107 protein-coding genes, 1 tRNA gene, 1 other RNA gene, 2 pseudogenes and 1 riboswitch (1 of these 112 cut by a window edge) are annotated in these 114,166 nt (G+C 61.5%); of the genes and pseudogenes, 64 read left to right on the forward strand and 47 right to left on the reverse strand.

Going from position 1 to position 114,166, the window contains the following annotated elements:
* Positions 1–444 precede the first annotated feature (444 nt).
* The 17 genes from HJB82_RS25465 to HJB82_RS25545 all read left to right on the forward strand — a co-directional run bounded on the left by HJB82_RS25465 (position 445) and on the right by HJB82_RS25545 (position 20,125).
* Complete coding sequence (locus HJB82_RS25465) at positions 445–783, forward strand: hypothetical protein (protein WP_164007994.1); 339 nt, start codon at positions 445–447, stop codon at positions 781–783.
* 139 nt (positions 784–922) lie between these two features.
* Positions 923–1,129, forward strand: coding sequence for a hypothetical protein (locus tag HJB82_RS25470; protein ID WP_007631295.1), 207 nt, complete (start codon positions 923–925; stop codon positions 1,127–1,129).
* A 152-nt stretch (positions 1,130–1,281) separates the two neighbouring features.
* Positions 1,282–2,088, forward strand: coding sequence for a pseudouridine synthase (locus tag HJB82_RS25475; RefSeq protein ID WP_221141861.1), 807 nt, complete (start codon positions 1,282–1,284; stop codon positions 2,086–2,088).
* A 14-nt stretch (positions 2,089–2,102) separates the two neighbouring features.
* A complete protein-coding gene (locus tag HJB82_RS25480; protein ID WP_221116435.1) occupies positions 2,103–2,789 on the forward strand; it encodes a phosphoribosyltransferase in 687 nt (228 codons plus the stop codon).
* Between the two features lie 102 nt (positions 2,790–2,891).
* Positions 2,892–4,634: an SLC13 family permease gene (locus HJB82_RS25485; RefSeq protein ID WP_221116347.1), complete on the forward strand. Its 1,743-nt coding sequence runs from the start codon at positions 2,892–2,894 to the stop codon at positions 4,632–4,634.
* 82 nt (positions 4,635–4,716) lie between these two features.
* Positions 4,717–5,661, forward strand: coding sequence for a phosphoribosylaminoimidazolesuccinocarboxamide synthase (locus HJB82_RS25490; RefSeq protein ID WP_207584367.1), 945 nt, complete (start codon positions 4,717–4,719; stop codon positions 5,659–5,661).
* 106 nt (positions 5,662–5,767) lie between these two features.
* Positions 5,768–6,370 carry a TetR family transcriptional regulator gene (locus tag HJB82_RS25495; protein ID WP_207581620.1) on the forward strand — a complete coding sequence of 201 codons (603 nt, stop codon included), beginning with the start codon at positions 5,768–5,770 and terminating at the stop codon, positions 6,368–6,370.
* Positions 6,371–6,525: 155 nt separating this feature from the next.
* A complete protein-coding gene (locus HJB82_RS25500; RefSeq protein ID WP_207581621.1) occupies positions 6,526–7,737 on the forward strand; it encodes an efflux RND transporter periplasmic adaptor subunit in 1,212 nt (403 codons plus the stop codon).
* A 47-nt stretch (positions 7,738–7,784) separates the two neighbouring features.
* Positions 7,785–10,895 carry an efflux RND transporter permease subunit gene (locus HJB82_RS25505; RefSeq protein ID WP_207581622.1) on the forward strand — a complete coding sequence of 1,037 codons (3,111 nt, stop codon included), beginning with the start codon at positions 7,785–7,787 and terminating at the stop codon, positions 10,893–10,895.
* 151 nt (positions 10,896–11,046) lie between these two features.
* Positions 11,047–12,486 carry an efflux transporter outer membrane subunit gene (locus HJB82_RS25510; protein ID WP_207581623.1) on the forward strand — a complete coding sequence of 480 codons (1,440 nt, stop codon included), beginning with the start codon at positions 11,047–11,049 and terminating at the stop codon, positions 12,484–12,486.
* 173 nt (positions 12,487–12,659) lie between these two features.
* Positions 12,660–13,703, forward strand: coding sequence for a LacI family DNA-binding transcriptional regulator (locus HJB82_RS25515; RefSeq protein ID WP_207581624.1), 1,044 nt, complete (start codon positions 12,660–12,662; stop codon positions 13,701–13,703).
* Between the two features lies 1 nt (position 13,704).
* A complete protein-coding gene (locus HJB82_RS25520) occupies positions 13,705–14,727 on the forward strand; it encodes an ABC transporter substrate-binding protein (protein ID WP_207581625.1) in 1,023 nt (340 codons plus the stop codon).
* 67 nt (positions 14,728–14,794) lie between these two features.
* A complete protein-coding gene (locus HJB82_RS25525; RefSeq protein WP_207581626.1) occupies positions 14,795–15,622 on the forward strand; it encodes an ABC transporter permease in 828 nt (275 codons plus the stop codon).
* Positions 15,619–16,398 (forward strand): ABC transporter permease, encoded by a 780-nt coding sequence (locus HJB82_RS25530; protein ID WP_207581627.1) that lies wholly within the window; start codon positions 15,619–15,621, stop codon positions 16,396–16,398. Before HJB82_RS25525 ends, HJB82_RS25530 begins: the two co-directional genes overlap by 4 nt.
* Complete coding sequence (locus HJB82_RS25535) at positions 16,391–17,416, forward strand: ABC transporter ATP-binding protein (protein WP_207581628.1); 1,026 nt, start codon at positions 16,391–16,393, stop codon at positions 17,414–17,416. The genes HJB82_RS25530 and HJB82_RS25535 overlap by 8 nt, the downstream gene beginning before the upstream one ends.
* A 4-nt stretch (positions 17,417–17,420) precedes the next feature.
* Positions 17,421–18,341 carry a nucleoside hydrolase gene (locus HJB82_RS25540; RefSeq protein ID WP_207581629.1) on the forward strand — a complete coding sequence of 307 codons (921 nt, stop codon included), beginning with the start codon at positions 17,421–17,423 and terminating at the stop codon, positions 18,339–18,341.
* Positions 18,338–20,125: an adenine deaminase gene (locus tag HJB82_RS25545; RefSeq protein ID WP_221141862.1), complete on the forward strand. Its 1,788-nt coding sequence runs from the start codon at positions 18,338–18,340 to the stop codon at positions 20,123–20,125. Before HJB82_RS25540 ends, HJB82_RS25545 begins: the two co-directional genes overlap by 4 nt.
* 144 nt (positions 20,126–20,269) lie before the next feature.
* On the opposite strand, the gene HJB82_RS25550 is transcribed toward HJB82_RS25545, so the two are convergent.
* The 8 genes from HJB82_RS25550 to HJB82_RS25585 form a co-directional block, all read right to left on the reverse strand.
* A complete protein-coding gene (locus tag HJB82_RS25550) occupies positions 20,270–21,439 on the reverse strand; it encodes a M20 aminoacylase family protein (RefSeq protein ID WP_221116360.1) in 1,170 nt (389 codons plus the stop codon).
* 92 nt (positions 21,440–21,531) lie between these two features.
* Entirely contained in the window at positions 21,532–23,037 is a 1,506-nt protein-coding gene (locus HJB82_RS25555; protein ID WP_221141864.1) for a tripartite tricarboxylate transporter permease, read from the reverse strand.
* 9 nt (positions 23,038–23,046) lie between these two features.
* Positions 23,047–23,508 (reverse strand): tripartite tricarboxylate transporter TctB family protein, encoded by a 462-nt coding sequence (locus HJB82_RS25560; protein ID WP_221131801.1) that lies wholly within the window; start codon positions 23,506–23,508, stop codon positions 23,047–23,049.
* 212 nt (positions 23,509–23,720) lie between these two features.
* Complete coding sequence (locus HJB82_RS25565; RefSeq protein WP_221141866.1) at positions 23,721–24,704, reverse strand: tripartite tricarboxylate transporter substrate-binding protein; 984 nt, start codon at positions 24,702–24,704, stop codon at positions 23,721–23,723.
* A 211-nt stretch (positions 24,705–24,915) separates the two neighbouring features.
* Complete coding sequence (locus HJB82_RS25570; protein ID WP_221141869.1) at positions 24,916–25,365, reverse strand: SRPBCC family protein; 450 nt, start codon at positions 25,363–25,365, stop codon at positions 24,916–24,918.
* A 167-nt stretch (positions 25,366–25,532) separates the two neighbouring features.
* Positions 25,533–25,856, reverse strand: coding sequence for a helix-turn-helix transcriptional regulator (locus HJB82_RS25575; protein WP_207584368.1), 324 nt, complete (start codon positions 25,854–25,856; stop codon positions 25,533–25,535).
* A 156-nt stretch (positions 25,857–26,012) separates the two neighbouring features.
* Positions 26,013–27,371, reverse strand: coding sequence for a sigma-54 dependent transcriptional regulator (locus HJB82_RS25580; RefSeq protein ID WP_207581636.1), 1,359 nt, complete (start codon positions 27,369–27,371; stop codon positions 26,013–26,015).
* Positions 27,368–29,161 carry a sensor histidine kinase gene (locus HJB82_RS25585; RefSeq protein ID WP_259669560.1) on the reverse strand — a complete coding sequence of 598 codons (1,794 nt, stop codon included), beginning with the start codon at positions 29,159–29,161 and terminating at the stop codon, positions 27,368–27,370. Before HJB82_RS25585 ends, HJB82_RS25580 begins: the two co-directional genes overlap by 4 nt.
* A gap of 191 nt (positions 29,162–29,352) precedes the next feature.
* Between HJB82_RS25585 and HJB82_RS25590 the strand changes: the two genes are divergently transcribed.
* Positions 29,353–30,015: a sulfite oxidase-like oxidoreductase gene (locus HJB82_RS25590; protein WP_207581637.1), complete on the forward strand. Its 663-nt coding sequence runs from the start codon at positions 29,353–29,355 to the stop codon at positions 30,013–30,015.
* Here HJB82_RS25590 and HJB82_RS25595 read toward each other — a convergent pair.
* From HJB82_RS25595 to HJB82_RS25605, 3 genes are read right to left on the reverse strand one after another with little or no spacing between them, the layout of a single operon-like run.
* The gene (locus tag HJB82_RS25595) at positions 30,000–30,632 is read right to left on the reverse strand and encodes a hypothetical protein (protein ID WP_207581638.1); all 633 of its coding nucleotides are present in this window, start codon (positions 30,630–30,632) and stop codon (positions 30,000–30,002) included. The genes HJB82_RS25590 and HJB82_RS25595 overlap by 16 nt on opposite strands.
* Positions 30,633–30,683: 51 nt before the next feature.
* Positions 30,684–31,430: a CbtA family protein gene (locus HJB82_RS25600; protein WP_207581639.1), complete on the reverse strand. Its 747-nt coding sequence runs from the start codon at positions 31,428–31,430 to the stop codon at positions 30,684–30,686.
* 13 nt (positions 31,431–31,443) lie between these two features.
* Positions 31,444–31,653: a CbtB domain-containing protein gene (locus HJB82_RS25605; protein ID WP_065692515.1), complete on the reverse strand. Its 210-nt coding sequence runs from the start codon at positions 31,651–31,653 to the stop codon at positions 31,444–31,446.
* Positions 31,654–31,666: 13 nt separating this feature from the next.
* Positions 31,667–31,809: riboswitch (adenosylcobalamin (AdoCbl) riboswitch) on the reverse strand.
* 77 nt (positions 31,810–31,886) lie between these two features.
* Here HJB82_RS25605 and HJB82_RS25610 point away from each other — a divergent pair.
* Together HJB82_RS25610 and HJB82_RS25615 are read left to right on the forward strand one after the other, a co-directional pair.
* Complete coding sequence (locus tag HJB82_RS25610) at positions 31,887–32,441, forward strand: histidine phosphatase family protein (protein ID WP_221141871.1); 555 nt, start codon at positions 31,887–31,889, stop codon at positions 32,439–32,441.
* Between the two features lie 452 nt (positions 32,442–32,893).
* Positions 32,894–34,465 carry a bifunctional diguanylate cyclase/phosphodiesterase gene (locus HJB82_RS25615; RefSeq protein ID WP_207581641.1) on the forward strand — a complete coding sequence of 524 codons (1,572 nt, stop codon included), beginning with the start codon at positions 32,894–32,896 and terminating at the stop codon, positions 34,463–34,465.
* Between the two features lie 67 nt (positions 34,466–34,532).
* Here HJB82_RS25615 and HJB82_RS25620 read toward each other — a convergent pair whose 3' ends face one another.
* Entirely contained in the window at positions 34,533–36,134 is a 1,602-nt protein-coding gene (locus tag HJB82_RS25620; protein WP_221116368.1) for an inorganic phosphate transporter, read from the reverse strand.
* Positions 36,135–36,272: 138 nt separating this feature from the next.
* On the opposite strand from HJB82_RS25620, the pseudogene HJB82_RS31800 reads away from it, so the two are divergent.
* Positions 36,273–36,590, forward strand: a pseudogene (locus HJB82_RS31800) (acetate/propionate family kinase); the annotation flags it as partial.
* 34 nt (positions 36,591–36,624) lie between these two features.
* Here the strand turns inward: HJB82_RS31800 and HJB82_RS25630 are convergent.
* Positions 36,625–37,515 carry a helix-turn-helix domain-containing protein gene (locus HJB82_RS25630; protein WP_221141875.1) on the reverse strand — a complete coding sequence of 297 codons (891 nt, stop codon included), beginning with the start codon at positions 37,513–37,515 and terminating at the stop codon, positions 36,625–36,627.
* Positions 37,516–37,631: 116 nt separating this feature from the next.
* On the opposite strand from HJB82_RS25630, the gene pobA reads away from it, so the two are divergent.
* The 3 genes and pseudogenes from pobA to HJB82_RS25640 all read left to right on the forward strand — a co-directional run bounded on the left by pobA (position 37,632) and on the right by HJB82_RS25640 (position 40,184).
* Complete coding sequence (gene pobA / locus HJB82_RS25635; RefSeq protein ID WP_221116370.1) at positions 37,632–38,804, forward strand: 4-hydroxybenzoate 3-monooxygenase; 1,173 nt, start codon at positions 37,632–37,634, stop codon at positions 38,802–38,804.
* 52 nt (positions 38,805–38,856) lie between these two features.
* Positions 38,857–38,994 (forward strand): annotated as a pseudogene (locus HJB82_RS32085) (ABC transporter ATP-binding protein); the annotation flags it as partial.
* Between the two features lie 356 nt (positions 38,995–39,350).
* Entirely contained in the window at positions 39,351–40,184 is an 834-nt protein-coding gene (locus HJB82_RS25640; RefSeq protein ID WP_221116371.1) for a VCBS domain-containing protein, read from the forward strand.
* A gap of 104 nt (positions 40,185–40,288) precedes the next feature.
* Here HJB82_RS25640 and HJB82_RS25645 read toward each other — a convergent pair.
* From HJB82_RS25645 to HJB82_RS25665, 5 genes are all read right to left on the reverse strand, one after another.
* Positions 40,289–40,365 (reverse strand) — tRNA-Met (locus HJB82_RS25645).
* A gap of 135 nt (positions 40,366–40,500) precedes the next feature.
* Positions 40,501–41,700: a tRNA 2-thiouridine(34) synthase MnmA gene (gene mnmA / locus HJB82_RS25650; protein ID WP_221116372.1), complete on the reverse strand. Its 1,200-nt coding sequence runs from the start codon at positions 41,698–41,700 to the stop codon at positions 40,501–40,503.
* Positions 41,701–42,117: 417 nt separating this feature from the next.
* A complete protein-coding gene (locus tag HJB82_RS25655) occupies positions 42,118–42,609 on the reverse strand; it encodes an SRPBCC family protein (protein ID WP_207581655.1) in 492 nt (163 codons plus the stop codon).
* On the reverse strand, positions 42,609–42,959 hold the full coding sequence (locus HJB82_RS25660) for a helix-turn-helix transcriptional regulator (protein ID WP_207584371.1): 351 nt from the start codon (positions 42,957–42,959) through the stop codon (positions 42,609–42,611). Before HJB82_RS25660 ends, HJB82_RS25655 begins: the two co-directional genes overlap by 1 nt.
* A gap of 132 nt (positions 42,960–43,091) precedes the next feature.
* Positions 43,092–45,176: a bifunctional diguanylate cyclase/phosphodiesterase gene (locus tag HJB82_RS25665; RefSeq protein ID WP_221141876.1), complete on the reverse strand. Its 2,085-nt coding sequence runs from the start codon at positions 45,174–45,176 to the stop codon at positions 43,092–43,094.
* Between the two features lie 231 nt (positions 45,177–45,407).
* Here HJB82_RS25665 and HJB82_RS25670 point away from each other — a divergent pair, with 231 nt between their 5' ends.
* On the forward strand, positions 45,408–45,671 hold the full coding sequence (locus tag HJB82_RS25670; protein ID WP_207581657.1) for a hypothetical protein: 264 nt from the start codon (positions 45,408–45,410) through the stop codon (positions 45,669–45,671).
* 79 nt (positions 45,672–45,750) lie between these two features.
* Here HJB82_RS25670 and serA read toward each other — a convergent pair whose 3' ends face one another.
* From serA to ybgC, 13 genes are all read right to left on the reverse strand, one after another.
* Positions 45,751–47,346 (reverse strand): phosphoglycerate dehydrogenase, encoded by a 1,596-nt coding sequence (gene serA, locus HJB82_RS25675; protein WP_221116375.1) that lies wholly within the window; start codon positions 47,344–47,346, stop codon positions 45,751–45,753.
* Positions 47,347–47,429: 83 nt separating this feature from the next.
* Positions 47,430–48,608 carry a phosphoserine transaminase gene (locus HJB82_RS25680; RefSeq protein ID WP_221131795.1) on the reverse strand — a complete coding sequence of 393 codons (1,179 nt, stop codon included), beginning with the start codon at positions 48,606–48,608 and terminating at the stop codon, positions 47,430–47,432.
* A gap of 183 nt (positions 48,609–48,791) precedes the next feature.
* Entirely contained in the window at positions 48,792–49,628 is an 837-nt protein-coding gene (locus HJB82_RS25685; protein ID WP_207581660.1) for an outer membrane protein, read from the reverse strand.
* 283 nt (positions 49,629–49,911) lie between these two features.
* Positions 49,912–51,264, reverse strand: a complete 1,353-nt coding sequence (gene glmM, locus HJB82_RS25690; RefSeq protein ID WP_003582103.1) for a phosphoglucosamine mutase — start codon at positions 51,262–51,264, stop codon at positions 49,912–49,914.
* A 243-nt stretch (positions 51,265–51,507) separates the two neighbouring features.
* Positions 51,508–53,436, reverse strand: coding sequence for an ATP-dependent zinc metalloprotease FtsH (gene ftsH / locus HJB82_RS25695; protein WP_207581661.1), 1,929 nt, complete (start codon positions 53,434–53,436; stop codon positions 51,508–51,510).
* A 97-nt stretch (positions 53,437–53,533) separates the two neighbouring features.
* Complete coding sequence (gene tilS / locus HJB82_RS25700; RefSeq protein ID WP_207581662.1) at positions 53,534–54,901, reverse strand: tRNA lysidine(34) synthetase TilS; 1,368 nt, start codon at positions 54,899–54,901, stop codon at positions 53,534–53,536.
* Positions 54,902–54,912: 11 nt separating this feature from the next.
* Positions 54,913–55,896, reverse strand: coding sequence for a tol-pal system protein YbgF (gene ybgF, locus HJB82_RS25705; RefSeq protein WP_207581663.1), 984 nt, complete (start codon positions 55,894–55,896; stop codon positions 54,913–54,915).
* A 159-nt stretch (positions 55,897–56,055) separates the two neighbouring features.
* Entirely contained in the window at positions 56,056–56,589 is a 534-nt protein-coding gene (gene pal / locus HJB82_RS25710) for a peptidoglycan-associated lipoprotein Pal (protein WP_207581664.1), read from the reverse strand.
* A gap of 152 nt (positions 56,590–56,741) precedes the next feature.
* Positions 56,742–58,049 carry a Tol-Pal system beta propeller repeat protein TolB gene (gene tolB, locus HJB82_RS25715; protein ID WP_207581665.1) on the reverse strand — a complete coding sequence of 436 codons (1,308 nt, stop codon included), beginning with the start codon at positions 58,047–58,049 and terminating at the stop codon, positions 56,742–56,744.
* Positions 58,050–58,158: 109 nt separating this feature from the next.
* On the reverse strand, positions 58,159–59,304 hold the full coding sequence (locus tag HJB82_RS25720; RefSeq protein ID WP_221141878.1) for a hypothetical protein: 1,146 nt from the start codon (positions 59,302–59,304) through the stop codon (positions 58,159–58,161).
* 8 nt (positions 59,305–59,312) lie between these two features.
* Positions 59,313–59,768 (reverse strand): protein TolR, encoded by a 456-nt coding sequence (gene tolR, locus HJB82_RS25725; RefSeq protein WP_207581667.1) that lies wholly within the window; start codon positions 59,766–59,768, stop codon positions 59,313–59,315.
* Between the two features lie 18 nt (positions 59,769–59,786).
* Positions 59,787–60,506, reverse strand: a complete 720-nt coding sequence (gene tolQ / locus HJB82_RS25730; protein ID WP_221116382.1) for a protein TolQ — start codon at positions 60,504–60,506, stop codon at positions 59,787–59,789.
* A gap of 376 nt (positions 60,507–60,882) precedes the next feature.
* Positions 60,883–61,338 carry a tol-pal system-associated acyl-CoA thioesterase gene (gene ybgC / locus HJB82_RS25735; RefSeq protein WP_012758853.1) on the reverse strand — a complete coding sequence of 152 codons (456 nt, stop codon included), beginning with the start codon at positions 61,336–61,338 and terminating at the stop codon, positions 60,883–60,885.
* 119 nt (positions 61,339–61,457) lie between these two features.
* On the opposite strand from ybgC, the gene HJB82_RS25740 reads away from it, so the two are divergent.
* From HJB82_RS25740 to HJB82_RS25770, 7 genes are all read left to right on the forward strand, one after another.
* Entirely contained in the window at positions 61,458–62,678 is a 1,221-nt protein-coding gene (locus HJB82_RS25740) for an NAD-dependent epimerase/dehydratase family protein (RefSeq protein WP_221116383.1), read from the forward strand.
* Positions 62,679–62,686: 8 nt separating this feature from the next.
* Entirely contained in the window at positions 62,687–63,523 is an 837-nt protein-coding gene (locus HJB82_RS25745; protein ID WP_221116384.1) for a glycosyltransferase, read from the forward strand.
* Positions 63,520–64,437, forward strand: a complete 918-nt coding sequence (locus tag HJB82_RS25750; RefSeq protein ID WP_221141880.1) for an NAD(P)-dependent oxidoreductase — start codon at positions 63,520–63,522, stop codon at positions 64,435–64,437. The genes HJB82_RS25745 and HJB82_RS25750 overlap by 4 nt, the downstream gene beginning before the upstream one ends.
* A gap of 46 nt (positions 64,438–64,483) precedes the next feature.
* Positions 64,484–65,182 (forward strand): hypothetical protein, encoded by a 699-nt coding sequence (locus tag HJB82_RS25755; protein ID WP_207581671.1) that lies wholly within the window; start codon positions 64,484–64,486, stop codon positions 65,180–65,182.
* 116 nt (positions 65,183–65,298) lie between these two features.
* Positions 65,299–65,886: a 5-formyltetrahydrofolate cyclo-ligase gene (locus HJB82_RS25760; protein WP_221116386.1), complete on the forward strand. Its 588-nt coding sequence runs from the start codon at positions 65,299–65,301 to the stop codon at positions 65,884–65,886.
* Positions 65,887–65,889: 3 nt separating this feature from the next.
* A complete protein-coding gene (locus HJB82_RS25765) occupies positions 65,890–66,714 on the forward strand; it encodes a TIGR00282 family metallophosphoesterase (protein ID WP_164008083.1) in 825 nt (274 codons plus the stop codon).
* Positions 66,715–66,943: 229 nt separating this feature from the next.
* Positions 66,944–67,789 (forward strand): MBL fold metallo-hydrolase, encoded by an 846-nt coding sequence (locus HJB82_RS25770; protein WP_221141882.1) that lies wholly within the window; start codon positions 66,944–66,946, stop codon positions 67,787–67,789.
* Between the two features lie 48 nt (positions 67,790–67,837).
* Here the strand turns inward: HJB82_RS25770 and HJB82_RS25775 are convergent, their stop codons facing one another.
* Positions 67,838–68,341: a pyridoxamine 5'-phosphate oxidase family protein gene (locus tag HJB82_RS25775; protein ID WP_207581674.1), complete on the reverse strand. Its 504-nt coding sequence runs from the start codon at positions 68,339–68,341 to the stop codon at positions 67,838–67,840.
* A 139-nt stretch (positions 68,342–68,480) separates the two neighbouring features.
* Here HJB82_RS25775 and HJB82_RS25780 point away from each other — a divergent pair, with 139 nt between their 5' ends.
* Complete coding sequence (locus HJB82_RS25780; protein WP_207581675.1) at positions 68,481–69,227, forward strand: YebC/PmpR family DNA-binding transcriptional regulator; 747 nt, start codon at positions 68,481–68,483, stop codon at positions 69,225–69,227.
* 111 nt (positions 69,228–69,338) lie between these two features.
* Here the strand turns inward: HJB82_RS25780 and HJB82_RS25785 are convergent, their stop codons facing one another.
* Complete coding sequence (locus tag HJB82_RS25785; protein ID WP_221141884.1) at positions 69,339–70,340, reverse strand: LLM class flavin-dependent oxidoreductase; 1,002 nt, start codon at positions 70,338–70,340, stop codon at positions 69,339–69,341.
* A gap of 126 nt (positions 70,341–70,466) precedes the next feature.
* On the reverse strand, positions 70,467–72,782 hold the full coding sequence (locus HJB82_RS25790; protein WP_221141886.1) for a methyl-accepting chemotaxis protein: 2,316 nt from the start codon (positions 72,780–72,782) through the stop codon (positions 70,467–70,469).
* A gap of 244 nt (positions 72,783–73,026) precedes the next feature.
* Here HJB82_RS25790 and ruvC point away from each other — a divergent pair, with 244 nt between their 5' ends.
* From ruvC to HJB82_RS25840, 10 genes are all read left to right on the forward strand, one after another.
* Positions 73,027–73,536: a crossover junction endodeoxyribonuclease RuvC gene (gene ruvC / locus HJB82_RS25795; RefSeq protein ID WP_209881823.1), complete on the forward strand. Its 510-nt coding sequence runs from the start codon at positions 73,027–73,029 to the stop codon at positions 73,534–73,536.
* A gap of 57 nt (positions 73,537–73,593) precedes the next feature.
* Positions 73,594–73,845 carry an AbrB/MazE/SpoVT family DNA-binding domain-containing protein gene (locus HJB82_RS25800; protein ID WP_221131790.1) on the forward strand — a complete coding sequence of 84 codons (252 nt, stop codon included), beginning with the start codon at positions 73,594–73,596 and terminating at the stop codon, positions 73,843–73,845.
* Positions 73,845–74,258, forward strand: a complete 414-nt coding sequence (locus tag HJB82_RS25805; RefSeq protein WP_207581679.1) for a type II toxin-antitoxin system VapC family toxin — start codon at positions 73,845–73,847, stop codon at positions 74,256–74,258. Before HJB82_RS25800 ends, HJB82_RS25805 begins: the two co-directional genes overlap by 1 nt.
* A gap of 13 nt (positions 74,259–74,271) precedes the next feature.
* A complete protein-coding gene (gene ruvA / locus HJB82_RS25810) occupies positions 74,272–74,886 on the forward strand; it encodes a Holliday junction branch migration protein RuvA (protein ID WP_221131789.1) in 615 nt (204 codons plus the stop codon).
* Between the two features lie 74 nt (positions 74,887–74,960).
* Positions 74,961–75,245: an AbrB/MazE/SpoVT family DNA-binding domain-containing protein gene (locus HJB82_RS25815; protein WP_207581681.1), complete on the forward strand. Its 285-nt coding sequence runs from the start codon at positions 74,961–74,963 to the stop codon at positions 75,243–75,245.
* Entirely contained in the window at positions 75,242–75,646 is a 405-nt protein-coding gene (locus tag HJB82_RS25820) for a PIN domain-containing protein (RefSeq protein WP_207581682.1), read from the forward strand. The genes HJB82_RS25815 and HJB82_RS25820 overlap by 4 nt, the downstream gene beginning before the upstream one ends.
* Positions 75,643–76,683 (forward strand): Holliday junction branch migration DNA helicase RuvB, encoded by a 1,041-nt coding sequence (gene ruvB / locus HJB82_RS25825; protein ID WP_221141888.1) that lies wholly within the window; start codon positions 75,643–75,645, stop codon positions 76,681–76,683. Before HJB82_RS25820 ends, ruvB begins: the two co-directional genes overlap by 4 nt.
* Complete coding sequence (locus HJB82_RS25830) at positions 76,684–77,586, forward strand: metallophosphoesterase (protein ID WP_221116393.1); 903 nt, start codon at positions 76,684–76,686, stop codon at positions 77,584–77,586.
* A gap of 6 nt (positions 77,587–77,592) precedes the next feature.
* Entirely contained in the window at positions 77,593–78,099 is a 507-nt protein-coding gene (locus tag HJB82_RS25835; protein ID WP_207581684.1) for an NUDIX hydrolase, read from the forward strand.
* Between the two features lie 155 nt (positions 78,100–78,254).
* A complete protein-coding gene (locus HJB82_RS25840; RefSeq protein WP_207581685.1) occupies positions 78,255–78,818 on the forward strand; it encodes a DinB family protein in 564 nt (187 codons plus the stop codon).
* Here HJB82_RS25840 and HJB82_RS25845 read toward each other — a convergent pair.
* Entirely contained in the window at positions 78,815–80,197 is a 1,383-nt protein-coding gene (locus HJB82_RS25845; protein ID WP_221141889.1) for a virulence factor family protein, read from the reverse strand. The genes HJB82_RS25840 and HJB82_RS25845 overlap by 4 nt on opposite strands.
* The gene (mprF, locus tag HJB82_RS25850; protein ID WP_207581687.1) at positions 80,194–82,797 is read right to left on the reverse strand and encodes a bifunctional lysylphosphatidylglycerol flippase/synthetase MprF; all 2,604 of its coding nucleotides are present in this window, start codon (positions 82,795–82,797) and stop codon (positions 80,194–80,196) included. Before mprF ends, HJB82_RS25845 begins: the two co-directional genes overlap by 4 nt.
* Positions 82,798–83,034: 237 nt before the next feature.
* Here mprF and HJB82_RS25855 point away from each other — a divergent pair, with 237 nt between their 5' ends.
* Positions 83,035–83,412 (forward strand): DoxX family protein, encoded by a 378-nt coding sequence (locus tag HJB82_RS25855; RefSeq protein WP_207581688.1) that lies wholly within the window; start codon positions 83,035–83,037, stop codon positions 83,410–83,412.
* 5 nt (positions 83,413–83,417) lie between these two features.
* Here the strand turns inward: HJB82_RS25855 and HJB82_RS25860 are convergent, their stop codons facing one another.
* The 3 genes from HJB82_RS25860 to HJB82_RS25870 form a co-directional block, all read right to left on the reverse strand.
* Positions 83,418–85,529 carry a mechanosensitive ion channel family protein gene (locus HJB82_RS25860; protein ID WP_221141891.1) on the reverse strand — a complete coding sequence of 704 codons (2,112 nt, stop codon included), beginning with the start codon at positions 85,527–85,529 and terminating at the stop codon, positions 83,418–83,420.
* A 197-nt stretch (positions 85,530–85,726) separates the two neighbouring features.
* Entirely contained in the window at positions 85,727–86,758 is a 1,032-nt protein-coding gene (gene gnd, locus HJB82_RS25865) for a phosphogluconate dehydrogenase (NAD(+)-dependent, decarboxylating) (RefSeq protein ID WP_207581690.1), read from the reverse strand.
* 129 nt (positions 86,759–86,887) lie between these two features.
* Complete coding sequence (locus HJB82_RS25870; protein WP_207581691.1) at positions 86,888–87,370, reverse strand: SRPBCC domain-containing protein; 483 nt, start codon at positions 87,368–87,370, stop codon at positions 86,888–86,890.
* 71 nt (positions 87,371–87,441) lie between these two features.
* On the opposite strand from HJB82_RS25870, the gene HJB82_RS25875 reads away from it, so the two are divergent.
* The 3 genes from HJB82_RS25875 to HJB82_RS25885 all read left to right on the forward strand — a co-directional run bounded on the left by HJB82_RS25875 (position 87,442) and on the right by HJB82_RS25885 (position 90,557).
* A complete protein-coding gene (locus HJB82_RS25875; protein WP_207581692.1) occupies positions 87,442–87,774 on the forward strand; it encodes a helix-turn-helix transcriptional regulator in 333 nt (110 codons plus the stop codon).
* A gap of 145 nt (positions 87,775–87,919) precedes the next feature.
* Positions 87,920–88,903, forward strand: a complete 984-nt coding sequence (locus HJB82_RS25880) for an NAD(P)-dependent oxidoreductase (protein ID WP_221131782.1) — start codon at positions 87,920–87,922, stop codon at positions 88,901–88,903.
* Positions 88,904–89,069: 166 nt separating this feature from the next.
* The gene (locus HJB82_RS25885; RefSeq protein WP_207581694.1) at positions 89,070–90,557 is read left to right on the forward strand and encodes an esterase-like activity of phytase family protein; all 1,488 of its coding nucleotides are present in this window, start codon (positions 89,070–89,072) and stop codon (positions 90,555–90,557) included.
* Between the two features lie 80 nt (positions 90,558–90,637).
* Here HJB82_RS25885 and ssrS read toward each other — a convergent pair.
* From ssrS to HJB82_RS25900, 3 genes are all read right to left on the reverse strand, one after another.
* Positions 90,638–90,796, reverse strand: a non-coding RNA gene (gene ssrS / locus HJB82_RS25890) — 6S RNA.
* A gap of 59 nt (positions 90,797–90,855) precedes the next feature.
* The gene (locus HJB82_RS25895) at positions 90,856–91,242 is read right to left on the reverse strand and encodes a cell division protein ZapA (protein WP_221116399.1); all 387 of its coding nucleotides are present in this window, start codon (positions 91,240–91,242) and stop codon (positions 90,856–90,858) included.
* Between the two features lie 126 nt (positions 91,243–91,368).
* Positions 91,369–91,644, reverse strand: coding sequence for a DUF4164 domain-containing protein (locus HJB82_RS25900; RefSeq protein WP_037078920.1), 276 nt, complete (start codon positions 91,642–91,644; stop codon positions 91,369–91,371).
* Positions 91,645–91,977: 333 nt separating this feature from the next.
* Between HJB82_RS25900 and tkt the strand changes: the two genes are divergently transcribed.
* From tkt to HJB82_RS25940, 8 genes are all read left to right on the forward strand, one after another.
* Complete coding sequence (tkt, locus tag HJB82_RS25905) at positions 91,978–93,951, forward strand: transketolase (protein ID WP_207581696.1); 1,974 nt, start codon at positions 91,978–91,980, stop codon at positions 93,949–93,951.
* Between the two features lie 82 nt (positions 93,952–94,033).
* Positions 94,034–95,044, forward strand: a complete 1,011-nt coding sequence (gene gap / locus HJB82_RS25910) for a type I glyceraldehyde-3-phosphate dehydrogenase (RefSeq protein WP_207581697.1) — start codon at positions 94,034–94,036, stop codon at positions 95,042–95,044.
* A gap of 242 nt (positions 95,045–95,286) precedes the next feature.
* Entirely contained in the window at positions 95,287–95,601 is a 315-nt protein-coding gene (locus tag HJB82_RS25915; RefSeq protein ID WP_207581698.1) for a hypothetical protein, read from the forward strand.
* Positions 95,602–95,777: 176 nt separating this feature from the next.
* Positions 95,778–95,957 (forward strand): hypothetical protein, encoded by a 180-nt coding sequence (locus HJB82_RS25920; protein WP_221116401.1) that lies wholly within the window; start codon positions 95,778–95,780, stop codon positions 95,955–95,957.
* Positions 95,958–96,353: 396 nt separating this feature from the next.
* Entirely contained in the window at positions 96,354–98,228 is a 1,875-nt protein-coding gene (locus tag HJB82_RS25925; protein WP_207581700.1) for a potassium/proton antiporter, read from the forward strand.
* Positions 98,229–98,297: 69 nt separating this feature from the next.
* Positions 98,298–99,500: a phosphoglycerate kinase gene (locus HJB82_RS25930; RefSeq protein ID WP_207581701.1), complete on the forward strand. Its 1,203-nt coding sequence runs from the start codon at positions 98,298–98,300 to the stop codon at positions 99,498–99,500.
* A 224-nt stretch (positions 99,501–99,724) separates the two neighbouring features.
* A complete protein-coding gene (locus HJB82_RS25935) occupies positions 99,725–100,750 on the forward strand; it encodes a class I fructose-bisphosphate aldolase (protein ID WP_207581702.1) in 1,026 nt (341 codons plus the stop codon).
* Positions 100,751–100,895: 145 nt separating this feature from the next.
* Positions 100,896–101,819 carry a PhzF family phenazine biosynthesis protein gene (locus tag HJB82_RS25940; protein ID WP_207581703.1) on the forward strand — a complete coding sequence of 308 codons (924 nt, stop codon included), beginning with the start codon at positions 100,896–100,898 and terminating at the stop codon, positions 101,817–101,819.
* 44 nt (positions 101,820–101,863) lie between these two features.
* Here the strand turns inward: HJB82_RS25940 and HJB82_RS25945 are convergent, their stop codons facing one another.
* Complete coding sequence (locus HJB82_RS25945) at positions 101,864–102,028, reverse strand: hypothetical protein (protein ID WP_207581704.1); 165 nt, start codon at positions 102,026–102,028, stop codon at positions 101,864–101,866.
* 172 nt (positions 102,029–102,200) lie between these two features.
* Here HJB82_RS25945 and HJB82_RS25950 point away from each other — a divergent pair, with 172 nt between their 5' ends.
* The 3 genes from HJB82_RS25950 (at position 102,201) to HJB82_RS25960 (ending at position 104,741) form a co-directional block, all read left to right on the forward strand.
* Positions 102,201–103,499, forward strand: a complete 1,299-nt coding sequence (locus HJB82_RS25950) for an MFS transporter (protein WP_207581705.1) — start codon at positions 102,201–102,203, stop codon at positions 103,497–103,499.
* A gap of 145 nt (positions 103,500–103,644) precedes the next feature.
* Positions 103,645–103,836, forward strand: a complete 192-nt coding sequence (locus HJB82_RS25955; RefSeq protein WP_221116403.1) for a DUF1192 domain-containing protein — start codon at positions 103,645–103,647, stop codon at positions 103,834–103,836.
* Positions 103,837–104,225: 389 nt separating this feature from the next.
* Complete coding sequence (locus HJB82_RS25960; protein WP_003542804.1) at positions 104,226–104,741, forward strand: DUF1465 family protein; 516 nt, start codon at positions 104,226–104,228, stop codon at positions 104,739–104,741.
* 143 nt (positions 104,742–104,884) lie between these two features.
* Here the strand turns inward: HJB82_RS25960 and rpmE are convergent, their stop codons facing one another.
* Positions 104,885–105,106: a 50S ribosomal protein L31 gene (gene rpmE / locus HJB82_RS25965; protein WP_003542805.1), complete on the reverse strand. Its 222-nt coding sequence runs from the start codon at positions 105,104–105,106 to the stop codon at positions 104,885–104,887.
* A 193-nt stretch (positions 105,107–105,299) separates the two neighbouring features.
* Here rpmE and HJB82_RS25970 point away from each other — a divergent pair, with 193 nt between their 5' ends.
* Positions 105,300–107,102 carry an ABC transporter transmembrane domain-containing protein gene (locus HJB82_RS25970; RefSeq protein WP_221141894.1) on the forward strand — a complete coding sequence of 601 codons (1,803 nt, stop codon included), beginning with the start codon at positions 105,300–105,302 and terminating at the stop codon, positions 107,100–107,102.
* Between the two features lie 37 nt (positions 107,103–107,139).
* On the opposite strand, the gene HJB82_RS25975 is transcribed toward HJB82_RS25970, so the two are convergent.
* Entirely contained in the window at positions 107,140–108,042 is a 903-nt protein-coding gene (locus HJB82_RS25975; RefSeq protein WP_221116405.1) for a LysR family transcriptional regulator, read from the reverse strand.
* 228 nt (positions 108,043–108,270) lie between these two features.
* On the opposite strand from HJB82_RS25975, the gene HJB82_RS25980 reads away from it, so the two are divergent.
* From HJB82_RS25980 to HJB82_RS26005, 5 genes are all read left to right on the forward strand, one after another.
* Positions 108,271–109,152: an NmrA family NAD(P)-binding protein gene (locus tag HJB82_RS25980; RefSeq protein ID WP_207581709.1), complete on the forward strand. Its 882-nt coding sequence runs from the start codon at positions 108,271–108,273 to the stop codon at positions 109,150–109,152.
* 304 nt (positions 109,153–109,456) lie between these two features.
* Positions 109,457–110,449 carry a tripartite tricarboxylate transporter substrate binding protein gene (locus tag HJB82_RS25990; RefSeq protein ID WP_207581710.1) on the forward strand — a complete coding sequence of 331 codons (993 nt, stop codon included), beginning with the start codon at positions 109,457–109,459 and terminating at the stop codon, positions 110,447–110,449.
* 155 nt (positions 110,450–110,604) lie between these two features.
* A complete protein-coding gene (locus HJB82_RS25995) occupies positions 110,605–110,793 on the forward strand; it encodes a YegP family protein (protein WP_007631484.1) in 189 nt (62 codons plus the stop codon).
* A 268-nt stretch (positions 110,794–111,061) separates the two neighbouring features.
* Complete coding sequence (locus tag HJB82_RS26000) at positions 111,062–111,400, forward strand: YciI family protein (protein ID WP_207581711.1); 339 nt, start codon at positions 111,062–111,064, stop codon at positions 111,398–111,400.
* A gap of 7 nt (positions 111,401–111,407) precedes the next feature.
* Positions 111,408–112,658 carry an RNA polymerase sigma factor gene (locus tag HJB82_RS26005; protein ID WP_207581712.1) on the forward strand — a complete coding sequence of 417 codons (1,251 nt, stop codon included), beginning with the start codon at positions 111,408–111,410 and terminating at the stop codon, positions 112,656–112,658.
* On the opposite strand, the gene HJB82_RS26010 is transcribed toward HJB82_RS26005, so the two are convergent.
* Together HJB82_RS26010 and HJB82_RS26015 are read right to left on the reverse strand one after the other, a co-directional pair.
* Positions 112,659–113,690, reverse strand: a complete 1,032-nt coding sequence (locus HJB82_RS26010; RefSeq protein WP_207581713.1) for a peptidoglycan -binding protein — start codon at positions 113,688–113,690, stop codon at positions 112,659–112,661.
* Positions 113,691–113,693: 3 nt separating this feature from the next.
* A protein-coding gene (locus tag HJB82_RS26015) for a flagellar motor protein MotA (RefSeq protein WP_207581714.1) crosses the window boundary here: on the reverse strand, positions 113,694–114,166 show its final stretch. Its footprint extends 625 nt past the window's final position; 473 of the gene's 1,098 nt are visible here — the last part of the coding sequence; the start codon falls outside the window, past its right edge; its stop codon occupies positions 113,694–113,696.

The following is a 114,166-nucleotide window of genomic DNA, read 5'->3' on the forward strand; positions in this document are numbered from 1 at the left end:
GAACACAAACCAGCAATCGCCAATCCGCTTGAGTTTCTTTAGAACGAAAGACTTCGTCGCCAGCAGCGCCGCCGCCCTCGTTCAGTGAGTGGGCTTATAGAACTAACCCTCCCAAACAGTCAACAGCCATGCCGAAAGTTTTTTGACAATTTTGTAACAGGCTGATTCGGCTGGCATTTTTGTCGGTGGACATTATCCACAAGGGGCTGTCGCGGGGCGGATTCCTGAAAATTTGTTTATCGTCTGGTCAAAAATCCGTCGGAAAGTCGCTTTCAACTGGGGAAAGATAACGAAAAACAGTGGCTTGCGCGAATTTATGGTTAATGAAGGATCAAGCGCCCTCAATTGGCGAGCTTTAAATTTCCGTCACAAATCAACGGCGGGCATTTCGGAACCTATCTCCGTCTGAGGTGTTTTCTCTCCCATTGAAGGAAGGAGACCGACATGGCTGCCAACACCGATGATATCAGAGCATCTGTCAGCAAGGACATCGCCGCACTCCAACAGGAAGTCTCGCGCCTGCAGAAGATGATTTCCGCTCAAGGCGCCGAAGCCTATTACGAAGTGCGCGGCCGCGCCGGCAAGGCTTATGAAGAAGCCCTGCCCCGGGCAAAGAACGCCGTCGCACAAATCAAGGCTGAAGGCGTCGCTGCCGCCGACGCCGCCCGCGAGCATCCGGCCGCAACGACCACCGCGCTGGCGCTTGCAGGCGCCATCGGATTCCTCGCCGGATATCTGCTGTCCGGCAGTCAACAGCCGCAACCTCGGCAATGGTGGCGCTAAGTCGCCACATCCACGCATCAACCGGTTCTTTACGCACCCGCCGATCTGTCTTTCGGTCGGGTGCGTAAACGCTTATGTCTTACAAAAACCAATTTTTAATGCCAGCTATGGGAACATAAAAAACGAAGGGAGGACTACCATGGAAAACAAGAGGGCCAACTGCATCATCGAAGTCAGCGTCGACGGCGCCAATGGTCGTCACGCCGTCGGCATCATGAATATGCGCCAGGCACTCGACCTGCCGGAAATGCCAAGCCTGTCATACACACATCCGGACCCGGTCAAGGCCGCCGCCGGCATCGTCGTCAGCCGCAAGGAACTGGCCGGCTTCATGGTCTGCCGCTGAGGCGGTCAGATCCCAGCAAGCCCCCCACGGCGCTTTGCCCTTAAGCGCTGAGGCCTTTTGCGGCATTTCATTCCCTCCGTTTTTCTTTGCGTCGCTGGTATCCGTGCGCCGTTCATGCCAAGAGAGGGCACGAGGCAAGACAAGGACGTCAGATGAGGGAGCGGCGCCCACCGCATAAGACGCGTGAGCGGACAAAGCCCGCCGATAGCGCTGCAGGTAAACGGGTCATTCTTCCCCGCGCCCTCTCCAAGCTCGGTTATTGCTCCCGAACGCAGGCCGAACGGCTGATTGCCGAAAACCGCGTCGCCGTCGACGGCCGCACCATCACCGATATCGCCGCATGGGTTGATCTTGCAACTGCGCGGATCAGCGTCGACGGGCTCGTTGTCGCTGCAGAGGCGAAAATCTATCTGATGCTCAACAAGCCCCGCGGTCTCGTCACGACCCGCCATGATCCCGAAGGCAGGCCGACGGTCTATGATTGCCTCCGGGATTTTGACATCCCGCATCTCTCCCCCGTCGGCCGGCTCGACAAGGCAAGCGAGGGGCTGCTGCTGTTCACCAACGACACCGAATTCGCCCAGATCCTGCTCGATCCGATCACCCATGTCACGAAGACCTACCATGTCCAGATCGGCGGCGTCATGGACGATGAGGGTATCGCCGCCATGACATCGGGCATCCGCGACAACGGCGAATTGCTGACGGCGACCGCCGCGCGGCGCTTGCGCCAGGGTGACAGGAATTCATGGATCGAGGTCGAGCTCGACGAGGGCCGCAATCGCCAGATCCGCCGCATGCTGGAGGCACTCGGAACCGAATGCCTGCGCCTGGTGCGCGTCGCAATCGGCGGGCTCGAACTCGGCGAACTGGCGAAAGGCGCCGTGCGTCCGCTGAGCGAGGCGGAACTGCAGGTGCTGCGTCGTAGAACCGGTGTGGAAAGGTCGAGACGCAATTGACCGATGTGATGGCGATGGCGCCGCATGATTTCTGGCAGGAGATTCATCTTCCCGGCACCTTTCCCGACGACCAGGAATTCACCTCCTTTTATGTCGCCGCGCTGGAGGATGGCCGCCAACTTCGCCTGCCGATCCGCATACTGGCAGATGGCGATCACGCCCTCGCCTCGCTGATCGTCAACCAGGCGAGCTTCGCCGTGCTCGATGCGCTCGCCGAAAGCCTCGTCGAAAAGATCAGGCCCATGCGCATCGATGTTGTCGCCGGCCTGCCGACGCTTGGCCTGACGCTTGCCGCCGCCGTGGCCCAGAAGCTCGGTCATAGCAGGTACGTTCCGCTCGGTACCTCACGCAAATTCTGGTACCGCGACGAGCTCTCCGTTGCCTTGTCCTCGATCACCACGCCGACGCAACAGAAACGGCTCTATATCGATCCGCGAATGCTGCCGCTGCTGACCGGACGGCGCGTCGCTCTGATTGATGACGTCATTTCCAGCGGCGCCTCGATCGCCGCCGGTCTTCACCTGCTGACGGCCTGCGGCATCGAACCCGCCGCCATCGGTGCGGCGATGCTGCAATCGGAGCGCTGGCGCGAGAGCCTTGCGGCCGTCGCACCGCAATGGATCGCGCGCACCGTCGGCGTTTTCGCAACGCCCATTCTGGAGCGGAACGCAGCGGGCCGGTGGCAGGCTTCGCCAGCTTGATGCGAGATATGGGAATTGTCCAATCTTTGCCTGAAGGCACCTCTGTACAGCGCATGAGGAACGATTACAGTCCGCCTCGTCGATGAAACACCGGATCCATGCATGACGTTCGAGCAAGCATCCCTGCTGATCCTTCTGCTGGCGATGCTCGTTCTCTTCTCACTCGATCGCTTCCGCATCGAGGTGGTCTCGATCGCCGGTCTGCTTGCCGGCCATGCACTCGGCCTTTATCCCGCCGATCAGATCTTCACGGGCTTCGCCAGCCCCGTCGTCGTCACCGTCGTCGAGATCCTGCTGATCGTCCAGGTGCTGGCGCGCGCCAGGCTCTTCGACGGTCTTGCTGCCCGTTTCGCGGCCGCGGGCCCCTCGGGTTTCCAGGTCATATCAGGCATTTCTTCTCTTACCGGCGTCATCTCCATCTTTATGAACAATATCGGTGCCTTTGCGATCACCCTGCCGGTGGCGCTGCGGCTCGGCACGGCTCTGGCCATCCCCCGCCGCCAGCTCGTCATGCCGGTCTCATTCGCAGCCCTGCTCGGCGGTCTCGTTTCGCTGATCGGCACGCCGGCCAACCTGCTCGTCAGCGATGCGCTCACTAAAGCGACCGGCGTGAGCTTTCGCTTTTTCGATTTCGCCTATGTTGGCCTGCCGGTCGCAATCGCCGGCATTTTTATCATCGCCTTTCGCGTGCAACGGCTGTTTCCATATCTCGACGAGGCGCCGGCGACGACCTTTCCGGCCACGCGCCGTATCGTCGTCGAGCGTCGCATCCCCGATGTTTCGCCGCTGATCGGCGTGCGGCTTTCCGATTGCCCCCCGCGTTTCGGCATCAAGCCGCATGCGCTGATCCGTGGCGACAATTTCGTCTTCGGACCGCTCGACCAATCGGTGATCGAAGCCGGCGACGTGCTGCTTGCCGAAGGCGGCGATACGGTCTTTGTCGGCCTTGCCGCCGCGCAGGCGCTGATGGCTGATGCCCATCCGCACGGCCTGCAGCCGGATTTTACCCGTGTCGAAGCCGTCGTCATGCCGGAAAGCACGCTGGTCGGATCGCGGATCCGTTCGCTCGAAATCTTTCACAGTCGCGGCGTCGCAGTCACCGCTCTTTCCATGCGCGCGCCGCGCATAGAGGGCCGATTCCTCGACCTGCAGCTGTCGATTGGCGATATACTGACGTTAGAGGGGCCGCGCATAGCGATCGCCGAAGCGCTTGAAGAAAGCGAGTGCCTGCCGCTCGCTTCGGCTGCTTCGAGCGAACCCGCTTCGCTCTCCTGGCGGCCCTTCGCGCTCTTTGCCTGCGGCATCGCCGCCTCCGCGGCCGGCTTGCGTCCTGATGTTTCCTTTGCCGGCGTCGTGCTAGTGCTTGCCCTGCTCAATCATCTGAACATCCGCCAGGCGATGGCCGATCTCAATTGGCCGATCATTATCATGCTGGCGGCAATGATCCCGATCGGTCAGGCGGTGGCAACCACCGGAGCGGCCGAAACCATCGCCGGCTGGCTGAGCCTCGTCGTGCCGATCACCCATCCGCTCTTCGGCATTGCTCTGATCCTCTTCCTCGCGATGGCGCTGACGCCCTTCGTCAACAACGCGACGGTCGCAATCGTCCTGGCCCCGATCGCATTGGAATTCGCGAAAGCCGGCAACCATGCGCCGCACGCCTATCTGATCGCTGTCGCAGCCGGCGCCTCGCTCGATTTCCTGACGCCCTTCGGCCATCATAACAATACGTTGGCAATGGGCATTGGCGGCTACCGTTTCAGCGACTTCCTGCGCGCCGGCTGGCCACTTGCCGTTACAAGTTACGGCCTCGCTTTGTTTCTCCTGGCTCTGTTCTGGCTGTGATGCGATACTTGGGCGCCACCTTGACTTCCCGGCAATGAAACGACAGGAAGCCTTCACCCAATCACAAGGACAGTCGAGCGCCGTGCGAATCCTCTCCGAAGCCCATTTCCCGGAACTGCCGAACTATTATCGCGGCAAGGTGCGAGAGAATTATGATCTTCCGGACGGACGCCGGATTATCATCAGCACCGACCGGTTGAGCGCTTTCGACCGCATTCTCACCTGCATTCCCTATAAGGGCCAGGTGCTCACGCAGACGGCGCGCTACTGGTTCGAGGCGACAAGGGATATCTGCCCGAACCACGTTCTCGACTATCCCGATGCGAATGTCGTCATCGGCACGCGGCTCGACATCCTGCCGGTCGAAATCGTCGTGCGCGGTTATCTCGCTGGCACCACCGGCACGTCGATCCTGACACTCTATAAGAAGGGTGAGCGCGAGATGTACGGCATGCGCCTGCCCGACGGCATGCGCGACAACCAGATCCTGCCCGAACCCGTCATCACCCCGACCAGCAAGGAATTCGATGGCGGCCATGATGAGCCGCTGACCCCTGACGAAATCGTCACGCGTAGCCTTCTGACCAAGGAGCAGTGGCAGACCCTATCGCGATACGCGCTTGCGCTCTTCGCCCGCGGCCAGGAGATGGCCGCGAAACGCGGTCTGATTCTGGTCGACACCAAATATGAATTCGGCACCGATGGCGACGGCAATATCATCCTCGCCGACGAGATCCACACGCCCGACAGCAGCCGCTACTGGCTTGCCGAAAGCTATCCGGCAAGCTTCTCCGCCGGAAAACGTCCGGAAAGTTTCGACAAGGATTTCGTCCGCGCCTGGGTGGCCGAGCGCTGCGATCCCTATAAGGATGAGATCCCTGAAATCCCTGCTGAACTGATTGAGCAGACCTCGGCCGTCTATATCAAGGCGTATGAGGCGATCACCGGCCAGCGCTTTGTGCCCGACGATAGTGGCGAGACGCCGCTTGCCCGTGTCCGAAAGAACCTCGCCCCCTACTTCCTCTGAGATGGCGGCGTGCGAAAGCGGCTGGCTAATCACCGGCTTGCTGCATTTCGTGCAATCGCGCTAACATCAGCCGAAAGAAGGATCGGGCTCGCCCGGCGGGGGACGGATGGCAAGAAGGCCGAGACGCAAGGCCGAGGAAACGCGAGAAGACATCCTCTCCATGGCGGAGATGCTGTTTCGCGAGCGCGGCTATGTCGCGGTGTCGATTGCCGACATCGCCGGCGCGCTCCACATGTCGCCGGCCAATGTCTTCAAGCATTTCCGTTCCAAGGTCGCGCTGATCGATGCGATCGCCGGGCGCCATCTCGACAATGCGACCGAGCGTTTCGCAGCCTTCGACCAGGACCTGCCGCCGAAGGAGCAACTGCTTCGCTTCGTCCTTCGCCTGCTGGAAGGCCATCTGCAGGACATCCAGAAGAACCCTTACATCTTCGAAATGGTGCTTTCGACAATCGAAGCCAAACTCGAGGCCGGCAACCGTTATCGCGCCCGTATCGAAGAAAAGCTCGGTGAGATCATCCGCGAAGGAATGGCGGAGGGACGTTATCATTGCCGCGATCCCGAGAGCGCGGCACGCACCGTCGCAGACGTGCTCGCCTGCGTGCTGCACCCTATCCTGATCGCCCGCGACGACAAGGAAACACTCGTACACCGCGCCGAGCACATCGTGGGCTTCGTCGATGCCGCACTGCAAAATAACGCTTGCTAAGTGACGATTGCTGACTTACGTCACTTCGTAAAGCTTTTGTTAAATTCGGATGATGGCATTTGAATGCCGAACCAGTCCTGACGCTTATAAGCCTGCGCTCGGCTGAGCCGAGCCCGTGGATCGAACGGCCATTGCCACCGCACAGGGAATTCAGAATGATACGGCGTGCCCTCCTCATCTCCTCGGCGCTGGCGTTCGGCGCATTGCTCGCAGCCTGCAGCGATAACGCCAGCAAGCCCGCCGGCAATGCAGGTGCCGGCGCGGCCCAGCAGGCCTCGCCCGTCGGTGTGATCACGCTGAAAAAGGGTAGTTTCCCGATTACCACGATCCTTCCCGGCCGCGCCGAGACCTTCCAGACGGCCGATATCCGGCCGCAGGTGAGCGGTCTCATCCGCGAGATCGCCTTTAAAGAAGGCGGCGAGATCAAGAAGGGCGATCTTCTCTACCAGATCGAGGATGCGCCCTATATCGCTGCCGTCGAGCAGGCGAAGGCAGCAATCTCCAAAGCCGAGGCGAGTGTGCCGAGCGCTGAAAGCAATCTCGACCGCTACCAGCGCCTCGTCGGCAGCGGCGCCACCCAGATCGAATTCGAAACAGCCAAGACGACACTTCTCCAGGCCAAGGCCGAAGTCGAGTCGGCAAAGGCAGCGCTGTCCGCCGCACAGATCGATCTCGACCACACCAGAATCATCGCGCCCTTCGACGGCATCAGCGACCAGACGGCCTATAATGTCGGCAACGTCGTTTCAGCCAATCAGACGACGGCGCTGACGACGATCCGCCAACTTGACCCGATCTATATCTCGCTGACGGAATCGAGCACCAACCTGCTGAAGCTGCGCGATGCGGTGGCCGCCGGCGACATCAAGGGCGCCGCCAATGTCGTCTTCCACCTGATCCTCGAAGACGGCAAGGAATACAATCAGCAGGGCAAGCTCGACATGTCGAAGCAGGTGGTCAGTGAGACCACAGGCACCTTCATTATCCGCGTACTCTTTCCAAATCCCGACCGTATCGTGCTGCCCGGTATGTATGTCCGGGCAACCGTCGAACTCGGCGCCGAGGCGGGTTATGCGCTGCCGCAGCTGGCGACGAGCCGTGATGCCAATGGCCGGCTGACGGCACAGTTCGTTTCCGCCGATGGCAAGGTCGAAACCCGCGCTTTCGAGAACAGCTCGCCCTCCAACAATTCCTGGCTCGTGACCGAAGGCATCAAGGACGGCGATCAGCTGATCGTCAGTGGCCTGCAATCGATCACCTCAGGCATGCCGGTGAAGCCGGTTCCGATGAAGATCACCGACAACGGCGTGGTCGTGGCTGCCGAGCAGCCCGCGGCCGGTGACGCACAGAAGCCCGCAGCGAAGTAATCGCTTCGAGCCCCTACGTCACCGTCTCAGCCGCACAGGAACAACCGATGGCCAAGTTTTTCATCCGACGTCCGATTTTCGCCTGGGTCATTGCGATCACCATCATGCTCGCCGGCCTGCTGGCGATCTCCACCCTGTCGATCTCGCAATATCCCGACATCGCGCCGACGACGGTCCGTATCAATGCCACCTATCGGGGCGCGAGTGCTGAGACCGTCGAGAAATCGGTGACGACGATTATCGAGGACGGCATGACCGGCCTCGACGATCTCACCTATATGACCTCAACCTCGTCGACGGGTTCGGCCAGCATCCAGCTGACCTTCGGGACGAGTGCCGACCCTGATATCGCCCAGGTACAGGTGCAGAACAAGCTGCAGCTGGTTCAGTCGCAGCTTCCGAGCGACGTCATCGATGCCGGGATCAGCGTCACCCGCTCGACCTCGAGCATTCTTCTCGTCGGCTCGCTCGTTTCCACCGACGGCAAGCGCAATTCGGTCGACCTCGGCAACATCGTGTCGACCTCGATCGAGGACCAGATCCAGCGCCTGGAAGGCGTCGGCAGCATCAACGTCTTCGGCTCAGGATACGCCATGCGCGTCTGGCTCGACCCCTTCAAGCTGCTGAAATACCAGTTGACGCCGAGCGACGTCACCGCAGCCATCCAGGCGCAGAACACCCAGGTCTCGGTCGGTTCGCTCGGTGCCCAGCCGGCGATCCCCGGCCAGCAGATCAACGTTACCATCACTGCGCAAAGTCAGCTGACCACCGTCGCCGATTTTGAGCACATCATCCTGAAGGTCGAAAAGGATGGCGCGACGGTGCGCTTAGGCGATGTCTCGCGCATCGAGATCGGCCAGGAAAGCTACGGCGGCAATTCGCGCTACAATGGCCAGCCCTCGACCGGTTTTGCCGTCAATCTGGCGATCGGCGCCAACGCCATCGATACCGCCGCCCGCGTGCGCTCTGCCCTCGCTGTCATCGGCCGCGGCCTGCCCGCCGGTGTGGAAATCACCTATCCCTACGACACGACGCCCTTTGTCGAGCTGTCTATCGAAAAGGTGGTGCACACGCTGATCGAGGCGATCGTGCTCGTTTTCGTGGTCCTTCTTATCTTCTTGCAGAACCTGCGGGCTACGCTGATCCCGACGATTGCCGTTCCCGTCGTCCTGCTCGGCACCTTCGGGGTGCTGGCGGTCACCGGCTATTCGATCAATACGTTGACGATGTTCGCGATGGTGCTGGCGATCGGCCTTCTCGTCGACGACGCCATCGTCGTCGTCGAAAACGTCGAACGCATCATGTCCGAAGAGAAGCTTTCGCCGCTCGAGGCGACGGAAAAGTCGATGGGCGAAATCACCGGCGCCATTGTTGGCATCGCCCTCGTCCTCACCGCCGTCTTCATTCCGATGGCTTTCTTTGGTGGTTCGACCGGCATCATCTATCGTCAGTTCTCGATCACCATCGTCTCGGCCATGCTGCTGTCGGCGCTCGTCGCCCTCGTGCTGACGCCCGCACTTTGCGCCACGATGCTGAAGCCGGTCGGCGAACACAGGAAACACCGCGTCGGCGACTGGTTCAACCGCAACTTCACGCGCTCGACCAACGGCTATGTCAGCACCATCGGCTATCTCTTGAAGCGGCCGATACGCGTCATGCTGGTCTTCCTGCTCGTCGGCGCCGGCTGCGCCTATCTCTTCACCCGCCTGCCGAGCTCGTTCTTGCCGCAGGAGGACCAGGGCGTGCTGCTGACCATCGTCACCACGCCGCCGGGCTCGACCACTCAGCAGACCCAGGCGGTTGTCGAAAAGGTCGAGAAGTACTATCGGGAAAATGAGAAGGATGCGGTCGAATCCGTGTTCGGCGCGCTCGGCTTCGGCTTTAACGGCTCCGGCCAGAACAGCGCCATCGTCTTCACCAAGCTCAAGGATTTCTCGCAGCGTACCGATCCGGTGCTGAGCGCCCAGTCAGTCGTCAACCGTGCGCTTGGCAGTTTCTTCAAGATCCGCGAGGCGCAGGTTTTCGCGCTTCTGCCGCCGGCGATCCAGGGCCTCGGCGTGTCGAGCGGCTTCTCCATGTATCTCGTCGATACCGGCGGCCACGGCAATGACGCCCTGACGGCCGCCTCCAAGCGGCTGATCCAGATGGGCAACACCTCGGGCAAGATCGTGGCGCTGCGCAGCAGCAACAAGGAAGTCGAGCCGCAGATGCGAATCGTGCTCGATCAGGAAAAGATCGGTGCGATGGGCGTCGACATCGCTGCGGTCAATTCGATGCTGTCGATCATCTTCACCGGCCGCGACGTCAACGATTTCACCCTGAACGGCGAGATCAAGCCCGTCTACGTTGAGGGCGATGCGCCCTTCCGCATGCAGCCGAGTGATCTCGACCACTGGTACGCACGCAACAATGACGGCGAAATGGTGCCATTCTCCGCCTTTACCCGGACTGAGTGGGTGAAAGGTGCGCCCTCGCTTGCCCGCTTCAACGCCGTCAGCGCCATTCCGCTCGACGGAGCTTCCGCACCCGGGATTTCTTCCGGCGATGCAATGAACGAAATGGAAGCGCTGACCGAACAGCTTGGCGGCGGTTATACCGTCGCCTGGCAGGGCATTTCCTATCAAGAGCGCCTTTCCGGTTCGCAGGCGCCGATGCTCTATGCGATCTCCGTTCTCGTCGTCTTCCTCTGCCTTGCAGCACTCTACGAAAGCTGGTCGATCCCCTTCTCGGTGATCATGGCGGTGCCTGTCGGTATTCTCGGGGCGCTGACGGCAGCAACCTTGTTCGGTCAGGCCAACGACGTCTATTTCAAGGTCGGCCTGCTCACAACCATCGGCCTGGCGGCAAAAAACGCGATCCTGATCGTCGAATTCGCCAAGGACCGCATGGAAAGCGGCATGGGCCTCTACGAAGCGACGCTGGAAGCAGCGAGATTGCGCCTGCGGCCGATCATCATGACCTCGCTTGCCTTCATTCTGGGCGTCGTGCCGCTGGCGATCGCGACAGGCGCGGGTTCGGCGGCACAAAACGCCATCGGTATCGGCGTTCTCGGCGGCATGCTGGCGGCGACGATGCTCGGAATCTTCTTCGTACCGTCCTTCTTTGTCGTCATTCGACGCATCTTTGCCACACGCGGAAAAAATGCGGCGGGAGTGTGATATAAATGCACTGTGATAATGCGGTTCTCGTTGCTACATTGCGGCCGACTGCTTCGGCATGGTGTTTTTTGGTAGGGCGAGGCGCGACGGCCGTTAGTGAAGCATGAAGCTTCGGACAAGAATTGACTTGCTCGAGTACAGGAAGAAATGAATGGTATCTCTTCGTATTGCCACACCGGCATTATTGTTATTGTTGTCGGGCTGCGTTGTTGGCCCGGATCATGTTCCTCCTGAGATGCCACTGCCCGCCAAATTCGGAGAGGGCAACACCAAGAGCGATGGCGATGTCACCACTGTGGCCTGGTGGAATGCGTTCAACGACCGCAAGCTGGACGGCTATGTCCAGAGCGGCCTCGACCAGAACCTGTCAATCCAGCAGGCGATCGAACGTATCAATGCGGCTTCCGCCAACGTCACCGTAGCAGGAGCCGGCGGCTTGCCGAACCTGACAGTCGACGCCTCGCACACGGTCAGCGGCCAGAGCGGTGAGCTGCGCACGCAGTTTGACACACGCAACACCAGCGGCGGCGAAGCACAGCTGAGCTGGCTGCTCGATATCTTCGGCCTCTACAAACGCAGCACGGAAGGCGCTCTCGCTTCGCTCGATTCCGCTTACGCATCCGCGGACGTTGCCAAGCTCACTCTCGTGCAGGACATGGTCTCGAGTTATATCGACGTCCGCTATTTCCAGCAGCGCCTGGCGCTTTCCAAGGCTAACCTGAAGTCTCGCCAGGAGACCTACGAACTCACCAAATTCCAGCTTGAAGCTGGTGCCGCCTCGCGTCTCGACGTCGTTCAGGCGGAAGGCTTGGTACAGTCGACGCTCGCCGAAATTCCCGGCCTCGAAACCAATATCCGCATTTCCGCCCATCACATCGCCACGTTGCTCGGCCTGCCGGCATCAGCTCTCGTCGATGAGCTGCTAAGGGGCGCCGGTCAGCCTGTGTTCCGCGGCAGCATCACCTCCGGCATCCCCGCGGACCTGATCCGTAACCGTCCTGATATTCGCGTAGCGGAACGTGACCTCGCTGCCGCAACGGCCAATATCGGCGTTGCCCAGGCGCAGCTTTATCCAAGCATCTCGCTCAGCGGCTCGATTTCGCCGGCCTATATTAATCAGCGCGGCATCCATGGCGGCCTGTCGCCCTGGTCCTTCGGCCCGACCCTCAACCTGCCGATTCTCGATGGCGGCCGCCTGCGCGCCAACGTCAAATCGGCACAGTCGGATGCTGCTACGGCCTATCTCAACTGGAAATCGACCGTGCTGACCGCGATCGAACAGGTCGAGAACGCGCTTTCGGCCGTCCGGCGTGACGCCCGCACGGTCTCGGCACTCCAGGCACAGGTAAAGACCACGCAAGAGACGCTCGAACTTTCCACAGCATCCTACAAGGACGGCGCTTCCTCGCTGCTCGACGTTCTCGACGCCCAGCGCCAGGTTTCGCTTGCCCAAGCAAGCCTTGCCGCAGCCGTCCAGCAGATGGCCAAGGACTATGTCTCGCTGAACGTCGCGGTCGGCGGCGGCTTTGCCCCCGGCGGCAAGACGACCGTAGCCAACACCACTGTCGTGGTGAAGCCCGCGAAAACCTGATCGGCCGCCTTGTGCCGTCTGACGTACAGAGCCCCGCGATCGTCTCGCGGGGCTTTTTTCATGTCGACCAAATTTTGTATCCGGATAACTCACATAAGATGAATTGGGAATCGACAAGCGAAAAGAGCTGAGGTAGAGCTTGATTAAACGATTAATCAAGAGCGCCGTCGATCATGGCTTCATCGCGTTCGGGACCGAACCTCAGCAGGATAGCAACGTCGCTCGGCGTTTCCGTCGCCACGGTCTCCAATGCGTTGTCCGGCAAGGGTCGGGTATCCGGCCAACTGGTTGAAAGGATCCGCGAGCATGCGGCCGAACTCGGTTATGTCCCGAGCCAGGCCGGGCGGGCCCTGAGGACCGGCCGCAGCGGCGTTCTCGGCCTGGTGCTGCCCGATATCGCCAATCCGCTGTTCCCGAAAATTGCCCAGGCGATCGAATTCGCCGCTTCCGCCGCCGGTTACGGCGTGCTGATCGCCGATTCCCGCGGCGATGTCGCCAAGCAGACCGAGGCGATCAATCGGCTGGTCGAGCGCGGCGTCGACGGCATGGTCATCATTCCCCGCCGCGCCACTCGCATTTCCGCCGCCGCCTGCCCGGTCGCCGTTATCGACACCGCGTCGACGCCAGGCAATACCGTTGCCGCCGACCATTGGCAGGGCGGGTGCGAAATCGCCGGCCATCTCGCCAGCCTCGGCCATCGCCGCATCCTCATCATCGGCAACAATCAGGAATCCAACGTCCAGAATGACCGCGCCGGCGGCATCCGCTCCGGCATGCGCCCGGGCATGCATTCGGAAACACTGTGGATCGAGAGACTGGAGCAGGATGGCGGCAGCGGCTGCCCGCTCGGTCTCGCCGAAAAAGTCAGGCAGGGGTTCACCGCCTTCGCAGCACTCTCCGACCTGCAGGCGCTGCGCGCGCTGACGGAGCTGCAGCAGGCCGGCATCAACATTCCGGCCGACGTCAGCGTCACCGGCTTCGACGACCTCATTTGGTCGCCGGTCGTCACGCCGTCGCTGACGACGGTTCGTATGGATATGGACGCTATTGCCGGGATTGCCGTGTCGGCGCTGGTGGATACCATAAGAAAAAGCAGCATGCGGCAAGGCATGCTGGTTACCGCCGAGATCAATCGCGTCGCGATGCAGCTGATCGTCCGCCAATCATCCGGGCCTGCGCACCCGGCACCAAAAACCTCAGAGATGGAGAACACGTAAGATGAAAAAAGCTCTCATTGCCTCGGCAGCGCTCGCTGCCCTGTCTCCGCTTGGAGCGGCCGCAGCCGATCGCACGCTGACCATTTCCGTCTATGCCTTTGCACAAGACGATTTCAAGACGCTGGTCTACGATCCCTTCGAGGCCAAATGCGGCTGCAAGCTGGTGGTCGAGACCGGCAACAGCGTCGAGCGTCTGGCCAAGCTGGAAGCCAACAAGGCCAATCCCGTCATAGATCTTGCCGCCGTTTCCATGGCCGATGCGCTGGCCGCCTCGCGCGCCGGCCTGATCGACAAGATCGACACCGCCAAGCTCCCCAATTTTGCCAAACTCTACGACGTCGCCAAGGACCCGAATGGCGACGGCATGAGCGTCGGTTATACCTTCTATGCCACCTCGATCGCCTATCGGTCCGACAAGATGAAGATCGATTCCTGGAACGATCTCTTGAAGCCGGAATATGTCGGGCACGTAGCCTTTCCGAACGTGACCACCAATCAGGGCCCGCCGGCGCTCTACATGCTGGGCTTGGCCCTTGGTAAGGATACGCCCGATCTGAAGGGACCCATCGAGGCGCTGGGCGAAAAGAAGGACGAGGTCGTCACCTTCTATGAAAAATCCTCGCAACTGGTGCAGCTGATGCAGCAGGAGGAGATCTGGGCAGCCCCGATCGGCCGTTTCTCCTGGGCCGGCTTCACCAAGCTCGACGTGCCGGTCGCCTGGGCGACACCGAAGGAGGGCCAGACCGGCGGCATGAATGTGTTGGTGCTGACCAAGGGTTCGAAGAACCAGGACCTCGCTTTGCAGTTCATGGATTTCTGGCTCTCGACCGATATCCAGACCAAGCTCGCCGAAAAGCTGATCGACAGCCCCGCCAACCGCGAGGTCAAGCTTTCCGAGGCAGCAGCCAACAACCTTACCTATGGCGAGGAAACCGCCAAGAGCCTCAAGCTGATCCCCTCCGCCGTCGCCCTCGACAACCGCGCCGGCTGGCTGAAGACATGGAACGAAAAGGTCGGCCAATAAGGCCTGTCTGAGAACCGGTCCCGGCTCCTCTGCCGGGACAATCCTCTGTCCGCTCGAAAGGCGCCTCATGTTCCAGAACCGCGCAGAAGCCCTGGCGCTTGCCCTGCCGGCAGCCGTCTTTGCGACCCTGGTCTTCCTGCTGCCCGTCGCGATCCTGCTGTCGGAGGGCTTCCATGCCGGCGGCGGCTGGACGCTGTCGGCCTATGCCGGTTTCTTCTCTGAGGCGCTGAACCGCACCGTTTTCCTGCGCAGCTTCCGGCTCGGCCTCGAAGTCACAGCTGTCTCGGCGGTCATCGGTTATGCCGCAGCCTTCGCCATCGTCCACCTGCCGCCGAATGGCAAGGGCCGTATGATCGGCCTAGTCACCTTGCCGCTGATGATCTCTCCGGTGGCGCGCACCTATGCCTGGATCGTCATTCTCGGCCGCACCGGGATCGTCAACCAGGCGATAGCGCGCCTGGGTCTCAGCGCCGAGCCGCTGCGGCTGCTGTTCACCGAAACCGCCGTCTTCATCGGTCTCTTGCAACTCTTTCTGCCTTTGATGATCCTGTCGCTGATCAGCTCCCTCGAGAACATGCCGAAGGATGCGATCCCCGCCGCCCGCGTGCTTGGCGCCAACTGGTTCCAGGTCTTCTGGAAGGTCATCCTGCCGCTGACCACGGAAGGCCTCGTCGTCGGCGGCACGCTTGTCTTCACCGGATCGCTGACCGCCTACATCACCCCGGCCGTGCTTGGCGGTTCAAAGGTGCTGATGCTGGAAACGCTGCTGTATCAGCAGGTTTCCGTCGCCAATGATTTCGTCTCGGCAAGCGTCATTGCCTTCATTCTGATCATCATGAGCTTTGCGGCCAACATCCTGCTGAAACGTCTTGCGACGGCGAGGAACCGCCGATGAGCCTCCGCCTGTTTTCGCCCATCGTGCTTTTCCTGCTGCTGGTCTTTCTGATCGGTCCGTTCCTGATCATCATTGCCGCTTCGTTATCGGCCGGCGATACGCTGGCCTTTCCGCCACAAGGCCTGTCGCTGCGGTGGGTCATGAAGGTGTTCACCGTCGAGAGTTTCCGCGACAGCTTCGCCATGTCGATGTTCCTCGCCGTGTTCGGAACGCTCGCCGCCCTCGTCCTCGGCATCCCGGCCGCCTACGCGCTCTCCCGCTACCGGCTGCCCGCGGCCGAGACCGTCCGCACCATCGTCTCGCTGCCGATTATCGTGCCGGGCATCATCGTCGGCCTGTCGCTGCTGCGTTATCTCGTCGTGCCCTTCGGCTTCGACATCACGCTGGCACTCTTCTTCGCCCATACGGCCCTCGTACTGCCCTATGCCGTGCGCGTCGTCTCGGCGAGCCTCGACAATCTGCGCTCGGACATCGAGGAGGCCGCCGTCCTGCTCGGCTCCTCCAGACTCGGCGCTTTTTTCCGCGTGGTGATGCCGAATATCCGCGGCGGCATCCTTGCCGCCTTCATCCTCGGCTTCGTCACCAGCTTCAATCAGGTGCCCGTCTCGCTCTTCCTCTCCGGTCCCGGCGTCCACACGCTGCCGATCGACATGCTGGGTTACATGGAAACCACCTACGACCCGTCGATCGCGGCGCTTTCCGCCCTCCTCGCCTTTCTCTCGATGGGCATCGTCTTCCTCGCCGAACGTTTCCTGGGATTCTCGCGCTATGTCTGATGCCTATCTTCAACTCGACAAGCTGACGCTTACCTATGGCGACACGGTCGCGGTCAGCAATCTCGACCTTACGATCGGCAAGGGCGAGCTCGTTGCCCTTCTCGGCCCCTCAGGCTGCGGCAAGACGACGACGATGCGGGCGATCGCCGGTCTGCTGAGGCCTACCTCCGGCCGTATCAGCCTCGATGGAGCCGATATCACCCGCGTCTCGGCCAACAAGCGCGCCGTCGGGCTCGTCTTCCAGTCCTACGCGCTTTTCCCGCATCTGACGGTTTATGAGAACGTCGCCTTCGGTTTGCGCCTCAAGGGTATCTCGGGCGCAGATCTCGACGCCCGTGTCGCCTCCGGCTTGAAATCGGTCGGCCTGTCGGCTTTCGCCCGCCGCAAGCCCGCCGAACTCTCCGGCGGCCAGCAGCAGCGCGTGGCGCTCGCCCGCTCGATGGTGATGGAGCCGAAAGTTCTGCTGCTCGACGAGCCGCTTTCCAATCTCGACGCCCGCCTTCGCCTTGAGATGCGCGCCGAATTGCAGCGGGTACAGAAGGAGACCGGCGTCACCATGATCTTCGTCACCCACGACCAGGTGGAGGCCTTGGCGCTTGCCGACCGCATCGTCGTGATGTTGAACGGGGGCATCGAACAAATCGGCACGCCGGAAGAGATCTACAACAATCCGGCCTCTGCCTTCGTCGCCGATTTCGTCGGCTTCGAGAATGTCTTCCCGCTGAAGGATGGAAAGCTTGTGACAACGAACGGCCCGATCGCCCTTTCCGGCCCCGCACCGCAAGCTGCGGCGGGCCTCGCCTGGCGGCCACGCAAAGTGATCCTCGGCTCGGGCACCTTTCAAGGCACCGTGCGCGGCACGTCTTTCGCAGGCAACACACGCGAATATCTCCTCGATACCGCGCTCGGCCCGATCAAGGCCGAGATTGATGCCGGTCTGCCGCCGCATGAGATCGGCAGCGCGCTCGCCTTCGACCTGCCGGTTGCCGGCGCGGCCAGCCTCAAGCGGTTCGGGTGAGATCATGGGCGTCTGGATCGACACCGACATGGGCTTCGACGACATCGCCGCCATTCTGGTGGTGGGTCAATCGGAATTTGACATCGACGGCGTATCGCTGGTCTTCGGCAATACGCCACTGCCGCAGGTGAAAACCAATGCCGCCTCCGCTGCCATTGCCTTCGGCTGGAAATTCCCGATCCACACCGGTCGCGCCATGCCTGTTCTCGGCAAGCTCGAAACCGCTCAGGCGATCCTCGGCGAAACCGGCATCCCGACCATCGGCAGGAGCCTGCCGGAGGCCCCCGCTCTTGCTGAAAGCGATGCCTTTGCAGCGCTTTGCCGGTGGTTGGAAGATCAGGGCCAGCACCGTATGCTGGCGCTCGGGCCCCTCACCAATATCGCCGCCGTGGCGCTCGCTCGCCCCGATCTTGCCGCCCGTATCAGCGAACTCGTCTGGATGGGCGGCGGCGTCACCTCAGGCAACCATACGGCGTCTGCCGAGTTCAACGCGCTCGCCGATCCCGAGGCCCTGTCGATCGTCATCGCCCATGGCCTGCCGCTGCGCATGGTCGATCTCGATCTCTGCCGCAAGGTGCTGGCAAGGCCGGAGGATGCCGAGCCGGTGCGCGATGCCGGCGGCGCCAATGCCGATCTGATCGCCGATATGTTTTCGGGTTATATCCGCATCGGCACCAGCCGCGGCCGCCCGGGCATGGCGATCTACGATCCCACAGCCGCCGTCGCCTTCGTCGCTGCCGATGTCGTCAGCTTCCGGCCCGCGCGTATCGACGTCGAACTGCAGGGCGCCTTGACCCGTGGCCGCACCGTCGTCGAGACCCGCGCCACGCATGCAGCCTTCAATGCCCAGTTTGCCGCCGACATCGATGCCGACAGGGCGCGTGTCATTATCCTTGAAGCCCTGGTCAACGAGGCCCGGAAATGAACGCCATCCCTCACCAGGAACCCGGCGATCTCAACGATCCCACCATGCGCGCGCGGGCCGTCGCCGCCGCACGCGGTGATGCTCCCTTCGATATGCTAATTACCGGCGGCCGGCTGCTCGACGCGGTGACGGGCCTGATCCGCGAGGCCGATATCGGCCTCGTTGGCGCCCTGATTGCGAGCGTCCACACCTCGGCAAGCCGCACGGATGCGGTCGAGATCATCGATGCGGCAGGCGGCATCGCAACACCCGGTCTGATCGACACCCACATGCATGTCGAAAGTTCGATGGTGACACCGGCGGAATATGCGAGCGCCGTGCTGGCGCGCGGCGTCACCACGGTCGTTTGGGATCCGCATGAATTCGCCAATGTCCATGGCCTTGACGGTGTGCGCTGGGCGATCGAGGCGGCACGCTGCCTGCCGCTGCGCATGATCCTGCTCGCTCCCTCCTGCGTGCCGTCGGCGCCCGGCCTGGAACTTGCCGGCGCCGATTTCGATGCCTCCGTCATCGCCGAGATACTGCGCTCCTCCGCCGTCGGCGGCGTCGCCGAGGTGATGAACATGCGTGGCGTCATCGACGACGATCCGCGCATGATGGCCATCGTCAATACCGGCCTTGCCTCCGGCAAGCTCGTCTGCGGTCATGCCCGCGGCCTCAAAGGCCCCGAACTCAACGCCTTCATGGCCTCGGGCATCACGTCCGACCACGAACTCACTTCCGGCGGCGACCTCGCGGCCAAGCTTGCCGCCGGCTTGACGATCGAGCTGCGCGGATCGCACGACCATCTGCTCCAGGAATTCGTCGAGGTGCTGAATGGTCTCGGCCACCTGCCCCCGACCGTGACACTCTGCACAGACGACGTCTTTCCCGATGAACTCTACGAAGGCGGCGGCCTTGACGACGTCGCCCGCCGGATGGTGCGCTACGGAATGAAGCCGGAGTGGGCGATCCGTGCCGCAACCTTCAACGCCGCACAGCGGCTGAAGCGATCCGATCTCGGCCTCATCGCCCCCGGCCGCCGCGCCGATATCGTGCTCTTCGAGGACCTTACGGAATTCCGGTCGCGGCTGGTCATCTCAAGCGGTCGCGTCGTCGCCCGCAACGGCAGCATGCAGGTTGACATCCAGCAGCTCGATCCGGCGCCGCTTGAAAATTCGGTGAAGCTCCCGCAATTTGCCGAAGATGATTTCCGCATTCCGTCGAGCTGCGAGCGCGTCCGTGTCGCCACCATCGACCGCCCGCGTTTCACGCAATGGGGTGAGGCGGAGACAGAGGTCAGAGACGGGTTCGTCGTACCGCCGGCCGGCAGCGCCATGATCGCCGTCGCCCATCGCCACGGCAAAGCCGACGGCACCCCGCGCATCGGCTTCCTCACCGGCTGGGGTGAATGGCGCGGCGCCTTCTGCACCACCGTCTCGCATGACAGCCACAACCTCACCGTCTTCGGCGGCAATGCGCGCGACATGGCGCTTGCCGCCAACGCCGTCATATCAGCCGGAGGCGGAATGGCCGTCGCCAAAGACGGAAAAATCGAGGCGCTCCTGCCGCTGCCGCTTTCGGGCCTAGTGACCGACGCATCGCTAAAGGACACCGCTTCGGCCTTTGCCGGCATCCGCAAGGCCATGGAAAAAATCGTCGACTGGAAACCGCCCTATCGGGTCTTCAAGGCCTGCTTCGGCGCAACGCTCGCCTGCAATGTCGGCCCGCACCAGACGGACCGGGGAATTGCCGATGTGGTGACGGGCGAGCTGCTGGAAAGTCCGGTGCTGGAGGTTTTGTAGGGCCGATTGAAGGGAGTGCCGTGCGGCCGCAAGCGCGGGTCTAAAGCGCGTCGGATTAGACTTGATTCATGTGACGCGCTTTAGCTCTTTGTTTTTATGCATGTCGTTATCCCGAAACCGCTGCACACTTCCGGGCGACATGCGTTAAATCCTCAACTCCCGCTCCACTAACGCCACCCAGTAAGCCGCCCCATATCCAAGCGCCCCATCGTTGAAATCATAAGCTGTGTTGTGATGCAGCGCCCCATCCACCGCTGGCCCGTTGCCGAGCCAGACGTAACAGCCCGGCGCATTCTGCGCGAAGAAAGCGAAGTCGTCGCCTGCCGTGGACGGCGGATAGTTTGTCCGCACCTTCCCGCCGAACACCGGGCCGGCGGCTGCGAGCGCCCGCGCTGTCGCATCCGCATCGTTGATAACAGGCGGAATCCGCCGCTCGAATACGTAGTCGACGGCAACCGCGTACATAGCCGCAGTGCCATGAGCCAACCGACCGATCTCAGTCTCCAGCTGATCGCGCACCTCGGGTGAATAGGCCCGCGCCGTCCCGCCGATCTCCACGATATCGGGAATGACATTCAGCGCCTTCGGGTCACCGGCCTGCAGGGAACACGCGCTGACGACGGCCGGCTGCAGCGGATCGACCACCCGTCCGACGATGGTCTGCAGCGATGACAGGAAGGTGCCGGCGGCCGTGATCGGATCGCGGCCGAGATGCGGCTTGGCGCCGTGGGTGCCGATGCCGCGAAAAGAGATGCGCCAGCTGTCGGAAGAGGCGAGCTGCGGCCCCTCGACCACGGCGATCTGGTCAATCGCAAGTCCAGGCATGTTATGCAGCCCGTAGACGGCATCGCAGGGGAAAAGTTTGAACAGCCCCTCCTCGACCATGCGCCTTGCCCCGCCTCGCCCTTCTTCCGCCGGCTGGAAGATGAAATGCACCGTGCCGGAGAAGCCTCGCGTCGCCGCAAGATGCCGCGCGGCACCGAGCAGCATCGCCGTATGACCGTCATGGCCGCAGGCATGCATCTTGCCGGGCACCGTCGATCTATAGGGCCGCTCCGCCGTTTCAGGCATGGCGAGCGCATCCATATCGGCCCTGAGCCCGATCCGGCGCGTGCCGTTGCCGACCTGCAACGTGCCGACCACACCGGTACCGGCCAGCCCGCGATGCACGGCGATGCCAGCCTCTTCGAGAAGTCGCGCGACGATACCGGCAGTGCGCTCCTCCTCGAAACCGAGTTCGGGATGGGCATGAAGATCGCGGCGCAAGGCCGTGAGGAACGGCAGATCGTCCTTGATCCGGGCGGGAATGCTCATGGGCCTGGAAATCCCTTCATGCGAAACGGGCGCCCAACCGGCGCCCGCGTCAGATCATCCCTTGTTTATCAAACGGTTCGCAAATTCAATCATCAAGTCTCTTCGACGAACACCTCTTCGCGCTTCTTCTTCACGCTTGGCAGGAAGACGATGATAAGCACGGCAAGCGCGATGGCCAGAAGAGTGGCGCTGATCGGCCGTGTGACGAAGGTCGCTGGATCGCCGCGCGACAGGATCATCGCACGTCGCAAATTCTCCTCGAGCAGCGGTCCGAGCACGAAGCCGAGCAAAAGCGGCGCCGGCTCACAGCGAAGCTTTGCCAGCACATAACCGATGAGCCCGAAGAAGGCGACGGCATAGAGGTCATAAACATTGGCGTTGACGCTGTAGACCCCGATCGAGCAGAAGGCCATGATGATTGGGAAGAGCACGTAATAAGGCACGGTCAGGAGTTTCACCCAGAGCCCGATCAGTGGCAGGTTGAGGATGACCAGCATCAGGTTGCCGATCCACATCGAGGCGATGATGCCCCAGAACAGCGCCGGCTGCTCGGTGGCGACGTTCGGGCCCGGCACGATGCCCTGGATGATCATCGCGCCGACCATCAGCGCCATGACGGGATTGGCGGGAATGCCGAGCGTCAGCAGCGGAATGAATGAGGTCTGCGCCCCGGCATTATTCGCCGATTCCGGTCCGGCGACACCGGCAACCGCGCCCTTGCCGAATTCCGCCGGCGTCTTCGAAATCCGCTTTTCCACCGTATAGGAGGCGAAGGAGGCTAGGATCGCGCCGCCGCCCGGCAGAATGCCGAGCGCCGAGCCGATCACCGTGCCGCGAATAATCGGCGCGATCATCTCCTTGAATTCCTGGCGAGAGGGCAAAAGGCTGGACACCTTGGCCATCAGTACCGTGCGTGTCGACTCGCCCTCGAGGTTGCGCAGGATTTCCGCCACCCCGAAGACCCCGACCGCGAGCGCCACAAAGTTCAACCCGTCCGCATATTCACGGATGCCGAGCGTGAAGCGCGGCGTGCCGGTATAGATGTCGGTGCCGACGAGACCGAGCAGCAGCCCGAGTGCCACCATCGCCAGCGCCTTGACGACCGAGCCATGCGCGAGAGCAATCGATGAAACGAGGCCGACGATCATCAGCGAGAAATATTCCGCCGAGCCGAATTGCAGCGCGATCGCGGTCAGCGGCGGCGCGAAGATCGCAACGAGGAAGGTCGAGACCGTGCCAGCGAAGAACGAACCGAGCGCCGCGATGGCCAGCGCTGCCCCCGCCCGTCCCTTGCGCGCCATCTGGTAACCGTCGATCGCGGTTACGGCGGAGGAGGATTCACCCGGCATGTTGATGAGGATCGCCGTGGTTGAGCCGCCATACTGCGCGCCGTAATAGATGCCGGCGAGCATGATCAGCGAGGAGACCGGTTCGAGCTGGAAGGTGATAGGCAAGAGCATGGCGATCGTCGCCGTTGCGCCGATGCCGGGCAGCACGCCGATCAGCGTGCCGAGCAGCACGCCGATCAGGCAGAAGAGCAGGTTTTCCGGAGTGCCGGCTGTCGCAAAACCGAGCGCGAGATTGCTGAAAAGATCCATCATCGCCTCCTAGAACCGGACCCAGGGGCCGAAGCGCTCGAACGGCAGCCCGAGCCCGTAGCTGAAGACCGCCACCGAAAAAACCGTCAGCAGCAGCGAAAGAATGATAGCGAGCAACACATTCATCTTTTGCGATGCGAAGCAGGCGACGAATGCGGCGAAGAACAGCGCCGGCGCAAATCCGAGCCCGCGCACCGTCAACCCGAAGAACACCGGCGCCGGCAGGATGAAAAGCATGCCGCGCCAGGCGAAGGGATCGATCGGCTCACCCTCGACCCGGAGGGCCTGAATGAAGATGACGGCGCCGAGAAGCACGAGCACGCAGGCAAGCACCAGCGGAAAATAACCCGGCCCCATTCGCACTGCCGTGCCGAGGTCGAGCCCCAGCGACTGGAGGGCGAAGAAGGCGCCGGTCGCGACGAAGAGCGCTCCGCAGATCGCATTGGTGGTATCGAAACTGATGGATTTCATGGTGTCTCCTGGAATTGGAGATGGAGCGTCGTTACTGCAGCAATTACCGCTCATCCGCCTTCCGACACCTTCTCCCCGCAAGCGGAGAGAAGGGGATATGCCGCAAACCTCTCAGCTTTGCCACCATTGTAATGGGCAAGTCCCCTCTCCCCGCGTGCGGGCAGAGGATTAGGGTGAGGGGCTCATCCGGCATGTCCTGGACGAGACAAGTCTCAGTCCGCATATTCGCCGGCAGCCTCGATCACCGGCTTCCAGCGGGCAATCTCGCTTTCGAGCTTGGCCTTCAGCGCAGCCGGCGTCGCATCGGCATCCGAGGATGGCGCCGTGCCGAGTTCGGCGAAGCGTGCGGCGACATTCGCGTTCTTCAGCGCGACCTGCAGCGACTTCGACAGACGTTCGTTGATCGCGGCCGGCGTGCCCTTCGGCGTGTAGATGCCGTGCCAGATGCCGACTTCAAAACCCGGAAGGCCGGCTTCGACTGCAGTCGGAACGTCCTTCAGCACGTCGAGGCGGTTGGGCGAGGTCACGGCATAGGCCTTGATGGTGCCGCCCTGGATCTGCTTCGTCGTGTTGGTCGTCTGGTCGCACATGACGTCGACCTGGCCGCCGAGCAGATCGGTCATGGCAGGGCCGGTGCCTTTGTAGGGCACGGTCGTCAGCGGTGTCTGGATGGCGCTCATCAGCATCATACCGCAGAGATGCGAGGCCGCACCGATGCCGGCATTGGCGACCGTCACCTTGTCCTTGTTGGACTTGATGTAATCGATCAACCCCTTGAGGTCTGTCGGCTCCAAGTCCTTGCGTGCGACGATCGTCATCGGCACCTCGGTGACGAGGCCCACATAATCGAAGGCGCCGAGCGGGTCATAGGCGAGCTTGCGGTAGAGCGTGGCGCTGGTCGCCATGCCGATATGGTGCAGCAGGACGGTGTAACCGTCGGGATCGGCACTCGCCACGCGGCCGGCGCCGAGCGTGCCGCCGGCGCCGCCGACATTTTCGACGACGATCTGCTGGCCGAGATCCTTCGACATGGATTCGGCGACGAGGCGCGCCACGGTGTCCGTCGGGCCGCCGGCCGCAAACGGCACGACCATGGTGATGGTGCGCTCGGGATAGGTCTGCGCCGAAGCGACGCTGACGAGAAGAGAGACCGCGGCAGCCGCGGTCAGGCCGAGCATGGCCTTCTGGATTTTCATCGTTTCCTCCCTGATGAAATAAGCAAGCCCGCCGCCGCATCCTCCGCGCCGGTTCGGATCACTCATTTGCCGCCAGGAAAAATCGACCTGCAATCATCGCCAACGCTTTCGAAAGACGATTTTGCGATAGTGCGATGCGGCATGGGTCCATTTGGAAACAAACGGCCTGCGCAATGGGTGGAAATCCACCCATTGCACCATGACCACCGGCTTATTTTTTGGGAGGCAGCACGACTTCACCGGTCTCGATCAGCGACTTGAGGTTGGAGAGAATGCGTGGCCAGCCGCCGGAAACGGCATCGATGAGCTTGGAGTTCTCGACTGCGATGGAATGGGTGACCGTCAACTTGGTGGCCGTATCATTGACCGGCTCGATCTCCATCACGCATTGCGAATAGCCCTCGGCCTTCAGCTCGGGCATGAACTCGTTCCGCCACTTCAATACGAGCCGTTTCGGCGGATCGCATTCCAGGATCTCGCCGGTGTCGGCGATCGATCCGTCCTCAAACAGAAGCTTCCAGGCAGCGCCTGCCCTCCACTCGGTGTCGAAATGTGCGCCGAGCCAGAATTTCTTCATGAATTCGGCTGTCGTCAACGCCGCCCAAAGCTGCTCGGGCGTCGTGCGGATAAAGGTGACATAGTTGTATGTACTGCCAGCCATGATGATACTCCCTTGTCGCCAGGACAAGAACAGGATGATTCTAGGCCGGGTCGGCCTAAAATCTGAATCCTGCTCTCAATTAGATAGTTAGAGCATGATGTCGTCCGAAAACCGCTCACACTTTTCGGCATCGTGGTCTAAGTACTCCCGATGGCCAGGCCGCGGATCTAGTTGCCGCCCTTGCCTTCGAGGGTCTTCTTCAGATCGGCGAGCGCATTCAGCTGCTGCCGCTCGAATTTGTTGATCCAGCGTTGCGCGATCTCGTTGATCGGCACGGGATTAATGAAATGCAGCTTCTCCCGACCTTGGCGCTGCGACGAAACGAGGCTCGCCTCCTCCAGGATCGCGACATGTTTGGCCACTGCCTGGCGCGTCATGGCGAGCCCTTGGCAGAGCTCGGCCAGCGTCTGGCCGCTTCTGGCATGCAGCCGGTCGAGCAATTGCCGCCGGCTCGCATCCGCCAGAGCCCGAAAAACCGCATCGTCATCCATGTCTTTATACGGAACCATCTGGTTGCCTGTTATTGTTTATAGGCAACCAAACAGTTGCCTGTCAAGCGGCGATTTATCGATTGCGAACCACCCGCCGACGCTGGACAGTGAAATTGAAATCGGGAAACCTCGTCCGGCAACCACGCCGCGCTCGGCTCAAGGCTCGCGCTGGACTTCGCCGGATATCTCCGTCGCCAACAGCTTCTTGTCGAGCCCGTATTTCTGCATCTTCTCGTAGAGAGTCTTCCGCGAGATGCTGAGCGATTCATAAACAGGTCTCAGGCTTCCGCCATGAGCAACGAGAGCGCTGGCGATCACGCCGCGCTCGAATTCGGCGACGCGCTCGGCCAGCCCCACCGCCTCGCCCGCCTGCCGCCCACCGCCATCGAGGCCGAGCACCAGACGATCGGCGGCATTTCTCAATTCGCGCACATTGCCCGGCCAGTCGCGCTGGGCGATGTCGGCGATCACATCAGGCAGCACGACCATCTCGTCGCGGCCGTAGCGAGCAGCTGCCTCCCGCACCAGCTGCAGGAAGAGCAGCGGAACATCCGCCCGCCGCTGCGACAGTGATGGCACATGCAGCGTCGCGACATTCAGCCGATAGAAGAGGTCGGCCCGGAAGCGTCCGGCCGCCACCTCCGCCTCCAAGTCGACCTTGCTCGTGGCGATGAAGCGTACGTCAAGCGCCACGACCTCGTTCGAGCCCAGCCGCGAAATCACCCGCTCCTGCAGCACCCGCAGGAACTTCGCCTGCAGGTCGATGGGCATCGAGCCGATCTCGTCAAGCAGGATCGTGCCACCGCGCCCGTGTTCGAATTTTCCGTAACGCGGCCTCACCGCGCCCGGAAAGGCCCCCACCTCATGGCCGAAAAGCTCACTCTCGATCAGGTTCGCCGGCAGCGCGGCACAATTGATAGCGATGAACGGCCGGCTCGCCCTGGCGCTGATATCATGGAGCGCCCGCGCCACCACCTCCTTGCCGGCCCCGGTCTCGCCGACGATAAGGGTATCGGCATCGGTCGCCCCGATCGCGCGAATGCGGTAGCGCAGATCCACGATCACCTGCGTGCGCCCCGGCAGCCGCGCCTCGATATCGTCGCGCTTGCCGGCGACCGCCTTCAGCAGCCGGTTTTCGAGCACGAGGCCGCGCCGCTCCATCGCCCGGCGGATGACGCCGGCGAGCATCTCGGGGGTGAACGGCTTCTCGATGAAATCATAGGCGCCTTCGCGCATCGCTTTCACCGCAAGCTGAACGTCGCCGTGGCCGGTGACGAGAATGACCGGCACCTCTGGGTCGAGTTCGCGGATCTTCTGCATCAGCGTCATGCCGTCCATGCCGGGCATGCGGATATCGCTGACGACGACGCCGGGAAAGCTGTAGCCGATCAGCTCCAGCACATGATCGCCGTTCGAAAAGGTCTCGACACTAAAGCCGGAAAGCTCCAGCGCCTGCGCTGTCGAGCGGCGCAGTTCCTCCTCATCGTCGACCAAAAGGATCTTCGCATCGTTCATTCCGCCGCCTCCGGCATCAGCCGTGCCGCCGATTGTAGCTCGATGCGGAATACCGCGCCTCCTTCGGGATGATCGGCAGCAGTAAGGCTGCCGCCGAAATCCTTGATGATGTTGTAGGAGATCGAAAGCCCGAGACCGAGCCCTTTGCCAACGCCCTTCGTCGTGAAGAAGGGATCGAAGATGCGCTCGGCGATGGCCGCCGGTACACCTGGCCCATGGTCCCGCACGGTCAGTACCACTTTGCCGGCCGCCTCGAAGGCCGAAACCTCGATGCGTCTGTCATCCAGCCCTTCGACCGCATCGGCCGCGTTGGAAATCACATTCACCAGCACCTGCTGCAGCCGCACCGAACCGGCGCGCACGATCGGCGGTCGGCTACCCAAATCAAGCCTGAGTTCGGCATCGGCCGCCTTCAGCCGCCAGGCGATGATCTCGAGCGTATCATGCATCGCCTCGTCGAGAGAAACCGACCCGAGCTTCTCGTTCGGTTTGCGCGCAAAATTGCGCAGGTGCCGGCTGATTGCGGCCATGCGGTCGATCAACCCGCCGATCCGCCGGATATTGTCCCCCGCCTCCTCCGTCCGACCGCGATCGATGAGAACGGAGGCGCTGTCCGTATAGGTCTTGGCGGCGGCGAGCGGCTGGTTGAACTCGTGCGACAGCGCAGCTGACATCTGCCCGAGGCCGGCAAGCTTGCCCGCCTGGATGAGATCGGCTTGTGTCTGACGGAGCTGCTGCTCGGTCAGACGCCGTTCGGCAATCTCTTCTTCTATGCGGCTGTTGACGCGGGCAAGATCGGCCGTGCGTTCCTCGACGCGCCGCTCCAGCTCGTTGCGAGCTTCAGCCTGCATCTGCATGCGCTCGGCCAAGCGCGCCCTCCGCTGCCGCAGAACAGCAACCGCGAGCCCGGCAATGCAGAGGACGAGAAAAACCGCCGCAAGCGCGGTGCGCGCCTGGGTGCGGATGGAACTCGTCTCCATCAGCACGTTCACCGTCCAGTCCTCGGCCGGCATGTAGTGCGACAGCACCAGATATTCGCTCGAACCGCGCTCGCCAGTGAGCGTCATCAGCTCGTGCGGCTCAAGGCGCTGGCGGGTCACTGGCAGTGCCGTCAGCCTGGCATTGGCATAACGCCGCGACGCTTCCGTTCGCGCTATGCGGTCGGCCGTCAGCGGCAGGATTGCACCGTAGAGCCATTCCGGGCTGCCGGACATGAAGATGATGCCCTCCGGATCGGAGACGAAGATCTTGTATTCGCCGCCGCCCCAGGAGGATTCGATCATGTCGATATCGACCTTGAAGACGATGACGCCGCGAATATCCGCGCCGGCCCGGATCGGCGCAGCGAAATAATAGCCCCGCTTCAGCGAGGTGGTGCCGAGCGCATAGAACCGCGCCTGCCGGCCTTCGATCGCCTCCTGGAAATAGGGCCGATAGCTGAAATTCTGTCCGACGAAGCTTCCCGGTCCATCGTAATTGCTCGCCGCGATCGTCTCTCCGTCCGGCTTGACCACATAAATGTCGGAGGATTTCAGCAGCCCGTTGATCTCCTTGAGATAGAGATTGGCCGCGCCGCGCAGTGCTGCATCTTCAGGCGCACTCACCAGTTCCTTGATATCGTCGTGATCGGCGATCAGCGCCGGAAGCGCCTCGTAGCGGTTGAGATGACCGCTGAGCGCCGAGACGGCAAGGCGCAGCGCCGTTCTCGCCTGCGCCGAAGCTTCCCCCATATAGGCGCGCGTCGCGATCGCGCCTCCATAGGTGAAGAAGACGAAGATGATCAGCGGCATCACCAGCAGCGCCGCTATCGCACGATATCTCGAAGACAGATCCTGCTCCTCCCCTTTCTGCCTCCACTCCCCAGTGAGGCATACCCGACGGCACAAGTCTAATAATACCCACAGTGATTTCCAAGGGCCCGTCGAAACTTGACACCCGGCAAAGGCCGATGTCCTATTGCGGCATTGTAGGGAACCCGATCATGAGCGACGACCAGACGCCCGCCGACAGCAAGCTCACCAGCTCCAAGCGTCGATGGGCGGCTGAAGGTAAATTCCTGACCGGCCGCATCAGCCGTCCCGAAGCTGAGCGCCTGCCGCCCGGCCAGCACCTCGTCAAAAACTGGCCGGTGCTCGATCTCGGCCAGCAGCCCGTCATCTCCACGAATAGCTGGCGTCTCGAGCTGCGCGGCCTCGTCGAAACGCCGCTCACCCTAACCTGGACCGACTTCCAGGCGATCGAGCAGAGCACCAAGGTCAGCGATATCCACTGCGTCACCACCTGGTCGCGCTACGACAACAAATGGAAAGGCGTTTCGACCCGCGATCTGCTCGATCGCGCCATGCCAAAGCCCGAAGCCGGTTACGTCATGCTGACGAGTTATGACGGCTATACCACCAACCTGCCGCTTGCCGATTTCGCCGCCGAGGATGCGATCCTTGCGACATCGTGGGAATGCCTGCCGCTGACGCCGGATCACGGCGGCCCGATGCGCCTCGTCGTACCGCATCTCTATTTCTGGAAAAGCGCCAAATGGCTGCGCCGCATCGAGCTGATGCCCGCCGACCAGGCCGGCTTTTGGGAAAAGAACGGTTACCACATCTATGGCGATCCGTGGCGCGAGCAGCGCTATTCCGACGATTGAGCCTTCGGCCGCAGAAAGCGGCCCAGCGCAAACGTCACAAGGGCGAACAGAGCGGCGAGCCCCGTCAGCGACGCCATGCTGGCGGGATGAAACGGCACTTTGCTCCAGCGCGGCTTGACGACATCGGCTGTGTTGAAGGCCTCGCCGCTGAACCTGCAAGTGATGAGTGCCAGGCTGCGCCGCACCATGTCGGCATCGACCGCGGAAATGATTTCATTAGCCGCAACGGCCTCCCGCGGCATCTCACGCATCTCAAGCAATACCGCCTTGGCCGCCGCGAGATAAGCATGAGCACATTCGTTGAACGGGCTCTCCTCGTCGCTCACGCTGCCCGGCATCCGCCCCCAGAGACAATAGGAATATTGGATTTCGGCATAGTTCAGAACGCGCCGGAACAGCTCGTTTGTATCAGTCGCGCGTGACGCCAACCCGATAATTTCGCCGCGGTAGTCTGAAATCACCGCCATCTCGCCATGCGAGATTTCCGGGATATCGAGGCCGGTATCGCTGCCGCCGACGCTGCGGCTATGGGCAAGCGCGTTTTCGCCAACCGCACAAAACCAAGCGGCGGCGGCAAACGCCGTCGACAGAATCGATATGGTTTTGCTGCTTTTCATACTCGCTCGAAAAACTTGAGGGCGCCGGCAAGGCGGCGCCCCTCGATGCGTTCAGTGAAATGCCGGTGCCGGTCGAGCCCGCTGCCCGCCCTTCACGGCAAGCAGCTTTTCCGCCAGCGCTCCGAAGCCAAGACCGAGCGTTGCCCAGAGGATCACCTGCATGCCGAGCGAGGTCGTGCGGAAACGCCAGAGCACCATCGCCGAGAACTTCTCCGGCACTTCGTTGATCGACGGCAGCAAATAGAGCACCAGGCCCATGAAGACGAGATAGGTGATGCCGGCGATGATCGCCCCGTTCCACAGACCGAAACGCTCGGAAAGGCGCCGCGACAGCGCCACCGCGGCAATCAAAGCAGCGATCGAGACGACGATCATCAGGAAGAACAGCTCGGTCCTGACGCCGATCGTATCGGGATTGCCGACCGCCGGCGGATTGGCCGGATACTTGATACCGGGAACGACGACGATCGCCACGAAGGCGGCAAGGGCGATGACCGCCGAGGTGCCGCGTGCCGAAAGCCTGCTGATGCGGCCGTGCACGAAAGCGAAAGCGAGCGCGAAAAGCCCGCCGACGGCAATGCTGTAGGCCATGACGCCGGTGAAGAGGCCAAGACCGGCCTGCGTGGCACGGCTGACGATCTCAGGTTCGGCAGCTTCGCCCGCCGCCTGGGCGCTCGCCTCCTCGAAGGCGATCGCCGCATCGACCAGCGGCTCGCCGAAGATATGCGCGAAAGCAAAAACCAGAATGCCAGCGATCAGCCCCGCGAGCATGCCGCGAAGTAGAAGATTTCCGACCATGTCAGGATCCCCCTTAGTGGCAGGGAAAGCCGAGGAGATGACGGCCGTCATGCACGAATTCGTGCACATACATGCCGTTGAACAGCGCCATCGCGCCTTCCTCGGTGCCGACGAAATAGATGGCGATCAGCATCAACAGGCCGCCGAAGATCGCCCAAGGCAGGATTTCTCCTACCGGGATTGGCGCCGGTGCCGCGACGGGCGCAAAAGTGGTGTCAGACATGTATTCCTCCGGGAATGACGCGTTCAGTCGAAAGAGTGCTTATGCGGCAGGGTCTGACTTCCAGCGCGAAGAACCTTCGACACGCTGGTCACAGCGGCGCGACCGTGCCGGATTTACACCGGCTTCCAAACCCGCAACAGCACGGTTATATCTGCAGGCCGAAGAGCCTGTCAACGAAACTTCATGAAGCGGCGAAGGGCTGTTCCCACCGCTATCCGGAGATCGCAACGACCGTGAATACGCGTCTTATCTGGATCTGCCACGGCGCGACTGCAGCGAGCCGCAAGGCCCTGTTCCCGCTCGATGAACCGCTGGACAACAAGGCCGCGGAAGAAGCGGCCAGGATGACCGCCCTGCCCCGCGCCGATCGTATTGTCACCAGCCCGGCTTTGCGCGCCCGCCAGACGGCCGAAGCCCTCGGCCTCGACGCCCGGATAGATCAGGCGCTTCGCGACTGCGATCACAGGCGCTGGGCCGGCAGGTCGATCGCAGCGATCGAGGCAGAAGAGCCGGAGAACCTCATGGCCTGGATGTGCGATCCTGAAGCGGCTCCGCACGGGGGCGAGAGCCTTGTTGATCTCAGAACACGTGTCGGCGGTTGGATGGACAATGAATCCGCTCTCGGCGGCCGTGTGATCGCCGTCAGCCACGCGGCCGTCATCCGAGCGGCGATCGCGTACGTACTTCAGGCGCCGCTCTCCTCCTTCTGGCTCGTCGACGTCGAGCCGCTTGGCATTGTTCGCATGACCAGCAATGGACGGCGCTGGTCTCTGCGATTCCAGCATTAGCGATCCCTCATTTTATCCAGCCTTACACAAGCAAATCGCGTCATCTCTATTGAACCCGGTTCTACCGGGACTACTTCCTTGTCCCAAGGAGATGGAAGACATGACATATGACTGGAGTGGGGAGCGCACGCGGCGCCTGCGTTTGGTGCGTGTCGCCACAATTGCGGTTCTGGTCGGTCTCATCGTCAGCGTACCGCTGCTGATCGTTACCGCCTGAAGCACGAAAAGGGCGAGCGGTGCCACGGCACGCTCGCCTTCGTTCTTTCCCCCGCCTGCCGGTCTGCAACCACGACGACGATCGCGCTCAGCGTTTTACCCGGTTCCGCGAAAGCGCCCTCAGTCCCTCCACGGCACAGCCATAGGCTGCCCCTCTGATAATTCGCCTTCTGGTTTCAACGAACATTTCAGACTTTCATGATTACTTCGGCGCGGGTGGAGTCGGAGAAGACCATATGCCGGTGTTTTTCCAAAGCAAGGCCGGAAGGCAATGCGTGTCGATTGTCGGGCTTGGGATAACCCTCTGGCTCCTCGGCGCGCTGTTGCAGCTTGACGACAGCCTTGTCTTCTTCATGACCGGTTTCGGCGAATACGGCGCCGACAAGCTCGTTCTGGCGCTCGGTATCGCCGGCGCCATGAGCTTCATCTATTCGGTGCTGCGCATCGCCGACCTGCGCAAGGAAACCGAACTGCGCGCCGCCGCTCAGGCGAAGGCCGATTGGACCGCCACCCACGACCATCTGACCAAACTGCCGAACCGCTACGCCTTCGAGCGCAAGATTCTCTCACGGCCAGTCAAGGACGACGAGTACGAGGTCGAAGAGTGGAGCCGCAACGTCACCATCTTCTCCGTCGATCTCGACGGCTTCAAGAAGGTCAACGATCTCGTCGGTCACAAGGGCGGCGACGTTCTGTTGATCGAGGTTGCCAGACGGATCTGCGCGCTCGGCAACGCCGATTGCGTCTATCGCTTCGGCGGCGACGAATTCATCATTGTCGCCTTTGCTCTGACGGCGCAGCGCGAGGAGCGTTTTGCCAGGCTGCTGATCCAAGCCGTCACCCGGCCGATCCATATCGATGGTTTTGCCGTCGAAGTCGGCGCCAGCGTCGGCTATGACCGTTGGGCCGAGCGAGCCGAACCGCTGGAAGATGCCGCTCATCGTGCCGACCTCGCCATGTACGAGGCGAAATCTCGAGGACCCAACCACTATTTCGTTTTCGAACCTGCAATGCAGGACAAGGTAACGGAACGCGCTGCACTGGAAACCCGGCTGCGCGCGGCAATCGCCAATAAGGCGATCAAACCCTTCTATCAGCCGCTGATCGACCTGAAGACCGGTCAGCTCTGCGGCTTCGAGGCGTTGGCGCGTTGGATCGGCGACGATGGCGTCAACATTCCGCCTCCGGTCTTCATCGATATCGCCGAGGAAACCGGCATGATCACTGCGCTGTTCGAGGATCTCCTTGCTCAGGCCTGCAGCGATGCACTCACCTGGCCCGAGCATGTGACATTGTCTTTCAACGTCTCGCCGGTCCAGATGGAAGACAGGCTGTTGACCTCGCGCATTCTCAAGGTGCTTTCGGCAAGCCGGCTGCCGCCGCAGCGCCTGGAAGTCGAGATCACCGAGAACGCGCTGATCCAGGATCCGGCCATCGCCGCCGTGATTCTCGACGAACTGCACGCCGCCGGCATCCAGATCGCACTCGACGATTTCGGCACGGGCTATTCGAGCCTGGCCCAGCTCGCCCGCTATCGTTTCGACAAGATCAAGATCGACAAAAGCTTCATCGCCACCTATCGCGACGACGAACGTCAGGAAAAAATCGTCCGCGCCATGCTCGGACTCGGCAGGAGCCTCAACATCAAGACGACCGCTGAGGGCGTCGAGGAGCACGGCCAGCTCGCCTTCCTGCTGCAGCTCGGCTGCGACATCGGCCAAGGCTATCTTTTCGGTAAGGCGATGCCCGCCGCCGAGGCGGGCATCTTCATCAGCGATCGTAATGCCAGTCTAGCCTCAACGGCCTGACGTTATGCCTACCTTTTTGACGCAATTCCGGACGGAAAACTGCTTCGCACTTTTCCTGGAATTTGCTCTAAAAGACCTGACGCAGGATTACGAAGAGCACGAAGGCGATTGCGATCGAGGCCGGCAGCGTCAGCACCCAGGCCATCAGCATGTTGCGCACGGTCGACCATTGCAGGCCGGAACCGTTCGCCGCCATGGTGCCGGCGACGCCCGACGACAGCACATGCGTGGTCGAGACCGGCAGGCCGAGTTGATCGGCCGAGGCGATGGTGATCATCGCGACGACTTCGGCTGCCGCTCCCTGCCCGTAGGTCAGATGCGTCTTGCCGATCTTCTCGCCGACGGTGACGACGATACGCTTCCAGCCCACCATCGTGCCGAGGCCAAGCGCGATCGCGACCGCCACCTTTACCCAGAGCGGGATGAACTTCGTCGCGTTGTCGACCGCCTTGTGATAGTTCGTCACCGCGAGGAGATCGCCGGCATCCATCGGCAACAGCTTCTGCTTGTCAATCAGCTTCAGCGCCTCGCCAATCAAGTAGATGTCATTGCGGACGTTGCCGACGAGATTGGTCGGCACCGCTTCGAGCGTCGGGAAGCCAGCGACTTCGGCGCTCGTCTGATGAATATATTGCTGCAGGGCCGGCGTCGTCGCATCCGTCCAGGTCTTGTTCTTGACGGCGTTGCTGACTTCGGCCTTGTAGTCGGTGACGGTCACGCCTGGCTTCACATATTTGCCGAGCGCGGCTTCCACCTGGACCGATGCCGACTTGTAGGCTTCAAGATAGTTGACATCGGGCGTGCGGTTTAGTGCGAAAGCTGTCGGCACGAGGCCGATCAGGATGAGCATGATGAGGCCCATGCCCTTCTGGCCGTCATTGGAACCGTGGGCGAAGCTGACGCCGGTGCAGGTGAAGATCAGGATCGCACGGATCCAGAGCGGCGGCGGCTGGTTGCCCTTCGGTTCGGCATAGAGCGCCTTGTTGCGCACCAGAAGCTTCATGACCAGCAGAAGCACCGCGGAGAGACCGAAGCCGATCAGCGGCGAGATCAGCAGCGACAGGCCGATATTGGTCGCCTGCGACCAGTCGACGCCGCTGGTCGCAGTGCCGGCTGGTGCCAGGAACTGGTTTGCTAGGCCGACGCCGATGATCGATCCCACCAGCGTATGCGAACTCGACGACGGCAGGCCGAGATACCAAGTGCCGAGATTCCAGACGATCGCGGCGATCAGCAGCGCAAACACCATGGCAAGGCCAGAGCCGGAGCCCACCTGCAGGATCAGTTCCACCGGCAGCAGCGCCAGAATGCCGAAGGCGACGGCGCCGCTCGAGGTCAGTACGCCGAGAAAGTTGAAGAAGCCGGACCAGATGACGGCAAATTCCGCCGGCATGGAACGGGTGTAGATGACAGTGGCGACGGCATTGGCCGTATCGTGGAAACCGTTGACAAATTCGAAGCCGAGCGCAATCAGCAGTGCAAGGCCCAAGAGAATCCAGGGAACGGCAACTGCGGTTGTCAGGTCGCGTCCGAGTGCATAGGCGACATATCCGAGGCCGCAGACCAGAACCAGCCCGAATACCGGCAAGAACCATTTGCCGGCCGAATTCGAACTGTGGAGCGGGTGGGAAGCGTCGCTATGAACCTGGCTGGGGGCAATATCGGCCATGGCATAGTTCCTTATTCCGTTTTGCAAATTTGCCTTTTGTTAATAATTCCGCCGCGTGAAGCTCTCATGACGCCTGTCTGGCCCGTGAGCCACTGACATCGGACGATAGACCGTCACCGATATCCGGCCGGCGCGTCCATGAACATGCGGCGTCACAATCCCAGCAAGATCGATATCTTCGCGATTGATGGCGCCAAAGCGGGGCGCCTCGGCAAGGGCGTGATCGATTTCCGCGCCGAGCCGCTCTTACTCGGACTAAACCGGGGATCGCAGACATTCGACATGCCGTTGAAGGCCGAGGCGATGAAAGACCTGCACGGCGTCATCGATGAGACCTTTGCGCATCTCGGCGATCATTTCGACATGGCCGCCACCCGCGCCGCCGGCCACCGCGTCGTGCACGGCGGCAACTGTTTCACCCGCGCAATCACCCTCGACGATGCCGTCAATGATTCCGAGACCTGCGATTGCGTAGCCGAATGCCGAAACCCTACGCGCGTTCAAGCCGAACCTTCTCCCTCATGCGCCAGACCCGCGGCGTTTCTCCCGTATATTTCAGGAAGAAGCGCGAGAAATAGGCGGGGTCGGCAAAGCCGAGCCGAAATCCGATTTCCTGAACGCTGCCAAGCGTGAAAACGAGCTGGCGTTTCGCCTCGTCGACGAGTTTGCCGGCGATCAAAGCGTGCGGGGTGCTGCCAGTCATCGACCGGACGATCCGGGTGAGATGTGTCGGCGAAACTCCGAGTTCTCTGGCGTAGAAGGAAGCGGGCTTGTGCGATCGAAAATGCTGCTGAAGAAGCTCGTTTAGCTTTTCCATGCGCCGCTCGTTCTCATTCGACGCAAGTTCGTCACTGTTTCCCTCCTGTGAAATCCTCGCCGTCAGCCGCAGCACCAGAGCCACGTAGGCGCCCAGCGTCTCGTTGCGGCCGCTGCGGCGATTTTCGAATTCGTCGCCCAGTCGCCGCATCGTCTGCATGACATACACAGCTTCGGCATTATCAGGATCGAGGGGCGTCAGATGCGGCGTCGCCAGCCATTCGCCGAGCTGGCTCCGCTCGCCGGGCAGATGGCTGAGATGGGATCGCAATAGGGTGATCACAATGCCGTCGATATCGCGTGAAAACCGAAAGCCGTGATTGAGCCCGGGCGGCACGGTGACGATTGCCGGCGGCCGGATGGCATGCCTCTCCTCGCCGAAGATCGCATCGCCGGAACCCGCTTTGATGTACAATATCTGAAAGAAACTCTCGTGACGGTGCGGGCGTATTTCCCATTGATGCAAGCTGCTGCGGGAGCGAACTGTTTCGCAATGCAACCAAAAATCCGGCTCTCGCCCAGTATTCTCACCGTAGAGCTCGTAGGTCGGGACATGTCTGCTCATCGGGCTCTCCCGCACTAATGTTCGATTAGTGCAATTTTAAGGCCGGGATGTCCATTGCTGCAGCAAGGGCGACGGGGCAGAATCTGGCAAAACGCAAAAATGCAGGGAGGACGCATTTGCGAACCAAGGTCGCCATCATCGGCTCGGGGCCATCCGGCCTGCTGCTCGGTCAGCTTCTGACCGAGGCCGGCATCGACAATGTCATTCTCGATCGCGTGAACAAGGATTACATCCTCGGCCGGGTTCGCGCCGGCGTTCTGGAGGAAGGCACCGTCGGACTGCTGGATCAAGCCAAAGCGGCAGCGAGGCTGCATGCCGAAGGCCTGCCGCATGACGGTTTCTCACTCGCCTTCGACGGACGCGACCATCGCATCGACCTGCATGAACTGACAGGCGGCCGGCGCGTGACGGTCTACGGTCAGACCGAGGTGACGCGCGATCTCATGGAGCGGCGCGAAGCAAGCGGCGCCCTGTCGATCTACGATGCCGCCGATGTCGCGCCGCATGATTTCGACGGCCGCGCTCCCTTCCTCACCTACACAAAGGACGGCGCTGCCGGGCGCATCGATTGCGACTTCATCGCCGGCTGTGACGGCTTTCACGGCGCCAGCCGCAAGGCCGTCCCCGAACGGGCGATCCGGCGTTTCGAGAAGGTCTATCCCTTCGGCTGGTTGGGCGTTCTTGCCGACGTGGCGCCTGTCAGCCATGAGCTGATCTACGCCAACCATCCAAGGGGCTTCGCGCTCTGTTCGATGCGCTCGGCCACGCGCAGCCGCTATTATATCCAATGCTCGCGCGACGAGAAGGCGGAAGACTGGAGCGACGACCGCTTCTGGGACGAGTTGAGACGGCGCCTGCCGGCGCATCACGCCGAGGCGTTGACGACTGCGCCGTCCTTCGAGAAATCAATCGCTCCTTTACGCTCTTTCGTTGCCGAGCCGATGCGTTTCGGCCGGCTTTTCCTGGTCGGCGACGCCGCCCATATCGTTCCGCCGACCGGCGCCAAGGGGCTGAACCTTGCAGCCAGCGACGTCCATTATCTATTCTCCGGGCTGATCGAGCATTATCGCGAAGGCTCGGATGACGGCATCGACGCCTACTCGCAGAAAGCACTCGCCCGTGTGTGGAAAGCCGTGCGGTTTTCCTGGTGGATGACGACGATGATGCATCGTTTTCCCGATACCGGCGATTTCGACCAGAAGATCCAGGAGGCGGAACTCGATTATCTCACTCATTCCCGCGCCGCCTCGACGGCGCTCGCGGAGAACTATGTGGGATTGCCATTCTGATATGAAGATTTGAGACTGGTGCGCGAGCCATAGAGGTCTGCGTTTTGAAGGCATCCGGAGCGCGCTCGATTTCGCCGATCAGGTCGTCATTCTCGAGCGAGGCAGACTGGCCTGGACGGGAACATTGGAAAGTCTCTTCAGCGCTCATGATGCTGTCGAGACATTGCTCGTGGTCGGCGGGCTGCACTAATGAGACGATCGCAGAACCGTAGGCCCTCCCGGTTATTCCCTCGTTCCGTCACAAAGGTTGCGCTTCGTACGTCAGCAACTCATTCGGTATATCGTCATGACGACGTCATTGTTGGCCGGTCATTATTTCCCGCCAGGAATGCTTCTGCCACGGCCGACGAGACCGCAGCAGCACCAACACTTGAATTACGAGCAGGACCGACGTCATCGCCGCCTTCTTTATTTGGTGCCGGGAGCTGCAGCCAGTCGAATTTGCCGGCTGGAGTAGACGAATTAATCTCATGCTCCGGCAATTTACATTGCCAAGCCACCCGACAGGGTTGCATAGTCGAACACAACATCACAAGGGAGGTAGAAATGGCAAACCACAAGCCGGTCGCAGTTGACGTATACTTGCCTGTTTTCGATATCAACGATCCGATCAGTGGCGACATCCTCGAAAATACCAGTTCCACCGATGTCGATGGAGATCGGGTGCGCCTGAACTTCGTCAATGGACAACGAATTCCCCAACCCGCCGATCCGAACGGGCCCGCCACGAGCACGACGATCGAGGGGAAATACGGCACGCTGACTGTCTATTCCGACGGTGGTTACACTTATGCGCTCGATCATTCCAACCCGGTGGTATCAGCGCTCGGCCCAGGGGATCAACTCGTCGACCAGTTCAATTTCAAGATTTCCGATGGCAAAGGCGCCACGGACTTCGGCTTGCTCAATATCGCTGTCGACTTGCCGGAACGTGGCGACGTATTCGTCAATTTTGAGGATGTCGGCAAATACGACTTCCCGACCGGCTATAAAGGCTTCGATTGGGGCGCCTGGCGAGATGGTGACGACGCCACGGTTCAGAAAGAAGCCGACGGCAACCATGTTCTGTCGGGCGGCGTGTTCTGGACACCCATTCTATCCGCCGATGGCGGAACCTTCCAGATCGAGCAATTCAGCGTCGCAAACGGCACGTCGGACTATGACAACGTTCTGACGATCGAAGGTCATCTCAATGGCAATATCGTGTTCTCGACCACGGTTAACGTGACCGCCGACAGCATGGACGCACCACAAGTGATCGATCTCAGCGCCTGGGGCAAAATCGACTATCTTGTGCTCGACACCGAGCCCGTCATTACAGAAACGAGCGGTCCGGATTATTATGGTGCGCGATACGACGATTTTCATTTCATCGTTTGACTGGTGCCTGGACGGCGCGGGGTTTCCCGCGCCGGAAAGCTGAGACCCAAACGAGACCGAGCAAAGCGCTCCTGTCCAGCCTGTCGAAATGTCCGTGATAAGACTGGTAGCGGAGGAGGGATTTGAACCCCCGACACAAGGATTATGATTCCTCTGCTCTGACCTACTGAGCTACTCCGCCACTGGCCAAACGACACCTGCTCGCGAAGCGCAGCGGGCTCGTGGGATGAGCGGCTTATAAGGTGCGCTTCGGCTTTGTGTCAAGCGCATGATCGAGAAAAACGGTGGGTTTACCACCTGTTGTTCCCTATCGGTTTCAGGCGGCGACGGGGCTGGTCAAGAGGGCCTTCAGCGAAGCTTCCGCCGAAGGTTCGCGTTCGGAGCGCTCGATGAAACCCCCGCCGAAAACGCGGGCGTTGTCGCCGGGTGCGGAATAAAGCGCGCAGGCCTGGCCGGGGGCGATACCCGCCTCACCGACTGTGAGGTCGACATAAGTGCCGTTCGCATTGATATGCAGCACGGCGGGTGCCGGCGCCCGTGTCGAGCGAACCTTGGCGTAACAGGCGAAGCCTTTACCGGAGGCGGCTTGCGCAAGCGTCTCGTCGCCCAGCCAATTGACGTCGCGCAGGTAGACGCGGTGCGTTTCCAGCGCCTCTTTCGGCCCGACGATGACGCGGCGCGAACGGGCGTCGAGAAAGACCACGTAGAGCGGCTCGCCGGTGGCGATGCCGATGCCGCGGCGTTGGCCGATCGTGAAGTGCAGGATGCCCTCATGGCTTCCGAGCACGCGGCCGTCGAGATGGACGATTTCACCGGCGAGTGCCGCATTCGGCTTCAGCTTGGTGATGATGTCGGAATATTTGCCCTGCGGCACGAAGCAGATGTCCTGGCTGTCGGCCTTCTTGGCGACGACGAGGCCCATTTCTTCGGCGAGCCTGCGGGTCTCGGCCTTCGGCAGGCCGCCCAAGGGAAAGCGGAGGTAGTCGATCTGTTCCTGGGTCGTGGCGAACAGGAAATAGCTCTGGTCACGATCGGCGTCGGCCGGGCGGAAAAGCGCGCGGCGGCCGGGATTTTCGGGCGAAGGGTTCAGGCCCGAGCGGATATAGTGGCCGGTCGCCAGCGCATCGGCGCCAAGCTCCTTGGCGGTTGCCAGAAGATCGGCGAACTTGACGGTCTGGTTGCAGGAAACGCAAGGAATCGGCGTTTCGCCCGCCACATAGCTTTCGGCGAAGGGATTGATCACCGTCTCGCGAAAGCGCTTTTCGTAATCGAGCACGTAATGCGGAATGCCGAGCGTTTCGCAGACGCGACGCGCATCGTCGATATCCTGGCCGGCGCAGCAGGAACCGGCGCGGTGAACGGCGGCGCCATGATCATAAAGCTGCAGCGTAATGCCGAGCACGTCGTAACCCTGGCGTTTGAGAAGGCCGGCGACGACCGATGAATCGACGCCGCCCGACATGGCGACGACGACACGGGTATCTTCCGGCTGCTTGTCAAAATCCAGTGTGTTCAACGGTGGTGCCAAATTCTGCTTGGGTCACGATCCGCCCTTGCGCTGCAATTGCGGCGGATTTGCCGATATTCGGCGGGATCGGCCGCCGTCTCTCGATGAAGGACCGATATAGAAAGGATTGTCCGTGGACGCAAGGGGCAGCCTTCGGGTACCGATATTTCGCATTCCCGCCTGAAGAGAAGGCGCAGCCGAAGCCGCGCCTTGGAGCGGGGGTGCGGCTCAGGTGCCGATCAGCTTGTTGCAGGCGAATGCGATGCTCGGATTGGCGATGATGGCGGTTACGAACGCCAGTCCGATCGTCGAGAATGAAAAGTGTTTCATACACATCCTCCTATCCAGCCCACGACAATTATGCGGCTTCGCCCGCCTTTCTCAAAATGACGAATGCTTGATGGCATCCGGCCGCATGCCTGCTTCTCAGGCGGCCACATCAAGTTCCCTTGCTAGGGCCTCCATCAGCTCGCGGCAGCCGATTTCGCGGTTGGCGCCCGCCGAGGCATCGTCGAAATAGACGCCTTGCTCCGTATAGGTCATGACTGTGCCCCTGCCGGAGGGACTGAATTCGATGGTCGCCAGCGAGACCGAGATCGGCACTCCGCCCACTGCCATCCGGTAGGAGATGACGATGCGCTCGTCCGGCACGATATTCTGGTATTGCGTGTCGTTGGTGATCTCCGGTCCATCACCGAAGCGGAAGCGCGAAAACTCGGCGCCGCCGACACTGAAATCCGAGGTGAATTCCAGCACCTCCCACCCTTCGCCTTCGGCGAACCAGCGCCGCTTGCTGTCAAGATCAGCAAATGCGAAGAAGACGCGCTCAGGTGGCACGGGATAGGCACGCTCCACGGCGAAGGTGGCGTGGGAAACGGCTGGTTCGGCGGCCGTCGATTGCGTGGACTGCTCGGTCATCACTCTTTTCCCTCTCGTTGGTTATTTACGGCCGGCTGTGAAAGCATGTCGCCCAGGCGATCGAACCGCCGCTCCATCAGGCTTCTGCGCTCGGCCACCCAGCCGGCGATCCGATCGAGGCCGGATGGCTCGATGCGGCAGGTGCGAACCCGTCCGATCTTCTCGCTGCGGATGAGGCCGCTTTCCTCCAGCACCTGTAAATGCTGGACGATCGCCGCAAGCGACATGTCGAAGGGTTGCGCCAGCTCGCTGACACTGGCCGGGCCACGGCTCAGCCGCTCGACGATCTGCCGCCGCGTCGGCTCGACGAGGGCTTTCAGAATATCGTCAATGGTCGAATAGTTAAGCATGGGCTTGAGTATTGCGTCGTGACGTTCAATTGTCAAGTCATCACTTAACTATTCACGCAGACGCTGAACCACGCCCTATCGAGCGCGGCGAGATTTGCAAATGTCGCGGCGTCATCGAAGCCTGCTTGGAAATCATGAACGTGACGAAGCGGCCCTCAGCGCGCGGCCGTGGATCAGCACCTCGGCGTCGTGCTGCGGCATCGGCCGGCCCAACAGATAACCCTGCACCTCACTGAAACCTTCGGCGCGCAGTTTCTGCAACTGCTCTTCCGTCTCGATCCCTTCGGCCAGCGTCGTCGCGTTGAAGCCGGAACCGATACCGACGACGGCGCGGACGATGGCGAGATTACCGGCATCCGTCTCAATGCCCGAAACGAAGCTGCGGTCGAGCTTGATCTTGTCGAACGGAAACGACCTGAGATAGCTCAGCGACGAATAACCGGTGCCGAAATCGTCGATGGCGATGCGTACGCCAAGCTCTTTCAGTGCGCGCAGCAGCGGCAGGCTTTGATCGGCATCAGCCAGGAACACGGACTCGGTGATTTCGATTTCAAGCCGGTCGGCATTGAGGCCCGTTTCGTTGAGCGCCGCGACCACTGTCGAAAGCAGGCTTGCATGTCGAAACTGGCTGACGGAGAGATTGACGGCGATCCTCAAATGGGTCGGCCAGCCGGCTGCCGCGCGGCAGGCTTCCCGGATCACCCAGTCGCCGATCGGCACGATGAGGCCGGTCTCCTCGGCGATCGGAATGAATTCCATCGGCGCAACCAACCCACGCTTGGGGTGGCGCCAGCGGATCAGTGCCTCGAAGCCGGCGATGTCGTCATTGTCGAGCTGTACGATCGGCTGGTAGTACAGCTCGAACTGGCGCTTCTCCAGCGCCTCCCACAGCTCGGCGGTCATCATATGCCGGCGCTCGGCGGCAAGCCGCATCTCCGTCTCGTAGAAACGATAGGTCGAACGCCCGTTCTCCTTGGCGGCATAGAGCGCCAGATCCGCGTGTCGCATCAGCACGTCTGCATCGCGGGCATGAGCGGGCGCCAGGGCGATACCGACGCTACAGGTGACATGCTCCCGGACGCCATCGAGATCGAAGGCGCCGGCAAGCGTCTGCAACAGCCCTTGCGCGAAACGCCCGGCCCGCTCCGGTTCGCCGAGCTCCAGCACGATGGCGAATTCATCGCCGCCGAGACGGGCGACAAGATCGCCCTCCTCAGCCAGCCGCAGCAGCCGCTCCGACACTTGGCAAAGCAGCGCGTCGCCGGCGGCATGTCCCTTGCTGTCGTTGATAAGCTTGAAATGATCGACGTCGATATAGAGCAGCGCGATCGGGCTGTCGGCGGTCGCTTCGACCGCGCGCTGGCTGATATGATTGGAAAAGGCTGCCCGGTTCGGCAGGCCGGTCAGGGAATCATGCATGGCAAGATGGGCAAGCTTTGCCTCGACGGCGCGCTCCTCCGTCACGTCCTGCGAGATGCCGAGCAGGTAGCGCGGTGCACGGCCCTCCGGCGTCGGCAAGGCGCGTTTGACGGTGCGCAGGATGCGTGGCACGCCATCGGCGCGCAGCATAGTCTCCTCGAAGCTGATCGTCGTATCGGCGTCGAAGGCCCGGCGATCCTGCTCGCGAAAGGCATCTGTCTGACCGGCGGGAAACAGCGCCCGGTCGGTTCGGCCGACCACCTCCTGCGCCCTCATGCCGACAATTTCACCGCAGGCCTCGTTGAAAAGAAGGTAAAGCCCGTCCGCTTCCATGTCCTTGACAAAAACGCCGACCGGCAAGTTGTCGACGATGCTGTCGAGAAGCGAGCGCGTATCGCTGATCTGACGTCTGGCTGCGTTGACCTCGGTGCGGTCCTGCACGATCGCCAGGATCGCGGCTCGGCCCTCGAAACGCACTTCGCGGCCATAGGTCAGCACGTCAAAGGTCTCGCCGCTCGCCTTGAGGTGAGCCCAACGCTCTGCCTTTTCCATGTCGGTACGGCCATTGACGGCGTCGATCATCCGCTCCCGCTCATGCTGGGGGCGGATATCGAGCACCGTCATGTGCCGGTACTCGTCTGCGCCGTAGCCGTAGAGTGCTGCCGCCGCCTCGTTGACGCTGAGAAAATGCAGCGATATCGGATCGTAGACCCACATCGGCGACGGATGCGTTGCAAACAATGACCGGAAGTCGTCGTTCAGTACTTCGATCTGCTCGGTCTTCTGCAAGGGGGCCATGGAATTCGCACGCGGTTGATGCCGATGCCAAGCGCATACCAGGAAAAGTTAAATAAAATCAGAATCATACTAGACTTAAACTTTGGGCTTCCGCCTGCAGCATGTGCAAAGCCGAGGGTTTACCATCGCGGTTTCCGCCTTCGATAAACTTACTTGAATGAACCGGAACAATTCCGCCGATCGTGCGTTGCAGATGATCTAAGTTGCAATTGCGTTGCTGAGGAGGATTTCATGGGCAGGTTGGGCGCAACGACGGATTACAGCAGGATCAGACATTGGATCGAAGAACGCGGCGGCCATCCCGCCCGTATCAAGAACGCACCGGACAGCGAAACCGTCCGCGTCGATTTTTCCTCGGAATCGCAGGAAGAAATTTCCTGGGACGAATTCTTCCAGGGTTTTGACGGCAGCCGGCTCGCTTTCCTTCATCGCACCAAGGCTGAAGACGATGCCGCCCGTCTCGGCAGGATCGTCCGCCGTCGCCGGTACCACTAAGCCTCATCCGTTCCTGATAAGGAAAACCCGGCGCGATTTATGCGCCGGGTTTTCCGTGTCTTGCCTTGGGAGGGCGAACTCAGTCGATGTTGAAGGTGAGCAGCTTTGCCTGGCGGATCGCCTGGTTGGCCGTCAACTGCGCAAGCACGGCGTCTTCAACCTTGCCATCGACATAGAGCAGCGCGATGGCGTCACCGCCCTGCTTGTCACGCCCGAGCTGGAAGTTTGCGATGTTGACGCCGGCACCGCCAAGCGTCGTGCCGATGAAGCCGATCATGCCGGGGACGTCGGTATTGGTGATATAGATCATGTGCGAGCCGACATCGGCGTCGAGGTTGATGCCCTTGATCTGGATGAACCGCGGCTTGCCATCCGAAAACACGGTGCCGGCGACCGAACGCGTCATGCTTTCGGTCGTCACCGTCAGCTTGATATAGCCATCGAAGACACCGGTCTTGTCGCGCTTGACCTCGGAAAGCACGACGCCTTTTTCCTTGACCATGATTGGCGCCGAAACCATGTTGACGTCGGCGACCTGTGGGCGGATGAGACCGGCAAGCACCGCACTCGTCAGCGCCCGTGTGTTCATGTTGGCGGTGATGCCGTCGTAGAGGATCTCGATTTCCTTGATCGGCTCTTCGGTGACTTGCCCGACGAAGGCGCCGAGAACGTCGGCAAGGCGGATGAAGGGCTTCAGGATCGGCGCTTCCTCAGCGGTGATCGACGGCATGTTGATGGCGTTGGAGACCGCACCCTTGACGAGGTAATCCGCCATCTGTTCGGCCACCTGCAGGGCGACGTTTTCCTGAGCCTCGGTCGTCGAGGCGCCGAGATGTGGCGTGCAGACGACGTTCGGCAGGCCGAAGAGCGGGCTTTCCTTGGCGGGCTCGACCTCGAACACGTCGAAGGCGGCACCGGCGACATGGCCGGACTTGATGGCTTCGGCAAGCGCTGCTTCATCGACCAGGCCGCCACGGGCGCAGTTGATGATACGCACCCCCGGCTTAGTCTTTGCCAGCGCTTCCTTGTTGAGGATGCCGCGCGTCTTGTCGGTCATCGGCACATGCAGCGTGATGAAGTCGGCGCGGGCGAAAAGCTCCTCCAGCTCGACCTTGGTGACGCCCATCTCCTCGGCGCGCTCCTTGGAGAGGAACGGGTCATAGGCGACGACATGCATCTTCAGGCCGATGGCACGGGCGCAGACGATCGAGCCGATATTGCCGGCACCGATGACGCCGAGCGTCTTGCCGGTGATCTCGACGCCCATGAACTTCGACTTTTCCCATTTGCCGGCCTGCGTCGAGGTATCGGCTGCCGGAAGCTGGCGAGCGACGGCAAACATCAGCGCAATCGCGTGTTCGGCTGTCGTAATCGAGTTGCCGAAGGGCGTGTTCATGACGATGATGCCGCGGCGCGAGGCAGCCGGGATATCGACATTGTCGACGCCGATGCCAGCTCGGCCGACGACCTTGAGGTTCGTCGCCCCCTGGATGATCTTTTCCGTCACCTTGGTGGCGGAGCGGATGGCCAGACCATCATACTTGCCGATGACTTCGAGCAGACGGTCCTTATCCTTGCCGAGCTGCGGTTCGAAATCGACTTCGACGCCGCGGTCGCGGAAGATCTGGACGGCGGTTTCCGACAATTCGTCGGATACGAGAACGCGAGGTGCCATTGTGGCCTCCTTCAAAAGTGTTCAGCGATGGATGAAATTAGAATGCTGGGCTCCGCCCTGGGGCGGAGCCGGATGCGATCACGTCAGGCGGCAGCCTGGCCGAGCTGCGCCTTCTGCGTTTCGAAGGCCCAGGAAAGCCAGGGCATCAGCTTCTGCATGTCGGATGCCTCGATCGTAGCGCCGGCCCAGATACGCAGGCCGGACGGCGCGTCGCGGTAATGGCCGACGTCATAGGCGACGCCTTCCTTTTCGAGCAGGCCGACCAGCCCCTTGGCGAAATTCGCCTGACCGTCGTCGTCGAGCGCTGCGATATCCTTGTCGACGATCTTCAGGCAGACCGAGGTGTTGGAGGCCGTTTCCGCCTTGACGGCGAGATTGGCAATCCAGTCGTTTGCCGCGACGAAGTCATGAATGACCTTGGCATTGGCATCGGCGCGCGCAATCAGTGCCTTGAGGCCGCCAAGGCCCTTGGCCCAGACAAGCGCGTCGATATAGTCCTCGACGCAGAGCATCGACGGCGTGTTGATCGTTTCGCCCTGGAAGATGCCTTCGGTCAGCTTGCCGCCAGAGGTCATGCGGAAGATCTTCGGCAGCGGCCATGCCGGCGTATAGGTGACCAGACGCTCGACGGCGCGCGGCGAAAGGATGATGACGCCGTGGGCGCCCTCGCCGCCCAGAACCTTCTGCCAGGAGAAGGTGACGACATCGAGCTTGGCGAAATCGAGTTCCTGCGCGAAAGCGGCCGAAGTGGCGTCGCAGATCGTCAGGCCCTTGCGGTCGGCAGAGATGAAATCGGCGTTAGGCACGCGCACGCCCGAAGTAGTGCCGTTCCAGGTGAAGACCACATCGCGATCGAAATCGACGGCGGAGAGATCGGGAAGCTCGCCGTAACCAGCCTCGAGCTTGCGCACGTCCTTGAGCTTCAGCTGCTTGACGACATCGGTGACCCAGCCGGCGCCGAAGCTTTCCCAGGTGAGCATGTCGACGCCGCGTTCGCCGAGCAGCGACCAGAGCGCCATTTCGACGGCACCCGTATCGGACGCCGGAACGATGCCGATGCGGTAATCCGCCGGCACGTCGAGAATTTCACGGGTAAGGTCGATGGCCTGCTTGAGCTTGGCCTTGCCGACCTTCGCGCGATGCGAACGGCCAAGAGCCGCGTCGGAAAGGGCGTCGAGCGACCAACCGGGGCGCTTCGAGCAAGGGCCAGACGAAAAATGAGTATTGTGCGGACGGATGTCCGGCTTTGCGGTCTTCGCCATGATGCTATCCTCTCAGATAGAAAGCCCTTCGTTGGGGAAGGGTGTCCCGCCGCCGTGTCTATGGGTAGCAGGCGTCATAGTCAAGATAGAAGTGTCGCAGAGAGAGGATATTTTGACGCAGACACGCTTGACGCAGCAAAAAGCCGCCCGGATGGGCGGCTCTCTGATCTAGGCGAATTGCGCTTACTTGTAGACCGCCGGCTGCAGCGGGATTTCCGGCGGAGGTTCATAGCTCGCCTGGGCGCAGCCGCCGAACAGATAGCGGGCGCCGACGCGGGCTTCGTGGACGCTGAGACCCTTGTCGCGGCCGGGGCCGCCGTTTTCGGCATAACCGAACATGTTGCCGCCGTCGATATGCAGGTAGCGGTAGCCGACATCGGCCTTGACGTTGCAGGTGACGTCGATCGAGGCGCCGGCCATGAGAGCGTAGGTGAAGCGCCAGTTGCCCTTGCCGCCATGGGTGACCTGGTCGTCGCAGAAGCTGCCGTCATCGGCGCAGGCGACGTTACGCAGGTTCTTCCACTTCACATAGGAACCGCCGATACCGGCACCGACATAAGGCGTGACGTAACCATAGGTGCCAAGATCGACGTAAGCGTTGGCGAGCAGCGTGTAGGCAGTCAGCGAAGAGCGGTCGCTGGAAGTGCAATCCACCAAGGGGAAGCCGCACTGCCCGACCGTCGAGCCCTTGAAATCAGCCTGCGTCAGATAGTCGAACGTCAGATCGGTGCGCAGATAGCTGTTGATCTGATAACCGACACCGCCGCCGACCGTCCATGCATCGTCCAGGTCGGCACGGTCGAAATCGACCTCGCTGGCATTGCTGCCCTGGAAATAGCGTGCGCCGCGCAGATCGGTGAAGGCATAACCGACATCGCCGCGCAGATACCAGCCGGTCGCTTCGCTGACCGTCACTTCGGGCGGCTGTTCCGGGATAGGCTCGGCAGGGGCGAGGTCGGCGGAATAGGCGTTTGTCGCGATCAATAATGCGGCGAAGATGCCGGACAAGCTTCTTTTCATGGATCCCACTCCAAAATTCGTTGAGTCGGCAGGCTCAAGTCGCTGCCAAACCGATACGCTTCGGATGGATAATGAATGGGAAACGTTAAAAGCTACTTAACCACGATTATTTACCGGAGATCTTGAAGCTTCCGGTAGAGGAAACATGGATTGCCGCAGTAAAAGTCTCTGAAGTGATCTGACGAGACGATTTGGCTGGGTTGCGCACTCGTCGCCCATTCTCCGAGCATCGGCCCAACCATGTCGCCAAGCTTGCCGTCGAGCCCGATATGTCCACAAAGAATCAGGCGGCGGTTCGAACGTTCGAGATCGTGCCGATCAGCTCGTTGACGATGCGCTCGATCTGAGCGCGGTCGTCGCCCTCGGCCATGACGCGGATCAGTGGCTCGGTGCCCGAGGGGCGAATGACGAGGCGGCCGTTTTTGGCGAGTTCGGCTTCGGCATCGGCGATCGCCTTCTGCACCTGGATATCCTCCAGCGGCTTGCCGCCGCTGATGCGGACATTGCGCAGGAGCTGCGGCACCGGCTCGAAGCGGCGGCAGACCTCGCTGACGGTCCGGCCGGTGCGCTTGACCGCGGCCAGGATCTGCAGCGCTGCGACCAGACCATCACCCGTCGTACCGTAGTCCGAAAGCACGATGTGGCCCGACTGCTCGCCGCCGACATTGTAATTGTGCTGGCGCATATGCTCGACGACGTAACGATCGCCGACCCGCGTGCGGGCAAGCGCCATACCGCGCTCGTCGAGGAAGCGCTCGAGGCCGAGATTGGACATCACCGTGGCGACGATGCCGTTGCCGCGCAGTTGCTGGCTCTCGGCCCAGCTCTCGGCGATGACGGCCATCAGTTGGTCGCCGTCGACGATCGAACCGTTTTCGTCGACGATGATGACGCGGTCCGCATCGCCGTCGAGCGCGATGCCGATATCGGCGCGCACCTCGTCGACCTTCTTCTGCAGAGCGACCGGGCTGGTGGAGCCACAATTGAGATTGATGTTGGTGCCGTTCGGCTCGTTGCCGATGGTGACGACCTCGGCACCGAGCTCCCAGAGCACGGCGGGCGCCACCTTGTAGGCAGCACCATTGGCACAGTCGATCGCGATCCTCAGGCCCTGCAGCGTCACGTCGCGTGGCAGCGTGCGCTTGGCATGTTCGATATAGCGGTCATGCACGCCGTCGACGCGCTTGGCGCGGCCGATATCGTCGGATTTGGCGAGCTGGGCGTTCAGGTCCTTTTCCAGCAGGTCCTCGATCTCGGCTTCGAGGTCGTCGGAAAGCTTGTAACCATCCGGACCGAAGAGCTTGATGCCGTTATCCTCGTAAGGATTGTGCGAGGCCGAGATCATCACGCCGATATCGCAGCGCAGCGAGCGCGTCAGCATGGCGACGGCCGGTGTCGGAATCGGGCCGAGAATAAAGGCATCGAGACCGGCAGCCGTGAAGCCCGCGACCATGGCGTTCTCAAGCATATAACCGGAAAGACGCGTATCCTTGCCGATGACGACACGGTGGCGATGGTTGCCGCGGCGGAAGATCGTGCCGGCGGCAATGCCGACCCGCATAGCGAGATCTGGCGTCATCGGGAAGACGTTGGATTGGCCACGAATGCCGTCCGTACCGAAATAGCGTCTTTTCATCTGCACTCCTGCGTTTTTCCGCGCGCCAGTCAAGGCAGCGCACCGTTCCAAGCGAATCCGGCTTCCATGGAATGTCGTTCATTCAGGAGCGTGATTCACGCTTGCCTCAATTCAGCGGAATGCCACAAAATGAGGCTATCAGCACGTAAATTAGCAAGAAAAATGATTATATCCCGTTACCAATGGAAAAGGCCGGGTCTCCCGTTTGGGAAATCCGGCCTTGTTCAAGATGGTGCTAGCCGCTCAATGCGGCTGCGGTTCAAGGCCGCCTTCGGGCTCATCACCCTTGGTGGCAGGCCGTGCGCCGGCCTTCGGAACAGCCGAGCGGCTTGGCGGTGAATCATCGCCAAGATCGCGAGACGGCTTCTCACCGCGGATCAACGCTTTGATTTCTTCGCCGGTCAGCGTCTCGTATTCGAGCAGACCTTCGGCAAGAGCAACGAATTCGTCGTGCTTTTCTGTTAGGATCGTACGGGCCTGGGTATAGGCTTCGTCGATTAGGCGGCGCACTTCATTGTCGATCTTCTGCGCGGTTGCTTCCGAAACGTTCTTCGACTGCGAAACCGAGTGGCCGAGGAAGACTTCCTGCTGGTTCTCGCCATAAGCGACCTGACCGAGCTGGTCAGAGAATCCCCATTGCGTGACCATCGCGCGGGCAAGCTTGGTCGCCTGTTCGATGTCGGAGGAGGCACCTGACGTGATGTTCTCCTTGCCGAAGGTAAGCTCTTCGGCGACGCGGCCACCCATCATGATGCAAAGACGCGAAACCATCCACTTGTAGCTCATCGAGTAGCGGTCGCCCTCGGGAAGCTGCATGACCATGCCGAGTGCACGGCCGCGCGGAATGATCGTCGCCTTGTGCAGCGGATCGGCGACCGCGACATTGAGCGCGGTAATGGCGTGTCCGGCCTCATGGTAAGCGGTGAGCTTCTTCTCCGCCTCGGTCATTGCCGAGGAACGGCGCTCGGCGCCCATCATGATCTTGTCCTTGGCGTCTTCGAATTCCTGCATGGTGACGACGCGCTTGTTGCGGCGGGCGGCCATGAGTGCGGCTTCGTTGACGAGGTTCATCAGGTCGGCGCCGGAAAACCCGGGCGTGCCGCGGGCAAGAATCTTGAGATCGACATTGGGTGCCAGCGGAACGTTGCGGGCATGTACCTTGAGGATGCGCTCGCGACCGACGATGTCTGGGTTCGGCACGACGACCTGACGGTCGAAACGGCCGGGACGCAGCAGCGCCGGGTCGAGGACGTCAGGGCGGTTGGTGGCGGCAATCAGGATCACGCCTTCATTTGCCTCGAAGCCGTCCATCTCGACCAGCAGCTGGTTGAGCGTCTGCTCGCGTTCGTCATTGCCGCCGCCGAGACCGGCGCCGCGATGACGGCCGACGGCATCGATTTCGTCGATGAAGATGATGCAGGGCGCATTCTTCTTCGCCTGCTCGAACATGTCTCGTACACGGCTGGCGCCGACGCCGACGAACATTTCGACGAAGTCGGAACCTGAAATGGTGAAGAACGGCACGTTGGCTTCGCCGGCAACCGAGCGGGCGAGCAGCGTCTTACCGGTGCCCGGAGGACCGACGAGCAGCACGCCGCGCGGGATCTTGCCGCCGAGACGCTGGAACTTCTGCGGATCGCGCAGGAATTCGACGATTTCCTCGAGATCCTGCTTGGCTTCGTCGACACCGGCGACGTCGTCGAAGGTCACACGGCCATGCGCTTCGGTGAGCAGTTTGGCCTTCGACTTGCCGAAGCCCATCGCGCCGCGCGAGCCGCCCTGCATCTGCCGCATGAAGAACAGCCAGACGCCGAGAATCAGAAGCATCGGCAAAAGCGTGCCGAGATAGCTGAGGAAACCCGATGAACCGTCCGTTTCAGGACGGGCCGAAACCAGGACGTTCTTAGACTGCAGGCGATCAAGCAAGCTGTCGTCGATTACGGGCGAATAGGTCTGGAAGGTGGTGCCATTTTCAACATAGCTTCCGGAGAGACGGTTCCCCGTGACCACGACTTCCTTCACGCGGCCCGCATCGACCTCACGCAGAAACTGCGAATAAGGGATTTCGCGGGAGCCCGTCTGCGCCGGCGCCGTCTGGAACATACTGAAAAGGGCGATCAGCAGAAGCGCTATGATCGCCCACAAGGCGAAATTACGTAAGTTAGGGTTCATTGAACTCCCCAGCACTGGAACAGCCGCCTCATGGCGACCGTCTTATTCGCTTCTAACATAGGGTTGCGCCGTGCGATTGCCAAGGCGATCCCCCAGGTCAGATGGTTTTTCCGTCAATACTTCTTAAAGGCGGCCTCGGATAGGGCGCCGTTACGAAAACCGCCGAAAGCCTATCGGCAAAGATGAAATCAAATCGTGTCAAAAAGCGGTCGAACGGTGCGAAATAGGGCGTGAGGTCGACCATGCGGGCATATTCCTGAGATAAAAGCGCTCCTTCGGCGGATAAAGCCGGTGCTGAGGCTATGGCGCGGTTCCATGCCGCCTTGGGAAGGTGCTCAAAATGATGTTCCCTCATTCCTGTCCTCGGGCTTGACCCGAGGGACAGGAATGAGGGGGAGTGTGATGCGGCCTCGACGACGATTGGTCTGGCCACTCCGTTGCGCACAAAAAACCTCCCATCCCAAACACCCGCCTCTCCCGGCCGCAACACCAGCGGCAAAATCCCCCGGCTTTCGCGTGTGAGATAAAGCCCGTCACGCCTGAGATCGAACACCACCCTGCCGGCGGTCATCCGTGCCGGCTGGCTGCCGGTGGCAAATGCAAGGATACGCTCCATATGCGCCCTCCCCGGGGCAAACGGCTGCCCGCCGAAAACGCCTGTCAGACGGCCGAGCGCATAGTCGAGGACTGCCCGATCCCGCCGCAACCCGTCAGGCATCACCTGCCCGAGCAGGCCGCCGTGAAGCCTGAAATGACGGTCCAGCCATTCCGCGGCCTTGGCCGAAAGCGCCAGTCGCTCTTCCCAGGCCCTGCGGATATTTTTCTCCGGACCCGCACCGGCCGACAGCTGCCGGCGGATTCGCACGCGCTCGTACTTCACATCCTCATTGCTCGGATCGTCGATCCACGGCACGCCCCGCTCTTTCAGGAAAGAGCGGATATCCGCCCGGCTGGAAAAGAGAAGCTGCCGCAGGACCCAAAAATGCCGGTTGAAGAGCACCGCATCGGCAATGCCGGTCGAGGCCTGCTCCGTTCGCATGCCGCGCATGGCAAGTGTTTCGCGCTGGTCGTCGAGTGTATGGGCGGTGACGATGAGATCGGCGCCAAACGCTGCCGCCGCTTCGGCCAGAAGGCCGTAACGCGCCTCGCGGGCCGCGGCCATGATGCCGGTTCTCGGCTTGTCGCCCTGCCAGGTCGCGATGGTGTGGGGAATGCCGCGTGATGTGCAGAGGGCTGCAGCTGTATGCGCCTCGTCTGCGGAGCCGGCGCGCAACGCATGGTCGACGGTCGCAGCGCATAGGGATATTTTGAGATGAGGCGCGGCCTTCACGGCTTCGTCGAGGAGGAGAAGCAGGCCGGTGGAATCACTTCCGCCCGATATCGCGACGAGAATGCGTGCAGGGCTTTGAAGGGACGAGAGAAACTGGAGGATCGCCTCTTGCGGCGATCGGACTTCCGGAGACATGCCGGAAGACCTTAGCAGGCGAGGCGCTTCTGTTCGCTCGCAACCTTGCTTATGACGGCACGCGAAGCCTTGGGATAACGCTTCGAGACTTCGCGCAGCGTCGCACAGGCCGTCTCGGTATTGTCGAGCGCAGCAAGCGACATGCCGAGTTTCAACAGCATTTCAGGCGCCTTTTCTGATGTGCCGTATTTCTGATGTGCATTGAGGAAGGTTTTGGCCGCCTCATTGTACTTGCCCTGCGAATAGAGCGCTTCGCCAAGCCAGAAATTGGCGTCCGCCGCCCGCGCGCTGCTCGGGTAGCGGGTGATGTACTGGGTGAATTCCTGTTCGGCCGTGCTGTAATCGCCGGACAAGACGTGACCATAGGCCGACTTGTACTGGTCCGCTTCACCACCGAGCGATGCGGTCTGCTGCGGATTAGCGGTATTGGGAACCGGGCCGGAGCCGATCCCCGCATTTTCATCGACACTTCCGCCGATCGCATTGCCCTTCTGATCGAAATCGATCGAGCCGAGCTCCTTCGGCGGTTGGCCGAGGCCGCTATTGGCAGGCACGTCGGTGGAGGGAGCCGTTTCGGCTCCCTGCGGTGCTTGGATCACCTTGGCGATGTCATCGCCGCCGGAAGCTGCCGGAGCGACGTCGGTCTCGCTCTTCTTGACAGGAGCCTTGGCACCGCCGCCGCTGGCACCCGTCTTTTCCAACTGCTGGAAGCGGAATTCATTGTCTTCCTGCTGCTTGCGGATCGTCTCCTGCATCTGCAGCAGCTGGAAGCTCATCTCCTCGATCCGGCCGTTCAGCTGCCGCAGTTGCTCTTCGAGCTGCTGCACGCGGACCTCGGCATCGCCGCTCTGCACCTTGACGACCGGCAGCGCCGACGGGTTTTCCGCGGATCGACCGCCGAGATGCAGCCCGAAGAACGAGGCCGAATAGGCCGTCCGCTCGCTCCCGGTCACGGCCGCGAGGCACAGCATGCCTGCCACGACAAGTTTCTTCATATGTATCGTCCTGTCCCAGTGATTCTTCGCGCCTCGATGACACGAGCAGGAGATTTTTCCAATTGCTGTCAAAAAGCAACGGAGTCTGGCCAAAGTGTGGTCAAAAAGAAAAGGCGGCCCCTGATGGGACCGCCTTCCGAAAGCGAACTAAGTCGGCAATTACATGCCGGCGCCGCCGAGAACCGTGACTGCGCGGCGGTTCTGCGACCAGCAGGAAATATCGTCGCAGACGGCAACCGGACGTTCCTTGCCGTAGGAAATCGTCTTCAGGCGCTGCGCCGGAACGCCCCGCGAAGCAAGATAATCCTTGGCGGCGGCCGCACGGCGGGCACCGAGCGCGAGGTTGTATTCGCGCGTACCGCGTTCGTCGGCATGGCCTTCGACGGTGATCTGGTAGTTCGGGTAGCGGCCGAGCCATTGGGCCTGACGGTCGAGCGTCTGCGAAGCATCGGCACGGATCGACGAGGAGTCGGTATCGAAGAAGATGCGGTCGCCGACATTGACCGTGAAGTCCTGGGCCGAGCCCGGCGTTGCGGAGCCACCCGCGCCGGAGCCGAGGCCGAGATCGCCGGCGCTGTTCGGCGGCTTCTTGGCGCAGCTCGCAAGCGCGAGACCGGCGACAAGCGCGATCATGACGGGGTTGCGGGCGAAATTCTGCATGCGGCTCATTGCCGGGGTATGAATTCGGCTCATGGCCGGTCTCCTTGCGGGTTCATCAGGGTTTCCGGACAGTAACCGCACTCGGTTAACCGCCCCTCAAAAATTGTGGTTAACGAATTACTGATTTGTCCCTTGGTCGCTCGATTCCATGACTTTGGGACGACATGAAGGCAGAAGCGCATTGCCTACTCCATAAGCGGCGACCAAGCGGGGTCGGAACCGTAGCTCGGCGTCTTCACAAGCTGCTCGTTGTAGCCGGTCAAATCGATCGAATAGAGCTGCGGACCGCCGGCACCTGCCGCCTGCCGGAAGAACATCAGCACACGTCCGTTCGGCGCCCAGGTCGGGCCCTCGTTATGGAAGCCGGTCGTCAGAATGCGCTCGCCCGAACCATCCGGTTTCATCACGCCGATCGAGAACTTGCCGCCGGCCTGTTTGGTGAAGGCAATGAGATCGCCTCGTGGCGACCAGACCGGCGTCGAATAGGAACCGTCGCCGAAGGAAATACGGGTCTGGCCCGAGCCATCTGCATTCATCACATAGATCTGCGGTTTTCCGCCGCGGTCGCTTTCGAAGCTGACGCGCGCGCCGTCAGGCGAATAGGACGGCGAAGTGTCGATCGCAGCCGTCGAGGTCAGGCGCGTCGTCGTGCGCGAGCGCAGGTCCATTGTATAGATGTTGGAATTGGCGTCCTGCTGCAGGCTCATGATCACCTTTTGGCCATCCGGCGAAAAGCGCGGCGAGAAGGTCATGCCGGGAAAATTGCCGACGACCTCACGCTGCCCGGTTTCCAGCTGCAGCAGATAGACCCGCGGCTGCTGGTTGGCAAAGGACATGTAGGTGACTTCCTGCCGGCTCGGCGAGAAGCGCGGCGTCAGCACGAGATCGCTGCCATCCGTCAGCATACGCACGTTGAAGCCGTCCTGATCCATGATCGCCAGCTGGCGTTTGCGCTGCTGCTTGGTGCCGGATTCGGAGACGAAGACGACGCGGGTATCGAAATAACCTTCTTCCCCGGTGATCTGCTTGTAGATCGCGTCGGCGATGATGTGAGCCACGCGGCGCCAGTTCTCCGGCTGCGTATAGAACTGCTGACCGGTCATCTGCTGCCCGGCGAACGGGTCCCAGAGCCGGAATTCGGCGCGAAGACGGCCATCCGCTTCCTTGGTAACCCGGCCGGTGACCAGCGCCTGTGCATTGATGACCTTCCAGTCCTCGAAGCGCGGCGAAGCGTCGGGATTAGAAATCTTCTCGATGAAGGCGGTTTTGTTGATGGGTGCGAAGAGACCGGACCGCTGCAAGTCGGCGGCGATCACCTGCGATACCTGCGCGCCCATATCGCCCTGGAAGTCGGTCACCGCGATCGGCAACGGCTGAACGTTACCTTTTCGAAGATCGAGGGTAAGCACCGCGTTCGCCGGAGTCGTAAAGGCTGCGACCCCAAACAGGCCTGCAATGACCATCAGAGCGCGGATGAGGGAACACTTGACCATATCAAATAAGCCTTTCAGCACTTCATGAATTCAGTTTGCTAGTAGGACAGTGCAAGATAACTTCCTTCCAAGCATTGTATTTATCTTTGGAAGCTCGGCTCCTAGGCATCTAGATTCCCAGGCTGCTCGCATCGAAGTTAAGAACGACCTCATTCCAAGCTTCATATTTGTCCATCGGAAGAGTCGAAGAAAACGAGGGAGCCGATTTCATCACGGCACGGTAAGCAGCGCTTTCCAGCGCACGACGCGTCGAATCGCTGCTGCTCCCACCAGACGATTCTATCTCCGGCTCACCAATGATGTTGCCGTCTCTGCCCAGCTTGAAATGCACCGTAACAACCAAGCCGGAAAGGCCTTCCATTCCGGGCGTGACAAGCCAATTGCCCTCGATCAAGCTGCGCATCGCATCTTCTTCGCTCTGGCTGAGTTTCGAGCCGCCGTTGCTCTTCTTCGCGCCCAGCGATGCTTCCTGCGTCGAGCGCTTGGCGCCCCCGGCAGAAGGATCGGTCTTGTTCAGCAAGATCGAAATCTGGTCGGCATTGAAGTCGCTCTTCATCGATGAAGCGGACTTCGCTGTTTCCTGTTTCTTGTCCGCCTTCTTCTTGTCGGTCGGCGTGTCGGCGGTTTTCGGCTGGTCCGGGGTCTTTTCCGGCGGCTTTTCGGCCGGCTTCTGCGGTTCCGGCGGCTTCATCTGCGGCTTGGCGACAGGTGTCGGCACATTGTCCGGCAGCGCCTCGGCATCGGGCTTCGGCGGCTCCTCCGGCTTGGCCTGCTCTTCCGGCGGTTTTTCCTCGGGCTTCGGCGGCGTCACTTCGACGGGCTTCGGCGGCGGAATGGAAGCGACCTCCTTCGGCTGTTCGACCTCCGTTTCCTCCTTGACGATATCCTTGACATCATTCGGCTTTGGATCGGTTTTCGGCATCGGCTTGTCGCTCGAATTCGCCGCGGCAGCCTCGCTATTGCTGGGCTTGGCGTTCGGAACGGGCGGCGTCTTCAGGTCGACATTGTTGTCGCCGGCGTTCTCGGCCGGCTGCGCGATCGGCGGACGTGTCGTCGGCACGGGTGCGGAAGTCTCCTTCTTCGGAGCCTTCTTGTCGCCTTGCTGCATCTGGGTAATGGATTCCACCGGCACCAGATCGACCGGCATCGCCTCGAAATCCTCCACCTTGAAGGATTCCGGCGCGCTGAGCGACACCATCGCCCAGGTAAGCACCAGGCAGTGCAGAACAGCAGATGTGACGACGCTGGTCTTCATCTTGAACGCTATTGGTCCTTCTTCTGCTGCGTCACGAGGCCGATATTCTTGAAGCCTGCGCCCTGAATACGGGCCATGACGTCGGCGATGACGCCGTAAGGCGCTGTCGCGTCGCCGCGCACGAAGATCCGTTCGTTGTAACCAGTGGTGGCGATCGCCTCGAGCTTGGCGGCGATCTCGGCGGCCGGAATCGCCGTTTCCTGCAGGAACACTTCGCCGTCGTTCTTGACGGAGATGGTGATCGGCTGCGTCTCGGAATTCAGCGCCTTGGCCTGCGTCTCCGGCAGGTCGATCGGCACGCCAACGGTCATCATCGGTGCCGCGACCATGAAGATGATCAAAAGCACGAGCATGACGTCGACGAGCGGCGTCACGTTGATCTCGGAGATTACGGCCCTGTTCCGACCGCCGCGACGGCGGCGTCTGCCGCCCCCGCCGTCATTGCCTCCAACAGCCATACCCATGTCAGTATACTCCGTTGGTTACTGAGCGGCAGCGCGCGGCTGTAGCTTCTCGTCGATCTGGCGCGAAAGTATGGCGGAGAATTCATCCGCGAAACCTTCCATGCGGCCCGAGAGCTTGCCGGCATCGGCAGAGAACTTGTTGTAGGCGATAACCGCCGGAATAGCGGCGACGAGACCGATCGCGGTGGCAAGCAGCGCTTCGGCGATACCGGGTGCGACAACCGCAAGGTTGGTCGACTTCGAACCTGCGATCGCCTGGAACGAGGTCATGATGCCGACGACCGTGCCGAAGAGACCGATGAACGGGCCGGCCGAACCGATCGTTGCCAGCGATCCAAGGCGGGCGCCGAGAAATTCGGTCTCACGGGCAAGCGTCACGTCCATCGCCCGGTCGATACGCATCTGCAGGCCGATCGGTGAGCGGGCGCCGCGTTCGAAGGATTTCTTCCATTCCCGCATGGCCGCAACGAAAATCGATGCCAGCCCGGTATTGTTGCGCTCCGACAGCGAGCGATAGAGTTCTTCCAGCGACTGGCCCGACCAGAACACCTGTTCGAATTTGTCGAACTGGCGCCGTGCGCGGCCATAGGCCAGGTATTTGTCGATAACGATCGCCCAGGTCCACACCGAGGCTGCGATAAGCCCGAGCATGACGAGCTTGACGACGATGCCGGCCTGCATGAAAAGCGACCAGAGGCTGACGTCCGTCGTTGCTGCTGCCAATCCTACTTGTTCCATTGATCCAAAATCCCCGAATCCAAACGCCCGGTGCTGGACCGGGCGGCACAAATTGATCTCGCAAGAAGTGTCCGGTGGCCGCCGCCCAAAGCCCTGGTCAAGCTTCCAAGCTCATCTTCCGCCTTCTTGCCGTCAAATTTGGTCAAAGGAAGGCGTGCACCGCACAAACTCCGACTTTCCCAGTAAGACACTATTATGGTTAATAGATCGTTAGTGCCGGACTGTGACAGCAAGCCTGTGTTTGGAAGATTTCATCCCATGGACTACTTGACCGGAGCAAGATCCGGCTGCCGAAAGAGCGCTCATCCTGCGGCGCGGGGAATTCCTTCACATAAAGATCAAGTTTTTACAAGCCCGAATTCCGGGCGATTCGCGGCTATAGCGGCGTGCTGCCTTCCAGGAATTTCACCGCCAGCGTTTCCGGCAGCCGCCGCGGCCGCCCTCTGGCGTTGATGACGGCGATGATCACCTTGGCGGCAATCAGCAGCGTCTCGCCGGATCGGATCTGCTGATTGAGCACCATCTTGGCGCCGCCGGCCTTTTCCGTGTGCGTCAGGATCGTCAGCACATCGTCCATGCGCGCCGGGCTCTTGAAGTCGATCTCCATGCGGTGGACGACGAAGACCAGGCCCTCCTCGTCGGCGCTGACGAGTTCGCGCTGCTCGACGCCGAGGCAACGCAGATAATCGGTGCGGCCACGCTCCAGGAAATGCAGATAGCGGGCGTGATAGACCAGGCCGGAGAAATCCGTATCCTCATAATAGACCCGCTGGACAAGGCGATGCCCGGCCTCGGTCAGCTCTCCCGAAATGGAAAAAGGGCGCTCCGTCATAATTTTCTCCAAACTGAGGTGCCCTCTTTGGCGCAACGCTTCCTGACAGGCAAGCATTGAATGATTGTCATAATTCCTAACTATTCCCGACATTGAGTGACCGATAAGGAGACGATGTGATGAAGATTGCGGTTATGGGCGGAGACGGTTTCATTGGCTGGCCAACGTCGCTGCATCTCTCCGATGCCGGACATGACATTCATATCCTCGACAATCTCTCACGCCGCTGGATCGACACGGAACTTGGCGTTCAGTCGCTGACACCGATGGATTCGATCCAGGAGCGCACCCGCATCTGGCATGTCGAAACCGGACGCCGCATCCACTTCAATCTGATCGATCTCGCCAAGGACTACGAACTGCTGAAGAACTGGCTTTCCGAACACCGTCCGGATGCCGTCATCCATTTTGCCGAGCAGCGGGCCGCACCCTATTCGATGAAGAGCGACCGCCATAAGAACTACACGGTCAACAACAATGTCAGCGCCACGCACAACCTGCTGAACGCGCTGACCGAGCTCAATCTCGATACCCATCTCATCCATCTCGGCACCATGGGCGTCTACGGCTACTCGACGGTCGGCGCTGCCATCCCAGAGGGCTACCTGCCGGTCGGCATCGAAACTCAAGGCGGCGAGACGGTGAGCCAGGAGATCCTCTATCCCTCCAACCCCGGCTCGATCTACCACATGACCAAGTGCCTGGATCAGCTTCTCTTCCAGTTCTATGCGAGGAATGATGGTCTCAGGATCACCGATCTGCACCAGGGCATCGTCTGGGGCACCCATACCGAACAGACGCGCCGCCACGCACAGCTCATCAACCGTTTCGACTACGACGGCGATTACGGCACGGTGCTGAACCGCTTCCTGATCCAGGCGGCGATCGGCTATCCGCTGACGGTACACGGCACCGGCGGCCAGACCCGCGCCTTCATCCACATCCAGGATTCGGTGCGCTGCATCGAGCTGGCGCTTGCGAACCCGCCGGCTCGCGGCGCGCGCGTTGAGATCTTCAACCAGATGACCGAAACCCACCGGGTGCGCGACCTCGCAGAGATGATCGCGGGGATCAGCGGCGCCGAGATCGCCTGGCTGCCCAACCCGCGCAAGGAAGCTGCCGAGAACGAGCTGATCGTCCGGAACGAAAAATTCCGCGATCTCGGCCTCGAACCGATCACGCTGGAAGCGGGCCTGCTCGGCGAGATCGTCGATGTCGCGAAGAAATTCGCCTATCGCGTCGACCGCTCGCGCGTGCCGGCCGTCTCCGCCTGGACCAAGGACATCGCCGCGACGATCAATCACGATCCCGAAGGCAAGCGGCTGAAGTCGGTATCATGAGCGGCGACATGACGAGCGCCAGCGAAAAACCAGCCCATTTCGCCTATATCACCCTCGTCACCAACGCCGACTACGCCATGGGCGCCACCGCCTTGGCGAATTCGCTGCGCCGCACCGACACCACCGCCGACATCGTCGTTCTCCACACCGGCGGCGTCGATGCCACCGCCCTCGTCCCGCTCAAAACCCTCGACTGCCGCCTGATCGAGGTCGAGCATTTGCCGCTGTCAGCTGCCTTCAACGAACGCCATGCCCGTGGCCAGCTCCATTCGGCGGCCCCCTTCACCAAGGGCCGCAAACCGGATTTTCATTCGCCGCTCGACAATTTCTGCAAGCTCAGGCTGTGGCAGCTTGTCGAATATGAGCGCTGCGTCTTCATCGATGCAGACGCCCTCGTACTGAAGAACGTCGACAGGCTCTTCCACTATCCGGAATTCTCCGCCGCCCCGAATGTCTATGAAAACCTCGCCGACTTTCGCCGCATGAATTCCGGCGTCTTCGTCGCCACGCCGTCGCATGACACATTCCGGCACATGCTCGAAAGGCTCGACACGGCAGACGTTTTCTGGCGGCGCACCGATCAGACGTTTCTCGAGACTTTCTTCCCGGATTGGCACGGCCTGCCTGTTTATTTCAACATGCTGCAATATGTATGGTTCACCATGCCCGAGCTTTGGGACTGGAAGAACATTTCGATCCTGCATTACCAATATGAAAAACCGTGGGAAAAGGATCATCCCAAGGCAGCGCGACTACAACCCTTGATCGATTTGTGGCACCGTTTCCACGATGACGGCGATGTGCCCGAGATCACGGCGCTGGATAATCCGGAAGGGGCAGCATGAAGGTACTGGTATCTGGCGGAACGGGTCTCGTCGGCCGGTATGTCGTCGAGGAGCTGCTGGCTGGCGGATATCAGGTGATCGTCGGAGGGCGCTGTGCGCCGCTGCCCCGCCTCTTCTCGCGCCCGGTCGATTTCGCAGCGCTTTCGCTCGATCCCGACAAGGATCAGATCGGTGTTTTCGACGATGCCTATTTCTTCGTCCACGCCGCCTTGAGCCATGTTCCGGGCAAATATCGCGGCGGCGAGGGGAACGATCCGAAGAATTTCCACAGGCTGAACCTCGACGGCACCGTCCGGCTTTTCGAAGCCGCCAAACGCGCCGGCACACGCCGCTGCGTCTTCCTGTCCAGCCGCGCCGCCTATGGCGAACATCCCGAGGGAACCGAGCTGGCGGAAACCATGCTGGCCAAGCCCGAAACGCTCTACGGCCAGGTCAAGCTCGATGCCGAACGCGCGCTTGCCCACCTCTCCACGCCGGGTTTTGCCGGCGTGAGCCTGAGGGCGACCGGGATCTACGGCGATCTCTCGCCGAACAAATGGGACGGGCTTACCGCCGATTATCTCGCCGGCCGGGCGGTTGTTTCGCGTGTAGGAACGGAAGTTCACGGCCGCGACCTCGGGCGTGCGGTACGGCTGATGCTGGAGACGGAAAGCACCCGCATCTCCGGCGAGGTCTTCAACGTCTCGGACATATCAGTCGACACGCGCGATATTCTTTCGCCTATCCGGCGCGAGACCGGCTGTCGGCACGTGCTGCCGCCCCCCGCCGACAGGGTGGCGCTCAATCGCATGAGCACGGCGAAAATCCGCGCGCTCGGCTGGTTGCCGGGCGGAGCAACGCTGTTTGAAGAAACGATGCAACGGCTCGCCGCGGCCCTACGGGCGGCCCCAGAACACAGGTCCACGCAAGTCTGACGTTGCAGGATGCGCCGAATTGCAATCGGGCTGTCGGGGATTGTTCATGCAGGTCGCAACTACGTCTGCCTCCATCATCTTGCGCGGCACGCCTTCTGCTGCAGCAATGTCTGCCGCCGGAAACGAGACCGATCAGGGTGTGCTGAAGCTGCAGCGCAGCACCCAGACGCTGCAGCAGATGCGGCAGACCTTGGCGAATTCCGGGGACGAAGCCAAGACAAAGGCACAACGCAAGCTCGACGAGGCAAAGCAACAGCTGGAGATGCTGCGCAGCTCCAATATGCCGCCCGAGGTGGTCGCCCGTCTGGCCGCCGAACTGGCGCGCAAGGTCGGCACCGCCGCTTCAGAATTCGCATCGGCCGCCGCGACCGGCAGCCCTGCAGCAGTCGCTCCGGTGGACGCAACCACGGATGCAACAGCCGCCGCGACGAGCGGGACTGAGGCTGCACTGACGGATGTCTCAGAAAAAACCGCGACCGGATCGCAGGAACCGGTCGACGCCGCCCAGGCCCGCGAGGCCTATGAGAGCACCGCCGAGGACGCGCCAAAATCCTCGGGCATCTCGTCCGATGACCGAGAAACGATGGAAGCGTTCAAGGCGGTCGTGCGCGAACTCAGGCAATTGCTCGAAAAGGCGATGCACGACCTGCGGCAGCAGGACTGGCAGGGCGGGGCCAACGCCGTGCCTGATATGGCAGGCTTATCCACCGGCACCGCGACAATACCGACAAGCATCGTCATCTGACCTCCGGCCGCATCCCGCCGACAGGGCGTGAAACGGGCGCAGCACTGTCGCATCCGGCATTTGCATCGGACATCCAGGCGTCTATGCTCGGTCAATCTCTCATACCGGTAGATCGAATGACCGCTCAACAACTGAAAGCACAGCTGCGCAACGAACGGCTGTCCGCACGCGACGCCATCCCGGGCGAGAAACGCGCCTCCAAGAGTCTCGCAATGGCTGAACATGCAGGCGAAGCGGTTGGTTTTGCGCTGGGCACAATTGTCTCCGGCTTCCTGCCGATCCGTTCGGAAGCTGATCTCAGGCCGCTGATGGCGCGCTTTGCCGTGCGCGGTGCGCGGCTCTGCGTGCCGGCGATCCTCGATCGACAGACCATCGTCTTTCGCGAGTTGGCGGAGGGTGCGCCGCTTGTCGATACCGGTTTCGGCACGGTCGGCCCTGGCGCGGATGCCGCCATTCTTAATCCGGAAATCATGCTCGTGCCGCTTTCGGCCTTCGATGCCCGCGGCCACCGCATCGGTTACGGCGCCGGCCACTACGACCGCGCCATCAGCCGGCTGAGACAAAAAGGCCTGCATCCGAAGCTGATCGGCATTGCATTCGACTGCCAGGAAGTGGCACATGTGCCCGCTGAGCCGCACGACATAAGCCTGGATGCCATCCTGACAGAAAGCGGCCTTCGCTTTTTTGCCTCTTGGATTGGATAGGGAATGCGGCTGCTTTTTTTGGGTGACATGGTCGGCAAGACGGGACGCACGGCAGTCTGGGAGCGCCTTCCCGGCCTGATCTCCGACCTCAAGCTCGATTTCGTCGTCGTCAACGGCGAGAATGCCGCCGGCGGCTTCGGCATCACCGAGGACATCTTTCTGGAGACGATCAATGCCGGCGCCGATGTGGTGACGACGGGCAATCACGTTTGGGACCAGAAGGAAGCCGTGGCCTTTGCCGGGAGGCACGATCAATTTCTGCGGCCGGCCAACTATCCGCAAGGCACGCCCGGCCGCGGCTCCGGCCTGTTCTATGCCAGGAATGGCGCGCGCGTGCTCGTCGCCAACGTCATGGGCCGGGTCTTCATGCATCCGGAACTCGACGACCCGTTCAAATCGGCGGAAGTGATCCTCGCTGCCTGCCCGCTCAAGGAGCAGGCCGATGCGATCATCTTCGATTTTCATGCAGAGGCGACCAGCGAGAAGCAATGCTTCGGCCATTTCGTCGACGGCCGCGCCAGTTTCGTCGTCGGCACCCACACGCATGTGCCGACCGCCGACACACAGATCCTGAACGGCGGAACCGCCTATATGTCGGATGCCGGCATGTGCGGCGACTACGACTCTTCTCTCGGCATGGATAAGGAAGAGCCGCTCAACCGCTTCATCTCCAAGATGCCGAAGGGCCGCATGGAAGCCGCGAACGGCCCGGCGACGATCTGCGGCGTCGGCGTGGAGATTTCCGATAGAACCGGCCTGGCCGAAAAGATCGCGCCGCTTCGGCTCGGGCCGCGGCTGGCCGAGACGGTGCCGGAGTTCTGGCGCTAGAGCAATTCCAGCAAAAGTGAGCAACAGTTTTGCGTCCGGAACTGCGTTAAAACAAATAGATAGAGCATTTCCGTGGTTTGGAGAAAAACGGAAATGCTCTAAGCCCGCCGCCCCCGCGCCGATGCGCAGACCCACACGCAATCGTGAGCATCCTAGTCTGGACCGCTGCGACCTCATGCCGCATCCTTCCGCCGCCAATTCAAAGTGATAGAGCGCCGGAGGGGGTGGCATGAAGCCGCAATATCTTGTCCTTGCTATCGCATGCCTTGCGGCCTTCGCCGCGCCAGGTCTTGCCGGGGCACAGGGTGAGCGACCGCCCGTCAGCCACTGCCAGGCGATCGCGCAGAACGTCCCGCAGGCAACCTTGGCAAGCTGTTCCGGCGCCACGCCGCTAACGCCTGCCGTCTCCGAGGGCGAAGACGTCAAATTCACCTTCCTCGGCCATTCCACCTTCGAGATAGACACGCCCGGCGGCATCGTCATCGCGACAGATTATAACGGCTGGTACAAGCCGGGAACGATGCCCGATGTCGTGACCATGAACAAGGCGCACACGAGCCACTTTACCTTGACGCCCGATCCTGAGATCAAGCATGTGCTGCATGGCTGGAGCGACGTTCCGGGCGAGAAGGCCAACATCAATCTCGTCATTGGCGATGCCTATATCCGCAATGTCCCGACGGATATCCGTTTCAGCTATGGCCTTGGCGGCTCGCAGGAAAACGGCAACTCCATCTTCATTTTCGAAATCGCCGGCCTTTGCATCGGCCATCTCGGCCACCTGCACTATGAACTGACGGATGCCCATTACACCGAGATCGGCCGCCTCGACATCGTGATGGTCCCGGTCGATGGTGGCCTGACCATGGGCGCCGACAGCATGAGCCGCGTCATCAAGCGGCTACGCTCGTCGTTGATTCTGCCGATGCACCGGCGCGGCCCGCCGGTCGAAGCCTTCGTGTCAATGTTCGGCAAGGATTTCGACGTCGTCAATGCGCCCGATGACAGTATCACCATCTCCATGCGCACCCTGCCGAAAAGGCCGCTGATCTATGTACTGAAGGGTGTGCAGTAAAAAGGCCCGGCGATTTTCCCCGGGCCTAAAGCGACACTCTTCAAATCATCAAGCGAACTGCAGGTGGCGCTTGATGCCGACATCCGGCATCTTGTCGTCGTCAAGATTGGCCTTGGCGATCTCCCAGCCGAATTTCAGCTTGTTGCCTGTGGAAACCCAGATCTCGGCATCGTCGACATGGAGGGAAAGCATGGTGAGCTTGGGGTCTTTCTTGCCGCCATCATACCAGGCCGCGACAATCGAAGTCCAATATTCCTCGATCTTGGAAGGGTCAGGGCGCACGTCGATCACACCGGCAAGGCAAGCGTGATAGTCGTGATCCTTGCCGATAACACAGAAATGCGCGCGGCTTCCCGGTTTTATGGCGCGCACGATGTCGGCATCGGTCTTGGTATAGAACCAGATCGTGTTGGTGGTGGGATCGGCATGCGGCGCCATCGGCTGCATGTGCATGTCCAGCCCGGAAATCCCGAGCATGCCGGCATGAACATCGTTGACCTGATCCCAGAGCTGACGTGCTGGCTGTTCCTGCGCATCGCTGAGACTTGCCATGACCGTTCCTTTCCGTTGGATGGAGTTCCTGAAACGTCATCCCCCCGCCTTTGTTCCAAACTGCTTTTTCCTTGAACGGGTACCGTTTCGCTCTTATAAGGCGGCCCATTCCGAACAATATGACGTGGACAGGGGTGCCATGGCTGGCCATTCACAGTTTAAAAACATCATGCACCGCAAGGGCCGTCAGGATTCCGTGCGGTCAAAAATGTTCTCCAAGCTTGCGCGCGAAATCACCGTTGCCGCCAAGGCCGGCCTGCCCGACCCGACGATGAACGCCCGCCTTCGCCTGGCGATCCAGAACGCTAAGGCCCAGTCCATGCCGAAGGACAATATCGACCGCGCCATCAAGAAGGCAGCTGGCGCCGACGGCGAAAACTACGATGAAGTCCGTTATGAGGGTTATGGCCCCGGCGGCACGGCGATCATCGTCGAAGCTCTGACCGACAACCGCAACCGCACCGCCTCCAACGTCCGTTCGATCTTCACCAAGGCTGGCGGAGCGCTTGGCGAAACCGGTTCCGTTTCCTTCTCCTTCGACCATGTCGGCGAAATCACCTACAAGCTGTCCGTCGGCGATGCCGACAAGGTGATGGAAGCCGCGATCGAAGCCGGCGCCGACGATGTCGAGACCGACGAAGACGGCCACTACATCACCTGCGGATTCGAAGCTCTCGGAGAGGTGGCAAAAGCGCTGGAAGCGAGCCTGGGCGACGCCGAGACTGTCAAAGCCGTCTGGCGCGCCCAGAACAACGTGCCGGTGGACGAAGAAAAGGCCCAGTCGCTGATGAAGCTCATCGACAGCCTAGAAGACGATGACGACGTGCAGAACGTCTACTCAAACTTCGAGGTCTCGGAAGAAGTGCTGGCGAAACTCTCGGCCTGAATTTCCTCAGAACGATCATCAATGGAAAACCCGGCCGCGATGCCGGGTTTCTGCTGCCGATGGACGGTCAGCGCTCGCGATGTTCCGCCCTCGAGGCGCAGCTTGGCAAGCCTACGCGGCCGCCCGCATGAAATTTCCCAAGCCCGCAAACAGTTCCACCGACGTCAACCGCGCTTCGATGTCGTGGATCGGCATCGAGATGATCACCTCGTCGGCCTGCGTTTCCTTGAGAAACTCCGTCAGTTTCGCCTCCGCCGTCGTCGGCGATCCGACCACGGCGTAACGCAGCGTGTGTTCGACGTTCATCTTCTCCATCGGCGACCAGAAATTTTCCATATCGGCCAACGGGCGCGGGAACGGGCCGCGGACATTGCGGCGCAGGTTGGCGAACTGCTGCTCGGCGGAGGTGAAATGGTACCGCGCCTCTTCGTCGGTCGCAGCCACCGCGCCCATCACGCCGACCATCACATAAGGTTTGTCGAGCGTCGACGAGGGCTGGAAGCGGTCCCGGTAGATCGCGATCGCATCAAGCAGCATGTCGGGCGCAAAATGCGAAGCGAAGGCATAGGGAAGTCCTAGCATGGAAGCAAGCTGGGCACTGTAGAGGCTGGAGCCCAGCAGCCAGATCGGGATATGCGATGAATTGCCGGGAACCGCAAGGATCGTCTGGTTTTCGACTGGCGTATCGAGGAGTTGCTGCAGTTCCACCACGTCGTTCGGGAAACTGTTCGCACCGGCCTCGAGATTGCGCCGCAGCGCCTGTGCCGTGCGCATGTCCGTTCCCGGCGCGCGCCCGAGGCCGAGATCGATGCGGCCGGGGAAGAGCGCCTCGAGCGTGCCGAACTGCTCGGCAATGACGAGCGGCGAATGATTGGGCAGCATGATGCCGCCGGAGCCGATACGGATGCGCGTTGTTGCGGCGCCGACATGGCCGATGACGACGGCAGTGGCGGCGCTGGCGATCCCCGGCATGCCGTGATGCTCGGCGAGCCAAAAGCGCTTGTAGCCGAATTGCTCGGCCTTCCCGGCCATCCGCGCCGAGCTCTCGAGAGACTGGCGGATGCTGCTGCCTTCGGCAACGGGGGAAAGGTCGAGTATGGAGAAGGGAACCATGGGAAACCTACCGGGCAGTTGAACGATGCCGTCTATGTAGGTTGCCGCCCCAGCCATTCCAAACCATGCACCCAAACAAAAGGGCCGCGCGAGCGCGACCCAGTGTCAGCTCTCAGAAGCCACGGTTTACCGGTGACGGCGCAGCACATGCACTTCGGCGCTTGGGTGGTGGTTTCCGTGCGGCAGCGTGAAATTACCGAGCTGGCGATCCATTTCCAGGGCTTCCGTTGCCAGCCTGTGGATCGCCGCCGTCGTCTCCTCGACCATCGACGCGTTCTGCTGCGTCATCGCGTCGAGTTCGGCGACGGCACTGTTGATCTCGCGTAACGTATTGGCTTCCTCGCGGGTCGCACCCATGATCTCATTGATTTGTCCGTTGATCGCCTCGACATGGGCGCCGATGCCGGTCAACGCAACGCCAGCCTTTTCCACAAGCGCCACGCCGCTTTCGACTTCATATGTCGATTTCTGCAGCAGGCTGGAGATTTCCTTTGCCGCACTCGATGAGCGCTGTGCCAGCTCGCGCACTTCCATGGCGACGACGGCGAAGCCCTTGCCCGATTCACCGGCACGCGCCGCCTCGACGCCAGCATTGAGCGCCAAGAGGTTGGTCTGGAAAGCGATGTCGTCGATGACCGAGATGATCGTGTTGATCTGACGCGAAGACGTCTGGATTGCCTCCATCGCTGCAATCGTCTCGCGCATGATCTGGCCGGAGCCAGTCGTCTCCTTCTTGGCGTCGCGGGCGATGCGCTCGGCCTGTTCGGCTCGCTCGATCTGCCGGCGGACGGACTGGGTGATGGCGCTGATCGCATTCGCCGTCTCGGTGATCGAGCCGGCCTGACGCTCGGTGCGCCCTGCAAGCTCGTCGGCGCCGGTGCGCATCTCCTCTGAGCCGGCACGCACCGCCATCGAGTTGCCGCCGATAGCCGTCATTGTTTCACTCAGCGTCGCCAGCGCCTCGTTGAAATTGACGCGCAGGCTTTCAAGCTCATTCGGGAAACGGGTATCGATCTGGTAGGCGAGATCGCCAGTCGCCAGATGATGCAGACCCTCATCGATCGCTTCGACGACGTGCTGCAGGCTCTTCGCCTCGGCTTCGCGCTCAGCCAGGTTCTGCTGGCGGTCGTGATCGGCCTTCAGGCGCGTTTCTTCGCTGGCGGCTTCGAGTTCGCGGCTTTCGATCAGCGACTGGCGGAAGCGGGCGAGCGCATTCGCCATCGTGCCGATCTCGTCCTTGCGGTTCTGGCTGCCGATCTCGCTGTCGAGCTTGCCGTCGGCAACATCACGGGTGACGCCGGCAAGCCGCGCAAGCGGCGAAAACAGGAAATTGGTGACGAGGCCGGTCGCGACCGCCATGACGACGAGCACGCCGATGCCGATCATCGTCAGCAGCGTGGCGATCTCGATCGAGCCGGCATTAAGCTCGCTCAAAAGCACGCTCTCGACAACGAGGAAGCGGTCGCCACGATAGTCGATACCGCCGACATAGGCGCGGGCCGCGCCGTCCGCCCGGCTGAAGTCGGCCACCGTCATCGCCGAACTGGCAAGCGCGTTCTTGATGAAGGTGAAAGGAGCCGCATCGAGCGTCGCAAGCTTGCCGCTCGCGTCGAGACCGACGGCGGAGCCATCGCTGGAGACGATCGCTGCCTGCGCCGTGCTGCCCTGGACGATGCCCTTGCCAAGGATACCGGTGACGATGTCGTCGCGCACCTTGAAGAGGATGATGCCCTTGGCCGCACCGAGTTTGATGATCGGTACGGCATAGAAGATCGCCGATTTGCCGCTGGCGGTATCGACGCGAAGACCGGAAAAACCCGTCGGCGCGGCGTCATCGGTCGCCTTGGCGGTATTCTCGATCGCCTTGGCGAAGGCGATACCGGCGCCGGTGGTCTTCCACGCGTCCGACTTGAGGTTCTCGGCGAAATCGTCTTGCTTCTTGTAGGAATAGAGGACCGTGCCGTCGAGGTCGGCAATCAGCAGATCGCTGAAGGCGGTACCCTCGAGATCGCGGGCAACTTCGCCCTGCGTCTTCTCGTGGTTCGAATAATAAAAGCCGCTCGGTCCTTCCGGCTTCATCAGCTTCTCCCGCTGGTCGGCCGGGTTGGGATTGCCCGCAATGAAAACCTTCTTCAATTCGGCGCGGGCATCGCCCGAGGTCTTCTCGATCGTCTTCCAGCCGCTCTTCAGGCTGGTGATCGACATCTGCAACGATTCGATGCGCGCGATGGAATTTGCCTGGTTTTCAAGCTGCGTCAGCTGGTCCTGCAGCATATCGCCGCGAAAGATCAGTACGCTCTCCTTAGCCTTCAGCGCTTGCTCGTCGGAGATCCGGCTGCTGGCGAAATAGGCAAGCACGTCGATCACGGCGATCGATAGCACGGTCAGCAGAATGAATGTGGCAATGACCTTGAAGGACAGGGACTGAAATCTCTGAGCCATGTACGACGAACCCCTTCTGACACGCCTGCCGGCGTGGGCACGCAGCGCATGCCTGATCGACCGATCTTTAAACAGAACATCGGGGGGCTTATCTCCTTGCGACACGAGACCCCCCTTCGTATTTGACACTAGAATTCAAGCATCTGTTTTAATTCGCGGTAAATGGAGCGGCTTAAATCCGAGAATGTTTTTGTTTTGTTCACATATCGATGGCAGTTATTTCGCAGTCGCTATAGGTTGAACCATGCAAAATACGATTCGCATCGTCGGCATCGATCCCGGGCTTCGCCGCACCGGCTGGGGAATCATCGACACGCTGGGCAATTCCCTGCGGTTTGTGGCCTCCGGAACCGTGACCTCCGATGGAGACATGGACCTCGCCTCTCGCCTCTGCCAGTTGCACGATGGCCTGGCGGAGGTCGTCCATAGCTACACGCCGGATGAAGCTGCCGTCGAACAGACCTTCGTCAACAAGGATGCTGTGGCGACCCTGAAACTTGGCCAGGCCCGCGGCATCGCCATGCTGGTGCCGGCCCGCGCCGGACTGCAGGTCTCCGAATATGCTCCGAATGCCGTGAAGAAGGCGGTCATCGGCGTCGGCCATGGCGAAAAGCGCCAGATCCATATGATGTTGAAAATCCTGATGCCGAAAGTTGAATTCAAGGGCGATGACGCGGCCGACGCCCTGGCGATCGCCATCTGCCATGCCCACAATCGCGGCAGCAACCGGATGCGGCAGGCACTGGCCGGCTAGTTTGTTCTTGACTTGTTCCGATGGTAAGGATAATTCTTACTTTGAAGGAGCAACAAGATGCGCGTCACGTCCAAAGGCCAGGTCACCATCCCTCGCGATCTCAGGGAGCTTGCCGGCATCGAGGCCAACAGCGAGGTCATCTTCTCGATCGAGAACGGCAAGCTGGTTGTCTCGCCGAAAAATGGCAGGCAGGAGATCGAGGATAGAGGTCGGCTCGACCGGTTCCTGCAGACGATCCGTCGTCTCGAAGGAACCGGTGATCAGGAGATCGATGCCGAAGACCTCATGTCGATGACCCGTGATCGCTGATGGCGACGCTTGTCGATACAAACATCCTCGTCGACCTGGCCGTGGTCAGTTCGGACTGGCATGGCTGGTCGCGTCGGAAATTGCTCGACGTCTTCAGAGATGGGCCGGTGCTCATAAATCCGATTATCTATTCCGAATTTTCCGTTCGCTACGACGATATGGATGAAGTTGAGCAACTGCTTCCGCAGGATGAATTCCGCCGCGAGAACCTGCCTTGGCCGGCTGTATTTGCCGCTGCTCAAGCTTTCCGGCTTTACCGTCGTGCCGGCGGAGGACGCGAACGGATATTGCCCGACTTCCTCATCGGCGCCCATGCGACGATCAGGGGTTACAAAATTTTGACCCGCGATCCCGGCGGATACCGGTCTTACTTTCCCTCCGTGGAACTTATCACACCCGAAACGCACCCTTGAAAGACCGCGACCCATGATCGGCAAGCTGAAAGGCACCATAGACGAGATCGGCGAAGACTATGTACTCGTCGATGTGCACGGCGTCTGCTACGTCGCCCATTGTTCCGCCCGCACCCTCTCCAAGCTTGGCTCGGCCGGCGAGGCCTGCATGCTGTTCATCGAGACCTATGTGCGCGAGGATCAATTGAAGCTCTTCGGCTTCATGACGGCGCTGGAGCGGGAATGGTTCAATTTGCTCCAGAGCGTCCAGGGCGTCGGCGCCAAGGTGGCGCTTGCCGTACTCTCGACCCTGACGCCGGGCGAACTCGCCAATGCAATAGCTCTGCAGGACCGCACCGCCGTCTCCCGCGCGCCGGGGGTCGGCCCGAAAGTGGCGATGCGCCTCGTCACCGAACTCAAGAACCGGGCGCCGGCCTTTGCCGGGGAAGGGATCAATATTGCCCTCAAGCAGGAACTCGGCGAAGGTGTCGCGGCCGCACCGGTTACCGATGCGGTTTCCGCACTGACGAACCTCGGCTATTCCCGCGACCAGGCGGCAAATGCCATTGCCGCGGCGATGAAGGCGGCGGGCGACGGCGCCGACAGCGCAAAGTTGATTAGGTTGGGATTGAAAGAATTGGCGCGATAAAGTAGGATAAGCTGTCACTTTTCTGCCAGTTTGCAAGCATTCCAACTGCCGCACAAAAATAGGATTTCCGAACGATGTGGGGAGAATTTACGCTTTCGCCCAAAGGTCAGATCACGCTCCCCAAAGACTTGCGGGATGCTCTCGGCCTTCGACCTGGCGATCAACTGGTTTTCTCCGTCATCGACGGAGAAGTCGTGATGACACCGAAATCGATCAACTTCAACGACCTTGCAGGCCTTCTCGGAGCGCCTCCGAATGGTCGTGCCTCGCTGGAGGAGATCGACGTGGCCGTCACCGATGCTGCGGGCAGCGACGTGGTCGATGAAGCCAGACGATCGAAATCGGATATCGCAGCATGATCGCCTATGGCGTAGATACCAACGTCCTGCTGAGACTCATCGTCGACGATGATCCGGAGCAAAGGGCGGCTGCACTGAAATTCGGCGAGGGTATCGGCAGGGATTATCGTGGATTTCTCTCCCTGCTGAACCTTTTGGAACTGGATTGGGCATTGCGCGCGCGGTTCGGCTTCAAGAAAAAGGACGTCGTCGATGCAATCGGCAAATTGACACGCGTCAGAGGTTTGGACATCGAAAACCAAACCCTCGTTATCATGGCGCTAAGAGCCGTGGAAACGCGCAATGCCGATTTTGCCGATGCCTTGATTGGTTATCGCGCCGCGGCTGAGGGATGCCAGGCGACTAAGACATTTGACCGGCACGCATTCGAGACCGTGCCAGGCATGGAGCTTCTTTCATGAGCGAACCCGCCCGCCTGATATCGCCGGAAAAGCGAGGCGAAGATCTCGATATCACCCTGCGCCCGCGATCGCTGGACGAATTCACCGGCCAGGCCGAAGCGCGCGCCAATCTGAAAGTTTTCATCGAGGCGGCGAAGAACCGCGGCGAGGCGCTGGACCATGTGCTCTTCGTCGGCCCGCCCGGCCTCGGCAAGACGACGCTCGCGCAGATCATGGCGAAGGAGCTCGGCGTCAATTTCCGCTCGACATCCGGTCCAGTGATCGCCAAGGCCGGCGATCTCGCGGCCCTGCTTACCAATCTCGAGGAGCGCGACGTGCTCTTCATCGACGAGATCCATCGCCTCAATCCCGCCGTCGAGGAAATCCTCTATCCGGCCATGGAAGACTTCCAGCTCGACCTTATCATCGGCGAAGGCCCTGCCGCTCGTTCGGTGAAAATCGATCTCTCGAAATTCACCCTGGTGGCGGCCACCACCCGCCTCGGCCTGTTGACGACGCCGTTGCGCGACCGCTTTGGCATTCCGGTGCGCCTGAGCTTCTACACCGTCGAGGAGCTGGAACTGATCGTGCGCCGCGGCGCGCGGCTGATGAACCTGCCGATTACCGAGGAAGGCGCCCGCGAAATTGCAAGACGCGCCCGCGGCACGCCGCGCATCGCCGGCCGGCTGCTGCGGCGTGTGCGCGACTTCGCCGAGGTGGCAAGGGCCGAATCCGTCACCCGCGAGATTGCCGACGAGGCGTTGACCCGCCTGCTGGTCGACAATGTCGGCTTCGACCAGCTCGACAAACGCTATCTCAACATGATCGCCGTCAATTTCGGCGGCGGCCCGGTCGGCATCGAGACCATCGCCGCCGGGCTTTCCGAGCCGCGCGACGCGATCGAAGACATCATCGAGCCCTACATGATCCAGCAGGGTTTCATTCAGCGCACGCCGCGCGGCCGTGTTCTGACCGCAATCGCGTGGAAACATCTGGGAATGCAACCGCCCAAGGATATGGAGGCTGCGCAGTTCCGGCTGTTCCAGGAGGACAACTGAGTGATCACCCGCCGCGGATTCTTCAAGGTTCTTGGCGGCGGTGTCGCAGGCGTCATGTCCCTCGGCGGTTACGCCTTTGCCTATGAACCGTTGGCAAGGCTCGCCATCACCCGCTACCGGCTGACCCCGCCCGGATGGACGCCAGGGCTCAAGCTCCGCATCGTCGCGCTCGCCGATCTTCATGCCTGCGAACCGTGGATGTCGGCAAGCCGCATCACCGCGATCTGCCACAGAGCCAATGAACTCGAAGGCGATGTCACCGTTCTCCTCGGCGATTATGCTGCCGGCATGAACATGGTGACGCAATATGTGCATTCGAGCCAATGGTCGAAGGCGCTCGCCACCTTGCGGGCCCCTCTCGGCGTCCATGCGATCATGGGCAACCACGATTGGTGGGAAGACAGGTCGGCCCAGAAAAACGGCGGCATGGAAACGTTCGGGCACCGGGCGCTTGCCGACGTCGGAATCCCGGTCTACGGCAACCGCGCCGTTCGGGTCGAAAAGGATGGCCGCGGCTTCTGGCTGGCAGGCCTCGAAGATCAGCTGGCGCTGCTGCCCGGCAAAAAGTGGGGCCGCACCCATATGCTCGGCCTCGACGATCTCGATGGAACGATGGCTCAGGTGACCGACGATGCACCCGTCATCCTGCTCGCCCATGAGCCCGATATCTTTCCGCGGGTGCCCGAGCGCGTCTCGCTGACGCTATCGGGCCACACACATGGCGGACAGATCCGTTTCCTCGGCCGTTCGCCGATCGTCCCCTCGCGTTACGGCAATCGTTACGCATATGGCCATATGGTCGAGGAGGGTCGTAATATCATCGTGTCCGGCGGCCTCGGCTGCTCCATCGCACCGGTGCGCTTCGGCGTCCCGCCGGAAATTGTCGTGATCGATCTCGGATAGAATAGCATGACCAAGCGCACTCTCATCCGCCTGAATGCGGGCGCCGAGCGATTCAATTATCGCATCGCCGGTCTCGGCTTCCGCGATGGCCACGTGCTCGTCCATCGCGCCGTGCATGAACCCTTCTGGACCTTTCCGGGCGGCAGGGCGGAAATCGGCGAGACCTCGGAAGAAACGCTGAAACGCGAGATGGTGGAGGAGCTGGGCGTCGAAGTCTCAATTTCCCGCCTGCTCTGGATCGTCGAGAACTTCTTCCGCTACGAACACCGCAACTGGCATGAACTCGGCTTCTATTACCTGATGGACATCCCGCCGGAATTCCCGTTTCAGCCACACCAAATCATTCATCGCGTCGAAGACGGCGACAATCATCTCGAATTCAAATGGGTGGCGGCAACGCGCACGGCCCTGACCGCGCTCGACATTCCGCCCTATTTCATCGCCAATGAAATCGAGAACCTGCCCCTAGCACCCCGTCATCTCGTCTGGCGCGACGGCAACCTCGATGACTGAGACTGAGGCAACCGTTCCAGAGCGTGATGCAGAAAAGTGTGAGCGGTTTTCTTATCACATCACGCTCTAACTCTTTAATGCAGAACAGGATCATTTTAGGCCGACCGGGCCTATAACCATCCTGTTCTAGAAGCACTTGAAGAGGAAAGCTGCCGATGCCGACCTTCGATCCCGTCAGGGCATTCCGCAAACTTGGCTATAACAACGCCCTTGCCAACCACCGTCTGCTTCAGACCTGCGCGGCACTGAAGCCCGGCGAATTCGAAGCGCCGCGCACAAGCTTCTTCCCCTCGATCAAGGAAACCTTGAACCACAATATCACGGTCGACTGGTTCTATGTCGACGGACTGGAAGGCGGCACGCTCGGCTACCAGGCCTTCGAGGTCGATGAACCTTTCGATGACGTTTCATCGTTGACCGAAGCGCAGGCCAAGGTTGATCAGCGCCTCACCGCACTTTGCGAGGCTCTGACGCCGGAGAGGCTCACCTCGACCATCAGCCTCCATCGCGGTGCCCGCATCCAGGAAGAGCGGATGGAAGACGTGCTCGCTCACCTCTTCCAGCACCAGACGCATCATCGCGGCCAGGTGCATGCGATGCTCTCCGGCACCAGCGTTGCTCCGCCACAGCTCGACGAATTCATCGTCGCCGACGATGCGCGGTTTCGCGGCGAGGAACTCGCCGAACTTGGCTGGAGCGAAGCGAAGCTGATGCGTTAATCCTGCAGGCGTCTTTTCAGACCGTCGATGATCGTCTTGGTAAGAAGGTCGTAATTCTCGTCGAAATGGTGGTCGCCGGGCAGTTCGATGACCTCGGCGCCGCTATCCTTCAATGCAGGACAGGCGACATCGTCATCGTCGTCCTTGCCGTAGATGCATTGCACGAGCTTTGGATCGACGTTCTTCAGATCGCTGACGGGATCGCCTCCGGCACCATCCGTTTTCTGGCCAAGCCAGCCGAGAACGGAGATGACGTAGTCGACCTGGTGCGAGAGCGACAGCAGCGATAATTGCGCCACCGCCGATTTTTCAGCTGGCTTGAGAAGCTGGTAGGTCGCCGGCACGACATCGGCGCCGAAGGAATATCCGACGAGCAGCACATGCTTCACCTTCCACTGCTTGCGGTAGAAATCGATGATCTTCGAAAGATCGGCGGCGGTCTCATCCGGCTTGCGTTCCGACCAGAAATAGTGAAGCGAATCGACGCCGACGACCGGAATGCCTTCCTTCTGCAGCGTGCCGCCGACCTCCTTGTCGATGTCGCGCCAGCCGCCGTCGCCCGAATAGATCACCGCCATCGTATCAAGGGCGGGGGTCGCCTCAAGGACCGCAAGCGGCAGGCCGAGCGGATTACCGAAGGCGCCGGAAGCGGTGACGAGATCGTCGAGCGTATCGGCAAACACCGTCTGCGCATCGTCGGTGGAATCGCGGATCTCGATCGCGGCATGGACCCTCTTCAGCGCTTCGGCATGCGCCTTGCCATCCTTGGCGGCATTGGGCGTGAAGACGGTGACGATCGGATCCGGCAGGGCACCGTCGCTGAGGCCATACATGATACGCTGGCCGACGACCTTCTTGGAAGCCGGCGTGCAAAGCTCTTTGGCAAGCGGAATGCCGGCGACCGGATCGACGGCAAGTGTCTGGCCGATCGTCGCATCCGGTGTCTGCGCGGCAATCGCCAGCGCTAAGGCCCCGCCCTCGCCGATGCCGGCGACGATCGGCAGGTGATAGGCATTGTTGCCGGTCGCGCGCTGGACCCGCTGGCTCAGAGATTCGATGTCCGAAACCATGTAGACGCAGCCATCGTTGAGGCTGACGTCATATTGGCTGAGCGCCTGGATATAGGAGGGAAAGTCGACGCCGATGACGACGGCGCCTTCGGCGACCAGCCTGTCGGCCTCCGCCTTCTCATAGTCGCCCCAACCGGCGGCATCCGAGATCAGCATCACCGTGCCCTTTACCTCCCCTTCCGGAAGGAAGATGTGCGGTGACGGGATGAGCCCGGTTTCAAAGCTCTGCGTGGTCTCCTCGGCGGCGTCAGCTGGTGCGGCCGCGAGCATGCAGGCGCATGCTGCGGCAAGAAGGAATGTCCTGATCATTTTCTCACTACCCCTTTCAATCCGCCCCCGATCAGAAATGTCGCGTCCATCAACGCGATCATCGGATTGCCCCCTCCAGAGACCGCAAGATAGCGCGGTTGCCAGTGCGGATGAAACTTTGATTTGAATGCCCGAAGGCCTTTGAAGTTGTAGAAGCGCTCGCCATGTTCGAAGACGGTGCTGCCGATGCGGTCCCAGACAGGCGCCGCCTCGCGTTTCGACATGCCCGAAAGGGGCGCCATGCCAAGATTGAAGTGGGTGAAACCCTCGCCGCGCAGATATTCCATGATCTGCACGAAGAGAAAGTCCATCGAGCCCTTCGGCGCATCCGGCGAGAAGCGCATGAGATCGATCGTGCCTTCCTGCCTGGATTCGGTCACGAGGATATTGGCGAAAGCGACGATCATGCCGTCCTTTTTCAGGATGCCGACCGGTTGGGAGGAGACGTAGTCAGGATCGAAGGCGCCGAGCGAAAAGCCCTTTTCCTTGGCGTTGTGATGCTCGAGCCAGGCCGTGGAAACGGCGGAGAGGTCATCGATGACCGAGGGCACATCCTCAGGGACGACGACGGCAAATTCCAGCCCGTCGCGCTGGGCACGACTTGCCGTCTGGCGAAGGTTCGCCCATTTGCCGCCCTTCATCTCGAAGGCCCTCAGATCGGTCACTGCCAGTTCGCCGAGCTTGAAGGCGCGAAGGCCGGCATCGGCGCAAGGAGAAAGCAGCGACGGCGAAATCTGATAGAACACGGCCCGGCAGCCGGCGGCGCGCGCCGCTTCGACGAAACGCCAGACGAGCTCCTGCACGGCGCGATGTTCGCCGACCGGGTCGAACAGCGCGATCCAGGACCGGCCCTGCCGACCATACATGATGAAGGCGTCACCCTTTTCCGAGAACATGATGCTCTTGTCGCCCATGCGCACCAGATTGGCGTCGGCATTGCCCTGCTTGGCGACAATCTCGACGGCACGCTCTAGCGCCTCCTCCGTCGCCGGTTCCGGCCGGAAGGTCGCCGGCCGAAGCAGGCTGAAGACGGCGATCGCCGACGAGATGATGGTGATGCCGAGAACAGCGCGCAGTCCGCGCGGCGCTTCGGCAGTGAATTCGAACTGCCACCAGAGCTGGTTGCTGTATTCGACATCGCGATAGACGAAGAGCAGAATGACGACGGCGCCGACGACAATGACGGCAATCGCCATCAGCCAGGACGCCGTCAGCGCCTGGTTGAGCAGCGAGGCATGGCGGGTAAAAAGCCGCCGGCTGACGAAGAGCCCGAAGATGAGGAAGGCGAGAAACGCGGCTTCGACCAGCGCGATCGCCTTCAGCAGCGACAAGGTCAGTGCGGCAAGGGCGGAGAACACCGCGACCCACCAGGCGCCGTCGAGCCGCTGGCCGAGGCCGCGCGCCGCAACGACGAGCGCAAGCCCCAGCAGGCTGGAAAGGAAATGCGCCCCTTCCACCATCGGCAGCGGCAGATAGTTGGAGAGGAATTCGAGGTTCTGGTCCGGTGTCGGCGTGACGCTCGAAAAGATCAGCATGACGCCGAGCAGCAGGGCGAGAGCCGACAGCAGCTGCGGCATCAGCCTTCCGCCGATGCGCCGCACGCTGGAAGCGGCCGGATGATCGACGAAACGGCGTAGCTCCGTCGCCGACACCGCGAGCACGGCGATCAGCAGCGGCAGCACATGGTACACCAGCCGGTAAAGTACCAGCGATCCGAGCACGGCATCGATGTTCACGGCGCTGCCGAGTGACGCGATAATCACGGTCTCGAACACGCCGAGCCCGGCCGGAACGTGGCTGAGCACCCCGAGACCGACCGCGATCGCATAGACGGCAAGGAAGACCGGCCAGCCGATTGCCGTCTGCGGCAGCAGCACGTAGAGCACCGACGCCGAAGCGGCGATATCGAAGGCGGTGACGAGGAACTGCCGCGACCAGGTGCGCGAATCCGGCAGGCGGATTGCCACGGGACCGAGGTCGAGCACGCGCCCGTCACGGCCGATGATCATCACTGCGCCCAGAATGGCGACGATCGAACCGGCGGCCAACCGCAACAGGAAGGGGCTGACGCCGATGAGCGGACCGATCTCATCGGCGATGATGATGAGGGCGATCGCCCCGACCCCCGCAAGCCCGAGACCGAAGGAGAGTGTGACGAAGGCGATGATGCGGCCGATATCTTCGGGCGAAAGCCCCAGGCGCGTATAGGCGCGATAGCGGATCGCGCCGCCGGAAAGCGCGCCGAAGCCCGCGGTATTGCCGACGGCATAGGCACTGAACGCCGTCAGCGCCACATGCGGGAAAGGCAGCTTTTTGCCGATATATTCTATCGCGTTGAGATCGTAGAAGATCAGCGAGAGGAAGCTTAGGGCCGTGAAGAACAACGCAAGCAGGATAGCGCTCGGTCTGGTCGCCGCCAGCGCATCGACAACGTCGTCATAGCGCACCTCGTTGGTGAGCTGCATGATCGCATAACCGACGAGGCAGAAGACCACGAGTGTCGCCGCTGCCGTCAGCGGCGTTCTGTAACGCCTGAACAATCCGCGAAAAGAAAATCCGTCCGCGTCTTCCATCTCTTTCAAATTGTCGTGACCCGACATCTCTTATCCTGCTGCAATTGCCAGCTCGGCGGGAATCATTTTTGAAAGACGTAACATGACAGCCATATAAGCTCCATGAAGCCGTGCCGCCGCTACCCCAGCCCCGCCGCCTTGGCCTCCATCACCCTCAATTGGGGCGAATTTGCGCAGGCGAGCGTGACGGCACATTGCATTTTCGTAAGCTTCGGGCGAGCTTGACCCTTGCCGGAGATTTGAGATGCGGGAGAACAGTTCGATATGCATGATGGCCCGGCGCTGATGATGATCGTCCTCGGCCGTCTGTTGCTGGGCGGCATCTATGTCGCTGGCGGCATTCATCATTTTTTCGTCATCGTGCCGCTGACCGACGCGATCGAGGCCCGCGGCGTCCCTCTTGCGAAATCGGTGCTGCTCTCGGGCAGCATGTTCCAGATCGTTGCCGGCCTCCTGCTGATGCTGGGCCTCTTCGTCACGGCGGCGGCATTCGGTCTCATCCTCTTCACTCTTGCCGCCACGATCATGCTGCTGAATTTCTGGGATATGCAGGGAACGGCCCGCGATAGCGCGATCAACACCTGGAAAACCAACATGGCGATCATCGGCGGCCTGTTGATTACAGCCGCCGGTGCAATGTGAGGCGGCTATGCCGCCGGCTCGCCATTCGCCCGCGCATGGGCGGCGTAGCGGGCGACGGCAGCATCGACCTCCGCATCGCGATCACCCGCCACCTGCACCGTCGGCACGGCGAATTCGATGCCGTTCTCCTTGAAGGCATTGCGGATCATCGCCAGCGCATTGCGGCGGATGACGAATTGCTCGCCGGGTTTCGTCATCATCGACAGCCGGATTTCGATCGCGAATTCGCCGAACTGCTCGACACCCTTCATCTTCAGCGTCTCGATGATATGAGGGCCGAATTCCGGATTTTCGAGCAGCGTCTGGCCGATCTGCTTGATCACCTTCTTCGCCTTGACCAGATCGGTGTCGTATTTGACGTTGAGGCTGATCTTGTCGATCGTCCAGTCGCGGTTGAGGTTCTTCACCGCGCCGAGTTCGCCGAATGGCACCGTCGTCAGCGGCCCGCGATGATGTCTGAGCTTCACCGAGCGCAGGCTGAAAGCCTCGACCACGCCCTTGTGGCTGCCGCTTTCGATATATTCGCCGATACGGAAGGCATCGTCCCAGAGATAGAACATGCCGCTGATGACGTCCTTGACGATCGTCTGCGCACCGAAGCCGACCGCGACGCCGACGACGCCCGCGCCGGCTATCAACGGCCCGATCTCGATGCCGAGGCCGGAGAGCACCATCAAAGCGGCGATGACGGCGATGACGACGGCAAGGATATTGCGGAAGATCGGCAGCAGCGTCAGGATCCGTGCGCGTTTGGCCTTCTCTTCGTCCGTTGCTCCGCCATCCACGGATGAATCGAGCAGCTTGCCGTCGATATAGGCCTTTATGACATGCCAGAGAAGATCGGCGGCAAGCAGGATGACGATGCCGCCGATGACGCCGCGCGCGATCTTGTCGACCATGGTGTCGCCGGCGGCCATCGTATCGGCGCCGACGCCGAGCATGCGCCCGAGCCAGATGGCGGCAATGGCAATGATCAGCGCCCGCACACCGCGGTCGAGCAACACGGCCGCAATGCGGCGCGTGGCCAGGAAGCTTGCTTCGGTCTGCTGCAGCGATTTTACCGCAATCGTCGAGACGGCAAGCACGCGCGGCAGCAGCAGCACATAGATGCCGAGCCAGAGCAGCCAATTGAAGCCTGCGACCCAGAGGCTCCAGAGCAACAGGAAATAAACGATGAGCGCCCAGGAGGTCCCGTGACCGCGCTTCTCATCCTTGTGCGGCCGCGACCAGACCGCTTCGATCGCAATCAACAGCAGGCCGATGCCGAGGATATAACCGACGAGGAGCCGCACACTCGCGGAATAGCCAAGCGGCTCCATCGACTGGATCACCGCCCAGCCAAGCATGAAATAGATGACGAAGGTCGCGCAACGGCGGTACCAGAAGAGCGCAACGGCACGCCCCGGCATCGTCGGGGCGGTGATGCCCTGTCGTTCTTCTTCGGCCCGCGCCAGCCCGATGAGATCGACCAGCACGCCGCCGAGGCAGATCGTGAAGCGTTGCACGATGAGCGCGACGACGCAGACGATCGCGATGCTCTGGCTAAGCGGTGGCCAGCCGAGGCTGAGAAGCGCAAGCACCGTTGCCGCCGCGAAGATCAACGCCGGGATGACGCGCGGCGCCAAATGCATGCCGGCCATCTCAGCCAGGCGACGCCGGCGACGGCGGAAGGCATAACGGGCAATGCTCTCGACAATAGCGCCGAACAGGAAGATCGCCAGGAACTGCGCCACCATGCGCGACCAGCCGTTCGCGGCGATCTCACCGAAGAACAGCGAGGATGCATTGCCGATCTGAAAGGGTAGCGTCATCGCTGCATCGGAGACCATCGAGACGTGCCGGCGGGCATGCTGCAATAGGCCTGACAGCACCGACATCTGATCCGCAGCCGCGGAACCGCCCGCAGGTGCTGTCGCCATCTGGTTCGACATCCACTGCTTGACTTCAGGTTTCTGCATGAGCTCCATCATCTCACGCACTTCGGCCGGCGGACCTGCTGCGGCAGGAACCGAAGATGGGCTCTGCGCCGCTCCTGGGGAAACTGCCGCAGCAAGCGTCGACAGCGCCATTGTCCAGAATAGGGCGACCCTGAATATCCCTGCCATGTCACGCTTCATTGCCGCCCTCCGATGGAGCGCCGGCCGCCGACACAAGGCGAGGCGGACGTCTCCCGATAGCAATGGAATAGCCGCGACCGATGCCGGCAGCAAGGAGGGCGAAAGCGAAGACCGTGAGGAAAGGCCGGCAGTTTTATGGCCGCCGCCCTCGCCACACCAGGTCACAATGCGAAAACGGGCGCGCACGACGCCTGACTTCACGATTTGGCGGCCGGCTTTTCCACGTGGCCACCAAAGCCCGCCCGCATCGCCGACAGCACCTTGTTGGCGAATTCGTCGTTGTCGCGCGAGGAGAAGCGGCCGTAGAGCGCAGCACTCAGCACCGGTGTCGGCACGCTTTCGTCGATTGCCGCCATGATCGTCCAGCGGCCCTCGCCGCTGTCGGAGACGCGGCCGGCATATTTCGACAGCGAGGGGTCGGCATGCAGCGCATCGGCTGTCAGATCGAGCAGCCAGGAGGTGATGACGCTGCCGCGGCGCCAGACTTCGGCGACATCCTGCAGGTTGAAGTCGTATTGGAAATGTTCGGGATGGGCAAGCGGCGCGGTTTCCGCGTCGGCCACATGCGAGGCAGCGCCGATATTGGCGTGTTGCAGGATATTGAGACCCTCGGCATAGGCGGCCATCAGGCCATATTCGATGCCGTTATGCACCATCTTGACGAAATGACCGGCTCCATGCGGGCCGCAATGCAGGTAGCCCTGTTCCGCGGTGCTGGCCGCAGCCGCTTCGGCGGTGCGGTTCGGCGAGGCTTCCGTCGTGCCGGCGCCGGGCGCCAGCGTCGCGAAGATTGGGGATAGATGCTGGACGGTGCCCTTTTCGCCACCGATCATCAGGCAATAACCGCGCTCCAGGCCGAAGACGCCACCGCTGGTGCCGACATCGACATAGTGGATGCCCTTGGTGATAAGTTCGGCGCCGCGGCGGATATCGTCGTGGTAATACGAGTTGCCGCCGTCGATGACGATGTCGCCGTTCTGCAGCAGCGGCATCAGGCTCGCCAGCACCTTGTCGACGATCGCCGCCGGCAGCATCAGCCAGATTGCCCTGGGATGGGTGAGCTTCGAGACGAACTCTTCGAGCGAAGCGCTGCCGGTCGCACCGAGGCCCGCGAGTTCGGCAACGCTTTCCGGCCTGGCGTCGTAGACGACGCATTCGTGACCGCCCCGCATCAACCGCTGGACCATGTAGTTGCCCATGCGGCCCAAACCAACCATGCCAAGCTGCATAATAAAATCTCCTGGAAATCGAGATGAAGTATCGAATCCGGAAATTAGCACCCGCAGTGTGACAGGCAAGCGAAGTCTGGCCCCTATGGGCGAATGCGACGATTGCGCCGCCGATCTCCTTGAGGTTCGTCAGACATCCGGCGCGCTGGCCGGCTCTCCCTTCATTTCGCTGAGGAACATGCCCTCGCGCAGATTGATGCCATATTCGATAAAAGCCTTCATGCAGCAGAGCATCTGAGTCCAGCCCTCGCAGTTTAGATAGCTGCCGCGCCGGCCGGCATCGTCCTCGCGCCAGCCGGTCTCGGCGATGGTCACCAAGGTGCCGCCATCCTCCAGCGGCTTGAAATTCATCTCCACCGACGTCTTATAGGTCGTCTTGTCGTCGTCGGTGCCGCCATCCCAGCGGAGCACGATGCGGCTTTCCGGCACGAGTTCGACCACCTCCACTTGGGCGTCCTTCCACCAGGTCACCGTCGTGCCCTTGACGAGCGGTGCGCTCGCCCCGCCGATCGTGGTGAAATAGCTGCTGAGCTTCTTTGGGTTAACGACGGCGTCAAATACCTCTGCGACGGGACGGCCGATGCGGCCGGAAACACGGATTCCGAGAGACATGGCACTTCTCCTCTTCTCCATTATGCTCGTATTCCATTGTACTCGGATCCATTATGTTATAAAACCATAACATGTCAAGCGAATCGACCGACGACCCCGTTTTCAAGGCGCTGGCGCATCATCGCCGCCGCGAAATCCTCGACCTGCTCAAGGATGCCCCCCGCACCACAGGGACGCTCTGCGAGATGTTTCCGCAAATGGACCGCTGCACGGTGATGCAGCATCTGAAAGTGCTGGAGGAAGCCGATCTGGTCATCGCCCGGAAGGAAGGCCGCGAACGCTGGAACCACCTGAACAGCCTGCCGATCAAGCACATCCATGACCGCTGGATCAGCGCTTACGCCGGCCACGCTCTATCGATCCTCGACCGGTTGAGGAGCGATCTCGAAGGCCAGACGGAATAATGATCCGGCGGTCGAACAGCTTGCTTCCCGGCCCCTTGTCAGAGCATCGGCTGAGCCTGCAGCTTTCCTGCATGCTCATGCATAAATCATGCGTTGTCCGCAAACGTCAGTCTTTATAGCCTCCGCCGCCGAAGGAGAGGATGCAATGACGATACTGGTGACGGGAAGCGCCGGCCATCTCGGCGAGGCGCTGATGCGCAGCCTGCGAGCGCAAGACCGGACGGCGCGCGGAATCGATATCAAACCCTCAGCGTCCACCGACATGGTCGGCTCGATCGCTGATCGCGCTTTCATCCGGCAGGCGATGTCGGACATCCGCCACGTCGTCCATGCCGCCACACTGCACAAGCCGCATGTGGCGACCCACGGCAATCGCGATTTCCTCGACACCAATGTCGGCGGCACGCTGAACCTGCTCGAAGAGGCGGTCGCCGCGGGCGTTGCAAGCTTCGTCTTCACCAGCACCACCAGCGCCTTCGGTGCGGCATTGACGCCGGCCGCCGGCGAACCGGCGGCATGGGTGACCGAGGACATGCTTCCAGTCGCGAAAAACATCTACGGCGTGACGAAACTCGCCGCCGAAGGTCTGTGCGAATTCTTCGCCCGCAACTCCGGCCTGCCGGTCGTCATTCTCAGGACATCGCGCTTCTTTCCCGAAATCGACGACGATCCTCACATTCGCGGCGGCTATTCGGCAGAGAATGCCCATGCCAACGAGCTTCTTCACCGCCGCGTCGATATCGCCGATGTGGTCCGCGCCCATCTGCTGGCGCTCGACAAGGCGCCGGCAATCGGCTTCGGCCGCTACATCGTCTCCGCCACGACGCCGTTTTCGGCGACCGATCTCGTCGCGATCCGGCACGACGCGTCTCTTGTCGTCGAACGACTGTTTCCGGGTGCAGGCGCTCTCTATGCATCACGCGGGTGGACGATGTCCCCGACGCTCGACCGTGTCTATGTCAACGCTCGCGCAAGGCGGGAACTGGGCTGGCAGCCCCGATATGATTTCCAACTCGTACTCGATTGCCTGCGCGACAACAGGGAATGGCGCAGCCCCTTGGCGCTGGACGTCGGCTCGAAATTCTACCACGACGAGGTCTTTGCCGAAGGGCCTTATCCGGCCGGGTAAGCAGCAAACTGGAATGCGGACACGCGGATGCCCGACATTCTCTCGGCATGGCCTTTTCGCTGCAAAGCGTCATCCAGATATCATGATCCCGTCATAGACCGTCTGCGGTGTCCGGCCTGCCGGCGGAAGCCGTTTCGAGAGCGCTTTTGACCGAGAGGGTATTTTCATGAAAAACGTCAGACCATATGCATCGCGGCTGTTCGCCGCGGTTCTTGCCGCATCCGCCGCCGTTCCGGCCGTCGCAATGGCCGAGAATTCCGCCACCGCCGGCGGCCTCACCTTCATCAACAAAGGCCTGGTCAGCATCGGCCGCATCCCGGCCAACCAACGCGACAAATTCGGTGAGACCTTCGGTTCCGGCTCTGGCATGGCGATCGATCCAACCGCCTGGAGCCGCGACGGCGCCAGCTACAAGGGCATGCTCTACCTGCTGCCCGACCGGGGTTACAATGTCACCGGCACAGTCGACTACCGCCCGCGCCTGAACACCATCGCGATCAGCCTCACGCCGGTTGCTCCGGGCGCAACACCCGAGGCCGGCAAGGAGCAGTCCGGCGTCGACGCAAAGCTTGTCGATTCCATGCTCTTTGTCGATGACAAGGGCGCTGACATGACCGGTCTCGATCCGGAATCCGGCGTGCGCGTCGCTGCCGGCAATTTTCCGCCGCTGCCGCAGGCTGTAAACGGCAAGATCGCGCTCGACAATGAAGCCATCATCCGCATGGCCGACGGCACCATGTTCGTCAGCGACGAATACGGCCCTTATATCTACCGCTTCGTAGCCGACGGCCACCTGCTCTCGGCGACCCAGCCGCCGAAGGCGCTTTTGCCGATGCGCAAGGGCGCGCTGAGCTTCGCCTCCAACAATCCCGGCCCCGGCGCCTCCGCTCCTGATCCGAAGGATCCGGAGACCGGACGCCAGAACAACCAGGGGCTCGAAGGCATGGCAATGACGCCGGACGGCAAGTTCATCATATCAGTGCTGCAGTCGGCCACCCGCCAGGACGGCGGCGATTCCAGCTCGACCCGTCAGAATACCCGCGCCATGATCTATGACGCCGCCGATCCCGATCATCTGAAGCTGGTGCATGAATATGTTGTGCCGCTGCCGGTCTTCAAAGATGCCAAGGACAAGACGGTGATCGCCGCCGAGAGCGAAATCGTCGCCCTGTCCGACAAGACCTTCCTGATGCTCGCCCGCGACAGCGGCAACGGCCAGGGCCTGAAGGGCGACACCTCGCTCTACCGCAAGATCAACATCGTCGACCTCTCCGATGCGACCGATATCGCCGGCAGCGATTTCGATGCCGACAAGCCGATCGCGCCGAAGGGCGTCGTCGATCCCTCGCTGACGACGGCGACGCTGACGCCCTTCATCGACATCAACAACAAGGCCGACCTTGCTCGCTTCGGCCTGCACAACGGTGCGCCGAACGACAAGAACAACCTGTCGGAAAAATGGGAAGCCATGGGTCTTGCAAGCGTTCTCGACCCGAACCTGCCGGACGACTACTTCCTGTTCCTCGCCAATGACAACGACTTCTTGACACAGGATGGTTTCCAAGTCGGTGCGGCTTACAAAGCGGACGGCGGTGCCGATGTCGACACGTTGTTCCAGGTCTTCCAGATCACCCTTCCAGGTCTGAAAAAATAGCGGACGCGCTGAACAGGGCGGACGCGTAAACCGCGTTCGCCCGGTCGGTCCGGCGCCGTCGAAGGGGAGGGAAGGGAAAGGTGCGATCCACGACAACCGATGGATGTTTACGATCCTGGGTGCCTACAAACGTAGGTGGGCGCCGTGTGTCCAGGCCCACGGGCCTAGCCAGGGACAGCTCCCTTTGGATCGAGTATGGCCCCAGGGATTGTGGTTCCTGTCGAGAGGCGCAGACCGCATCGCGATATATAAGGTCGTTTGCGCCAGCGCGCCAGTGGCGGCGGCACGTCGTCGTTATTTAATTCAGATCCATTGAGTTCGGGGCGGGCCGTCCGTTCAGCTTGTCGGTGATTCCGCGAATCCGACTTGAAACCTCGCTGAGCGCCGCCGCGAGATTTTCTTCGGTGCGGGCGGTGGCCGCAAGCACCGTGTCGCGGTTGCCGCGCAGCGACTCGAGCTCGGATTCGAGCCCGGCGACGCGGCGCGTCAACTCGGAAATCTCGTCCATGATCATGATACCGGCCATGACGGTGATCCTGAGATCGCCGATTTCCCCGAACTGCCCCTTGAGATGGCCGACATAGCGGTCGAAACTGGTCGCCAGATCGGTCAGGTGGTCCTCCTGCCCTTCCTCGCAGGCCATGCGATAGGCCTTGCCGTCGATCGTTACCGTCACCTGCGCCATGCCAAACTCTTTCTACGAGAGCATGATGCCGAAAGGTATGAGCGGTTTTCGGACGACATCATGCTTAACGCTTAAATGAGAACAGGATTCAGATTTTGGGCCAACTTGGCCTAAAATCATCCTGTTCTAGCGATCCAGAACCGCGCGGATCGTTTCCATGGCCGTCACCAGCCGCCGCGATACCTCGCGGTTGACTTCCTCAAGCCGGTTTGCGCGGAATTCGGCCTGGTCGAGCTCCTGCGCCAGCCGCGAACGGTCGGCGTGCACGCGCCGCACCTCGCCCTCGATCTCGCCCTGCTCGCGCTGCCGCTCGACGCGCATGTCGACGGCATTTTCGAGGCCCGAAATCGCCTGTCTCAATTCGTTGAGCGCTGCTTCCATGGTTTTGCCTGTGGGCATCATGCCTTCCCGATTCCCGCGCAGGATCCGCGAATCGGCACGCCGCGCCGATCCTGCGATTTAAAAAGGATATGCAGCTCGCCGACGGCCCGTCAATAAATCCTGTCACTTGCCTACCGGCCTATCCTGTGGATGAGCGTTTTACACATGCCGACGATAGGTGATTTGTCATTTGTACAATCGCGCGATCAAATGTCAAAAATTGCCATTGCCCGCCCGGATTTGGCTTGCCATTTATTGACTTGCCCGCCCCAACTGCTATGTCTCTGCCGCTTTCACTCGATGGTCTTGGAGGCTCGAGGCCATCCCCCGACACCCGGAACTTGCGGAAAAGCCATGACCTCTCCCGAACAACACGACCGGATGGCGAATGCAATCCGTTTTCTCGCCATGGACGCCGTTGAAAAAGCGAACTCCGGCCACCCCGGCATGCCGATGGGCATGGCTGATGTGGCAACGGTCCTGTTCACCAAATATCTGAAGTTCGATCCGAAGAAGCCGCACTGGCCGAACCGCGATCGCTTCGTACTCTCGGCCGGCCATGGCTCGATGCTGCTCTATTCGCTGCTGTATTTGACCGGTTATCCTGACATGACTATCGAAGATCTGAAGCAGTTCCGTCAGCTCGGCTCGAAGACTGCCGGTCATCCGGAATACGGTCACGCGACCGGCATCGAAACGACGACCGGTCCGCTCGGCCAGGGTATTGCCAATTCCGTCGGCATGGCGATTGCCGAACGCAAGATGCGCGAGGAATTCGGCGCCGATCTTCAGGATCACTATACCTATGCGATCTGCGGCGACGGCTGCCTGATGGAGGGCATCAGCCACGAAGCCATCGCGCTCGCCGGCCACCTGAAGCTCAACAAGCTCGTTCTGTTCTGGGACAACAACTCGATCACCATCGACGGCGCCGTGTCTCTCTCGGATTCCACCGATCAGGTCGCCCGTTTCAAGGCCGTTCATTGGAACACGATCGAGATCGACGGTCACGATCAGGCTGCCGTCGCCGAAGCGATCGAGGCTGCCCACAAGTCCGACCGGCCGACCTTCATCGCCTGCAAGACGATCATCGGCTTCGGCGCCCCGAACAAGCAGGGCACCCATAAGGTCCACGGCAACCCGCTTGGTGCCGAGGAAATCGCCGCCACGCGCAAGGCGCTGAACTGGGAATCTGAGCCCTTCGTCATCCCGTCGGACGTCTTGGATACCTGGCGTGCAGCCGGCGCCCGCTCCGTCGATCTCGTCAACGCCTGGGAACAGGGTCTGGCCAAGGCTCCGGCCAAGGCCGAATTCACCCGCCGCATGGCAGGCGAGCTGCCGGAAGGCTTCGATGCCGCAATCAGCGCCTTCAAGAAGAAGCTTGCCGAGACCAAGCCGACCGTTGCCACTCGCAAGGCTTCGGAAGACGCGCTCGAGGTCATCAACGGCTTCCTGCCGGAAACGCTCGGCGGCTCCGCCGACCTGACGCCGTCGAACAACACCAAAACCAGCCAGATGCACTCGATCACGCCGACGGATTTCGCCGGCCGTTACATGCATTGGGGCATCCGCGAGCACGGCATGGCCTCTGCGATGAACGGCATTGCGCTGCACGGCGGACTGATCCCGTATAGCGGCGGCTTCCTGATCTTCACGGATTATTGCCGCCCGCCGATCCGCCTTGCTTCGCTGATGGGCATCCGTGTCATCCATGTCCTGACGCATGACTCGATCGGCGTCGGCGAAGACGGCCCGACGCACCAGCCGGTCGAACAGCTCGCCGGTCTGCGTGCCATCCCGAACCTGATGATCTTCCGTCCGGCCGACGCCACGGAAACGGCGGAATGCTGGCAGATCGCCATCAAGACGCACAACCGTCCTTCGGGCCTTGCTCTGACGCGCCAGAACCTCACTGCGTCTCGCACCGAATACAGCGAAAAGAACCTCTGCGAACAGGGCGCTTATACGCTGGCCGGCAATGCCGACGCCAAAGTGACGATCTTCGCCTCCGGTTCAGAAGTCGAAATCGCCGTCGCCGCCCGCGCAGCCCTTGAAGCCAAGGGTGTCACGGTGCGCGTCGTATCGGTTCCCTGCACGGAACTGTTCTTCGAGCAGCCGGACGCCTATCGCAAGGAAATCCTCGGCAACTCACCGGTAAAGATTGCCGTCGAAGCCGCCGTCCGCGAAGGCTGGGATGCCTTTATCGGACCGGAAGGCACTTTCGTCGGTATGAAGGGCTTCGGCGCTTCCGGCCCGGTGAAGGACGTTTATAAGCATTTCGGCATCACCACCGACGCCGTCGTTGCGGCCGCGGAAGCAAAGCTTTAATGAGGGCGCCTTGAGGCGCTCTCCATCTCCTCAATTCCAGGCCCGGCTGTATCGGGCCCTACTCTATCGGGAGTGAATGAACATGACAGTCAAGGTTGCCATCAACGGCTTCGGCCGCATTGGCCGCAACGTCCTTCGCGCCATCGTCGAATCCGGCCGCACCGACATCGAAGTCGTCGCCATCAACGACCTCGGCCCCGTCGAAACCAATGCCCACCTGCTACGCTACGACTCGATCCACGGTCGCTTCCCGGCCACCGTGAAAGTCGAGGGTGACTCGATCATCGTCGGCAACGGCAAGCCGATCAAGGTCACCGCCATCAAGGATCCGGCGACACTTCCGCACCGCGAACTCGGCGTCGACATCGCGATGGAATGCACCGGCATCTTCACCTCCCGTGACAAGGCTGCCGCCCACCTGACGGCCGGCGCCAAGCGCGTCATCGTTTCGGCACCTGCAGACGGCGCCGATCTGACTGTCGTCTTCGGCGTCAATCATGACCAGCTCACCAAGGAGCACATGGTCATCTCCAACGCGTCCTGCACGACAAACTGCCTGGTGCCGGTTGTAAAGATCCTCGACGACGCCGTCGGCATCGACCACGGCTTCATGACGACGATCCACTCCTACACCGGCGACCAGCCGACGCTCGACACGATGCACAAGGACCTGTATCGCGCCCGCGCCGCCGCTCTTTCGATGATCCCGACCTCGACAGGCGCTGCCAAGGCAGTCGGCCTCGTTCTGCCGCATCTGAAGGGCAAGCTCGACGGCACCTCGATCCGCGTTCCGACCCCTAACGTTTCCGTCGTCGACTTCAAGTTCGTCGCCAAGAAGGCCACCAGCGTTGGCGAAATCAACGAAGCCATCATGGCTGCCGCAAATGGCAAGCTGAAGGGCGTCCTCGGCTACACCGACGAGCCGCTCGTCTCCCGTGACTTCAACCACGACAGCCACTCCTCGATCTTAGCAACCGATCAGACTAAAGTCATGGAAGGTAATTTCGTGCGCGTCCTGTCCTGGTACGACAATGAATGGGGCTTCTCCAGCCGCATGTCCGACACGGCTGTTGCGTTTGCCAAGCTCATCTGAGCGCTCTTAAGGCATCGACATGCAAGCGGCCCGGGAAACCGGGCCGCTTTTTGTTGCCATGCCGCAAACGAAACCAACCTTTCCGCACTGGTATCTTTTCGTCCATTGCAGAGATGAGATCTGTTAGGATAACTCGCCTGGACATTCCAAAATGCCCAGTTTCCTCGCGCCGCATCGGCCACCGGCCAGGCGCGGAACACCAATACCGTGCGGCAGCAGTGTCGCTGATATGAGAGAGATGGATGGATTACTTTACCGTAGAAATCGCCGGCCGTGCCGTTGCCAGCTTTCGCTCCGAAAATCACGAGGAAGCGACCCATTTCTTCGAGGCGGAAGACTTTCGTGACGATCTGACCATCCTGGAATCCGAAGGCAAACCCCTGTGGGACCGTAAAGCGGTGCTCAGCCTGCGCAAGGCAACCGCCGAGGAGGCCAGCGAAGTCGAGCACGCCTATGAATTCGACGATGATCCGGAACGGACCATCGAGGACGAGTTCGTCGTTTTCCTGGTCCCGGTCGCGGATCTGACCGACGTGGGCGAGGACTCAGAAGACTGACCGACGATCTGCATCGTTTTCCGATTTCGAAAGCCACACCGAAGCGACGGGTTCGGTGTGGCGTTGCCGTCCGCAGGCAAGGATTGATCACTTGGCAATCCGCTGGCAAAGCGTGATAGATTGCCGAGATGCATAGCGCCGCGCAATGGCGAAGATAATCCAAGTGGAGGCGATTAATGGCAGAGGCACAAAAACGCTTGTCCCACACCGCGCTCAAGCGGCGGCAGCGGTTTCACCGCAAGCGGGACGTCCGACCTGCGGTGCTTGCAAAGGCCAATCGCCTGGTTATCTGGGTCGCCGCGTTCATCGGTCTCTCGTTTCTCGCCATCGTCATTTTTCAGGCGGTGTTGGGATAGCAGAGCAGCGGCCCCGCTCTCTGCATGCGCGCCTGCAATCCCTTTTCCCATCATTGAGAAGGCAGACGCACCGCGTGAACGCAAAAACGTGGCTTGGCCTGTTGTCGTTCGCAGATACCGGCAGGAAAAATCCGTGCCTGTCTCTTTTGCCCTGCTCTCGCCTGAATTTCCGATACATTCCTTATAGACAATTTCTCCCGTAGCATTCCGTGTCGGTTGGCCGTCCGGCAGCCGTTCAGTAGCATGATGCAGCGTCGCGACGAGGTTAAGCCGCAAGGCCTACCCTTCTCTGACGTTTTGCCGTTTACTGGACCGCCGCGGGTGAGGAGGGGTTGGAGTAAGGCGGATCGGCCGGGGCGGCTGTATTCGTCAAGCAGTCGATGGAAAGGGGTGGGCATGGAAGCGTTTTATATCGTGGTGCTGGTCTCGACGGCGCTCGTGCTTCTTGCCGCTTTTTCGAGCCTGCTTGCCTTCCGCTTCGGCGCCCCCCTGCTGCTGCTTTTCCTCATGATCGGCCTTGCCGCCGGCGTCGACGGGCTCGGCATTGAGTTCAGCAACAATTACCTCGCCTATATTCTCGGCTCTATCGCGCTGGCCGTCATCCTGTTTGATTCCGGCTTTGGCACGCCGATGCAGGCCTTCCGCCTGGCGGCCGTTCCCTCGCTGGCACTCGCGTCGGTCGGCGTGCTGATTACCGCCTCGCTCTTTGCCTTCGCGGCGATGTGGCTTTTGAACTTCACCTGGCTGGAAGGTCTGCTGCTCGGCTCGATCGTCGCATCGACGGATGCCGCCGCCGTCTTCTTCCTGCTGCGCATTGGCGGCATCAACATCCGCGACAAGGTGCGCTCAACGCTGGAGGTCGAATCCGGCACCAACGACCCGATGGCGATCTTCCTCACCATCGCCCTTGTCGAGGTGCTGGCGAGCGGCGAGCGTTCCGCCGGCATCAATATCGGCATGCTCGCCATGTTCGTGCAGCAGATGGGCCTCGGCGTCATCCTCGGCCTGCTCGGCGGCATGATGATCGTGCTGATCGTCAGTAAGCTGGACACCGATCGCGGCCTGACGCCGATCTTCGTGCTGGCGCTTGCCCTTCTCGTCTTCTCCTTCACCGGCGCGGTCGGCGGCAGCGGCTTCCTCGCCGTCTATGTCGCCGGCATTTACGCCGGAAACCGCAAGATGCAGGCGATCGGCACCATCAAACGCTTCCAGGACGGCATGACCTGGCTGGCGCAGATCATCATGTTCCTGGTGCTCGGCCTGCTTGCGACGCCGTCGCAATTCCCGGTCATCATCGTGCCCGCCATTCTGCTTGCCCTCTTCCTGACCTTTGTCGCCCGGCCGTTGGCGGTCTGGCTGTCGCTGCTCCCGTTTGATTACACGCAGCAGGAAATCGGCTTCGTTGCCTGGGTCGGCCTGCGTGGCGCCGTCTCCATTCTGCTTGCCATCATGCCCATCCTCGGCGGGCTTGAGAACGGACAAATCTATTTCAACACGGCCTTCATTATTGTGCTGGTCTCGCTGCTCCTCCAGGGCTGGACGATCAAGCCCGTCGCCAAGAAGCTCGGCCTGATCATTCCGCCGCGCATCGGTGCCGTCGATAAGGTCGAGGTCGACCTGCCGGGCGCGGCCAACCACGAACTGCTCTCCTACCGCGTCATCAAGGATAGTCCAGTGCTGCGTGGCGAACGCATCCCGCGTTGGGCGACGCCTTCGCTGGTGATCCGCGACGGCAAGTCGATGCGCTACCAATATGCCGGGCGGCTGCGCGAGAACGATCTCGTCTACCTCTTCATCGTGCCGAGCTACTCCCGCCTGCTCGACCGGCTCTTCGCCAGCCGTGCGCCAGTGGATGAGGACGATGCCGATTTTTTCGGAGCCTTCGCGCTCTCACCTGCCCGCCCCGCCGCCGATCTCGACGCCGCCTATGGCCCCGGCCTGCTCAACGAAACGGAAAAGGGCCTGACGATCGCCGAATTGATGCGTCAGCGCCTCGGCGGTAAGGCCGATTATGCCGACCGCGTCCGTCTCGGCTCCATCATTCTCATCGTCCGCGATCTCGACGAGCACGACCACATCACCTCCGTCGGAATGTCGCTCGAAGCGGTCGAACCAGCGATCACGCTGCCAATCTTCATCAATCTCAAGGACATCATCCAACGCATCCGCGACCGGCTGAAAGGGCGCCGAAGCCGCGAAACCGCCGCCTCCGAAATCGCGGCGAAAGCACCGCCCCGACGTGACGAAGGCACACGCGAAAACGGCCGTTGAACGCCTTGCGTCTCAAATGATCCTTGCTATGGTCGCCGCAACTTCCGCCAACCAAGACTGGATTTCCCCATGCCTTCTTTCAAGACCCTCGACGATCTTTCCGACATCCGCGGCAAGCGCGTTCTCGTCCGCGTCGATCTCAATGTCCCGGTCAAGGATGGCAAGGTCACCGATACGACGCGCATCGAGCGTGTGGCGCCGACGATCCTCGAACTGTCCGAGAAGGGCGCCAAGGTGATCCTGCTTGCTCATTTCGGCCGGCCGAAGGACGGCCCTTCGCCGGACCTGTCGCTGTCGCTGATCGCCCCTTCGGTCGAGGAAGTGCTCGATCATGCCGTGCTGACGGCGTCCGATTGCATCGGCGAGGCGGCCGCCTCCGCCGTCGCGGCGATGAATGACGGCGATATCCTGCTTCTGGAAAACACCCGCTTCCACAAGGGCGAAGAAAAGAACGACCCCGACTTCACCAAGTCGCTTGCTGCCAACGGCGACATCTATGTCAACGACGCCTTCTCCGCCGCCCACCGCGCCCATGCCTCGACCGAGGGCCTCGCCCACCACCTGCCGGCCTATGCCGGCCGCACCATGCAGGCCGAACTGGTGGCGCTGGAAAAGGGTCTGGGTGATCCCGCCCGCCCTGTCGTCGCGATCGTCGGCGGCGCCAAGGTCTCGACCAAGATCGACCTCCTGATGAACCTCGTGAAGAAGGTCGATGCGCTCGTCATCGGCGGCGGCATGGCCAATACTTTCATCGCCGCCCGCGGCACCAATGTCGGCAAGTCGCTCTGCGAACATGATCTCGCCGAAACCGCCAAGCAGATCATGATCGAGGCCGCGACCGCCGGCTGCGCCATCATCCTGCCGGAAGACGGCGTGATTGCCCGGGAGTTCAAGGCGGGTGCCGCCAATGAGACAGTCGATATCAACGCCATTCCCGCTGATGCCATGGTGCTCGATGTCGGGCCGAAATCCGTCGAGGCCATCAACGCCTGGATCGAGCGCGCTTCGACTCTCGTCTGGAACGGCCCCCTCGGCGCCTTCGAGATCGAGCCCTTCGATGCCGCCACGGTCGCTGCCGCGAAATACGCCGCGGAGCGCACTGCAGCCGGCAAGCTCACCTCCGTTGCCGGCGGCGGCGACACCGTCTCGGCGCTGAACCATGCCGGCGTTGCCGGCGCGTTCACCTATGTCTCCACAGCCGGTGGCGCTTTCCTCGAATGGATGGAGGGCAAGGAGCTTCCCGGCGTCGCCGTCCTCAACGCCGCCAGATAGTCACAAGCCGATTCGACTGGTTTTACATGTGGATAGACCGCGGCGGCGAGAGCGCCTTCCGCGGTCTTTTGCTCAGCCGGTGGAAAAAATCCCAGATATTCAAACGATTGAATTGATTTCAATCGTTTCAATGACTTAGCCTTCCATTTTCCTCACTATCAACTTCTGTTATCGCCGTCCTATATTCTTAAATCGCCGATGTTTAATGCTGTGGAGAGAACGAGATGAGCGAACGACTGGAAGACATTGCAGTGCAGATGGTTGCAGGCGGCCGGGGACTGCTTGCGGCAGATGAATCGACCTCCACCATCAAGAAGCGTTTCGACACCATCAACCTGGAATCGACCGAAACCAGCCGTCGTGACTACAGGGAGATGCTCTTCCGCTCCGACGAGGCGATGAAGAAATATATCTCCGGCGTCATCCTCTTCGAAGAGACCCTTTTCCAGAAGGCCGCGGACGGCACGCCTTTCGTCGACATCATTCGCGCTGCAGGTGCCATTCCCGGCATCAAGGTCGACACCGGCGCCAAGCCGATGGCGAAATATCCTGCGGAAACCATCACCGAAGGCCTCGATGGCCTCGGCGAACGCCTTGCCCGCTATTATGAAGCCGGCGCCCGCTTCGCCAAGTGGCGCGGTGTCATCGCCATCTCGTCGACATTGCCGACCCGCGGTTCCGTCCGCGCCAACGCTCAGGCGCTTGCTCGTTATGCCGCACTCTGCCAGGAGGCCGGGATCGTTCCGATCGTCGAGCCGGAATGCCTGATGGACGGAAAACCGGGCGACCACACGATCGACCGCTGCGCCGAAGTCACCGAATCGACGCTGCGCATCGTTTTTGAGGAACTGGCCGATGCCCGCGTCAACCTCGAAGGCATGATCCTGAAGCCAAACATGGTCATCGACGGCAAGAACGCCCGCAAGGCCTCGGTCGCGGAAGTTGCCGAGCGCACGGTCAAGGTTCTGAAGGCGACCGTTCCGCCCGCCGTCCCCGGCATCGCCTTCCTGTCGGGCGGCCAGACGACCGAAGAAGCGACGGCGCATCTTTCCGCCATCAATTCCAGTGCCGACCTGCCCTGGCTCGTCACCTTCTCCTACGGCCGCGCCCTGCAGGACAGCGCCCTCAAGGCCTGGAACGGCAAGCCTGAGAACGTCGCCGCCGGCCAGCGCGAATTCACCCACCGTGCCGAGATGAACAGCCTCGCGGCCAAGGGCAGCTGGAAGAAGGACCTCGAAAAGGCAGCTTGATTTTTTCAGCAGCCTTAACTCCGATAAAGAAGGGGCGACAACACCATGTTGCCGCCCCTTCCTGCATTGTCACGGCGACAAGAAAGCGGCTCGCCTCGCCGCAAGATCGTGCTTATCCATAGCGGCAACTGCAGCAGGAGCCGCCATGGACACCCTCTCCTACGTCACCGTCGATGTCTTCACCTCCACCCGCTTCGAGGGCAATCCGCTTGCCGTCATCTCCGATGCGCGCGGCCTGACCGACGCGGCGATGCAGAAGATCGCCACCGAGTTCAACTATTCCGAAGTCACCTTCGTCCTGCCGCCCGAAGACCCTGAGAATTCCGCCCGCGTGCGCATCTTCACCCCGACGATGGAAGTGCCTTTCGCCGGCCATCCGAATGTCGGCACCGCTTATGTGCTCGGCCAGCGGACGGAGATCTTCGGCAAGCCGGTCGGCGAGAAGCTGCGCTTCGAGGAAAAGGCCGGCATCGTCGAAGTCAGCCTGAAACGCAACAACGGACGGATCGAGGCCACCGCCATCCGCGCGCCGCAGCCGTTGGCGATCGGCGAGACCATTGCCGAAGAAACCATCGCCGGCTGCGTCTCGCTCGAACCCGGCGTCGTCGTCAGCACCGTCCACGCCCCGGTCTTTGCGTCCGTCGGGCTGAACTTCGCCGTCGCCGAGTTGGATGGGCTCGAAGCGCTGGCCGCCGCCCGCCCGAACCTTACCGGTTTCCAGGCGGCTGCCGGCCGGCAGACGACGAGCGGCCACGACTTCTCGCTCTTCCTCTATGTCCGCGCATCCGACGATCCGTGGACTATCCGCGCCCGCATGTTCGCACCGCTCGACAATGTGCCCGAAGATCCGGCAACCGGCAGCGCTTCGGCCGCACTCGGCGCCTATCTCGTTTCGCTTGCGCCGGCCGCCGATATGAACGTCCGCATCACCGTCGAACAGGGCGTCGAAATGGGCCGCCGCAGCGTCATCACCCTCGATGTCGTGAAATCGGGCGGCATCGTCACCGATGTCGTCATCTCGGGACGCTGCGTTTCCGTCATGCGTGGAGAAATTATTCTGCAGGACTAGCGACCGCAGTTTGGGCCGTGCCTCCGGTTCATGTGATCGAGGGGTTACATCAGGAAGTCGCGCGAAAGCAATGCCAATGCCCAGACGGCGAAAGCGATCAGCGCGATCTTCCAGAAATCCATCCGCCGCCTGAGGCCGGGAAACCCGAGCGGCTTGATCACCTGTATCGCCATGGCAAGGATGAGCAGCAAGGCTATCAGCTTTGTCATGCTTTATTTTTTCCATTTTTCGGAATGTCACAGGACGGACATTTTTCCGCGCGAACACAGGATCTCCACACGCCGTAAAGACATTCCGGGGCACAATCAATCATCTTGAGGCTGGCTGACGCAGGTCCTGCCTTATGTCTATTTCAAAATCACTGAGACCGAGTCTGGGGAAATGAAGAGAAACCTTCTGTCCGTCGCCGCGCTGCTTTTTGGCACGCTCTTCCTTTTCATGGGCAACGGCCTGCAGGGCATCCTGCTTCCCGTGCGCGGCAATCTCGAAGGCTATGCCACGACGACACTTGGCCTGCTTGGCACCTCATGGGCCGGAGGCTTCGTCATCGGCTGCCTAGTGGCGCCGAAGCTGGTGCGCCGCGTCGGCCATGTGCGCGCCTTCTCCGGCTTTATCTCGATCATCGCCATCATCGCCCTGGTCAGCGGTATCCTCATCCATCCGGTCTGGTGGGTCGTCTTGCGCGCCGTCACCGGCTTCTCCACGGCGGGCACCTCGATGATCATCGAAAGCTGGCTGAACGAGCGCGCCAGCAACGAAAGCCGCGGCGCGATCTTCTCGCTCTATATCGGCATCACGCTGCTCGGCGTCGTCGGCGGCCAGATGATGATCCCGCTCGAGGATGTGCGCACGCCGGTGCTGTTCATGATCTGCGGCATCTTCTATTGCATTGCCATGCTGCCGACGACGCTTTCGACCGCCGCTTCGCCGCAGCCGCTGAAGGCGGTGCGCCTCGACCTGCCGGCGCTCTATCGCAATTCGCCGGTCTCCTGCCTCGGCATTCTGCTCGTCGGCATCGCCAACGGCGCCTACGGTACGCTCGGCGCCGTCTTCGGCGCAGGCGCCGGGCTCTCCGACACCAGCATCGCCATCATGATGAGCTCCACCATCTTCGCCGGCGCCGTGATGCAGCTGCCGGCCGGCCGGCTTTCCGATCGCATCGACCGGCGCTATGTGCTCGCTGCCATGTCCGGGGTCGCCGCCCTTGCCGGCTTGCTGATCTTTTTGCTCCACCCGACGTCGCCCGCCTTGCTGATTGGGCTCGTGGTCCTTTACGGCGCGGTGGCCAATACGCTCTATCCGATCGCCGTCGCCCACGCGAACGACTTCGCGGCATCGGAGGATTTCGTCAAGGTCTCCGGTGGACTGCTGCTGCTCTACGGCATCGGCACGGTAATCGGCCCGACGATCGGCGGTCCCGTCATGTCGGTGATCACTCCGCATGCGCTTTTCCTCGTCACCGCCATCGCCCACGTGCTGATCACCGTTTACGCGATCATCCGGAGCCGCATCCGCGCCGCCGTCCCGGCCAGCGATCGTGACGCCTACACGACGATCCCGACCGGCACCTCGCCGATGCTGACACCGCAAAGCATGTCGCTTGCCGATCGCGGCGCTGGCAAACCGCCTGAAACCGGGAAGTCTCCCGAAAGCGGTGATCCCGCTGTAAAGTTCGGCTAATGCAGGTCGCCCGAAAGGGTGCAGCGGTTCCGGCATAGCGACACGCATAAAAACAGAGTTGAGGATGAATTCAGGCCGGATCGGCCTAAATTCCGATTCCGTAACTTTTCGGCAGGATGCTTCAGGCAGCAACGGAGGAGAACCCATGAGCTTCATCGATGACGACCGGCCGCAGAAGAAGACCGCCCACGAGATCGGCGCCGATCTCTCCATGCTTTCGGTGGACGAACTGAACGCGCGGGTGGATTTGCTGAAGGCGGAGATCGCCCGTCTCGAGGCCGAAGCCGCCCGCAAGGCTTCCGGGCGGCAGGCGGCGGAAAGCTTTTTCCGCTCGTAGTCCGATAAAACTCCGAAAATCAAGGCTGTAGGCGGATAAACGAGTTCGCCTCAAGTCTTACTTCGGCACAATGTTAATAAATTATTAAGCTTTATAAGGTATTACTGTACTCATCCGGATTTTCTCTGGATCTCAGACAGTTTTCCAAGCGGTGAATTGGTCTGATTTTTCTCCCTGTTTTACCTTGAGAGCCGCTTTTGCGGCTCTTCTTTTTCCTCTGGCCTGCGCTTCTCCACGAAACTGTGGAGATTAACCCTTTCTTAAGAAACGGCTTGCGCATTTGGGCTAATGATACCATCTTAAAGTCATAAAGACCGGGCTCGGAAACTTTTCCGTCGGTGCCCGCGTTACCTGAATATATGTAGCTGCGTGCAACAGGGACTATTGCGATGTCGGAAGTTGGATTGAACACGATCAGTTTTGCAGGTCGCGCCGCTGCATCCTCGCAGTTCAAGGCACTTTATGCGGAAGGCATGTCGCTGGTCGAAGAGACTGCCGCCTATCTGGATGGCCAGGGCCGCGCCGCTTCCAAGGTTCTGCCGCGGATGGCTTCAGTTCTCTACGCCGCAGAATCGATGCGTCTCACCACCCGCCTCATGCAGATGGCCTCCTGGCTGCTGTTGCAGCGCGCCGTCAACAATGGCGAAATGTCTCGCGACCAGGTGCTGGCCGAAAAGAACAAGGTTCGTCTCGATGGCTTCAACGTCGACCGCGCCGCGCCGGGCTGGGGCGACCTGCCGGAATCCTTCCGCGACCTCGTTGAGCGCTCGCTGCGTCTGCAGAACCGTATCGCCTTGCTCGACCGCGAGATCTACCGCCCGTCCGAAGCTGTGATCGTTCATGACAATCAGAACAGCGTCCAGGCCCAGCTTTCCCTACTCCAGACCGCCTTCGGCAACAACTGACCGTATCTGCGAGAATTCGATAAAAACCGGCCGCGTCTGCGGCCGGTTTTTATTTGCTTGCTAACTCAGCTATTTCCGAACATCGAGAACGCAAAAAAGCCCGGCAAAACCGGGCTCTCTTCAATTCCATCGAGCAAAAGCGATTAGAGGCCGAGGCCGCCGAAACGCTTGTTGAACTTGGAGACGCGGCCACCGCGGTCCATGAGCTGCTGGTTGCCGCCGGTCCAGGCCGGATGCGACTTGGAATCGATTTCGAGGTTCATGACAGCACCCTCCGAACCCCAGGTCGAGCGGGTTTCGTATTCGGTGCCATCGGTCATGACCACCTTGATCATGTGATATTCGGGATGGATGCCTGCCTTCATAACAATCTTCCTGCGCTACCGGAGTTCAATTTGCCGCATGCAGTTGCGGCCAAAGAACCGATTGAATAAATGAAGCCGCAGTCATGATGGCTACGGCTTCCCATTAGGATGCGGTGCCTATACATGAAGGACGCCTAGATAACAAGAGCCAGCAGGCCGCATTGAGCGGGTCCTGCGGGCGATCGGAGACGAGTTGGCAGAGCAGGCACGGGCTGAGGAAAACAAGAGGCGGTCGCTACGGCCGCTCGGCAGGCTGACGCCCTACGTCATACGGTATCGCGGCCTGGTGGCTGGCGCGTTGATGTCCTTGGCGCTTGCCGCCATCACCTCGCTGGCGCTGCCGCTCGCCGTGCGTCGCATGATCGACCATGGCTTCACCCAGTCCGACGGTCGGTTCATCAACAGCTACTTCGCCATGCTGATGATCATGGCTGTCGTGCTCGCGGTCGCAAGCGCGTTGCGCTATTATTTCGTCATCACCATCGGCGAGCGCATTGTCGCCGATCTTCGCCGCGATGTCTTTTCCCATGTGACGAGGCTGTCGCCCTCTTTCTTCGACGTCAACCAGTCCGGCGAAATCGTTTCGCGCCTGACCGCCGATACGACGCAGATCAAATCCGCCGTCGGCGCCACAGCCTCGGTGGCGCTCAGAAATCTCATCCTTTGTCTCGGCGCGATGGGCATGATGATCGTCACTTCGCCGAAGCTTTCCAGCCTTGTCATCGGAGCGATCCCGCTGATCGTCTTCCCGCTCGTCGCCTTCGGCCGCTCGGTGCGCAAGCGCTCACGCGCTGCCCAGGATACGCTTGCCGGTGCCTCCGCCTTCGCCAACGAGACGATCGCCGCGACCCGCACTGTCCAGGCCTTCAACGGCGAAGATGCCGCAGCGACGCGCTACGGCACCGCCGTCGAATCCGCCTACGAGGCTGCCCGCGCCGCCATCCGCTCGCGCGCGTTGCTGACCGGGATCGCCATCACGCTGATCTTCGGCAGCGTCGTCGCCGTGCTCTGGGTCGGCGCCCACAGCGTGCTCGCCGGGACGCTTTCGGCCGGCACGCTCGGCCAGTTCCTGCTCTATGCCGTCATCTCCGCCGGTTCGCTGGGCGCGCTGTCGGAGGTTTGGGGCGAACTCTCGCAGGCAGCCGGTGCTGCCGACCGGCTGACCGAGCTTCTCGACGAAGTCTCGCCGATCGTCGCCCCCGCCAGCCCGCAGGCTCTTCCTTCGCCCGGCCGTGGCCGCGTCGAATTTGCCGATGTGCACTTTGCCTATCCCTCGCGCCCCGGCAAATCGGCGCTGCATGGGTTGAGCTTCGCCATCACGCCGGGCGAGACGGTCGCCATCGTCGGCCCTTCCGGCGCCGGCAAGAGCACTGTCTTCTCGCTGCTGCTGCGCTTCTACGATCCGCAGCTGGGCAGCGTGAAAATCGACGATGTCGACGCTCAGCTTACGACGCCGGACGAGCTGCGCCAGCGCATTGCCATCGTACCCCAGGATGTCACCATCTTTGCCGCCTCGATCCATGATAACATCGCCTTCGGCCGTCCCGGAGCCTCGCATGACGAGATCCGCGCAGCAGCCCTTGCGGCCCAGGCCGATGAATTCATCACGCGGCTGGATCAGGGTTACCAGACCGAGGTCGGCGAACGTGGCATTACCCTCTCCGGCGGCCAGCGCCAGCGCATCGCCATCGCTCGCGCCATCCTGAAGAACGCGCCGGTGCTGCTGCTCGACGAGGCGACCTCCGCGCTAGACGCCGAAAGCGAGACGCTGGTGCAAAAGGCACTCGACGGCCTGGTGGACGGCCGCACGACGCTCGTCATCGCCCATCGCTTAGCAACCGTATTGAAGGCCGACCGCATCCTCGTCATGGATCAGGGCCGCATCGTCGAGGAGGGCACCCACCAGAGCCTGATCCGCCATGGCGGCATCTATGCGCGGCTGGCGCGGCTGCAATTCGACGCCGCCAACGAGGATGTGCTCGCTGCCACGAAATAGCCACTCGCGTTTTCCGGGCGCATGAACGACTAGCGCCTCACAATCCGGCCGCAATCTCTTGGATGAAGTCCAGAAACGCTCTGACCTTTGCCGGAGGGAGATGGCGCGAGGGCTGATAAGCATAGAGCGGATAAAGCTCCTCCGACCAGTCCGGAAGGATCCGCACCAGTTCACCACGTGCCAGGAAGGGTGCAAGACCCACGGCGAGGCTCTGGAACACCCCCTGGCCCGCCACACAGGCGGACACCGCGACGGAAGGATCATCCAACACCAGCCGGCTGGACATCTTGACCTCGACGAGCTCGCCGCCTCGGTGGAACTCCCACGGAAACGGCAATCCCGTCTGTGGATCGCGGAAGCGGAGCGCCTCGTGGTGGGCGAGATCATAGGGCGACCGCGGTTGGCCATGGCGTTTGAGATAAGCCGGCGCGGCAACCGTCAGGATCGGTGTTTCGAGGAGCTTGCGCACGATGAGCGATGACCCATCCGGTGGCCCGAAGCGCACCGCCACATCGACGCCCGCCATCATCTCCTCCCGGTAGTTGCTGGTGAACAAATCGACCGACAGAAGCGGATAACGCACCAGAAACTGCTGGAGCGTCGCCGCGAGGACCATTCGGGCGAACCAGGGGTCAACGGATACGCGCAGTCGGCCACGCACGACCGCCGCAGCGCCCGCCGCCTCTGCCGCCGCCTCGTCGAGACCGGCAAGGAGCGGCATCACCTGCGCGTGGAAGCGCCGTCCTTCCTCGGTGAGGCTGACCTCGCGCGGGTTGCGGTCGAAGAGGCGGACGCCGACCCGCGCCTCCAGACGCGCCACCGCCCGGCTCACCCCCGACGGCGTGAGGCCGAGCATCTCGGCCGCCCGCGCGAAATTTCCAGCCTCCGTGACAGCCGCAAGGACGCCGACGCCGGTTAGAAGCCGCGTGTCGAAAGCCATTCTATCCCTCCTTGCCAGCGTCGATGTCGGAAGGACGCTTCCCGATATGATGGTGATTTTTAATCACTATAACATTGATATTAATGCGCGTGAATCACTCCATGATGCGGCGTACAAAAGCGGGACCACAACGCCATCGTGGGCAAGCGGCTACCAGCCGGCTTTCCTGCGATCCCCGCGCCGGGCTCGCCTGATCACCGCGCGAGCCCCAACTTCAGGAGAACCGACATGTACGCAATCACCGGAATCACCGGCAAGGTCGGCGGCGCCCTCGCTAGCGCCCTGCTTGCCGACACGCTGCCCGTCCGCGCCGTCCTGCGTGACCGGGCCAAGGCGGCCGAATGGTCGGCGATGAACTGCGAGGTCGCACTCGCCGAGATGGACGATGCGGTGAGTCTCGCCGCCGCCTTCCGCGGTGCCGAGGGCGTCTTCATCCTGCCGCCATCGGAATTCGATCCCAAACCCTGCTTTCCCGAAGCGCGGAGCGTGGTCGAGGCGCTGGTGGCCGCTCTGACCGAGGCGCGTCCCGCCAAGATCGTCTGCCTGTCGGCCATTGGGGCGGACGCGCCGCATGAGAACCTTTTGACCCAGCGCACGCTGCTGGAGCAGGCTCTCGGCGAACTCGGTTTGCCGATTACCTTCCTGCGGCCCAGTTGGTTCATGGAGAATGCCCTGTGGGACATCCCAGCCGCGCGTGACGAAGGCGTCCTGCGCAGCTTCCTGCAGCCGGCCGACAAAACCTTTCCGATGGTCGCGACGCAAGATGTCGGGCGCACGGCGGCCGCACTCTTGCGCGAGAACTGGAGCGGGACGCGGGTCGTCGAATTGGAAGGGCCGGCCCGCGTATCGCCGCAAGACATCGCTTTCGCCTTCACGAGAGCCCTCGGACATCCCGTCGGGGTCGAGATTCTGGCGCGCGACAGCTGGGAGCAGATCTTCCGCGCTCAGGGCGCTCGGAACCCGCAGTCCCGTATCCGCATGCTCGACGGCTTCAACGAGGGCTGGATCGCCTTCCAAGACCAGGGCAAGTCGGCGGTCAAGGGCACCGTGACACTCGCAAGCGTCATCGCGGAACTGGTCGGCCAGAGCCGCCCCGAGGCGGCCGACTGACAGCGGCCAGCCTCGCCGGAGAAGCATCGGTGGGGCTGCGCAAGCTCGGATTCGACGACGAGGATCGCGCAGCCGTCGCGGCGCTGCTGAAGGATCAACGCTTCGTTCGGCCACCGTTTGCCCCGGACTGGGATGCTCTCGGCTGAGCGTCCGACGATGCGCGAGCGGGAAACGTGTCGCCGAATACCCATAAAGTCTGGCTCCCCCGCACCTCCCTGCGGTTGTCTTTCGTGCCTCCTGCCCTAAGCTCTACATTCCCCGGGGTGGGGAATATCGCTATCGAAATTCTTGGGAGGAGATAGGAATGGCGCCTTTCGATATGACGCGACGTGCGGGCCTTGCGCTCGGTTTCGGCGTGCTTGCGGCCCTTGCCGCCGGCACATCAGCCGCTGCCGCGGATTTTCCCGATCGTGCGATCACCATGGTCGTGCCCTTCGCGGCCGGCGGCTCGACCGATGTCGTTGCCCGCATCGTCGCGCAGAAGATGTCGGAGGATCTCGGCCAGCAGGTGATCGTCCAAAACGTCGCTGGCGCCGGCGGCAATCTCGGCGCGGATAACGTCGCCCGTGCTGAACCTGACGGCTACACCATTCTGATGGGCACCGTCGCGACCCACGCGCTCAATCCGCTGATCCTCAAGTCGACCCCCTATGATCCCGAGAAGGATTTCGCGCCGGTCTCACTGCTTGTCGTCGTGCCGAACGTGCTGGTCGTCAATCCGGAATTGCCGGCAAAGACCGTGCAGGGACTGGTCGCGCTGCTGAAGGCCGAGCCCGACAAATACAGCTATGCCTCGTCGGGCAACGGCACGCCGCTGCATCTTTCCGGCGAGCTCTTCAAAGCCATGGCTGGCGTCAGCATGCAGCACATTCCCTATAAGGGCGCCGGACCGGCATTGAACGACGTCATCGGCAATCAGGTGCCGATTATGTTCGACAACCTGCCCTCTTCGTCGAGCCACATCAAGGCCGGCACTTTGCGGGCGCTGGCAGTGACCACGGCCGAGCGCGCGCCCTCCTTTCCCGACGTGCCGACGATCGCCGAGTCAGGCATAGCAGGTTACGAGACCTATACCTGGAATGCGCTTTTCGCGCCGGCTAAGACGCCGAGCGAGGTCGTGATGCGCCTCAACGCCTCGGCCAATAAGGCGCTTAAAGACCCCGCCGTTGCCGAAAGGATGAAGGAATTCAGCGCCACCATCGTCGGCTCGACGCCGGAGCAACTCGGCGCCCATGTGAAGGCCGAGCTCGCCAAATGGGGACCGGTGGTCAAGGGCGCGAACATCCAGATGGAGTGACGGCGGCGGCGCAGACGCTTTCGCTTGCGTCCGATGGAAATCGTGGCAATTGGACGCTGAGCAGCCAATTCTAATTAAGGCAGTGGAAAAGCTCGCCATTTTGATCTAGCCTCCCTGACGCTGATGGTTGCAATTCAGCGTTTCGGGAGACATCCATGTATAAATTCGAAGTTTATAAGGATAAGGCCGGCGAGTTCCGCTTCCGCTTCAAGGCATCGAACGGGGAAGCCATGTTCTCGTCCGAAGGCTACAAGGCGAAGGCGTCCGCCATGAGTGCTATCGAATCGATCAAGAAGAACACGCCAGGTGCCGACGTCATCGACCAGACGAAGGCCGAAGCCTGAACAGGATGGCAGCGGCGGCGTGAAACGCCGCCCTGCCTCTCCGCGCGGCCGATAAGCAGCGCTGGCGCCTCGAGCCCGGCCTATTTGCTTGTGATCTCCGCGCCACTTCTCTTTTTTGCAGATTTCTTGAAAACCATGTCGAAATGGCCGTTGGCCGCGCCTCATTGTCTCGGAACGGCTGAACCGCTCCTCCGGGAGTCACGGCTGTCGGGATGTTCCCGATATCGCGATGCCCGGATCAACGCCACAACGAGATCAGGAGTTTTTCATGCAATATGCTCTTATCATTCGCGAAGCCGCCGAGGATTTCGCCAGTCGCAGCGATCCCGCCTATCGCGACGGCTGGGTCGCCTACAGCAAGGCGCTCGCCCAGGCTGGGATCATGACCGGAGGCGCCGGGCTGACAGGCCCGGAGACAGGCACGATCGTGCGTCGCAAAGGTCAGGAACACGATGTTCAAGACGGACCCTATCCGGAAGGCAAGGAACAACTCGGCGGCTTCTATCTGATCGACGTTCCCGACATCGACACCGCACTCGAATGGGCGACCCGCGTGCCGATCTCCGACAAGGGGTCGGTCGAGGTGCGCCCGCGCCTGCAGATGTGAGGCGGTAATGCCGTCCGATGCCGGTCGCGCTGCCGAAAAGGTAGCGCGACAGTCCTACGGCAAGCTGATCGCCTTCCTCGCCGCCCGCTCGCGCGACATGCCGGCGGCGGAAGACGCATTGTCGGAAGCGCTGGCTTCGGCCCTTCGTGTCTGGCCGGAGCGCGGCGTTCCCGGCAACCCGGAAGCCTGGCTGCTGGTGGCCGCGCGCCGCAACCTCATGCAGGCGGCCCGCCACCGTACCGTCGAGACCAATGCGCAAACGACGATATCGCTCGCCTTCGAGGAGGCGGAGGAACGTATGAATGATGCTGGCCACGCCGTCTTTCCCGATGAGCGGCTGAAGCTGCTCTTCGCCTGCACCCATCCCGCCATCGACAGCTCCGTGCATACGGCGCTGATGCTGCAGACCGTTCTCGGCATCGAGGCGAGAACCATCGCACGGACCTTCGTCGTTTCGCCGGAGACGATGAGCCAGCGGCTGGTGCGGGCCAAGGTGAAGATCCGCGATGCCGGCATTCCCTTCGCCATCCCGCCTCGCCCGGCTCTAGCAGGGCGGCTCGCCGCCGTGCTTTCGGCGATCTACGCCGCCTACGGCCTCGGATGGGACGGTCTCGACGGCGTAGAAGAACACCATTCGCTTGCCGGCGAAGCGATCTGGCTCGGCCGGGCGCTTCTGACGGTGCTGCCGGACGAGCCGGAGGCGATCGGCCTCCTGTCGCTGATGCTTCAGTGCGAGGCCCGCCACAAGGCCCGGCGCGACAGCGATGGCCGATATGTGCCGCTGGACGAGCAAGATACGGCTGCATGGAACGCGATCATGATAGCCGAAGCGGATGCCCTGCTGCGCAAGGCCGGAGGTTTCGACCATTTCGGCCCCTTTCAGTGCCAGGCGGCGATCCAATCCGTGCATGCGGCGCGCCGGCTTTCGGGAACGACCGACTGGCAGGCGCTGACGACACTCTACGCGGCACTGGTGATGATGAAACCGACGCTCGGCGCACGCGTCAGCCAGGCTGCGGTGATCGGCAGAGCCTCGAACGCCGCCGCCGGCCTGGAACAGCTCGACAAGCTCGACCCGCGCGACGTTGCGGCATATCAGCCCTATTGGGCCGTGCGAGCCTTTCTTCTGGCACGGACCGGCGACGATGCCGCCGCAGCCGACGCTTACATGGCGGCGATCGGCCTCAGCGACAGCCCCGCGGTGCGCGATTTTCTCGCCGACCGGCTGAAGGAGGCGCGGCAGTCCATGCCAAGCTGATCACTTTTCGGTCAGCTTCAGCTCGATGCGGCGGTTGGTGGCGCGTGCATCCGGTGTTTCGCCCGGCGCGATCGGCTGGAACTCGCCGAAGCCGGCGGCAACAAGCCGGTCGGCCGGCACACCCTGTGCGATCAGAAACTTGACAACCGAAATCGCGCGAGCCGAAGAGAGTTCCCAATTGTCGCGATAGCGGCCGGTTCCGCCAAGCGGCACATTGTCAGTATGGCCGTCGACGCGCAGCACCCAGTTGATCTCCGGCGGAATTTCCTTGGCAAGGTCGAGAAGGGCCGCGGCAAGTTTTGCCATTTCGGCCTGCCCCTCCGGGTTGAGATCGGCGCCGCCCGAGGGAAACAGCACTTCCGATTGGAAGACGAACCGATCGCCGACGATGCGGATATTCTCGCGGTCGGAAAGGATCTCGCGCAGACGGCCGAAGAAGTCGGAGCGGTAGCGGTTCAGCTCCTGGACGCGCGCGGCGAGCGCAACATTGAGGCGGCTGCCCAGATCAGCGATCTTGGTCTGCGACACCCGGTCTTTCTGCTCCGACGCCTGAAGGGCGGCTTCGACGGCGGCGATCTGGCTGCGAAGCGCGGCGATCTGCTGATTCAGCAGTTCGACCTGGCTGAGCGCCCGCTCGCTCACCTGCTTCTGCTCGTCGAGCTCCTGCGTCATCGAGCCGATCCGCTTCTGCGCCGCATCTTGGCCACCCGATCCGGCACTCAGCAATGCTTGCAGCCGCGAACGATCGCCCTCGGCACTGGCAAGCGAGGCCTGCAGATTGGCGACCGAATCCTGGAGGTCCTGGTTGCTGCCCTTTTCGAGCGCAAGAAGCTGCGTCAGCTCGTTGATCTGGCTGTTGAGGCGACTGAGCACCTCATCGCGTCCGGTAATCTCGCGGCTGAGGATGAACTGTCCGACGACGAACACCGTCAGCAGGAACATGATTGAGATGAGCAGCGTCGACAGCGCGTCGACGAAGCCCGGCCAGTAATCCACCGTGCGTTCACGGCGCCGGTTGCGGGCAAGAGCCATGGCTTACTTGCCCTCGCTCTTTTCTGTCTGGCTGGCGCGGTCGCGCATGCGCTCGCCCCGGTCGCCCGCACGCTCCTGCACGCCAATGCGTTCGGCCAGTCGGTCGAGCGTGCGGCGCATCGCCTTCGCCTCGTCCTGCTGTGCCTCGATCCAGTCGCGCAGCATCTGCTGCTCGTTGCGCATGTTCTTGACGAGACCCTGAATGCCTTCAGCAAGGCTCGCCATGGCAGCGACGGAGCGCTGGCTGCCGGCGCCGCCCTCTTCGGAGACCTTGCGCAGATAATCGGAGAGCTCACGCATGTCCTCCGAGGAAGCCCCGGAAACGGCCTCGAGGGCGGGTGCCAGATCGGAACCGACATCGGTGACCGATGAGAGCCAGTTTTCCAGCTCCATGTAGAACCGATTCTGCGCGCGGCCGGCCTGCAGGTCGAGGAAGCCGAGAATGAGAGAACCGGAGAGGCCGAGCAGCGAGGAGG

Source organism: Rhizobium sp. NZLR10 (genome assembly GCF_019685125.1).
Taxonomy (GTDB): Bacteria; Pseudomonadota; Alphaproteobacteria; order Rhizobiales; family Rhizobiaceae; genus Rhizobium.

Bases quoted from the DNA above. Each gene is read 5' to 3' on its own strand.
- HJB82_RS25465 (WP_164007994.1), top strand. From the start codon at position 445: ATGGCTGCCAACACCGATGATATCAGAGCATCTGTCAGCAAGGACATC.
- HJB82_RS25470 (WP_007631295.1), top strand. From the start codon at position 923: ATGGAAAACAAGAGGGCCAACTGCATCATCGAAGTCAGCGTCGACGGC.
- HJB82_RS25475 (WP_221141861.1), top strand. From the start codon at position 1,282: ATGAGGGAGCGGCGCCCACCGCATAAGACGCGTGAGCGGACAAAGCCC.
- HJB82_RS25480 (WP_221116435.1), top strand. From the start codon at position 2,103: ATGGCGCCGCATGATTTCTGGCAGGAGATTCATCTTCCCGGCACCTTT.
- HJB82_RS25485 (WP_221116347.1), top strand. From the start codon at position 2,892: ATGACGTTCGAGCAAGCATCCCTGCTGATCCTTCTGCTGGCGATGCTC.
- HJB82_RS25495 (WP_207581620.1), top strand. From the start codon at position 5,768: ATGGCAAGAAGGCCGAGACGCAAGGCCGAGGAAACGCGAGAAGACATC.
- HJB82_RS25500 (WP_207581621.1), top strand. From the start codon at position 6,526: ATGATACGGCGTGCCCTCCTCATCTCCTCGGCGCTGGCGTTCGGCGCA.
- HJB82_RS25505 (WP_207581622.1), top strand. From the start codon at position 7,785: ATGGCCAAGTTTTTCATCCGACGTCCGATTTTCGCCTGGGTCATTGCG.
- HJB82_RS25510 (WP_207581623.1), top strand. From the start codon at position 11,047: ATGGTATCTCTTCGTATTGCCACACCGGCATTATTGTTATTGTTGTCG.
- HJB82_RS25515 (WP_207581624.1), top strand. From the start codon at position 12,660: ATGGCTTCATCGCGTTCGGGACCGAACCTCAGCAGGATAGCAACGTCG.
- HJB82_RS25520 (WP_207581625.1), top strand. From the start codon at position 13,705: ATGAAAAAAGCTCTCATTGCCTCGGCAGCGCTCGCTGCCCTGTCTCCG.
- HJB82_RS25525 (WP_207581626.1), top strand. From the start codon at position 14,795: ATGTTCCAGAACCGCGCAGAAGCCCTGGCGCTTGCCCTGCCGGCAGCC.
- HJB82_RS25530 (WP_207581627.1), top strand. From the start codon at position 15,619: ATGAGCCTCCGCCTGTTTTCGCCCATCGTGCTTTTCCTGCTGCTGGTC.
- HJB82_RS25535 (WP_207581628.1), top strand. From the start codon at position 16,391: ATGTCTGATGCCTATCTTCAACTCGACAAGCTGACGCTTACCTATGGC.
- HJB82_RS25540 (WP_207581629.1), top strand. From the start codon at position 17,421: ATGGGCGTCTGGATCGACACCGACATGGGCTTCGACGACATCGCCGCC.
- HJB82_RS25545 (WP_221141862.1), top strand. From the start codon at position 18,338: ATGAACGCCATCCCTCACCAGGAACCCGGCGATCTCAACGATCCCACC.
- HJB82_RS25550 (WP_221116360.1), bottom strand. From the start codon at position 21,439: ATGAGCATTCCCGCCCGGATCAAGGACGATCTGCCGTTCCTCACGGCC.
- HJB82_RS25555 (WP_221141864.1), bottom strand. From the start codon at position 23,037: ATGGATCTTTTCAGCAATCTCGCGCTCGGTTTTGCGACAGCCGGCACT.
- HJB82_RS25560 (WP_221131801.1), bottom strand. From the start codon at position 23,508: ATGAAATCCATCAGTTTCGATACCACCAATGCGATCTGCGGAGCGCTC.
- HJB82_RS25565 (WP_221141866.1), bottom strand. From the start codon at position 24,704: ATGAAAATCCAGAAGGCCATGCTCGGCCTGACCGCGGCTGCCGCGGTC.
- HJB82_RS25570 (WP_221141869.1), bottom strand. From the start codon at position 25,365: ATGGCTGGCAGTACATACAACTATGTCACCTTTATCCGCACGACGCCC.
- HJB82_RS25575 (WP_207584368.1), bottom strand. From the start codon at position 25,856: ATGGATGACGATGCGGTTTTTCGGGCTCTGGCGGATGCGAGCCGGCGG.
- HJB82_RS25580 (WP_207581636.1), bottom strand. From the start codon at position 27,371: ATGAACGATGCGAAGATCCTTTTGGTCGACGATGAGGAGGAACTGCGC.
- HJB82_RS25585 (WP_259669560.1), bottom strand. From the start codon at position 29,161: ATGCCGCTGATCATCTTCGTCTTCTTCACCTATGGAGGCGCGATCGCG.
- HJB82_RS25590 (WP_207581637.1), top strand. From the start codon at position 29,353: ATGAGCGACGACCAGACGCCCGCCGACAGCAAGCTCACCAGCTCCAAG.
- HJB82_RS25595 (WP_207581638.1), bottom strand. From the start codon at position 30,632: ATGAAAAGCAGCAAAACCATATCGATTCTGTCGACGGCGTTTGCCGCC.
- HJB82_RS25600 (WP_207581639.1), bottom strand. From the start codon at position 31,430: ATGGTCGGAAATCTTCTACTTCGCGGCATGCTCGCGGGGCTGATCGCT.
- HJB82_RS25605 (WP_065692515.1), bottom strand. From the start codon at position 31,653: ATGTCTGACACCACTTTTGCGCCCGTCGCGGCACCGGCGCCAATCCCG.
- HJB82_RS25615 (WP_207581641.1), top strand. From the start codon at position 32,894: ATGCCGGTGTTTTTCCAAAGCAAGGCCGGAAGGCAATGCGTGTCGATT.
- HJB82_RS25620 (WP_221116368.1), bottom strand. From the start codon at position 36,134: ATGGCCGATATTGCCCCCAGCCAGGTTCATAGCGACGCTTCCCACCCG.
- HJB82_RS25630 (WP_221141875.1), bottom strand. From the start codon at position 37,515: ATGAGCAGACATGTCCCGACCTACGAGCTCTACGGTGAGAATACTGGG.
- HJB82_RS25640 (WP_221116371.1), top strand. From the start codon at position 39,351: ATGGCAAACCACAAGCCGGTCGCAGTTGACGTATACTTGCCTGTTTTC.
- HJB82_RS25655 (WP_207581655.1), bottom strand. From the start codon at position 42,609: ATGACCGAGCAGTCCACGCAATCGACGGCCGCCGAACCAGCCGTTTCC.
- HJB82_RS25660 (WP_207584371.1), bottom strand. From the start codon at position 42,959: ATGCTTAACTATTCGACCATTGACGATATTCTGAAAGCCCTCGTCGAG.
- HJB82_RS25665 (WP_221141876.1), bottom strand. From the start codon at position 45,176: ATGGCCCCCTTGCAGAAGACCGAGCAGATCGAAGTACTGAACGACGAC.
- HJB82_RS25670 (WP_207581657.1), top strand. From the start codon at position 45,408: ATGGGCAGGTTGGGCGCAACGACGGATTACAGCAGGATCAGACATTGG.
- serA (WP_221116375.1), bottom strand. From the start codon at position 47,346: ATGGCACCTCGCGTTCTCGTATCCGACGAATTGTCGGAAACCGCCGTC.
- HJB82_RS25680 (WP_221131795.1), bottom strand. From the start codon at position 48,608: ATGGCGAAGACCGCAAAGCCGGACATCCGTCCGCACAATACTCATTTT.
- HJB82_RS25685 (WP_207581660.1), bottom strand. From the start codon at position 49,628: ATGAAAAGAAGCTTGTCCGGCATCTTCGCCGCATTATTGATCGCGACA.
- glmM (WP_003582103.1), bottom strand. From the start codon at position 51,264: ATGAAAAGACGCTATTTCGGTACGGACGGCATTCGTGGCCAATCCAAC.
- ftsH (WP_207581661.1), bottom strand. From the start codon at position 53,436: ATGAACCCTAACTTACGTAATTTCGCCTTGTGGGCGATCATAGCGCTT.
- tilS (WP_207581662.1), bottom strand. From the start codon at position 54,901: ATGTCTCCGGAAGTCCGATCGCCGCAAGAGGCGATCCTCCAGTTTCTC.
- ybgF (WP_207581663.1), bottom strand. From the start codon at position 55,896: ATGAAGAAACTTGTCGTGGCAGGCATGCTGTGCCTCGCGGCCGTGACC.
- pal (WP_207581664.1), bottom strand. From the start codon at position 56,589: ATGAGCCGAATTCATACCCCGGCAATGAGCCGCATGCAGAATTTCGCC.
- tolB (WP_207581665.1), bottom strand. From the start codon at position 58,049: ATGGTCAAGTGTTCCCTCATCCGCGCTCTGATGGTCATTGCAGGCCTG.
- HJB82_RS25720 (WP_221141878.1), bottom strand. From the start codon at position 59,304: ATGAAGACCAGCGTCGTCACATCTGCTGTTCTGCACTGCCTGGTGCTT.
- tolR (WP_207581667.1), bottom strand. From the start codon at position 59,768: ATGGGTATGGCTGTTGGAGGCAATGACGGCGGGGGCGGCAGACGCCGC.
- tolQ (WP_221116382.1), bottom strand. From the start codon at position 60,506: ATGGAACAAGTAGGATTGGCAGCAGCAACGACGGACGTCAGCCTCTGG.
- ybgC (WP_012758853.1), bottom strand. From the start codon at position 61,338: ATGACGGAGCGCCCTTTTTCCATTTCGGGAGAGCTGACCGAGGCCGGG.
- HJB82_RS25740 (WP_221116383.1), top strand. From the start codon at position 61,458: ATGAAGATTGCGGTTATGGGCGGAGACGGTTTCATTGGCTGGCCAACG.
- HJB82_RS25745 (WP_221116384.1), top strand. From the start codon at position 62,687: ATGACGAGCGCCAGCGAAAAACCAGCCCATTTCGCCTATATCACCCTC.
- HJB82_RS25750 (WP_221141880.1), top strand. From the start codon at position 63,520: ATGAAGGTACTGGTATCTGGCGGAACGGGTCTCGTCGGCCGGTATGTC.
- HJB82_RS25755 (WP_207581671.1), top strand. From the start codon at position 64,484: ATGCAGGTCGCAACTACGTCTGCCTCCATCATCTTGCGCGGCACGCCT.
- HJB82_RS25760 (WP_221116386.1), top strand. From the start codon at position 65,299: ATGACCGCTCAACAACTGAAAGCACAGCTGCGCAACGAACGGCTGTCC.
- HJB82_RS25765 (WP_164008083.1), top strand. From the start codon at position 65,890: ATGCGGCTGCTTTTTTTGGGTGACATGGTCGGCAAGACGGGACGCACG.
- HJB82_RS25770 (WP_221141882.1), top strand. From the start codon at position 66,944: ATGAAGCCGCAATATCTTGTCCTTGCTATCGCATGCCTTGCGGCCTTC.
- HJB82_RS25775 (WP_207581674.1), bottom strand. From the start codon at position 68,341: ATGGCAAGTCTCAGCGATGCGCAGGAACAGCCAGCACGTCAGCTCTGG.
- HJB82_RS25780 (WP_207581675.1), top strand. From the start codon at position 68,481: ATGGCTGGCCATTCACAGTTTAAAAACATCATGCACCGCAAGGGCCGT.
- HJB82_RS25785 (WP_221141884.1), bottom strand. From the start codon at position 70,340: ATGGTTCCCTTCTCCATACTCGACCTTTCCCCCGTTGCCGAAGGCAGC.
- HJB82_RS25790 (WP_221141886.1), bottom strand. From the start codon at position 72,782: ATGGCTCAGAGATTTCAGTCCCTGTCCTTCAAGGTCATTGCCACATTC.
- ruvC (WP_209881823.1), top strand. From the start codon at position 73,027: ATGCAAAATACGATTCGCATCGTCGGCATCGATCCCGGGCTTCGCCGC.
- HJB82_RS25800 (WP_221131790.1), top strand. From the start codon at position 73,594: ATGCGCGTCACGTCCAAAGGCCAGGTCACCATCCCTCGCGATCTCAGG.
- HJB82_RS25805 (WP_207581679.1), top strand. From the start codon at position 73,845: ATGGCGACGCTTGTCGATACAAACATCCTCGTCGACCTGGCCGTGGTC.
- ruvA (WP_221131789.1), top strand. From the start codon at position 74,272: ATGATCGGCAAGCTGAAAGGCACCATAGACGAGATCGGCGAAGACTAT.
- HJB82_RS25815 (WP_207581681.1), top strand. From the start codon at position 74,961: ATGTGGGGAGAATTTACGCTTTCGCCCAAAGGTCAGATCACGCTCCCC.
- HJB82_RS25820 (WP_207581682.1), top strand. From the start codon at position 75,242: ATGATCGCCTATGGCGTAGATACCAACGTCCTGCTGAGACTCATCGTC.
- ruvB (WP_221141888.1), top strand. From the start codon at position 75,643: ATGAGCGAACCCGCCCGCCTGATATCGCCGGAAAAGCGAGGCGAAGAT.
- HJB82_RS25835 (WP_207581684.1), top strand. From the start codon at position 77,593: ATGACCAAGCGCACTCTCATCCGCCTGAATGCGGGCGCCGAGCGATTC.
- HJB82_RS25840 (WP_207581685.1), top strand. From the start codon at position 78,255: ATGCCGACCTTCGATCCCGTCAGGGCATTCCGCAAACTTGGCTATAAC.
- HJB82_RS25845 (WP_221141889.1), bottom strand. From the start codon at position 80,197: ATGATCAGGACATTCCTTCTTGCCGCAGCATGCGCCTGCATGCTCGCG.
- mprF (WP_207581687.1), bottom strand. From the start codon at position 82,797: ATGTCGGGTCACGACAATTTGAAAGAGATGGAAGACGCGGACGGATTT.
- HJB82_RS25855 (WP_207581688.1), top strand. From the start codon at position 83,035: ATGCATGATGGCCCGGCGCTGATGATGATCGTCCTCGGCCGTCTGTTG.
- HJB82_RS25860 (WP_221141891.1), bottom strand. From the start codon at position 85,529: ATGAAGCGTGACATGGCAGGGATATTCAGGGTCGCCCTATTCTGGACA.
- gnd (WP_207581690.1), bottom strand. From the start codon at position 86,758: ATGCAGCTTGGCATGGTTGGTTTGGGCCGCATGGGCAACTACATGGTC.
- HJB82_RS25870 (WP_207581691.1), bottom strand. From the start codon at position 87,370: ATGTCTCTCGGAATCCGTGTTTCCGGCCGCATCGGCCGTCCCGTCGCA.
- HJB82_RS25875 (WP_207581692.1), top strand. From the start codon at position 87,442: ATGTCAAGCGAATCGACCGACGACCCCGTTTTCAAGGCGCTGGCGCAT.
- HJB82_RS25880 (WP_221131782.1), top strand. From the start codon at position 87,920: ATGACGATACTGGTGACGGGAAGCGCCGGCCATCTCGGCGAGGCGCTG.
- HJB82_RS25885 (WP_207581694.1), top strand. From the start codon at position 89,070: ATGAAAAACGTCAGACCATATGCATCGCGGCTGTTCGCCGCGGTTCTT.
- HJB82_RS25895 (WP_221116399.1), bottom strand. From the start codon at position 91,242: ATGGCGCAGGTGACGGTAACGATCGACGGCAAGGCCTATCGCATGGCC.
- HJB82_RS25900 (WP_037078920.1), bottom strand. From the start codon at position 91,644: ATGATGCCCACAGGCAAAACCATGGAAGCAGCGCTCAACGAATTGAGA.
- tkt (WP_207581696.1), top strand. From the start codon at position 91,978: ATGACCTCTCCCGAACAACACGACCGGATGGCGAATGCAATCCGTTTT.
- gap (WP_207581697.1), top strand. From the start codon at position 94,034: ATGACAGTCAAGGTTGCCATCAACGGCTTCGGCCGCATTGGCCGCAAC.
- HJB82_RS25915 (WP_207581698.1), top strand. From the start codon at position 95,287: ATGGATTACTTTACCGTAGAAATCGCCGGCCGTGCCGTTGCCAGCTTT.
- HJB82_RS25920 (WP_221116401.1), top strand. From the start codon at position 95,778: ATGGCAGAGGCACAAAAACGCTTGTCCCACACCGCGCTCAAGCGGCGG.
- HJB82_RS25925 (WP_207581700.1), top strand. From the start codon at position 96,354: ATGGAAGCGTTTTATATCGTGGTGCTGGTCTCGACGGCGCTCGTGCTT.
- HJB82_RS25930 (WP_207581701.1), top strand. From the start codon at position 98,298: ATGCCTTCTTTCAAGACCCTCGACGATCTTTCCGACATCCGCGGCAAG.
- HJB82_RS25935 (WP_207581702.1), top strand. From the start codon at position 99,725: ATGAGCGAACGACTGGAAGACATTGCAGTGCAGATGGTTGCAGGCGGC.
- HJB82_RS25940 (WP_207581703.1), top strand. From the start codon at position 100,896: ATGGACACCCTCTCCTACGTCACCGTCGATGTCTTCACCTCCACCCGC.
- HJB82_RS25945 (WP_207581704.1), bottom strand. From the start codon at position 102,028: ATGACAAAGCTGATAGCCTTGCTGCTCATCCTTGCCATGGCGATACAG.
- HJB82_RS25950 (WP_207581705.1), top strand. From the start codon at position 102,201: ATGAAGAGAAACCTTCTGTCCGTCGCCGCGCTGCTTTTTGGCACGCTC.
- HJB82_RS25955 (WP_221116403.1), top strand. From the start codon at position 103,645: ATGAGCTTCATCGATGACGACCGGCCGCAGAAGAAGACCGCCCACGAG.
- HJB82_RS25960 (WP_003542804.1), top strand. From the start codon at position 104,226: ATGTCGGAAGTTGGATTGAACACGATCAGTTTTGCAGGTCGCGCCGCT.
- rpmE (WP_003542805.1), bottom strand. From the start codon at position 105,106: ATGAAGGCAGGCATCCATCCCGAATATCACATGATCAAGGTGGTCATG.
- HJB82_RS25975 (WP_221116405.1), bottom strand. From the start codon at position 108,042: ATGGCTTTCGACACGCGGCTTCTAACCGGCGTCGGCGTCCTTGCGGCT.
- HJB82_RS25980 (WP_207581709.1), top strand. From the start codon at position 108,271: ATGTACGCAATCACCGGAATCACCGGCAAGGTCGGCGGCGCCCTCGCT.
- HJB82_RS25990 (WP_207581710.1), top strand. From the start codon at position 109,457: ATGGCGCCTTTCGATATGACGCGACGTGCGGGCCTTGCGCTCGGTTTC.
- HJB82_RS25995 (WP_007631484.1), top strand. From the start codon at position 110,605: ATGTATAAATTCGAAGTTTATAAGGATAAGGCCGGCGAGTTCCGCTTC.
- HJB82_RS26000 (WP_207581711.1), top strand. From the start codon at position 111,062: ATGCAATATGCTCTTATCATTCGCGAAGCCGCCGAGGATTTCGCCAGT.
- HJB82_RS26005 (WP_207581712.1), top strand. From the start codon at position 111,408: ATGCCGTCCGATGCCGGTCGCGCTGCCGAAAAGGTAGCGCGACAGTCC.
- HJB82_RS26010 (WP_207581713.1), bottom strand. From the start codon at position 113,690: ATGGCTCTTGCCCGCAACCGGCGCCGTGAACGCACGGTGGATTACTGG.